The 115343-nt window shown below is 59.2% G+C and carries 104 protein-coding genes, 4 tRNA genes and 1 riboswitch (2 of these 109 only partly in view); of the genes, 39 read left to right on the top strand and 69 right to left on the bottom strand.

The features are described 5' to 3' along the window. The 3 genes from HMPREF1206_RS05545 to thiC all read right to left on the bottom strand — a co-directional run. Positions 1 to 954, bottom strand: the 5' portion of a protein-coding gene (locus HMPREF1206_RS05545) for a glycosyltransferase family 87 protein (protein WP_042388561.1). It extends 522 nt beyond the left edge of the window; the window shows 954 of its 1476 coding nt (coding positions 1–954); it begins with the start codon at positions 952 to 954; the stop codon falls past the left edge of the window. Between the two features lie 181 nt (positions 955 to 1135). Then, the gene (locus HMPREF1206_RS05540; RefSeq protein ID WP_196800508.1) at positions 1136 to 2320 is read right to left on the bottom strand and encodes an HtaA protein; all 1185 of its coding nucleotides are present in this window, start codon (positions 2318 to 2320) and stop codon (positions 1136 to 1138) included. Positions 2321 to 2501: 181 nt separating this feature from the next. Next, positions 2502 to 4208, bottom strand: a complete 1707-nt coding sequence (thiC, locus tag HMPREF1206_RS05535; RefSeq protein ID WP_042388558.1) for a phosphomethylpyrimidine synthase ThiC — start codon at positions 4206 to 4208, stop codon at positions 2502 to 2504. Beyond that, a riboswitch (TPP riboswitch) is annotated at positions 4207 to 4328 on the bottom strand. (Overlaps the previous gene by 2 nt.) Positions 4329 to 5239: 911 nt before the next feature. Between thiC and HMPREF1206_RS05525 the strand changes: the two genes are divergently transcribed. From HMPREF1206_RS05525 to HMPREF1206_RS05515, 3 genes are all read left to right on the top strand, one after another. After that, complete coding sequence (locus tag HMPREF1206_RS05525) at positions 5240 to 7087, top strand: hypothetical protein (RefSeq protein WP_016422369.1); 1848 nt, start codon at positions 5240 to 5242, stop codon at positions 7085 to 7087. Positions 7088 to 7299: 212 nt separating this feature from the next. Beyond that, positions 7300 to 8796, top strand: coding sequence for an MFS transporter (locus HMPREF1206_RS05520; RefSeq protein WP_016422368.1), 1497 nt, complete (start codon positions 7300 to 7302; stop codon positions 8794 to 8796). Next, positions 8783 to 9328, top strand: coding sequence for a TetR/AcrR family transcriptional regulator (locus HMPREF1206_RS05515; RefSeq protein ID WP_016422367.1), 546 nt, complete (start codon positions 8783 to 8785; stop codon positions 9326 to 9328). Before HMPREF1206_RS05520 ends, HMPREF1206_RS05515 begins: the two co-directional genes overlap by 14 nt. A gap of 6 nt (positions 9329 to 9334) precedes the next feature. Here the strand turns inward: HMPREF1206_RS05515 and HMPREF1206_RS05510 are convergent, their stop codons facing one another. Then, on the bottom strand, positions 9335 to 10537 hold the full coding sequence (locus HMPREF1206_RS05510) for an alpha/beta hydrolase (protein WP_016422366.1): 1203 nt from the start codon (positions 10535 to 10537) through the stop codon (positions 9335 to 9337). 375 nt (positions 10538 to 10912) lie between these two features. On the opposite strand from HMPREF1206_RS05510, the gene HMPREF1206_RS11130 reads away from it, so the two are divergent. Together HMPREF1206_RS11130 and HMPREF1206_RS11125 are read left to right on the top strand one after the other, a co-directional pair. Further along, positions 10913 to 12502 (top strand): Re/Si-specific NAD(P)(+) transhydrogenase subunit alpha, encoded by a 1590-nt coding sequence (locus HMPREF1206_RS11130; RefSeq protein WP_042388553.1) that lies wholly within the window; start codon positions 10913 to 10915, stop codon positions 12500 to 12502. 6 nt (positions 12503 to 12508) lie between these two features. Continuing rightward, positions 12509 to 13984 carry an NAD(P)(+) transhydrogenase (Re/Si-specific) subunit beta gene (locus HMPREF1206_RS11125; RefSeq protein ID WP_016422364.1) on the top strand — a complete coding sequence of 492 codons (1476 nt, stop codon included), beginning with the start codon at positions 12509 to 12511 and terminating at the stop codon, positions 13982 to 13984. A gap of 34 nt (positions 13985 to 14018) precedes the next feature. Here HMPREF1206_RS11125 and HMPREF1206_RS05495 read toward each other — a convergent pair whose 3' ends face one another. The 5 genes from HMPREF1206_RS05495 to HMPREF1206_RS05475 all read right to left on the bottom strand — a co-directional run bounded on the left by HMPREF1206_RS05495 (position 14019) and on the right by HMPREF1206_RS05475 (position 18263). Next, entirely contained in the window at positions 14019 to 14474 is a 456-nt protein-coding gene (locus HMPREF1206_RS05495; RefSeq protein WP_016422363.1) for a GNAT family N-acetyltransferase, read from the bottom strand. Positions 14475 to 14561: 87 nt separating this feature from the next. After that, a complete protein-coding gene (locus tag HMPREF1206_RS05490) occupies positions 14562 to 15446 on the bottom strand; it encodes a biotin-dependent carboxyltransferase family protein (RefSeq protein ID WP_016422362.1) in 885 nt (294 codons plus the stop codon). Positions 15447 to 15463: 17 nt separating this feature from the next. After that, positions 15464 to 16117 (bottom strand): allophanate hydrolase subunit 1, encoded by a 654-nt coding sequence (locus tag HMPREF1206_RS05485; protein WP_016422361.1) that lies wholly within the window; start codon positions 16115 to 16117, stop codon positions 15464 to 15466. A gap of 71 nt (positions 16118 to 16188) precedes the next feature. Beyond that, positions 16189 to 16962, bottom strand: a complete 774-nt coding sequence (locus HMPREF1206_RS05480) for a LamB/YcsF family protein (protein ID WP_016422360.1) — start codon at positions 16960 to 16962, stop codon at positions 16189 to 16191. Positions 16963 to 17051: 89 nt separating this feature from the next. Beyond that, complete coding sequence (locus tag HMPREF1206_RS05475) at positions 17052 to 18263, bottom strand: NRAMP family divalent metal transporter (RefSeq protein ID WP_016422359.1); 1212 nt, start codon at positions 18261 to 18263, stop codon at positions 17052 to 17054. Positions 18264 to 18411: 148 nt separating this feature from the next. Between HMPREF1206_RS05475 and HMPREF1206_RS05470 the strand changes: the two genes are divergently transcribed. After that, entirely contained in the window at positions 18412 to 19101 is a 690-nt protein-coding gene (locus HMPREF1206_RS05470; protein ID WP_016422358.1) for a GntR family transcriptional regulator, read from the top strand. Positions 19102 to 19128: 27 nt separating this feature from the next. Next, a complete protein-coding gene (locus HMPREF1206_RS05465) occupies positions 19129 to 20094 on the top strand; it encodes an NADP-dependent oxidoreductase (protein WP_231367183.1) in 966 nt (321 codons plus the stop codon). 13 nt (positions 20095 to 20107) lie between these two features. Here the strand turns inward: HMPREF1206_RS05465 and HMPREF1206_RS05460 are convergent, their stop codons facing one another. From HMPREF1206_RS05460 to HMPREF1206_RS05430, 7 genes are read right to left on the bottom strand one after another with little or no spacing between them, the layout of a single operon-like run. After that, the gene (locus tag HMPREF1206_RS05460) at positions 20108 to 20629 is read right to left on the bottom strand and encodes a hypothetical protein (protein WP_016422357.1); all 522 of its coding nucleotides are present in this window, start codon (positions 20627 to 20629) and stop codon (positions 20108 to 20110) included. Continuing rightward, positions 20626 to 21069, bottom strand: a complete 444-nt coding sequence (locus HMPREF1206_RS05455) for a hypothetical protein (RefSeq protein WP_016422356.1) — start codon at positions 21067 to 21069, stop codon at positions 20626 to 20628. The genes HMPREF1206_RS05460 and HMPREF1206_RS05455 overlap by 4 nt, the downstream gene beginning before the upstream one ends. Beyond that, on the bottom strand, positions 21036 to 21728 hold the full coding sequence (locus tag HMPREF1206_RS05450) for a metal-dependent transcriptional regulator (RefSeq protein WP_016422355.1): 693 nt from the start codon (positions 21726 to 21728) through the stop codon (positions 21036 to 21038). The genes HMPREF1206_RS05455 and HMPREF1206_RS05450 overlap by 34 nt, the downstream gene beginning before the upstream one ends. Positions 21729 to 21731: 3 nt before the next feature. After that, entirely contained in the window at positions 21732 to 22550 is an 819-nt protein-coding gene (locus HMPREF1206_RS05445) for a metal ABC transporter permease (RefSeq protein WP_016422354.1), read from the bottom strand. Continuing rightward, a complete protein-coding gene (locus HMPREF1206_RS05440; RefSeq protein ID WP_016422353.1) occupies positions 22543 to 23373 on the bottom strand; it encodes a metal ABC transporter permease in 831 nt (276 codons plus the stop codon). The genes HMPREF1206_RS05445 and HMPREF1206_RS05440 overlap by 8 nt, the downstream gene beginning before the upstream one ends. Continuing rightward, positions 23363 to 24031, bottom strand: coding sequence for a metal ABC transporter ATP-binding protein (locus tag HMPREF1206_RS05435; RefSeq protein WP_042388536.1), 669 nt, complete (start codon positions 24029 to 24031; stop codon positions 23363 to 23365). Before HMPREF1206_RS05435 ends, HMPREF1206_RS05440 begins: the two co-directional genes overlap by 11 nt. Before the next feature lie 23 nt (positions 24032 to 24054). Next, positions 24055 to 25185 (bottom strand): metal ABC transporter substrate-binding protein, encoded by a 1131-nt coding sequence (locus HMPREF1206_RS05430; RefSeq protein ID WP_016422351.1) that lies wholly within the window; start codon positions 25183 to 25185, stop codon positions 24055 to 24057. 274 nt (positions 25186 to 25459) lie between these two features. Between HMPREF1206_RS05430 and arsC the strand changes: the two genes are divergently transcribed. From arsC to HMPREF1206_RS05390, 8 genes are all read left to right on the top strand, one after another. Further along, a complete protein-coding gene (arsC, locus tag HMPREF1206_RS05425; RefSeq protein ID WP_016422350.1) occupies positions 25460 to 25804 on the top strand; it encodes an arsenate reductase (glutaredoxin) in 345 nt (114 codons plus the stop codon). A gap of 197 nt (positions 25805 to 26001) precedes the next feature. Then, a complete protein-coding gene (locus tag HMPREF1206_RS05420) occupies positions 26002 to 27399 on the top strand; it encodes an MFS transporter (RefSeq protein ID WP_016422349.1) in 1398 nt (465 codons plus the stop codon). Positions 27400 to 27552: 153 nt separating this feature from the next. Continuing rightward, positions 27553 to 27720 carry an antitoxin gene (locus tag HMPREF1206_RS05415; protein ID WP_016422348.1) on the top strand — a complete coding sequence of 56 codons (168 nt, stop codon included), beginning with the start codon at positions 27553 to 27555 and terminating at the stop codon, positions 27718 to 27720. Between the two features lie 250 nt (positions 27721 to 27970). Next, positions 27971 to 28960 (top strand): iron ABC transporter permease, encoded by a 990-nt coding sequence (locus HMPREF1206_RS05410; protein ID WP_231367182.1) that lies wholly within the window; start codon positions 27971 to 27973, stop codon positions 28958 to 28960. After that, positions 28957 to 29817: an ABC transporter ATP-binding protein gene (locus HMPREF1206_RS05405; RefSeq protein ID WP_016422346.1), complete on the top strand. Its 861-nt coding sequence runs from the start codon at positions 28957 to 28959 to the stop codon at positions 29815 to 29817. Before HMPREF1206_RS05410 ends, HMPREF1206_RS05405 begins: the two co-directional genes overlap by 4 nt. A 125-nt stretch (positions 29818 to 29942) precedes the next feature. Beyond that, a complete protein-coding gene (locus HMPREF1206_RS05400; RefSeq protein WP_016422345.1) occupies positions 29943 to 30968 on the top strand; it encodes an ABC transporter substrate-binding protein in 1026 nt (341 codons plus the stop codon). Positions 30969 to 31085: 117 nt separating this feature from the next. Then, positions 31086 to 32804 (top strand): ABC transporter ATP-binding protein, encoded by a 1719-nt coding sequence (locus HMPREF1206_RS05395; RefSeq protein ID WP_231367181.1) that lies wholly within the window; start codon positions 31086 to 31088, stop codon positions 32802 to 32804. Position 32805: 1 nt separating this feature from the next. Next, positions 32806 to 34614, top strand: coding sequence for an amino acid ABC transporter ATP-binding/permease protein (locus HMPREF1206_RS05390; RefSeq protein WP_016422343.1), 1809 nt, complete (start codon positions 32806 to 32808; stop codon positions 34612 to 34614). Between the two features lie 7 nt (positions 34615 to 34621). Here HMPREF1206_RS05390 and HMPREF1206_RS10800 read toward each other — a convergent pair whose 3' ends face one another. The 3 genes from HMPREF1206_RS10800 to HMPREF1206_RS05375 form a co-directional block, all read right to left on the bottom strand. Continuing rightward, positions 34622 to 35266, bottom strand: coding sequence for a bifunctional 2-polyprenyl-6-hydroxyphenol methylase/3-demethylubiquinol 3-O-methyltransferase UbiG (locus HMPREF1206_RS10800; RefSeq protein WP_052317809.1), 645 nt, complete (start codon positions 35264 to 35266; stop codon positions 34622 to 34624). 104 nt (positions 35267 to 35370) lie between these two features. After that, complete coding sequence (locus HMPREF1206_RS05380) at positions 35371 to 36666, bottom strand: alpha/beta fold hydrolase (protein WP_016422341.1); 1296 nt, start codon at positions 36664 to 36666, stop codon at positions 35371 to 35373. Between the two features lie 15 nt (positions 36667 to 36681). Beyond that, positions 36682 to 37776 (bottom strand): trimeric intracellular cation channel family protein, encoded by a 1095-nt coding sequence (locus HMPREF1206_RS05375; RefSeq protein WP_016422340.1) that lies wholly within the window; start codon positions 37774 to 37776, stop codon positions 36682 to 36684. 57 nt (positions 37777 to 37833) lie between these two features. On the opposite strand from HMPREF1206_RS05375, the gene HMPREF1206_RS05370 reads away from it, so the two are divergent. The 3 genes from HMPREF1206_RS05370 to HMPREF1206_RS05360 all read left to right on the top strand — a co-directional run bounded on the left by HMPREF1206_RS05370 (position 37834) and on the right by HMPREF1206_RS05360 (position 40264). After that, positions 37834 to 38430, top strand: coding sequence for an HD domain-containing protein (locus HMPREF1206_RS05370; protein ID WP_016422339.1), 597 nt, complete (start codon positions 37834 to 37836; stop codon positions 38428 to 38430). Positions 38431 to 38600: 170 nt separating this feature from the next. Beyond that, a complete protein-coding gene (locus tag HMPREF1206_RS05365; RefSeq protein WP_016422338.1) occupies positions 38601 to 39635 on the top strand; it encodes an NADP-dependent oxidoreductase in 1035 nt (344 codons plus the stop codon). A gap of 29 nt (positions 39636 to 39664) precedes the next feature. Continuing rightward, complete coding sequence (locus tag HMPREF1206_RS05360) at positions 39665 to 40264, top strand: LURP-one-related/scramblase family protein (RefSeq protein ID WP_016422337.1); 600 nt, start codon at positions 39665 to 39667, stop codon at positions 40262 to 40264. Between the two features lie 29 nt (positions 40265 to 40293). Here HMPREF1206_RS05360 and HMPREF1206_RS05355 read toward each other — a convergent pair whose 3' ends face one another. After that, complete coding sequence (locus HMPREF1206_RS05355) at positions 40294 to 41619, bottom strand: MFS transporter (protein WP_222865698.1); 1326 nt, start codon at positions 41617 to 41619, stop codon at positions 40294 to 40296. Between the two features lie 141 nt (positions 41620 to 41760). Between HMPREF1206_RS05355 and HMPREF1206_RS05350 the strand changes: the two genes are divergently transcribed. The 5 genes from HMPREF1206_RS05350 to nagB all read left to right on the top strand — a co-directional run bounded on the left by HMPREF1206_RS05350 (position 41761) and on the right by nagB (position 46258). After that, positions 41761 to 43554 (top strand): ABC-ATPase domain-containing protein, encoded by a 1794-nt coding sequence (locus HMPREF1206_RS05350; protein ID WP_016422335.1) that lies wholly within the window; start codon positions 41761 to 41763, stop codon positions 43552 to 43554. Positions 43555 to 43650: 96 nt separating this feature from the next. Next, positions 43651 to 44439: a MerR family transcriptional regulator gene (locus tag HMPREF1206_RS05345; protein WP_016422334.1), complete on the top strand. Its 789-nt coding sequence runs from the start codon at positions 43651 to 43653 to the stop codon at positions 44437 to 44439. A 221-nt stretch (positions 44440 to 44660) separates the two neighbouring features. Continuing rightward, a complete protein-coding gene (locus tag HMPREF1206_RS11280; protein ID WP_016422333.1) occupies positions 44661 to 44828 on the top strand; it encodes a hypothetical protein in 168 nt (55 codons plus the stop codon). 81 nt (positions 44829 to 44909) lie between these two features. Then, complete coding sequence (locus HMPREF1206_RS05335) at positions 44910 to 45221, top strand: hypothetical protein (RefSeq protein ID WP_016422332.1); 312 nt, start codon at positions 44910 to 44912, stop codon at positions 45219 to 45221. A gap of 251 nt (positions 45222 to 45472) precedes the next feature. Beyond that, a complete protein-coding gene (gene nagB / locus HMPREF1206_RS05330) occupies positions 45473 to 46258 on the top strand; it encodes a glucosamine-6-phosphate deaminase (protein ID WP_016422331.1) in 786 nt (261 codons plus the stop codon). A 61-nt stretch (positions 46259 to 46319) separates the two neighbouring features. Here nagB and HMPREF1206_RS05325 read toward each other — a convergent pair whose 3' ends face one another. Further along, positions 46320 to 46937: a cation transporter gene (locus HMPREF1206_RS05325; RefSeq protein ID WP_016422330.1), complete on the bottom strand. Its 618-nt coding sequence runs from the start codon at positions 46935 to 46937 to the stop codon at positions 46320 to 46322. A 45-nt stretch (positions 46938 to 46982) separates the two neighbouring features. Between HMPREF1206_RS05325 and HMPREF1206_RS05320 the strand changes: the two genes are divergently transcribed. Beyond that, on the top strand, positions 46983 to 48068 hold the full coding sequence (locus HMPREF1206_RS05320; protein WP_038628161.1) for a biotin/lipoate A/B protein ligase family protein: 1086 nt from the start codon (positions 46983 to 46985) through the stop codon (positions 48066 to 48068). Between the two features lie 161 nt (positions 48069 to 48229). Here HMPREF1206_RS05320 and HMPREF1206_RS05315 read toward each other — a convergent pair whose 3' ends face one another. The 6 genes from HMPREF1206_RS05315 to lepA all read right to left on the bottom strand — a co-directional run bounded on the left by HMPREF1206_RS05315 (position 48230) and on the right by lepA (position 55512). Further along, positions 48230 to 49195: an ADP-ribosylglycohydrolase family protein gene (locus tag HMPREF1206_RS05315; protein ID WP_016422328.1), complete on the bottom strand. Its 966-nt coding sequence runs from the start codon at positions 49193 to 49195 to the stop codon at positions 48230 to 48232. A 79-nt stretch (positions 49196 to 49274) separates the two neighbouring features. Next, positions 49275 to 49847, bottom strand: a complete 573-nt coding sequence (locus HMPREF1206_RS05310; protein WP_005511515.1) for a histidine phosphatase family protein — start codon at positions 49845 to 49847, stop codon at positions 49275 to 49277. Between the two features lie 49 nt (positions 49848 to 49896). Further along, a complete protein-coding gene (locus HMPREF1206_RS05305) occupies positions 49897 to 50832 on the bottom strand; it encodes a hypothetical protein (protein ID WP_005511513.1) in 936 nt (311 codons plus the stop codon). A 128-nt stretch (positions 50833 to 50960) separates the two neighbouring features. After that, a complete protein-coding gene (locus HMPREF1206_RS05300) occupies positions 50961 to 52544 on the bottom strand; it encodes a cation:proton antiporter family protein (RefSeq protein ID WP_005511540.1) in 1584 nt (527 codons plus the stop codon). Between the two features lie 91 nt (positions 52545 to 52635). Further along, positions 52636 to 53652 (bottom strand): ankyrin repeat domain-containing protein, encoded by a 1017-nt coding sequence (locus HMPREF1206_RS05295; protein WP_016422326.1) that lies wholly within the window; start codon positions 53650 to 53652, stop codon positions 52636 to 52638. A gap of 12 nt (positions 53653 to 53664) precedes the next feature. Next, complete coding sequence (gene lepA / locus HMPREF1206_RS05290; protein WP_042388526.1) at positions 53665 to 55512, bottom strand: translation elongation factor 4; 1848 nt, start codon at positions 55510 to 55512, stop codon at positions 53665 to 53667. 162 nt (positions 55513 to 55674) lie between these two features. Here lepA and HMPREF1206_RS05285 point away from each other — a divergent pair, with 162 nt between their 5' ends. Further along, the gene (locus HMPREF1206_RS05285; protein ID WP_016422324.1) at positions 55675 to 56289 is read left to right on the top strand and encodes a type II toxin-antitoxin system PemK/MazF family toxin; all 615 of its coding nucleotides are present in this window, start codon (positions 55675 to 55677) and stop codon (positions 56287 to 56289) included. A gap of 271 nt (positions 56290 to 56560) precedes the next feature. Beyond that, entirely contained in the window at positions 56561 to 56827 is a 267-nt protein-coding gene (rpsT, locus tag HMPREF1206_RS05280) for a 30S ribosomal protein S20 (RefSeq protein ID WP_016422323.1), read from the top strand. A 291-nt stretch (positions 56828 to 57118) separates the two neighbouring features. On the opposite strand, the gene holA is transcribed toward rpsT, so the two are convergent. The 20 genes from holA to HMPREF1206_RS05180 all read right to left on the bottom strand — a co-directional run bounded on the left by holA (position 57119) and on the right by HMPREF1206_RS05180 (position 82345). Then, on the bottom strand, positions 57119 to 58177 hold the full coding sequence (gene holA / locus HMPREF1206_RS05275; RefSeq protein WP_005511539.1) for a DNA polymerase III subunit delta: 1059 nt from the start codon (positions 58175 to 58177) through the stop codon (positions 57119 to 57121). Beyond that, on the bottom strand, positions 58174 to 60150 hold the full coding sequence (locus HMPREF1206_RS05270) for a ComEC/Rec2 family competence protein (protein WP_016422322.1): 1977 nt from the start codon (positions 60148 to 60150) through the stop codon (positions 58174 to 58176). Before HMPREF1206_RS05270 ends, holA begins: the two co-directional genes overlap by 4 nt. Further along, positions 60134 to 60904 carry a ComEA family DNA-binding protein gene (locus HMPREF1206_RS05265; RefSeq protein ID WP_231367180.1) on the bottom strand — a complete coding sequence of 257 codons (771 nt, stop codon included), beginning with the start codon at positions 60902 to 60904 and terminating at the stop codon, positions 60134 to 60136. Before HMPREF1206_RS05265 ends, HMPREF1206_RS05270 begins: the two co-directional genes overlap by 17 nt. Positions 60905 to 61030: 126 nt before the next feature. After that, positions 61031 to 62374, bottom strand: coding sequence for a DegV family protein (locus HMPREF1206_RS05260; protein WP_016422320.1), 1344 nt, complete (start codon positions 62372 to 62374; stop codon positions 61031 to 61033). Next, a complete protein-coding gene (locus HMPREF1206_RS05255) occupies positions 62364 to 63071 on the bottom strand; it encodes a histidine phosphatase family protein (protein WP_016422319.1) in 708 nt (235 codons plus the stop codon). Before HMPREF1206_RS05255 ends, HMPREF1206_RS05260 begins: the two co-directional genes overlap by 11 nt. Positions 63072 to 63073: 2 nt before the next feature. Continuing rightward, positions 63074 to 63532, bottom strand: a complete 459-nt coding sequence (gene rsfS / locus HMPREF1206_RS05250) for a ribosome silencing factor (RefSeq protein WP_005511538.1) — start codon at positions 63530 to 63532, stop codon at positions 63074 to 63076. Between the two features lie 87 nt (positions 63533 to 63619). Further along, positions 63620 to 64390, bottom strand: coding sequence for a nicotinate-nucleotide adenylyltransferase (nadD, locus tag HMPREF1206_RS05245; RefSeq protein ID WP_016422318.1), 771 nt, complete (start codon positions 64388 to 64390; stop codon positions 63620 to 63622). A 21-nt stretch (positions 64391 to 64411) separates the two neighbouring features. Next, entirely contained in the window at positions 64412 to 65755 is a 1344-nt protein-coding gene (locus HMPREF1206_RS05240) for a glutamate-5-semialdehyde dehydrogenase (RefSeq protein WP_231367179.1), read from the bottom strand. A gap of 14 nt (positions 65756 to 65769) precedes the next feature. Continuing rightward, complete coding sequence (locus HMPREF1206_RS11205) at positions 65770 to 65922, bottom strand: hypothetical protein (protein WP_016422316.1); 153 nt, start codon at positions 65920 to 65922, stop codon at positions 65770 to 65772. Then, the gene (locus tag HMPREF1206_RS05230) at positions 65923 to 66636 is read right to left on the bottom strand and encodes a class E sortase (RefSeq protein WP_016422315.1); all 714 of its coding nucleotides are present in this window, start codon (positions 66634 to 66636) and stop codon (positions 65923 to 65925) included. Between the two features lie 174 nt (positions 66637 to 66810). Further along, positions 66811 to 68160, bottom strand: a complete 1350-nt coding sequence (gene proB, locus HMPREF1206_RS05225; protein WP_016422314.1) for a glutamate 5-kinase — start codon at positions 68158 to 68160, stop codon at positions 66811 to 66813. Positions 68161 to 68258: 98 nt separating this feature from the next. Then, on the bottom strand, positions 68259 to 69773 hold the full coding sequence (gene obgE / locus HMPREF1206_RS05220; RefSeq protein ID WP_016422313.1) for a GTPase ObgE: 1515 nt from the start codon (positions 69771 to 69773) through the stop codon (positions 68259 to 68261). 257 nt (positions 69774 to 70030) lie between these two features. Beyond that, complete coding sequence (rpmA, locus tag HMPREF1206_RS05215) at positions 70031 to 70288, bottom strand: 50S ribosomal protein L27 (RefSeq protein WP_016422312.1); 258 nt, start codon at positions 70286 to 70288, stop codon at positions 70031 to 70033. A gap of 40 nt (positions 70289 to 70328) precedes the next feature. Beyond that, positions 70329 to 70637 carry a 50S ribosomal protein L21 gene (gene rplU / locus HMPREF1206_RS05210; RefSeq protein WP_005511541.1) on the bottom strand — a complete coding sequence of 103 codons (309 nt, stop codon included), beginning with the start codon at positions 70635 to 70637 and terminating at the stop codon, positions 70329 to 70331. A gap of 383 nt (positions 70638 to 71020) precedes the next feature. Then, positions 71021 to 75118: a translation initiation factor IF-2 N-terminal domain-containing protein gene (locus HMPREF1206_RS05205; protein ID WP_016422311.1), complete on the bottom strand. Its 4098-nt coding sequence runs from the start codon at positions 75116 to 75118 to the stop codon at positions 71021 to 71023. A gap of 572 nt (positions 75119 to 75690) precedes the next feature. Next, complete coding sequence (gene ndk / locus HMPREF1206_RS05200) at positions 75691 to 76101, bottom strand: nucleoside-diphosphate kinase (RefSeq protein WP_038629458.1); 411 nt, start codon at positions 76099 to 76101, stop codon at positions 75691 to 75693. Positions 76102 to 76185: 84 nt separating this feature from the next. Then, the gene (locus tag HMPREF1206_RS05195; RefSeq protein ID WP_016422309.1) at positions 76186 to 76701 is read right to left on the bottom strand and encodes a DUF4233 domain-containing protein; all 516 of its coding nucleotides are present in this window, start codon (positions 76699 to 76701) and stop codon (positions 76186 to 76188) included. Further along, positions 76698 to 78203 (bottom strand): folylpolyglutamate synthase/dihydrofolate synthase family protein, encoded by a 1506-nt coding sequence (locus tag HMPREF1206_RS05190; protein WP_231367219.1) that lies wholly within the window; start codon positions 78201 to 78203, stop codon positions 76698 to 76700. The genes HMPREF1206_RS05195 and HMPREF1206_RS05190 overlap by 4 nt, the downstream gene beginning before the upstream one ends. A 209-nt stretch (positions 78204 to 78412) precedes the next feature. After that, positions 78413 to 81148 carry a valine--tRNA ligase gene (locus tag HMPREF1206_RS05185; RefSeq protein ID WP_042388520.1) on the bottom strand — a complete coding sequence of 912 codons (2736 nt, stop codon included), beginning with the start codon at positions 81146 to 81148 and terminating at the stop codon, positions 78413 to 78415. 213 nt (positions 81149 to 81361) lie between these two features. Beyond that, positions 81362 to 82345 (bottom strand): malate dehydrogenase, encoded by a 984-nt coding sequence (locus tag HMPREF1206_RS05180; protein ID WP_016422306.1) that lies wholly within the window; start codon positions 82343 to 82345, stop codon positions 81362 to 81364. 230 nt (positions 82346 to 82575) lie between these two features. On the opposite strand from HMPREF1206_RS05180, the gene HMPREF1206_RS05175 reads away from it, so the two are divergent. Continuing rightward, positions 82576 to 83361 (top strand): TetR/AcrR family transcriptional regulator, encoded by a 786-nt coding sequence (locus HMPREF1206_RS05175; RefSeq protein WP_016422305.1) that lies wholly within the window; start codon positions 82576 to 82578, stop codon positions 83359 to 83361. A gap of 63 nt (positions 83362 to 83424) precedes the next feature. On the opposite strand, the gene clpX is transcribed toward HMPREF1206_RS05175, so the two are convergent. The 5 genes from clpX to HMPREF1206_RS05150 form a co-directional block, all read right to left on the bottom strand. Continuing rightward, positions 83425 to 84687, bottom strand: a complete 1263-nt coding sequence (gene clpX, locus HMPREF1206_RS05170; RefSeq protein ID WP_042388518.1) for an ATP-dependent Clp protease ATP-binding subunit ClpX — start codon at positions 84685 to 84687, stop codon at positions 83425 to 83427. Between the two features lie 172 nt (positions 84688 to 84859). Then, on the bottom strand, positions 84860 to 85483 hold the full coding sequence (locus HMPREF1206_RS05165) for an ATP-dependent Clp protease proteolytic subunit (protein ID WP_369707172.1): 624 nt from the start codon (positions 85481 to 85483) through the stop codon (positions 84860 to 84862). A 46-nt stretch (positions 85484 to 85529) separates the two neighbouring features. After that, positions 85530 to 86102, bottom strand: coding sequence for an ATP-dependent Clp protease proteolytic subunit (locus HMPREF1206_RS05160; RefSeq protein WP_016422302.1), 573 nt, complete (start codon positions 86100 to 86102; stop codon positions 85530 to 85532). A 141-nt stretch (positions 86103 to 86243) separates the two neighbouring features. Continuing rightward, complete coding sequence (gene tig / locus HMPREF1206_RS05155) at positions 86244 to 87707, bottom strand: trigger factor (protein ID WP_147580936.1); 1464 nt, start codon at positions 87705 to 87707, stop codon at positions 86244 to 86246. Then, positions 87680 to 87756, bottom strand: a tRNA-Pro gene (locus HMPREF1206_RS05150). Before HMPREF1206_RS05150 ends, tig begins: the two co-directional genes overlap by 28 nt. A gap of 563 nt (positions 87757 to 88319) precedes the next feature. Here HMPREF1206_RS05150 and HMPREF1206_RS05145 point away from each other — a divergent pair. Together HMPREF1206_RS05145 and HMPREF1206_RS05140 are read left to right on the top strand one after the other, a co-directional pair. Then, positions 88320 to 88394 (top strand) — tRNA-Gly (locus tag HMPREF1206_RS05145). 186 nt (positions 88395 to 88580) lie between these two features. Beyond that, on the top strand, positions 88581 to 88793 hold the full coding sequence (locus tag HMPREF1206_RS05140) for a hypothetical protein (RefSeq protein WP_042388516.1): 213 nt from the start codon (positions 88581 to 88583) through the stop codon (positions 88791 to 88793). Positions 88794 to 88831: 38 nt separating this feature from the next. Here HMPREF1206_RS05140 and HMPREF1206_RS05135 read toward each other — a convergent pair whose 3' ends face one another. The 3 genes from HMPREF1206_RS05135 to HMPREF1206_RS05125 all read right to left on the bottom strand — a co-directional run bounded on the left by HMPREF1206_RS05135 (position 88832) and on the right by HMPREF1206_RS05125 (position 93440). Further along, entirely contained in the window at positions 88832 to 90352 is a 1521-nt protein-coding gene (locus HMPREF1206_RS05135) for an alpha/beta fold hydrolase (protein WP_147580935.1), read from the bottom strand. 260 nt (positions 90353 to 90612) lie between these two features. Next, a complete protein-coding gene (locus tag HMPREF1206_RS05130) occupies positions 90613 to 91920 on the bottom strand; it encodes an MFS transporter (protein WP_016422298.1) in 1308 nt (435 codons plus the stop codon). After that, positions 91917 to 93440: a glycoside hydrolase family 1 protein gene (locus HMPREF1206_RS05125; RefSeq protein ID WP_016422297.1), complete on the bottom strand. Its 1524-nt coding sequence runs from the start codon at positions 93438 to 93440 to the stop codon at positions 91917 to 91919. Before HMPREF1206_RS05125 ends, HMPREF1206_RS05130 begins: the two co-directional genes overlap by 4 nt. Before the next feature lie 377 nt (positions 93441 to 93817). On the opposite strand from HMPREF1206_RS05125, the gene HMPREF1206_RS05120 reads away from it, so the two are divergent. After that, complete coding sequence (locus HMPREF1206_RS05120) at positions 93818 to 94051, top strand: hypothetical protein (RefSeq protein WP_016422296.1); 234 nt, start codon at positions 93818 to 93820, stop codon at positions 94049 to 94051. 146 nt (positions 94052 to 94197) lie between these two features. After that, complete coding sequence (locus HMPREF1206_RS05115) at positions 94198 to 95079, top strand: hypothetical protein (RefSeq protein ID WP_016422295.1); 882 nt, start codon at positions 94198 to 94200, stop codon at positions 95077 to 95079. A gap of 16 nt (positions 95080 to 95095) precedes the next feature. Here HMPREF1206_RS05115 and HMPREF1206_RS05110 read toward each other — a convergent pair whose 3' ends face one another. Together HMPREF1206_RS05110 and HMPREF1206_RS05105 are read right to left on the bottom strand one after the other, a co-directional pair. Next, on the bottom strand, positions 95096 to 95713 hold the full coding sequence (locus HMPREF1206_RS05110; protein WP_016422294.1) for a DJ-1/PfpI family protein: 618 nt from the start codon (positions 95711 to 95713) through the stop codon (positions 95096 to 95098). A gap of 107 nt (positions 95714 to 95820) precedes the next feature. After that, positions 95821 to 96294 (bottom strand): ribose-5-phosphate isomerase, encoded by a 474-nt coding sequence (locus HMPREF1206_RS05105; protein ID WP_005511109.1) that lies wholly within the window; start codon positions 96292 to 96294, stop codon positions 95821 to 95823. A gap of 228 nt (positions 96295 to 96522) precedes the next feature. On the opposite strand from HMPREF1206_RS05105, the gene HMPREF1206_RS05100 reads away from it, so the two are divergent. Continuing rightward, complete coding sequence (locus HMPREF1206_RS05100; protein ID WP_042388514.1) at positions 96523 to 97728, top strand: TIGR04053 family radical SAM/SPASM domain-containing protein; 1206 nt, start codon at positions 96523 to 96525, stop codon at positions 97726 to 97728. A gap of 27 nt (positions 97729 to 97755) precedes the next feature. Here the strand turns inward: HMPREF1206_RS05100 and HMPREF1206_RS05095 are convergent, their stop codons facing one another. Continuing rightward, positions 97756 to 98400 carry a DsbA family protein gene (locus HMPREF1206_RS05095; protein WP_016422291.1) on the bottom strand — a complete coding sequence of 215 codons (645 nt, stop codon included), beginning with the start codon at positions 98398 to 98400 and terminating at the stop codon, positions 97756 to 97758. 148 nt (positions 98401 to 98548) lie between these two features. Next, positions 98549 to 99079, bottom strand: coding sequence for an SMI1/KNR4 family protein (locus HMPREF1206_RS05090; protein WP_147580934.1), 531 nt, complete (start codon positions 99077 to 99079; stop codon positions 98549 to 98551). A 176-nt stretch (positions 99080 to 99255) separates the two neighbouring features. On the opposite strand from HMPREF1206_RS05090, the gene pepN reads away from it, so the two are divergent. Next, the gene (gene pepN, locus HMPREF1206_RS05085) at positions 99256 to 101958 is read left to right on the top strand and encodes an aminopeptidase N (RefSeq protein ID WP_016422289.1); all 2703 of its coding nucleotides are present in this window, start codon (positions 99256 to 99258) and stop codon (positions 101956 to 101958) included. 67 nt (positions 101959 to 102025) lie between these two features. Further along, positions 102026 to 102424: a globin gene (locus HMPREF1206_RS05080; protein ID WP_016422288.1), complete on the top strand. Its 399-nt coding sequence runs from the start codon at positions 102026 to 102028 to the stop codon at positions 102422 to 102424. Between the two features lie 18 nt (positions 102425 to 102442). Here the strand turns inward: HMPREF1206_RS05080 and HMPREF1206_RS05075 are convergent, their stop codons facing one another. The 5 genes from HMPREF1206_RS05075 to HMPREF1206_RS05055 form a co-directional block, all read right to left on the bottom strand. Beyond that, positions 102443 to 103246 carry a hypothetical protein gene (locus HMPREF1206_RS05075; protein ID WP_016422287.1) on the bottom strand — a complete coding sequence of 268 codons (804 nt, stop codon included), beginning with the start codon at positions 103244 to 103246 and terminating at the stop codon, positions 102443 to 102445. Between the two features lie 6 nt (positions 103247 to 103252). Continuing rightward, positions 103253 to 103696 carry a thioesterase family protein gene (locus HMPREF1206_RS05070; protein WP_016422286.1) on the bottom strand — a complete coding sequence of 148 codons (444 nt, stop codon included), beginning with the start codon at positions 103694 to 103696 and terminating at the stop codon, positions 103253 to 103255. 136 nt (positions 103697 to 103832) lie between these two features. Then, the gene (ettA, locus tag HMPREF1206_RS05065; RefSeq protein ID WP_016422285.1) at positions 103833 to 105503 is read right to left on the bottom strand and encodes an energy-dependent translational throttle protein EttA; all 1671 of its coding nucleotides are present in this window, start codon (positions 105501 to 105503) and stop codon (positions 103833 to 103835) included. 286 nt (positions 105504 to 105789) lie between these two features. Beyond that, on the bottom strand, positions 105790 to 106350 hold the full coding sequence (locus tag HMPREF1206_RS05060) for a single-stranded DNA-binding protein (RefSeq protein WP_016422284.1): 561 nt from the start codon (positions 106348 to 106350) through the stop codon (positions 105790 to 105792). 232 nt (positions 106351 to 106582) lie between these two features. Further along, on the bottom strand, positions 106583 to 108730 hold the full coding sequence (locus HMPREF1206_RS05055) for a cytochrome c oxidase assembly protein (protein ID WP_016422283.1): 2148 nt from the start codon (positions 108728 to 108730) through the stop codon (positions 106583 to 106585). 86 nt (positions 108731 to 108816) lie between these two features. Between HMPREF1206_RS05055 and HMPREF1206_RS05050 the strand changes: the two genes are divergently transcribed. Beyond that, a tRNA-Arg gene (locus HMPREF1206_RS05050) sits at positions 108817 to 108889 on the top strand. Positions 108890 to 108944: 55 nt separating this feature from the next. Here HMPREF1206_RS05050 and HMPREF1206_RS05045 read toward each other — a convergent pair. Next, positions 108945 to 109589, bottom strand: a complete 645-nt coding sequence (locus HMPREF1206_RS05045; RefSeq protein ID WP_016422282.1) for a TetR/AcrR family transcriptional regulator — start codon at positions 109587 to 109589, stop codon at positions 108945 to 108947. Positions 109590 to 109684: 95 nt separating this feature from the next. Further along, positions 109685 to 109873 carry a hypothetical protein gene (locus HMPREF1206_RS05040; protein ID WP_042388509.1) on the bottom strand — a complete coding sequence of 63 codons (189 nt, stop codon included), beginning with the start codon at positions 109871 to 109873 and terminating at the stop codon, positions 109685 to 109687. Between HMPREF1206_RS05040 and orn the strand changes: the two genes are divergently transcribed. Next, positions 109872 to 110525 carry an oligoribonuclease gene (orn, locus tag HMPREF1206_RS05035; protein ID WP_016422281.1) on the top strand — a complete coding sequence of 218 codons (654 nt, stop codon included), beginning with the start codon at positions 109872 to 109874 and terminating at the stop codon, positions 110523 to 110525. The two genes, HMPREF1206_RS05040 and orn, sit on opposite strands and share 2 nt — an antisense overlap. Before the next feature lie 142 nt (positions 110526 to 110667). Further along, positions 110668 to 110743, top strand: a tRNA-His gene (locus tag HMPREF1206_RS05030). Between the two features lie 101 nt (positions 110744 to 110844). Here the strand turns inward: HMPREF1206_RS05030 and HMPREF1206_RS05025 are convergent. After that, entirely contained in the window at positions 110845 to 111639 is a 795-nt protein-coding gene (locus HMPREF1206_RS05025) for an ABC transporter ATP-binding protein (RefSeq protein WP_016422280.1), read from the bottom strand. Between the two features lie 102 nt (positions 111640 to 111741). Beyond that, positions 111742 to 112758: an FtsX-like permease family protein gene (locus HMPREF1206_RS05020; RefSeq protein WP_016422279.1), complete on the bottom strand. Its 1017-nt coding sequence runs from the start codon at positions 112756 to 112758 to the stop codon at positions 111742 to 111744. A gap of 149 nt (positions 112759 to 112907) precedes the next feature. Between HMPREF1206_RS05020 and HMPREF1206_RS05015 the strand changes: the two genes are divergently transcribed. Together HMPREF1206_RS05015 and HMPREF1206_RS05010 are read left to right on the top strand one after the other, a co-directional pair. Next, entirely contained in the window at positions 112908 to 114113 is a 1206-nt protein-coding gene (locus tag HMPREF1206_RS05015; protein ID WP_042388506.1) for a sensor histidine kinase, read from the top strand. Positions 114114 to 114172: 59 nt separating this feature from the next. Continuing rightward, positions 114173 to 114856 (top strand): response regulator transcription factor, encoded by a 684-nt coding sequence (locus HMPREF1206_RS05010; protein ID WP_016422277.1) that lies wholly within the window; start codon positions 114173 to 114175, stop codon positions 114854 to 114856. Positions 114857 to 114909: 53 nt separating this feature from the next. Here HMPREF1206_RS05010 and HMPREF1206_RS05005 read toward each other — a convergent pair whose 3' ends face one another. Continuing rightward, a protein-coding gene (locus HMPREF1206_RS05005; RefSeq protein ID WP_016422276.1) for an Ig-like domain-containing protein crosses the window boundary here: on the bottom strand, positions 114910 to 115343 show its 3' portion. The gene runs 736 nt beyond the window's last position; only the last 434 of its 1170 coding nucleotides appear in the window; its start codon lies beyond the right edge, outside the window; its stop codon occupies positions 114910 to 114912.

Below are 115343 nucleotides of genomic sequence, written 5' to 3'. Positions count from 1 at the left end.
ATCACGAACCACTGTTACTAATAAATCAGGATTGCCCAGATCTGTGGCTAAAGTCGACGCCAACGACTGATTCACACCACCGACCAAAACCGACGCGCCAATGTCGTCGATCCGGTCAATCCAGTCCGAAATAACCGGCGTGTCAATGCGGATAAACATCCAGACCACCAGTACCGCCGTGGTGGCCAGCGACCAGAGGGCTGCGCGCCGTCGATAAGCGAAAAAGAGCATCACGGCGATGAGCGCATACGGAGTCAATTTAATGGATGCGACGATGCCGAGCACGATGCCCGCAAGCCAAGGACGAGTGCGCGAGGCGGCAAGACCATAGGCGACGCCCGCGACAATCAACGGTGTCGTCTGACCGATCCAGAACGAATTAAGAGTGGTCGGCAGAGCGAATACGCAGGCGGTAACCAGCGCTGCGATGCCCCAGGGCATGGTGGATCGAAACCACAGGTGGTAGGAAGCTGCGACGAGGACCACAACGGCCATTCCAGAGAGAAACAGTAACCAAGCAACCGAGGTTTCAAAGCTCATGACGTGGGATATCGTTCCCAGAGCTTTTGCAAACAAAGGGTTTTGTACAAAGGGATGCGTAAATGGCGCAGACACTTCCTGCGCCAGGCGTGGCCAGGCCTCTCCGCTCATGGCGGTGAAATCGATTGAATCGGCGTCATAGAGATGGGACTCAAGCCCCCTGTCCATAAGTAGCCCGCCCACCCAGAGCGAAGCCCAATCGTCCGGCTGAGTACGACCATTCCAGGCCAACAGCGAGGCAAGACCACCGAGCAGCGAGACCAGCATAAGAGGCCAGCTCATCACAGGCGATTGCGTCAGCGCAGGGGCCTGACGGGTTTTGCGAGCCCGCACTTTTCGCGAGGCCCGTGACGGAGACTCCGCAACAGCACGTTGCGACTCCGCAGCCTGTGACGATGCCCCATCCTGTGACACCTGTCCTTCTGCCCGACTATGCCGTCCCACGTTCCTCCTCATCGCTGGTAAGCGCCTCTATCTAATGTAGTGATTCCAATACGGCAGTGGTTACAACCCGCAAGAACCCGCAAGGTATGACGGCTTACTTCGAACGAAGTGCCAGGTAGACGACAGTTGGCGGCAGTGATGGTCGGAGGGACTACCGGAACTGTGAAATAGTGCCGATGGTCGTGATCAGCTGATCTCCATCGCTGTCGACCACAGCGGCAATGGGCATACGCTCCATCTCATCCGGACCGACATCGTAGCCCTGCGAAACCTCTGCCGTAATAATCTTTCCGGCCGGGCCTTCCTCAATGCGAGGATTACGGACGACCACATGAACCAGACTGAACTTCGCGGTGATGTGAACTTCTCCGCGGTAGCTCTCCCCTTCGGCATCGCTGTTGTCATTGTCGCGGGTGAATGAGACGACACCGGCCTCAGGCTCTAAGGCACCGTTCTTGGCAGTGACGCCACCACCCAGCGCGCCGAATACTTTCTCTAGAGCAGACACAGAAATTACTAAATCCTCACTCGAGGGAGCCGGAGCATTCTTGCCCGGAGCATCCGAATAATTCAACGGGATGTAGATTTCCTCGGCCTCATTAATCGAGCCGGCTGCCGGGTAGACGTAAATGCCCCAGTTATCACCAGCTGGAGTCTCTGGCGGGTCAACAACAATGCGAGCCTCAAAACTGCCGTCATCTGCCATCGGGGTAGCCTGACGAGCGATAGAACGCCGCATGTCGACGCCCTGGTTCGGTATCGCCTCGAGAGTTCCAGCCGGCGTGACCCAGGCAATGTTGTCGTGCGGATGTTTCCGCGACGAGGACGGAGCACCTTCACTCGGCTTCCACGAGTCCGGGAACGCACTGTAGAGAACGTAAACACCATTGGGCACACCCGGAGGAATTGGAAGCGGGTAACCACCACGGTTGGCCGACGGATTAAAACCACTGCCGCGAACAATGAGAACATCGCCGCGATGAACCGTGGCACCTTCAGCTGGAGTGCCGTCCTCAAAAGTGACAGTAACTTCCGGGGATTCGACATACTGCGAATCCTGCGGCTGGAAGTTCTCCGCTGGATTAATCACATTGGGAAAATCGTCCGGCACGATTGGCTTCGCAGTTTCAGCCATTGCCGGGGACACAAACGCCGAAAGGACCATGGCACCGGACAGCGAAACCGCAGTAGCAGCTCTGCGCGCACTCCGCCCCACCGGTCGACGAACGCCTTCTCCAACCGTGGATGATTCAGAGCTGAATGAACGGCGAGTTTCGTGAGCACCTGCAAGATGGCGGTGGGAATTATCGAAAGTCAGGAACCTCAGACTGTGCATACAAGCAATGTACATCCCACTAGTTAGGTTTGCCTAACGCCTTTATTAAGGTGCGCCTTACCCACCCCCGTTTGAGGCTCAACACTGAAGTCCGCAGAAATAGGTCAGACCAAAAGAAAACCGCGGCCAAGCCCAATAGAGCTCGACCGCGGCTTACTTCAGCATCTTCTGCGACAATCCACTACTCCGCAGTAATCGGCAGGTAGACCCGGCTACCCTGATCAGCGAACTCCTGAGACTTCTCAGCCATGCCGGCCTCGATTGCTTCAACGGAGTCCAGGCCGTGTTCCTTCGCGTAGTCCTGTACGTCCTTGGAAATACGCATGGAGCAGAACTTCGGTCCACACATGGAACAGAAATGCGCGGTCTTTGCCGGCTCTGCAGGCAGGGTCTCATCGTGGTAATCCAGCGCAGTGTCCGGATCCAGAGCCAGTGCAAACTGGTCGTGCCAACGGAACTCGAAGCGAGCCTTCGACAGCGCGTCGTCACGCTCCTGAGCGCGCGGCAGGCCCTTTGCCAGATCAGCGGCGTGCGCGGAAATCTTGTAAGTAATCACGCCGACTTTGACGTCGTCGCGGTTCGGCAGACCCAGGTGCTCCTTCGGCGTGACGTAGCAGAGCATGGCGGTGCCAGCCTGCGCAATGATTGCCGCACCGATAGCCGACGTGATGTGGTCATAGCCCGGCGCGATATCGGTTGCCAGCGGGCCGAGGGTGTAGAACGGTGCTTCCTCACACCACTCCTCTTCCCACTTCACGTTGTCGGCAATCTTGTGCATCGGAACGTGGCCCGGGCCTTCAATCATGACCTGACAGCCACGGGACTTAGCGATCTTGGTCAGCTCGCCGAGGGTGCGCAGCTCAGCCAGCTGGGCCTCATCGTTGGCGTCGGCAATAGAGCCCGGACGCAGGCCGTCACCGAGGGAGAACGTGACATCGTACTGCGCCAGAATGTCGCATAGCTCAGCGAAGCGGGTGTAGAGGAAACTCTCCTGGTGATGCGCGAGGCACCATGCGGCCATAATCGAACCACCGCGGGAGACAATGCCCGTCACGCGGTTGGCGGCCAGCGGCACATAGCGCAGCAGCACACCCGCGTGAACGGTCATGTAGTCCACGCCTTGTTCACACTGCTCAATGATGGTTTCGCGGTAGATTTCCCAGGTCAGCTTGGCCGGGTCACCCTTGACCTTCTCCAGCGCCTGGTAAATCGGCACCGTACCAACCGGCACCGGGGAGTTACGCAGAATCCACTCGCGGGTTTCGTGAATGTCCTTACCAGTGGACAAGTCCATGATGGTGTCCGCGCCCCAACGGGTTGCCCACACCATCTTTTCCACCTCTTCAGAGATAGACGAAGTCACGGCCGAGTTGCCGATGTTGGCGTTGATCTTCGTGGCAAAGCGCTTGCCAATAATCATCGGCTCAGTCTCCGGGTGCTTGTGGTTGGCCGGAATCACGGCACGACCCGCAGCGACCTCTTCGCGCACAACTTCCGGATCCACACCTTCACGAGCAGCAATGAATGCCATCTCCGGAGTGACAATTCCTGCCCGCGCCCAAGCCAGCTGGGTCTTGACCTTCGGAGCCTCCTCAGAACCCGCAACCGCCGGCACTGCCGGAGCCTTCGGCCACGAGTCACGAGTCTTAGCCAACCCCTCCTTCAAATTCAGCTTCGGGTTTTCCTCGGTGTAAATACCCGAGGTGTCGTACGCATCGAAGTGAGTGCCGTCCGTCAGATTGATCCGACGAACTGGAATGCGCAGGTTCACCTCACCGAAATCATTGCTGAACGCAACCTCGCCGTAATGCTTGTTGCTGCGGTAAATCGGACCAGTTGTAACCTCTCCCTCTTTTGGCGGAGCGGATACAGATACACGTGCGGCCATGAAGCAACACATCCCTTTCCTACGCTGGTATTACCCAGATTCAGGTTCGTCCGGTCGACGCTCGATCCCTAGCGTCCTCTCAGTGCCGGAAATTCGGTTGGCACTCCCGTGGTTTTGTAATGCGCCTCATAGTCTAACCAATCGTTCAGATTACTTCGGTCATTACGCCCACGATTGCCACCAACGCTTAACGACGGCACGGAGAACACACCCCAAAGGTGCAGGTTGTGGCTGTGCAGCGGCGCTGTTTTGCATGGCGACCGCGTTGTCCACACCCCTAAAAAGTTATCCACAGTCGGTCTATTTTTTCGGCTTCTCAACAAGCACGATTGTGATCGCAGTGTTATATCTTTCTCACACAAATTCTTTGGGGAGGGAAAATTGAAAAAGGCGACTACTGCCGCCCTACTGTCAGCACTTCTATGGGGAATAACGGGGACTAGTTGCGCATCGACTACGACCTCCGGCGAGGATATTCAACCTGCCGGCGACAATGCGACAGCTATCACTACTGACTCGGGCGTGACGTTACCTGCGGGTGTGCTTCCACCCAACAATCCGCCGAAGCCCGGTGATGCTCCACTTGGCCCCGATGGGCACTACAACTACGACGCACCCGAATTCGTCCTGACCAATCCGTGTGACGACCCTGAGATTATGGGGCGCCTCGACAGGCTGGGGTTCCGGGAGCAGACGTACATGGAGGGCCGAATCGAAGGAAATAAACAGATTGGCTGCGTTATCGAATCCACCCCTTCCGGCCTGTTGAGCATCTGGCACGCCGCGGTCGCTCACTCGCAACTCGAGCGCTACAGTGCCGAGCCTTTGGCTCATCACGAAGGGATTTTCAATTGGGTGACATTCACTCAAACAGAACCTCTAGGAAGTTCCGCCTGTATCGCCTCTGTCGAAACAGAACAAGGGGCTCTCGGATTCGTTATCGACACAACAGGACAAGATAGCCCTGACCCACAACACCGACGGTGCGCTCCCGTAAATGAGCTGTTAATTGATTACTTGGGGGAAGAATCATGATGCATGCCGTAATTCCAACAATCGACTCTGCAATCCAGAAGTTCAGTATTACGAATGTCCTAGCAAGCGGTTCCAGATTTATGCAGCCCAACTTGGCCGGCTACTCACAGGTTCCGTCACTCCAGCTGGTGGCGACAGAACACAGTCTCGCAATTTCCGGCAGTTCGGGAAGCTCTGCCGCCGTCGGACTGTCTCTGGGCAAACAGCTCACGTGGGCGCAAACGAATCTCGCTGACTTCCGCCGCGTGATCACTGAGCACGAATCCACCATGAACCGGATTCTTCGAAGCATTAACCCGTTCAATGGTGACGGCGCTTCTCTTGCTGAAGTAGCGCGAACAAGCGGTGTATTTCAGCGTCGGCCAATGTTTGAAGCTGGAAGTCTCACTTTCGCGCCAGTCACACTTTCTGCGGAACTCGGTCTCGATGCGAAGTCCCTACTATCCATGTTTTCCTCGACAAACGACGGTGCCGTAGCCGAGGCAATCGCCTACTGGAACAACTTCGCCGAAACTATGACCACGTTGGCCAGCAATCTAACCTCCATCTCATCTGGCTTGGTGTCGAGCAACAGCGGTGCGGTCTTCTCTGCTGCGGATACGACGATGAAAGGTCTGGCCGCGCGCGCAACCAGCATCGCCACCGCATCTGAGGTCATGGCCGGACACCTTGCCGTTTTGCCGTCCGTGAAGGCGATGGCTGTCAATGCACTATCGGCGATTGAGGCCGAGTCCAAGGCACTCCCAAACCCTGGCGCGCAAAAGGCTTTTGAACAGGCCGAGGTAGCGGCCTTTCTCTCTGGTCCGTATACCGCACAGCTACAGACAGCTATTCCCCGAATTCCGAACCTGGTATCTGCCGATGCGGGAAGTGGTGTGACTGCCGAGGTTTCCGTTGGAGCCACAGTCGCCGGGCGTTCTGGAACTAGTCAGTTCGGTCTTTCGCCTGCGGGGATGACTGGAAGCATGCATGCCGCCAGCGCACCAGTTGGCGCCACCTCAACTATTCCGGATTCTCCAACACCGCAATCCACAGCCGCGAGTGCTTCCGCTCCTTCGCAGGTTCAACCGAGCACTTCGACTTTGTCGAGCCCCACCAATCCGTCTGCTACCCCTGTGCACTCCGCATCACCTGGCAGCCCAACGAGCTCCACAATCTCGTCAACATCCCCGACCGGTACATCAGCCATGGCTCAACCGAACGCGGCGAATCCGACCATGGTCGCCCCTTCGGGAGCGGGCGCCCCACTTCAACGCACATCACCGCAAGGAGTTTCGTCTTACGGAGTTCACGGCAACCGGCCGGCTGGCTCCCTCGGTGCAGGACGCACTGCGGGGCTTACGCCAGCAGGCAATATCCCGGCACTGCCTTCTTATGGAAACGCAAACCCCCGTCCGCCGGCCTCGGGACTTCCGACTTCGAGTCCCGGTCGTATGTCAACGCCAACAGCAGGTCGTGGGATGGGAACCGGCTTGGGTGCCGGGGTCGCGGGTTCTGCCTTGCCAAACGCCTCGAATAGCTCCGCACAGCGCGGAAGTGGATTGATGAATTCTCTAATCAGCGCGCGCAACAGCACTGCTACCGGAACTACGGGTGCAGCTGGCGGAACCGCGGGCACCGCTGCTGGAAACCGTGGTACAGGGGCTTTCGCGGCCACCACTGCGGGTAACCGTGGCGGACTGCTCCAAAAGGACTCCGCACCGTCGGCACGCAAGCTGACAAATGTTGCCACCATCAGGGATAACGATGCCGGCGCTTTCGAGCAGAACGAATACCAGAAGGAGCTTTTCGGGGATGCGCCAATTACTATCCCGGCGGTGATTGGGCACAACGTCCGAGCGTAAAGTCAGCGCGTCCAAGCTGATCCTTACCCGCTCGGGCGCCACGGGGGGGATTGAACGGCGTCCGTGAATTCGTACCTCAACAACGCCTTCAACTTAGACACTTTTCACCGGCTCCTTGGGCGGGATTGGCGTACTTTTCTTGAATTTTTAGGCCCAAATCGCCGCCTCTCCAAAAGTTGTAACTAAACCGAACGTTCGTTACAGTTACTGGAATGTCAAGTACCGACCACGCCGCTTCCACGAGGGCTAATCCGCCCACTCCAGTCACCCATAGGTGGGTCTTCCTCGCTATCATCAGCGCCGGCCTACTACTCATCGGCATAGATAACTCGGTGCTCTACACTGCCCTGCCGGTTCTGCGCGAGCAGCTCCACACAACCGAGTTGGAGGGTCTATGGATCATCAATGCCTACCCACTGGTGATCTCCGCACTCCTCCTCGGCACAGGCACCCTGGGCGACCGCATCGGTCACCGCAAGATGTTTCTTGTGGGCCTGACAATTTTTGGCTTCTCTTCCCTGGCCGCGGCCTTTGCGCCGCACGCCTGGGCGCTGGTCATCGCCCGCGGCTGCCTAGGACTGGGCGCCGCGACCATGATGCCGGCCACCCTCGCACTACTACGTGAGACCTTCCACCACCCTCGTGAACTTGCCACAGCTATTGGCATTTGGTCAGCCACAGCAACACTGGGCGCTGCCGCTGGCCCCGTCGTCGGCGGTTTCCTATTAGAGCACTTTTGGTGGGGCTCAATCTTCCTTATCAACATCCCTGTCGCAGTTTTCGCAATCATTGGCACGCTGATTTTCGCTCCACCGAATCAGCCCAACGCGGCCAAGCGCTGGGATTTTCTCACCAGCCTCTACGCGATGTTGGCCATACTGGGTCTGGTTTCGCTCATCAAGGAACTCGCTGGCCATCGCTCCTCCACCGTCATCGTCGCAGCTATCGCCTGTGGGCTAGTGGGCGCGGTACTGTTTCAGCGTCGTCAGGCACGCCTTACCGAACCCCTCATCGACTTTTCGGTCTTCCGTTCGCCGATGTTTTCCGGTGGCGTGCTGGCAGCCGCGCTTGCCATGTTTGTCCTGGCAGGCGCCGAATTGATGACGACGCAGCGCTTCCAGATTTCCGTGGGATACACACCACTCGACGCGGGCTTGCTAGTTGCCACCGCGGCACTGGCGTCCTTGCCAGTTGGCATCATCGGCGGCATGGTGCTGCATCGAGTGGGTTTCCGCACACTCATCACCGGCGGCTTCCTCCTCAACGCCGTCGGTCTGGCAGGCATGTACTACGGCGTTTCTTCGGGCAATTTCCCGCTCATGATTGCGGGATTGATACTTCTCGGCGCCGGCGCAGGTTCTGTGATGTCGGTGTCGTCGACCGCGATTATCGGCTCAGCCCCGAGGTCAAAGGCAGGTATGGCGGCGGCGATGGAATCCGTGTCCTACGAATTTGGCACACTGATCACCGTCGCAATCACAGGCAGTCTCCTACCCATGTTCTACGCCCTGTTCACGCCTGTCGACGCCACTATCTCGCTCACCGATGCGCTTCACACGCCAGCGCTTAACGACGGCGCCCGCGCAGGCCTCGACAGTTCCTACCTGGCCATTTTGATTATCCTGGCTATCGTTGCTGTCATCGCAGCGATTGCGACTGCGGTGACATTCCGCGGCAACCCGAAGGAGACTGAATATGCGCACGAGTAAGCGCACTGCCATCCTCGACACAATCGTTGAGATTATCGAGACAAGCGGTTTTTCAGAGGTCACCTACGAAAATGTCGCAACTCAATGCGGAATGAGTAAATCAGGGTTGATTTACCACTTCCCCTCCCGCGAAGACATGATTCGCAGCGTCCATGAGCACATGGCGCAGTTATGGGAGGAGGAGCTTATCGAAGCCGCAGGTGGGCCCGCAGAGGAGGTATCCCCCGCCAACCGCTTACGCGCGAACCTCCAAGTCTCGCTGGATACCGCAACGAGGGCTGAGCTACTTATGTCCATCGACTCTGCCGCCGACCCAGAGCTGCGCGAGATTTGGACGCGCCTTTTGCGCCGGTGGAATCCGCCGGTGGAGAAGATCGCCACCGACGAGGATGCCTGCATGGCCTACGTTGTCCAAATGATTTCCGATGGACTCTGGGCCAACGACTACCTCAACGGCAATCAACTCACGAAAGCGCAGCGTAAGGCAATTGCCGAGACTGCGGCAAAGCTGATTCCAGAGTCAATGGAGTAGCCAGCTCTAGACGCCCTTGCGCTGAACATCCTTGAGCTCGGAGGCAGCAGCCAAGCCATAGTTAGCGCCCTCATAGACAGCCTTTGCTCGATTCGTTCCATCGAGCACATACTCACTAAAGGACAACACCAGCGAGCCAAGCACATTCTTGGACGGATCATCCAGGTAGGTGCCGTGGTAGGAACCGGTGACTACCGCCTCCCAGGCAGGCCCTGCAGCATCGCGGTAACCACGTCGATCCGCATCAAGAGGAACGATGTCCTCATGTTCTGCAATGGCAACTAGGCTCGGAATCTCCGGCGGGGTGGAAATCAGTCCAGCGTCGGAAGGCCCCGGATTGATGGCGACCAGCCCGCGGGTGACCATATCGATACCCGCAGCCTGGAAGGCCTTATCCATCCTGTTGTTCAGGAAGATCGCAGAGCCGCCACCTGCAGAGTGCCCGACCAGCATCGTGCGGGAGAAATCGATCTTGCCTGCAAGTGGCGTGGACTCGTCCTCATTGGCCGCTGCAGCAACTGAAGCTGCCAGCACCATCTGTGGCGCGAACCAGTTGGTGAAGTTGTAGCCAAGAGCCACGACATATCCGTGGCTTGCATAGAGTCGCGCTTGCGCGTCGTACATACCTGGCTCAGTACCAATGCCAGGGCTCAGAACCATCAGCGGCGCGGACTCCATGGAGTCAATATCCGCCGGGTAGATAAGCTGTGCGCCAACTGGGGAGGCGTTGGCCGATTCAGGCAATACGTCATAGCAGCCGGTGGAGTCGTTGAGACCGTGGAGGTCCCGCAGTACGCGGTTGTAGATGGTGTAGACGACACCATCACATGGCATAGCTTCACGGGTTGCGGCAACTGGGTGGGAGCCCATCGCTCCGAACTCCTTGCGCAGCTGCCCCGCTTCTGGCGCGAACGGCTCAGTAATATGGCCACTTTCACCGCCGGAGGTGCCGCGGTTGGCGCCACCAATTACATCCACCAGGCCACCGCCAATTTTGTCCACGATTTCCGAGTTCTGGTAGTCGATGGCGCTTTCACGTGCAGTGATGTCCGGTAGCTGACCAATGCGCGGTGCCGCCTGTGCTGGCACCTGTCCGCCGAGAGCTACACCAGCTGCGAGCGAGAGAGCAACCACCTTCGAGAACGTGCGCGCCCGCCCTTGACGGGATGCCGGCACGGTCTTTCCGGCGGCACTTAGTGAACCAATCATCGTTTTCCTTAACTCTTACCAAGAACCTAGGAATACGAATCTACCTAATACGTAAAGATAGAAATATCCTCCCCCATATTTCACCCCTCAAACAATCATCCAGGGCGCTAGAAATGTTAACTCTCGCCCAAAATTAACACCTCCACCCCCATTTACTACCCCCTTCGCAAGAGCGCGCAAATTCAGAAAACCCACCTCACCACCGTTACCCACATATTTTTATTATCTTTTTCCACAAACGCCTCCGCTGCCTCCCCACCAGCGCATACCTTATTGACACCAAGGAGAAAGCGGCCACGCCCACACTCACTGTTAACCGACAACCGAGTGCGCATGGCCCTTAATAAAACCCCCGAACAGAAAAGAACTCCCACAATGAGAATCGGCATCCCTTTAGAACCCGATCCCCAGCAAACAATTGTGGCTGCGACACCGGAGACCGTCGGCAAACTCGTCAAGCTTGGCTACGACGTCGCCGTGCAGGCTGACGCCGGACTGGCTGCTAAGTTCACCGACACGGACTACGAATCCGCCGGTGCCACCATTGTCGACGAGTCCGTCTGGCACAGCGATATCGTCGTAACGCTCGACACTCCGCCGGAGCAGTTCCGTGCACTGCTTAACGACGGTGCCATGCTGATTAGCCGACTTGCGCCAGGCCGAAACGAAGAACTGGTCGAAGAGCTCGCGCAACGCAACATCACTGCCCTTGCGATGGATGCAGTTCCCCGCATTTCCAGGGCACAGTCGATGGACGTGCTGTCGTCGATGGCCAACATCGGCGGCTACCGCGCAGTTGTCGAAGCGGCTTCTGCATATGGTCGCCTTTTCACTGGTCAGGTGACTGCCGCAGGCAAGATGCCACCAGCTACCGTTTACGTCATCGGCGCTGGTGTCGGCGGACTTGCGGCGATTGGTACGGCCAACTCGATGGGCGCGATTGTCAAGGCAACAGACCTGCGCCCTGAAGCCGGTGAGCAAGTCGAATCGATGGGCGCAGAGTTCATCCCGATTCCGGCCGCGACCGAGAAGTCCGAAGATGGCTACGCCAAGGAAATGACCAATGATCAGGCTGCCGCTGCCGCGAAGCTCTACTCCGAGCAGTCCGCCCAGGCTGACATTGTCATCACCACCGCGAGTATCCCGGGTCGTCGCTCTCCGCTGCTGCTGACTGCTGCCGATGTTGCAGCTATGAAGCCAGGCAGCGTCATCGTCGATATGGCTGCCGCCGGTGGTGGTAACTGCGAAATGACGGTTCCAGGCAAGACCATTGTTACGGACAACGGTGTGACCATCATCGGTTACACCGACCTTGCAGGACGTCTGCCCGCGCAAGCATCGTCTCTGTACGGCCAGAACATCGTCAACCTGTTCAAGCTGATTACGCCAGAAAAGGATGGGACTCCGGTCCTCAATCTCGAGGACGAGATTATCCGTGACATCACGGTGACAAAGGCTCGCCCACAGAATGGCGCCGGCTCTACCGGAGCTGAGATTCTCTGGCCACCACCGCCAATCAAGGTCGCTGTCACCCCTGCTGCCCCGCTGCAGGAGCAGCAGGCTCACCAGGCCGCATTAGAAGAGAATGCGCCGGAGAAGGTTTCCTTCATGGGATCGGGCATGGGCTCGAAGATTGCTCTGGGCCTGACGGCACTGCTGGCAATTGTGGTTATGCTCAGCGCACCGCACAGCGTGAGCGCCAACTTCATGGTTCTCACTTTGGCTATCGTGCTTGGCTTCTACGTGATCTCCGCGGTCACGCCGCGCCTGCACACACCGCTGATGTCTGAGACCAACGCGATTTCCGGCATTGTTCTGGTGGGTGCGATTCTCCAGGTGGGAAGCTCCAACCTGTTGGTTTCCGGTCTCGCGTTCGCGGCCATCGTGGTCAGCTCCATCAATATCTTCGGCGGTTTCGCCGTCACCGACCGCATGCTTGGCATGTTTGTGAAAGAGGAGGCATAAAGTCTAATGGCTAGCATTGATACTGCTTCGCTTCTGGACTGGACCTACCGCCTGTCCAACGTCGGCTACATTGTCGCCGCCGTCCTGTTCCTCGCTGCCCTCTCGGGCCTGTCCAAGCCGGAGACCGCTCGCCGCGGAAACACCTTCGGTATTGCTGGTATGGCTGTCGCCGTTGTCATTGCCATCTTCCAGGCACTGGTCACCGCTGACACCAAGCCGGACACTCATCTCTCTCCGCTGACCACTCTGATCCTCATCGCTGTCGCTATCGGCATCGGTGGTGTCATCGGCATCACTCGCGCTCGCAGCGTCGCCATGACTGGCATGCCGCAGCTAATTGCACTGTTCAACGGTCTGGTCGGCCTCGGGGCCATCTTCATCGGCTTCAACTCCTACATCTTCGCCGAAGATGTCACCGCCGATGCTCAGAAGTTCCACCTGGGTGAGGTCTACATCGGTGTCTTCATCGGTGCCGTGACCTTCACTGGCTCCATCGTCGCCGGCCTGAAGCTCTCCGAGAAGATCAAGGGCTCGCCGCTGCTGCTGCCGGGCCGCAATGCTCTGAATATCGCCATTTTGGTGGTCACGCTGGTTCTGTTGGGAGTCTTCATCGCAACCGGCACCGAGGGCGGCGCCATCGCATGGGCATGCATGGTTGCAGTGACTGCTTTGGGCCTGTTCTTGGGCTGGCACCTGGTCATCGCCATCGGTGGCGGCGACATGCCGGTTGTCGTGTCCATCATGAACTCGTACTCCGGTTGGGCCGCTGCTTTCACCGGCCTCATGCTTGGCAACCCACTGCTCATCATCACCGGTGCACTGGTCGGTTCCTCCGGCGCCTACCTGTCCTACATCATGTGTGAGGCCATGAACCGCTCCTTCGCCAACGTTATTCTGGGCGGTTTCGGCTCGGAGGCTTCGTCGGCAAGCGCCGTGGAAGGCTCTCACACCGAGGTCACCCACGAAGACACCGCCGAGATTCTGCGCGACGCGGACAAGATTCTCATTGCTCCGGGTTACGGTATGGCTGTGGCGCAGGCTCAGTACGCCGTCGCCGATCTGGTGCGCAACTTGCGTGCCGACGGTAAGGAAGTGGTGTTCGGTATCCACCCAGTCGCAGGTCGTCTGCCGGGTCACATGAATGTGCTGCTGGCCGAAGCCAAGGTTCCGTACGACATCGTGCTGGAACTCGACGAGGTCAACGACGACTTCGCGGATGTGGATGTCACCCTGGTCATCGGTGCAAATGACACCGTCAACCCAATGGCAGAGCAGCCGGGCTCTCCGATTGCGGGCATGCCGGTGCTGAAGGTGTGGGAATCTGAGCGTGTGATTGTTTTGAAGCGTTCGATGGGTTCAGGTTACTCGGGCGTCCAGAACCCACTGTTCTTCAACGAGAACACTGACATGCTCATCGGTGATGCGAAGGCCAGCATCGATTCCCTGAACCGCATCCTGTCGGATTCGAAGGTCAACGCTTAGCACTTCGAATAAGCAGCGCCTCGGCAGTCATTACCTATGCTGCGTCACGCACCATCGTGATGTGCTCAATGCCGGCTTCCATGAAGGTCTCCCCGACCTCATGGAAGCCGGCTTTTGCGTAAACACCCTTCGCCTGGGTCTGAGCATGCAAAACCAGCCCGGTATTCGGGTGGTCTGCAATGACCTGCCGCAGTAGCTGAGACGACAGTCCTGTGCCGCGAGCCGCTGCATCGACGACAACGCGGCCGATTGTGCGCGGGTAGCTCGACGAAAACTCATCGAGTGTGTCAATGACGCGCAGGTAGGCAATGATTTTGCGGGAATCATTGCGATTGCGGATGAAATAGTGCTCCGCGGTGTCTTCTAAGTCGCGCCAGTCCATTTCCGGCTCAGCGCAGGATTGCTCTAGGTAGAACACGTCGGTGCGCAGTGCAGAGATGGCGTAAGCATCGGTCACGCTGAGATCGGAAAAGGAAGCGCGTTCAATCATGGTGGCTGATTTTACTGCGAAGAGCTGTGTGACGCTGATAGCTGGCAAACGTAGTGGCGCACGATCGCGCAGAATGACGCCGCAGACCTATGCCGCCCGCACCCGGCGGAATTGTACCTTCGCACCAGGCACCAATTGCCCGGCTCTCGACAATGACGGCTCCGTCAGCACACCAATGACCGGATATCCACCCGTCGCCGGATGATCAGGACCGAAAATAATCGGCTGCCCCGATGCGGGCACTTGTATCGCACCGGGAACCATTCCCTCGCTTGCCAACTCATGGGTGACCTGGCGCTCAAGAGTAGTCCCACTCAGCCGAAGCCCGACGCGGTTGGCCTCTTGCGTCACGGTCCATGTCTCGTGAAAGAAATCACTGACGCTTTCCGACGTAAACCAGTCCGCCCGAGGGCCAGGAACAACATCTAGGCGTGCAGCCTCGCTCGACCAATGAGGCGCGGGATAAATTGCGATTGACGACCCCGTCGAATACTCCGGGTCGCCGACCTGCAAGACCTGACCGGCCTGCAAAGGCGTTGGGCCGAGCTTGCCGAGCGTATCGTATGACCGCGAGCCCAGCACTTCCGCGACATCGATGCCCCCTCGAATCGCGACATACCCGCGAAGACCGGCATCGAAGGTACCAAGCCGCACAATTGCCTTCGCCCCGACCACAATTCGGCTATTCATCGAGGTCTTGATGACCTTGCCATCCTGCTCGACAGTCACCTCACCGTGGGCTCCTGCAAAGGAGATGATTGCTCCCTCCGCTACTTGGAACTCCAACCCACCGACGACGCATTCGAGCACCGCCAGGCTTTCTTCGTTGACAACCATCCTGTTAGCAGCTGCCGCGGACTCGCGGTCGAACGCACCGGAGGTACTCACGCCCAGGCTGCCTTGCCCTGCACGGCCCAAATCCTGAATCGTCGTCAAAATACCGGGTCGAATAATCTGGATAGAATTCTTCATCTCTTCCGCCCCCTTTTCTACGCCGCGCTCACCGTAGAAGTCGCTTCAAACTGCACCTCAGTCCCGGGCTCAAGCAGCGCCGGATTAGGCCGATTTAAGTCCCACATCTCCACATCTGTATGCCCCAAGAGCTGCCAGCCACCGGGCGAATCGATGGGATACACACCTGCGAATTGGCCTGCAAGTCCGACAGAGCCCTTGGGAACTCGAGTGCGCGGCGTCGTAAGGCGGGGAATATCAAGCGGCTCTGGCCACCCCTGACCGCTCCCACGCACCATGTAATAAAAGCCCGGCGCGAATCCACCGAACGCGGCCGTCCACGGGCGCTCGCAGTGCCAATCAATTAACGCTTGAGGGCTCATCCCGAGGCTTTGTGCCAAGGACTCAAGGTCCGCGCCGTCATAGTGAACGGGAATCGTCACTGTCTTTCGCTTGTCGACGGTCTGCCTCTGAGTATTGTTGCCCCGCAGCGCAGTTTCGACTGCGCCGAGGTAGCGACGCGCCGGTCCGCGAAAGCGAAGTAGGAGCGTTTGAGCTGCAGGTACCCTGTCAACGAGTCCCTCGATCTCGGCCGCAGCAGAGTGTGCACGAAGTACCTTCGCCAACGGATTGGCCGATGATGAATAGTCGATAAGCAGCGCATTTGTTCCCATAGGGCGAATCTCGGCCATGGCGGTGCTGATCCTTTCTTTCTTGCGAGGTTGAAAAACTGCGGTCGATAAGACCGGTGTGCGAGTCCGCGCTATACGTGGGCAGCAACGGTGACTCCGGCGTCGACAAGCCCTTGGCGAATCATACGGGAGAGTTCGACCGCGCCAGGGGTGTCTCCGTGCAAACAAATAGAGTCAGCCTGCACGGTCAACGGTGAACTGTCGTAGGCGGCGATTGGTTCCCCACTAGCCATTGCAATGACGCGTTTGACGACAGCATCGGGTTCTACAATGACCGAGCCCTCGAGTGCTCGGGACACCAGAGTTCCGTCGGAGTTGTATGCGCGGTCCGCAAAAGCTTCCCGAACCACAGGGAGGCCCGCGTCGAGGCTGAGCCGTTCGATGACCGACCCCGGCTGCGCCATAATGGCAAGCCCATCTCCGCAGGTGGAGCGAGCGAGTAGGAGCGCCTCCACCACTGCAGCGGCCTGATTTTCATCCACTGCGATGCGGTTGTAGAGGGCACCGTGGGGCTTGACGTAGGAAACTTCGGTACCCACCGCCCGTGCACATGCCGAAAGGGCACCAATCTGGTAGACGGTTTCGGCTCGCAATTCTCGATGTGAGTAATCCATGCGTCGTCGTCCGAATCCGGCGAGATCGCGGTAGGCGACGTGCGCACCGATGCGAATTCCGCGCGCGGCAGCTGCCTCACAGGTCTCCATCATGACGCTAGCGTCACCCGCGTGATACCCGCAGGCAATATTCGCACTGGTCACAATGTCCAGCAGAGCGATATCATCACCCATCTTCCACGAGCCAAAAGCTTCCCCAAGATCAGAGTTGAGATCGATAGTGGCGCCCATAAACGTCACCGCTCCTTCCACGTAGTAATGCTGGTCTTTGTACCGTAGTTATGTTGGTTCTCATCTGCGCTGTGCGAGAAACCGGGTGATTAGCCGAGCATTTCAAACACACCGCCGAACGAGCGCCACGCCAAGAACCAGGCGACTGCTACACCCACGATTCCGATAGCCGCCAACCACTTCGGGTACTTGTAGCCATTCATGAGGTCCGCGCGGAACAGCGCGATGTAGATCAGCACAGTAACGCCAATTGGTAGAACCAAACCGTTGAAGGCTCCGGCGAAAACCAACAGCGTCGCTGGAGCCGTACCGATGGCACCGAACAGCAGCGTGGAGATTGCAATGAGGACAATGGTAATCGTGTTTTGAGTCTTGGCTCCTGCGCCCGAGGAACGAGTCAAAAACGTTGCCGAGGTGTAGCTGGCGCCCACAATCGACGAGATTCCCGCAGCCCACAGGACAACGCCGAAGAAGCGCATACCCCAATCGCCTGCCGCAGCTTGGAATGCCTCTGCAGCGGGGTTTCCATCCGTATTGAGGACCACGCCACCCGCGACCACTCCCAAGACAGCTAGGAAAAGCAGGAAACGCATGATGGCCGTGACGATAATGCTCGTAACAGATGAGCGAGTGGTCTGCGCGAGGTTCTCTACACCGCCAGCGCCAGCGTCAAGCATGCGGTGAGCGCCAGCGTAAGTAATGTAACCGCCAACAGTGCCACCGACCAGCGTGATGATTGCCAGCAAGTCAATCGTGTCGGGCATGACCGTGTTTTTCAATGCTTCCCCTACTGGCGGGTTAGAGCTGAACGCCACAACCCCAGTGACCAGGATCATCACGACACCGAGCACAACGAGTGCCTTGTCCAGCGCCATACCTGCCCGCCGGGAGAGAAAGAAGCCAATGGCGAGGATTGCAGTAACAATGCCGCCGATCTTTGCGTCCACGCCCAACATCGCGTTCGCACCAAGTCCAGCACCACCGACATTGCCGATATTGAAGACCACACCACCGATGACAATGAGAATTGACATAAGCCAGCCCAACCCCGGAAGCACGGCGTTGCCGAGTTCCTGCGCGCGGCGTCCAGAGACAGCAATCACTCGCCACACGTTGAGCTGAATTGCGATATCAAGAAGCACCGAGATCAAAATGGCAAAGGCGAAAGCCGCGCCAAGCTTGGCCGTAAAGGTTGCGGTCTGGGTGAGGAAGCCCGGCCCGATAGCACTGGTCGCCATCAGGAATACAGCGCCGAGGAGTGCCGTTCGACGCGCCTTGTGGGCAGATGTTGAAGCGTCCATAGCGTAAGGCCTTTCCCTACAAGTCAGACGATTCCTACGTTCAAGGATTCCTACGTTGAAAATCGTCTGCACCGAGATTGTTGAACAATGTCTCGTATGTTAATTGGTGATGACCGCCACACAAAAGTGCTTTAGTAGCCTGTATTACATGACTACCCCCGGAAGCATCCTCGACGATCAGACCCACACATCCTCTGGGGAAAAACAACATGACGTTTCAGTAGCGGATGCCACCGCAACTGTCCTGCGCCGAGAGATTCTCGCCGGAAAGCACTACAGCGGCGAGCAGCTCCGTGAAACCCAACTTGCTGCGCGACTGCAGGTCAGTCGCAACACCATCCGACAGGCGTACCGCAAGCTGGAATCTGAGGGGCTACTTACTCACATCCCTCATCACGGCGTTTTTATCGCCTCCTTCGACAAAGAACGCATCCGCGAACTGTATGCTTTTCGCCATGTCGCCGAATGCGGAACACTGCGGTCGCTAAGCAAGAGCCAAGCAAAGCTCCTCGGCGAGGAGATTCTTTCTATTTGTGGTTCGCAGTCATCATTGAACCTTCCCGAACGAAATAATGCCTTTCACCTCGCCATCGTCAGAGCTTCCGGGTCCCCCGACCTGTTAGCCACCGCCGAATCAATCCAGGCCCAACTCCGTCTTTGCTTTCTCTCCTACCCCCAAAGCATCGAACTTCATGCCCGATACGCCGATCGCCACATCAGCATCGCCAAGGTTCTCATCGAGGACACGCCAAACCACGCCGCCGACCTCCTTAGCGCCTACCTCAATGAGTCGTTCGATGCCGTCACCGCTGCCCTCCCGCTTGCCGATCGTTCGTAATTAGCAGCTAGGACTACAGTGATGGACATGGCAGCAAATCCAGGCAACGCATACGCAATGACCATTACGGAGTTCGGCCCAGCTGACATTTTCACCAGGACACTTATCGAGCCTGCTCAGCCCGGTCCCGGCGAAATCCTGGTCAAAACCATAGCCATCGGCGCGAATCCACTGGATTACAAGATGCGCGATGGCTCTTCCGGTCTGTGCGCAAAGTTCACCCCTCCGGCCGTCCTCGGACGCGAAGCCGCTGGCGAAGTCGTTGCCGTCGGCGAAGGTGTGGACAGCTTCGCCCCCGGCGACCGAGTCTTCGGCATGCGCGGCTTCGACGACTTCCGCGGCACTTACGCAACGCACAACGTCTTCCCCGCCGACAGTGTCGTCCGAACGCCCGATTCGCTTGACGACGTCACCGCTGCGGGCCTTGCCCTGGTGGGAATCACGGCGACCGTGGCTGTCAATCAGCTAGCAAAGGTGAAAAGCGGTGACACCGTACTCATTCATGGCGCCGGTGGTGGCGTGGGCCAGCTGATGACGCAGCTGGCGGTTACCCGTGGCGCAACTGTGTTGGCGAGTGCGTCGTCACGCCATCATGAAAAACTAGTGGGCTTTGGCGCGCAGCATATTGATTACACAGCGGAAGATGTATTCGAGGTTGTGCGACAGCAGTTCCCCGAGGGCGTAGATGTTGTGCTCGATGGCGTGTACTTCGACACTTTCCTCCCCTCGCTGGATGTGCTGGCATCGGATGGTCGGATTGTGGCGCTGCCTTCACTGGCCGATCTGGCACCGGCGAGGGAGCGTGGCATTGAGGCACACATTCCGGCTATTTCGAATGATACGACTATTTATGCCGACCTGGCCGACCGCGTGGTTGCCGGTGAGATTTCACTTCCTATCGGACTGACTAAGAATCTCACCGAGGTCGCGGAGGTCCACCGAATATTGGAAGACGGGCACGCTGACGGCAAGATTGTGATGACCGTCGAGTAATTCAAGTGCGTTACTACAGCTCGCGACGAGCGTTTTGATACGTCTTCGTCAGCGAGCACCACAGCTCGTCGGCATCAGAGATGGCTTCCACCAGCTCCCGGTTGGTCATAGTTTCGCGCTGCTCGCGCAGTCGGTTGTTTAGCTTCCGAGCACGAGAGAGCTCACCGCGTAGCTCGATGAGCTCCGGCGTTGCCTCACCGGAGGCAAATACATCCTTGTAGATGGTGCCAACGCCCATTGTGGTGTTCACGTTGTCCCAGGCAGAGAGGATTGCGGTGAGCTGGTACTCGGTGTCCATGGCAATCTGCTGCAGCTCAGCGTGATTACGCTCGACGAGCTCGTGCGCCTCAGCGCTGCGGCGCACACCGGCCCACGCCTGGTATGCAATGAGAATCGCAAGCACCAAGCCCGCAACTGGCAATGCATATTGCAGAATCCACAACGTGACACCGAAGAGCTGAACAATCAGGCCGAAGAAGAAAAATACGACAATGACCGTCACGCACCCGTTGTCGGAGCCTGAACGTTTACTCACCGCGGCGTCACCTCCGCCGCAGCATTCAAGATCGCATCGGCCCCCAGATGGCTGGCGTAGCCAAGTCCGACGCCTGCTGCCAGAAGAAGTATTGCCAGCAGCGTATAGACGATTGCCTCTTTGACAGTGCTAGTGACCACGATGCGCTGCTCTTCGTAGTCAAGCAGTGTCCGCATGTCTTTGGTCGAGGCATTCAAGCGACGTTCGAGAGCGGCCATGTGTTCCTGCTGCTCGGCAGGCGAGATAGCGATGGCATTCAATGGCACATCAACGCTCTCGACACTGGCATATGCCTGCCGACGAGTACTTTTCACGCTGTCGAACGAAACTGACGGTGCAGGTGGCACTTTCGTCGGCCCAGTGAGATTCCGCGACACCTTATAGTAAGAGCGCGCTGCGGCTCTCGTCAGTTCGTTGTTGGAGTCGCCTTGATTGCCCATAGTGCCGAGTCTGCCACATGAATTTTCTTTGGCTCGGTATCGCCCACCTCATCGATGATGGCGAAGACATGCATACCTGCATATGGTGCGGCTTCGGCTCGGAGTACGGTCCCCGGGCCTACCCCTGAGGTAGCCAAATAGCGCAGCAATTCCGGATCGGAGTCGTTAATACGATCAACTACCACCATCGCGCCAGCTTCGATATCCGTCAGGTCGGTGCGTACTGCGCTGGCGATGGTACCGCTGGCGCTGGGAATTGGATCGCCATGCGGATCGCGCTCAGGGAATCCCAGCATTGCATCAATGCGACTAATGAAATCGTCCGAGACCGCATGTTCAAGCTTTTCGGCTTCCTCGTGAACCTCATCCCAGGTGTATCCGAGAGTAGAGACCAAGAAGCTTTCAATAAGCCGGTGGCGACGCACCATAATCAGCGCAATATCCCGCCCACGGTCCGACAGGCTGATGCCCCGGTACGGCTCGTGGTTGACAAGGCCACGTGCAGCTAGCTTCTTCACAGCTTCGCTGGCGGTGGGCTTCTTTTCGCCCATCCGCTCAGCGACGTCGCCAAGTGCCACTTTTTCACCGGTGCGCTCGTGCAAATCCCAAATGACCTTGAGGTAGTCCTGGGTCTTTGCTGGTAAATCCTCCACGTGCATTCTTTAAACTCTAGCGTTATTGCGTGTTGCCGCAATCTTGAGGGGGACATAGAAACAACCGGCGCACACGCCAATACAGCCACCAACTGACAAGTTCGCCGCCACCGCAATGAATAGCCCCACCAGGCCAATCGCGATACCCATCAATGGTGCTAACACGAATAGCAAACGGGTATCGTTCACTACCCCAACCAGCGCAGCTGCCGGGGCAGCCAACAGCGCGATGGATAAAATCGTGCCGACAGCCGGAATCAGCGCCACCAGAGTCAACACAATCAGCCCGCTGATGACCAACTGTGCTCTTCTCCTCGAATGCGCGACCCCGAAAGACTCCGGATCGAATGTGAAGTAAATCAGCTGGCGCCACCGAGCCACCAGCACCAACGCCACCAGCAGCAAGAGGCCACCGGACAGCACAATATCAATCTTGTTCACGTTAAGTACGCTGCCGACCAGGAAGCTTTCTACCTTCACCGGCAACGGGGCGAACCACTTGTTCAGGAAGTAGCCCAGTGCGAACCCAAATGTCAGCACAATTCCTGCCGCCGAGGACGTCGTTCCCACCTTTGACAGACCGAACAGTGCCCCAATCGGAATACACATCAGAAATGCTCCGATAAAGAGGAACACCGAAATCCACGAGTGGCTCAGGCCGAGCGCTGCCGCAATAACAACGCCCACAACCGCGCCGGGAAAAGTCGCATGTGTAATCGCTTCTGCGAAGAACACTTGTTTTCCCAGCACCGCGAGCACCCCAACTACTCCAGCCAGGGCTCCTACCAGTATCAGTTCGATAATGGGCAAAATCAGGATGCTAGACACGGTCTCCTCCCAGCACGACGCGCAGCCCCAGTGCCATGAAATACAGTCCCACCGAGGTCAGCGCGACGACTGCCTGAGGCGACACCGGCCCCAAAGGCACCAGTGCCAAACCAACGATTCCGCTGAGGCAGCCCACTGCAATCGCAATCGGCACCATCACATGAACTCGGCGAGTCAGCAGTCTCGCCGCCGCTCCCGGCACGACCAGATATCCGACTACCAGAAGCACGCCCACAGCGCTTGCCGACGACACCACGACCGCAGCAATCGCCGCGTTAATGGTGAGGTCGATGCCCCACACATTGACGCCTGCGGCTTTGGCACCGAAGCGATCAAAGGCAACAAACACCTGCCGGCGCCAGGTCACTGCGATAAGAACCAAGGCGATGGCACAGACAATCAGGGCGCTGGTGAGACGGGAGTCAGTGACTTCCAGCAGTCGCCCGAACATGAGCGCTTCCAGCTGTCCTGACTGGTCACCTTTCTTCAGCGAGAGAATCACACCGATGGAAAAGAAGCTGGTCAGTACAACTGCCACTCCGGCTTCCGACATGTGCGAGCGCGATACCAAGGTCAGTGCTACTGCCACTACCACCGCAAATGCTGCAGCCACCGGGATAATCATGTCGATGCCGCCGAATACGGCACCGGCCACAATTCCGGGAAAAATCGAATGCACCATGGCCTCGGCATTGAACTCGAGGCCACGCAGGTTCACGATGACACCGACCAGGCCAGAGACCGCCCCGAGGGCAATCAGCAGCACTAGTGGCCTGAACATGAAAGGCGCTACCCCAAGCTCATTCGCAAGCTCAGTCCACATAGGCTGGCACCAACTTCGAGGTCGCACCAAAAGCCGGCTGCTCCGCCACAATTAATGTGTTTTCGCAGGTCTCCTCAGCAAGAACAAGATCATGGGTGGCCGCGATAATTGCCGTGCCATTTTCCTTCAGTTCGTTGAGGAGATTCAGCAGCATCGCCCGATTTTCAGTGTCGAGGCCGTTGAACGGCTCGTCGAGAAGCACGAGTTGCGGACGTGCGACGATGGCACGCGCCAACAGAACGCGTTGCTGCTGACCACCGGAGAGGTTGCCGAAACGTTCACTGGTGCGGTCGGCAAGCCCGACTTTGGCTAGCGCTGCGTGGATGCGTTCTTTGCGGTGTCCAAGCGGTTGGAAGGGGCGCAGTTCGTGCAGCACCCCCATGGCGACGACATCGAACGCCGTGACCGGAAAAGTGCGATCGAGGTCTGCCGACTGCGGGACGTAGGACACAATCTTCGCGTTGTTGTGCATCTCACCAGCGAGAAGACGAGTCCCACCTAGGATTCCGCGCAGCACAGTCGTTTTTCCAGAGCCATTGGCGCCGATGAGTGCAAGCCCGGTACCCGGCGCGACATTGGCGGTGATGTGATTGACGATGGGTACCGCCGTGTAGCCGAATGAGGCATCGCGGAGCGTGACTATGGGGTCAGCAGACATGGGGTTAGCTAAGCGGTTACGGCTCACTTGATGCCCTCTGGCAGCGGCGCGACAGTTCCGTCCCATGCCGTCACAACCTGAGTGACGTTGTGGATGATGGAACCGATGTAGGTCTCGCCGGCACTGCCAGCCGGACCAAGGGAGTCGCCGTAGAGTGCGTCCTCACCAACGATGGCCTTGACACCTGCGGCCTTGGCGATCGCCTCAATTGATTTCGAGTTGTTCGAGTTCTCCGCAAACAGCGCGGTTGCACCCGAGTCCTTCACGGTCTTTGCCGCCTCGGCGATATGCGCGGCCGTGGCATCCTGCTGCTCGTTGAAATCAGACAGCGCTGCGCCGATGAAGTTGATATTGAACTCGTGGGAGAAGTATCCAAAGGCATCGTGGCTGGTAAACAGCACAGGGTCCGACACGGTGGCGATGGACTTATTTGCCCACTCATCCAGCTGATTCAGCTTCTCCTGGTAGGCCGCAACGTGGTCGGCGATGGTGGACTTCAGCTCATTGTCGCCACGTTCCTCAGCGACCTGTTCCAGGGCATAGCCGATATTGGCAACCTGGATCTTGGCGTTCTTCGGTGAGGTCCATACATGCGGATCGAAGCGGAATTCCGCCTCCTCACCGGGTTCTTCCGGCGGGAATGGCCATGGGGCGACATCAATCTTTTCCACCCCTCGGTCGATGGTGTAGTTACCATTCTTCGCCTTCTCTGGTGGCAGTGGCTTTGTTTTGTCCGTGTCCTTGGCTGCCTTCATGGCATCTACGTCACCTGCAGTGAGAACGCCACTGGTTACTGCCATCGTTCCGGAAAAGCCCGAGGACTCAATCGCCTGATCCAGGAAGTGCTCCAGGTCAACGCCGTTGACGAACAAGAGATCGGCGTTACCAGTCTTGGTCAGCTGCTCGTGGGTCATTTCCAGCTCATGTGCTGTTGCATTCGGCGCCAACAGGCAGGTCAAATCAACTGCATCGATGTCCAGTTGCTTCACGTAATCACAAATCTGCGTCGTGGAAGCCACGACGTTGATTGGGTTCTCGCCGCTGGCTCCCTCACTGCCATCGCCACACGCTGCAAGGCCGGCGCCCGCTAGCAAGATCGAAAGGCCCGCACACATGGACTTAGCTGATCGCGAAAGTTTTCCGGAAATTGTCATGTTGGTGTCCGCTCTTGATTATTTGTTATTGCTTTGCGACGGCTACGCTGACCGGCCGCTTCAGTAAATCTGGTCACCTTAGGGGCGGTTGGGGCGCACTTCGCCGTTCATCTATCACGTGTGAGAGTAAACCTAACGACAACTATTTTCAACCTATTGAACTTAAGTGTTTTTGGCGTTACATTTTTAAAGATAAACAGTGAACAGGATCTAACCGCAGGCGGTTTCACCACAGCGCTAACCTTCACACCACAACATCAGCCATGATGGAGGCATGGAAGCGAAGATTTATCACAACCCCCGCTGCTCAAAGTCCCGCCAGGCTCTCGCCGTACTGCGCGAAGCCGGAATCGAACCGGAAATCATCAAATACCTGGACACTCCCCCAACTAAGGCCGAGCTGCGCTCACTAATTAAGGCGGCCAGCCTGAATGTCATCGATGCTGTGCGTACGAAGGAAGCGGAGTTCAAGGAACTAGGGCTTTCCAGGGATTCCAGTGACGATGAACTCCTGGACGCAATGGTCGCGCACCCACGCCTGATTGAGCGCCCGTTTGTTGTCACTGACAAGGGGGTAAGGATAGCGCGTCCCACCGAGGCTATTAACGACATTCTTTAGGTGGCGACAAGCATTAATTGCTTTTACGCCAACCCCTCTCAAAGGCCTCCAAGACCGAGAGGTTAACAACCCGTTAACAAGGATTGACGCCACTGTAAACTCATCGCTGAAACGATAAAGCTCTCCGCCCGCTGCCCTAGCTCCCCACCCGGGTTGCATTAGAGGAAACGGCGGCCTTCAGCGAAAGGACTGTCATTATGAGCAGTCAGAGGCTCGGCTGGCTCAGCGCACCCGGCCCAGCAGCTCCCCTCCCCGAGGAAAAGATTGCCCCGACCTACCGGACCTGGCGATTCAACGTCTTCATGGGCATCTTCATCGGCTACGCGGGCTTCTACCTCATCAGAAATAACATCCCCCTGGTGTCCGCCGTACTGGAAAAGCACGACCTACTTGGCGCAGCCGGAATCGGCATCGTAGCCAATGCCGTGCTGTTCTCCTACGGCCTATCCAAGTTTTTCATGGCCATGCTCTCCGACAGAGCCAATGCCAGGTACTTCCTCCCACTTGGCCTAGCACTGTCCGCGGTCGTAAACCTCTTTGTTGCGTTCGTCCCGGCCATCAGCGCTTCTGTTGCAGTATTCGCGACAGTCATGTTCATCAACGGTTGGTTCCAAGGCATGGGCTGGCCTCCCTCTGGACGAGTTGTCGTCCACTGGTTCTCGACATCCGAGCGTGGCACTTTGATGTCGATCTGGAACACTGCCCACAATGTTGGCGCCGCCGTCGGCGGTGCTCTGGCAGCCTGGGGCTTGCATTCGTTCGCCACTTCCGATGCCGACTGGACTCCCGCATTCTGGCTACCGGCGATTGTCGCGCTCGTGATTGCTGCCATCGCATTCCTGCTGATTCGAGACAACCCGCAATCCATGGGACTGCCTCCGGTAGAGGAATACCGTAACGACCCAGACAAGGTCGAAGGAACTAATGACGAGGCACAAGAACCCTGGTTCGCAATCGTCAAGAACCATGTTCTTACCAATCCGGTTATCGTCATGTTGGCGCTGGCCAATGTGTTCGTCTACGCACTTCGTTACGGCGTTCTCAACTGGATTCCGATTTACCTGACAAACGAATTGCACAAGACCAACGTCACGGGCGGAATCATCGGATTCATGCTCTACGAGGGCGCAGCAATTGTGGGCACCCTGCTGTGCGGATGGGTCTCCGACAAGGTCTTCAAGGGTTGGCGCTCAGGCGCCGGCATGCTCTTCCTGATCGGCACCGGCATCACCATTTTCGCATACTGGCAGCTACCCGCTACGGCACCATTGTGGATGTTCTATGTGCTCATCTCCCTGATCGGCGCACTCATTTACGGCCCAATCATGCTCATCGGACTGCAGGCCATCGACCTCTCGCCTAAGTATGTTGCGGGAACCGCAGCTGGTTTCACTGGATTGTTCGGATACCTTCTCGGCGCAACACTCGCCTCCACTGGTGTCGGTCTCTTGATCGACTTCGCAGGCTGGAATGTCACATTCGCAACCCTCATTGGAGTTGTCGCTATTGCGTTTGTCCTCATGATCTTCGTCGGCAAGTACGAGCGCGAAGTCATGCACAAGGCAGATGAAGCCCGCACCAAGACAGCTCAATAGCCACTCAATAGCCGTCAGTCACGGTGTTGCCAGTCGAATCCCGGATTCGCTCCGTGAGTCCAAAACGGTCGCAACGTCGCCAATTCATCGGTACACTCTATGCCGCAAACGAAAAAACGCGAATAGACATTAAAAATGGAAGGAGTCTTCACCATGGGACTTATGGACAAGGCCAAGGAAGCACTGAGCAACGAAGAGAACACCGACAAGGTTCTGGACAAGGCTGAGCAGCTGGGCAAGGACAAGCTCGGCGAGGACAAGGCCGACCAGATCAAGAAGGTTCGCGACATGGCAGACGAGCGCCTGGGCGACAAGAAGTAAGCTACAGAGCTTCTTCACCCCGCATTAGCACCCTGTTTTCACAAGGGAGCTGGTGCGGGGTTTTGCTGTTCTTAGGGGACCCCACAGCCCCACCGACACGCCTTTATTGACAATTATTTTCAAATTGTCCATCATTAACCAAGTGAAAACTATTGTCGATAGAGCTTCTCTTCCGCGCACTCGAAAACAAAAACTTCGAGCCCGGCTCTTCGGCTTTCTACTTTTCCTGGCCGTCCCCGCCACAATCCTCTTGGCGATCTCCATAGGCCCCGCGGGAACAGGTTTCAGCAACGGCATCGTCGCGCTGCTCACCCCGCTCATCAAGACGCTTTCCGACGACCTCCCGGCTCTCAACCACCTTCTGCCAGAGATATCCCCTGCCACGCAATCACTTGTCTGGAGCATCCGGCTGCCCCGTGTCCTCCTTGCTGGACTGGTCGGTGCCTCGCTCGCTGTCGCAGGTGCAACCATGCAGGCAGTTTTTCGCAATCCGCTGGCCGAACCCGGTGTTACCGGTGTCTCCTCCGGTGCAGCAGTGGTAGCCGTCATTCTCATCGTCACTGGCGTGGCCGCGAAAGCACCGTGGGTTCTTTCGGCTGGCGCATTCATAGGCGCGTTGCTGGCTGTCATATTTGTCCAAATCGTCGCCGGTCTCAATGGCGGCAGTGGAGCAACCCTGTTGCTCGTCGGTATTGCACTCAACGCGTTCCTCGGCGCAGTCATCTCCGCCACCATCGCGAACGCGCCACACAGCGATGACGCTCAACAGGCCATGTTCTGGCTCAACGGCGATTTAACTGCTTCGAATTGGCAGGACATTGCACTGGCAGTCGGCCCCATTACCGTCGGCACGGTTATCTTGATGATGCTCATTCCCGAACTCAACCTGTTCCTCCTCGGCGAAGAACAGGCCGCTGCCACTGGTATGCGCACAGTGTGGATCCGGCAACTGCTGCTCGCCCTGGCTGCGTTAGTCACGGCAGCGGGCGTCGCTGTCACTGGCGTTATTTCCTTTGTCGGATTGGTCGTCCCGCACCTGATTCGCCTTGCCATCGGCCCCGATCACCGCAGCCTGCTGCCCATTTCTATGTGCCTCGGCGCAGTGTTTCTCATTCTCGCCGACCTCGTCGCCCGCAGTCTCTTTTCCCCAGTTGCTCTGCAAACTGGCACAGTCACCGCGTTCCTTGGCGCACCGGCGCTACTCGCGTTGATTCTTCGGCAAGGTGGCCGCCAGTCATGAGTCAGCAGACACAAAACCTCAGCGACCACGTCACTAAGCCAGACGCCGATAGCACCGCGCTGCTGCGGGCTACCGACCTCAGTGTCGGTTACCGCAATCGGACCGTCGTAAGTGGCGTGAACCTCGCTATTCGACCTGGCGAGGTCCACGGCATCATCGGTTCCAATGGCACCGGAAAATCCTCCTTGCTCCGTGCTATGGCGGGCATTGTGACACCGAGTTCGGGGCAGGTTGAGCTCCTCGGTGCGCCGCTGACGAAGCTTCGTGCCCACGAACGCGCCACCCGGTTGGCGTACCTGCCGCAGCACACACCGGCCGATGCCGCTATTGACGTTCGAACTGTCGTGGCACTCGGCAGGTACGCGCACCACCGTCGGCGTGACCGTTTCCGCAGTTCACTGAACTCCACGGACCACGACATCGTCGCCTATGCCCTCGACCGCGTTGGTGTCACCGCACTCGCCGACCGTCCCATCACGGCTCTGTCCGGCGGGCAGCGGCAATTGGTGTTCATCGCAAAGCTATTGGCACAACAGGCCAAGGTCATGCTTTTCGACGAACCCACTGCGGCCTTGGACATCGGGTTTCAGCTGGAAATCCTCGAGCTCCTCGGCGAGCTTGCCGACGAGGGCCACGGTATCGGAGTCGTCCTTCATGACCTCAACCTCGCGGCCCGCAGCTGCCACCGGCTCAGTGTGATTCACAACGGCGGATTGGAAGTCACTGGTTCCGCCGAAGAAGTGCTGACGCCTCCCCGAATAGATGCGATTTATCGCATCTCCAGCGCTGTCGATACCGATCCACATACCGGTTCGGTGCGAGTGACGGCGTTGGCTCGGGCTCGCCCGGCTGACTGATTGCGGCTGGCTGTTTCAGACTATCTGATTCAGACTGTCTGATTCAGACTGTCTGCTTCCAGCTAGCACCAACGCAACCGAAAATTCCCCAACAATCAAAACTCAACACTCAAGGAAGTACTTTCGTGTTTTCACCAACTTCTCCTATCTCGGCCTTGAAGCGAAACTCTAAAAAGACCTTCGCTCTGCCGTTGATTGCAGCACTCCCCCTCGCAGCGGTGGTCGCTTGTTCCACTTCGGAGGAGACGGCGCAGCAGCCGTCGTCAAGCGAAACTTCGACAAACCAGCAGGCGCAGTGGCCGCGTACTGTGCCCGTCGGCGACCACGACGTTACGGTGCAGAGCCAGCCGAAGCGCATCGTTGCACTGTCGACCGAGGTTGCGGATCTGGCGTTGGAACTGGTTGGGCCGGAGCGTGTCGTAGCCGTGACGAAGAATGCGCTCGATGAGAGCTCGGGTAATCAGGTTGAGCTGGCGCGTCAGGTGCCTAACGCGATTGCCAACTCCACGAAGCCGGATCCGGAGCAGATTCTGTCCTATGAGCCGGACATGGTGTTGATGACCAGCCGCCATGATCAGGAGCAGTCGGCAAGTGAGCTGCTGGGTGCCAGCGATGTCCCGACCGCGGCGTTTGCCAGCAGTGATTTCGCCTCGCCGAAGGCGCTGGCGGAGTCGGTGACCAAGCTCGGCAAGTTGCTCGGAGCCGAAGACAAGGCGGCCGAGATGGTTGCCAAGATTGAATCGGAAACCGAAGAGATTCTCTCGGAAATTGATTCCACAACTAAGCCAAAGACGCTGGTCCTGTTTGCCCGCGGTGGTCAGAAGATGATTATGGGCATGCAGTCGGCGACGACGAATCTCGTTGAGCTGGCCGGTGGCGAGCCGATTTCGCCAAAGGGCAAGCGCCCGGGTGCCGTTCCCGCTGATCCGGAAACAATTGTGCAGCTCAATCCGGATGTCATTTTGATCCAGGATTTCCACGGCCAGGGCAAGGCTCCATTCCAGGAATTGCTGGATAATCCGGCGCTTGCCGACGTCGCTGCGGTCAAGAATGATCGAGTGCAACTGATTGATGCGAAGACGACCTCTGGCACCGCCGGAATGCACATGCCCGATGGACTGCGTGAGATCGCTGACGCGCTGGCTAAATAGAAAATAGGTTTTCACGTCGCTATGTGGATTCATGAAGCACTGACTTCCCCACCCCGCCGAATGCACTGGGTTTTGTTATCCAGCTGGGGGCGCAGCTTTTTCTTCGCTCTCAGTGCCGTGTCTCTTGGACACGCGCTCGATGCTCTAAGCAGTTTGTACGGCGGTGTCGCAGACACCAGTGGCGGCAACTGGTTTGGGCAGTGGGGACTTCATGAATCCCTGTCCGCTGCAATTGTGGCGGTCATTCTGGGAAGCCTCTGTGCTTTTGTCACGGAGGCATTGCCACCACGGCTTGCTGGTGAGCAGGAAAAGCTGTGGCGCTCACATGTGGTTGGCAGTGTGCTGAAGCCGGAGTTTTCTGCTCCTGAACAGGCCCCAAAGCAGGCGCATGGAAGAGGGCACGGCTCCGGGAAAGCTGGTCACGCACACCGAAGCGCCTCCAACACTGGCGAGGGCCTACTCTTCGATGCCGCGACCACAAGCGTCGAACAGACCGCGAATTATCGAGCGACATTTCTCGCTCCCACGTTGGCCTCGTTTAGTGCTCCACTGATCATTTTGGCGGTGTGGGCTTTGTGGGTGGATACGAAAACCGCCTTGTGGTTGGCACTATTTTTCATTTCCACGCCGTTGATTATTATTGGTGCGGGAAAGATTCTGCGGAAATCCAATGCGACGTATCGCCGAAAGCAAGCGAAGGCCACGCATGCCTACTTGGAGATGCTCGAAGGGCTGGGAACATTCAAAGTTCTTGGAGCAATTGATCGAGTCATGGCACGTTTTGCCAGCCAAACTCGCACTGCGATGTCTGAGCTCACCGCCCTGCTCGCCCGCAATCAGCTGATGATCATTGTCAACGACGCGGTTTTTGGCATTGCAATGTCGACCACAGCAATCGGCCTTGTCCTGCTGCGTTTGCAGGCAGATGCAATCAGCGTTGGCACAGCCCTCGCAGGTGTTTTCCTATCCGTTCTGCTCTACGAGCCCGTCAATCGCGTCGGCCGCACTTTCTACATCGGACTCGGTGGGCGCACGCATCGAAATGGAATTGTGGAGGTATTCGGCGAGCCTGCAGCTGAAGCGTCCACAGCCGCAACAGCGCATTCCACCAAGGCCACCGCACCGCAGGCACCGGAAGTTGCTCTCCGCAATGTGAGCGTTGACGTCGGCGAAAAGCGCATTCTCTCCGATATCAACCTGACAATTCCAGCCGGCAGCAGAGTCGGCATCGTTGGCCCCAGCGGTTCTGGAAAGAGCACACTCCTGCGTGTACTCGCAGGTCTGCAGCCGCATTCCGGGGAAGTCTGCCTTGACGGCGACGCGCTTTCGACCCCGGAGTTGCTCGCCAACTCACTGCTCATCTCCCAGCAACCAGCCATCTTCGGCACCACCGTCGCGGATAATCTTCGCATCGCATGCCCGGACGCAACGGCCGTCGATATGCGAGAAGCACTTCGCGACGTGCACTTACTCACCGAAATCGAGCAGCGCCCTGGCGGTCTCGATTCGGAGGTCGGGGATCAGGGCAATTGGCTCTCAGGCGGGCAACGACGTCGCCTGGCCATGGCGCGTGGTCTGCTCGGCACCGCTTCGATTGTGCTTCTCGACGAGCCGACAGCGGACATCGATCGTCGGACGGAAGGTCTCATCAAGGAGTCCTTGACCCGCCTTGCTGAAGGACGAACGAGCATCATGGTCGCTCACCGCATGGAAGCGCTATCGGACGTTGATCTGGTCATTGTCGTCGCCGAAGGCCGGATCGTGGCTGCGGGCAAACCCGACCAACTGAGCACAAGCAATGAGTATTACGCACGAGCGCTGACCGAGGAGAGCTGACATGAACAACATCATCTGGTTGCTGCGCTTTTCCGCACAGGCTCGCGGAGCGCTCAGTGCATCTATCCTCGCACGCGTGGCTGGGCACATTCTGGGTGCATTGATGCTGGCTGTGCCCGCCTGGGCAATTGCCACAATTGCGCTGTCGAAGTGGGACGCAACCGACTCGTCGCAAAGCATGGGCATGCAGTGGACGTGGGCGGTCATTGGCGTGGTTGCAGGGCTGGCGCTGTTGAAAGCGATTCTGCGGTATGTCGAGCAGTACCTCGGGCATTTGGCGGCATTTCGACTGCTCGGCGAGCTGCGGCTGTGGATCGTCGAGCGTCTTATCCCGCAGGCGCCCGCGGTAACCGATGGGCTGGGTACTGCCAGGATTCACACAATTGCGATTCGTGATGTTGACCGAGTGGAAGTCTTCTTCGCGCACACAATTGCGCCCGCGGTGACGGCCGTACTGATTCCGCTGATGGCGGTCGTGACAGCGGCATTGACTGCCGGAGCCCTGCCTGCGATTGCTCTGACGCTGACCTTTGCGGTTGGTTTTGTGATTGCACTCGCAGGCTCTAAGAAGGCGACTGCGGAGGCTTCCGCAACGAACTCCACGCGCACGGACATTGCGCAGTACATTGCCGATACGCTGCGCCTTCGGGAGGAAATCCTCATCTACGGCGCAGCCGAGCAGCGGCTGCGGGGATTGCGTGAGCTCGATGAACAGCTTGCTCAGAAAATGCGTACAGGCGGCAAGCGGGCGGGCCTCCGTTCTGGTGCAACGGGACTTCGGATTTGGGGTGGCAGCATTGCCGTCTTTTGTGCTGGTATCCCGGCGCTTTCAGCCGACTACCGTATGCTCCCTGCTGTTTTGGTGACGACGTCCCTGGTGGCGGGAACTGCTTCATCAATGGATTCGATCGAGCGCCTAGCATCTTCTCTGCCAGCAGGACTCAATGCAGTCACTCGGATCAGGGAGCTGGCCGCGCAGCCGCCGACTGTGGAAGAACCGAAGACACCAGATGCGGAAACGTCCCTGTCCGAATCCACCAGCTCAGTCCCTGCCCTCGAACTGCGCGATGTCAGCTACCGCTACCCTGGCGCTGATCACCCCGCGCTGAGCGATATCAGTCTGCGCATTGCCACAGGGCAGTTCATCGGTGTGGTCGGACCAACCGGCTCGGGAAAGTCCACACTCTCCCGGTTAATCCAACGGCATGTCGATCCGGATGCGGGAGAGGTCATCATCAATGGCCACAATGCCCGTGACCTCGGCTCAACCAATGTCTGCCGAGCTGTTGTTGTCGCAGATCAGAATCCCTTTCTCATGGAGGCCACCGTCGCTGAGAATTTGTGTCTCGGCGCACCTGATGACTGCAAGGTTCCCGAATCGCTCATGCACTGGGCACTCGAACTCGCCGCCATCAACCCTGCTGAGATGCCGCTGGACAGGCCCATTGGCCGCCGCGCGCAGCGGCTCAGCGGTGGTCAGCGTCAACGTCTGGCGCTGGCCCGCACCTACCTACGCGCGGTACTTGCCGACGGCTCCGTGCCCCATGCACCCACCGCACACCTCGCCGGAAAGATTGTCATTTTCGACGAAGCTACCAGCCACCAGGATCCGCTGACGCAGGCTCGTATCGTGGACAATGCCCGCGCATGTGGCGCGACCTGCATCTTCATCGCACACCGACTTCAGACACTGGCCGAGGCCGATGACATCCTGGTCATCGAAAACGGCCAGCTCATCGAACGTGGCACGTATGACAACCTCTTGAGCGCCGACGGTGCCTTTGCTCGACTGGCGCGCGCCGAGGTCTAGGCTCCTTCTAGCTCTCCGCGCAGGTCTTCCGCAGCACCACCACGGTGTCGACAACGTTCTTGCCATCGATTTGCTTGACGACGTCACGCTGCGCCACCACCGCTTCGAGACTCTGCGGCTCGTGCGCAAAGAAATCAGTGACCTCATCCGCGCTGTAGAGCAGCTCGGGGTCTCCCGGGCCGTGGACTTCGTTGTCCGGATGGTGTGAGACTGAGACAAAGTAGCCACCCGGAGTGAGAGCCTCAGAGACGGCTCGCCAGAGGTTCTCCCTGTCCCTGCGCGGCAGGTGAATAAATGCGGCGACTACCAGCTCAAAGCTTCCTGCTTCCGGCTGCCAGTCTGTTAAGTCTTGCTGGACCAGGTTCGCAGAGAGCCCTTCAGCTGCCAACGCGGCTCCAGTGTGTTCGAGCCCGACGCTGGAGAAATCCATGCCGGTGACATCCCAGCCCTGGCTGGCTAACCACACCGTGTGACGGCCACGGCCACAGCCTAGGTCGAGCGCACGTGAGGGGTCGGAGAAACCTTTCCGGATTACCTCAACATGCTGCGCGATTGTCGGATTCGGTTCGCCGCCAAAGAAAGAGGGCGAACCGTCACTTGCGGCCTCGCGATCTGCGGTGAATTTCCCATCCCAGAACTCTGCTGTCGACATGCTCACCAGGATAGACGGCACCGAGAGGCAATGCTGGACTACATGAGGTTCTGCGGAGGTTTGAAGTTCTACGGGGAGAGAATCTCCACCGGCAAACTGGCATCCTAGTGATCCTCGACGAGCTCGCGGAGCCGCGCGAAGATGGCCGCGCCGTCGTGGCGAATACCGTCATGCTGGAATGCATTGGTCACATGTGGCCGCAGGTCCCGGTAGCAGTTGGCTGTCTCCATGGAGTACTCGAACGGCACGAAAATATCGTCGAGGTAAACCGCGGCTGCCGAGGTTGGGGCGTCGGCAAGCAAGCGTGCGGAATCATACGGCGAGCTTTCCCAGGTGTGCTGCGCAAATGCTTCCGCCTTTTCCTTGAAAGGAACGAGCGCGGGGTCCTCGTCGAATTGCCAGGGGAAAACGTGCTCACCGGTGAGGTAGAACGGCTCGTCTCCTGCAGGATTGGCCTTTTCTTCAAAACCTGGGATTTCCTCGCGAATACGGTGAGCTGCCCAATTAGTTGTGGGCTGGTTTCCGACGCCACCATAAATGGATTCGTGAATCGCGGCGTATAGCGGACCGTCGGCGAAACTCACGCGGGATCCTACATCGGCCAGAAAATCGGTGCGCGATTGCTTTTCGCCATTGCGAATGTGGAATGGCTCTTCCAACAAATACGCCAGATTGTGGAATCCATCTCCGCGGCCTAATTCAATTCCGATGGTGCGGAATCGGCGAGAACTCAGTCGCTCACCGGTGGGGAGAGTTTCTGCAGATTGCTCGAGGTGCGCGCAGATTTCTCGAATTCGGTTTTCGACCCACGGATACTCGCGATAAAAACGCTCGTGACGGGTGCGCAGCTTCGCATACGTCGTGCGATAAAGGTCGTCAGCACCACGGTCCAGAACAGGTAAACCGCCTGTGAGATAAGCGTGCTCCACGGATTCCGGATAGCAGCTGAGATACGAAGTAATACAAAACCCGCCAAAAGACTGGCCATACAGCGACCATTTGGCAATGCCCAAATGCTTTCGCAATGCCTCCGCGTCTTCGACGATGTATTCCTGACGCAATTGGGCAAGCCGCTCGGCCGGAACATCTGCAATATTGGCCGCATCAATTCGATGCGAGCGCCCAGTGCCGCGCTGATCCAGCAGGATGACGCGGAATTCCTTCAGCGCCTCACCGATTACTCCGCTGGCACCTACCGGACGCGGTGCCGGAAATCCCGGGCCGCCCTGCAAATAGACAATTGCCGGCGCATCCTCATTTCCTGGCGCATAGATTTCCCTGGCGAAAAGCTCAAATGTCGCGGCATTCGCAGCTTCGGTAAAAGGATCCCAGGGCACCTCAACGGTGTGTTCCTTAATAATGTACCCAAAATGCCTGCTTGCAGTACTCGTCGATGCCATGTCTCTGCCGCTCCTCTAATCCCGCTGCTCGTATTTCTTCATCAGCTTTGCGACGAGTAAATCGGTCGCCTCATCGTCCGCAAGAATTTGATCCAACATCTCCCGGTATTCCCGCTGCCGCAGTGCCGTATCTTCTCCGTAGTCATCATAGGAATCACCGGATAGGTCCACACCGAAATCGGATTCGTCGCTGTCATCCTGCACTGTCTCCTGCTGCGCCGTCGGCATGTGCAGATCCGCTGGGAAGTCCGCATTGAACTCCTCCAGGAATTCCTCCGCGTTGGCCTCGGCGTCGGAACGCGACACTCCCCTATCAACCTCAGCCTGAATGCGACGCTGCAGCGCTTTTTCCATCTGTCGGTGACGCCAGCTGCGGAGGCGTGCGGGCTCGAAACGTCGACCAACCTCGCGGCTCTTGCCCTCTGCTCGACGTGCGAGGACCGCAATCTGCGCCGCGGTGTCGTTCAGTGGCGCCCACTCCGAGTGTGCCGACACTCGCCAATTACCCCAGTACCCCAGCAGCGAAAGCAGGATGCTGACGATAGGACCAATGACCATGGACACGGCCATAAATCCCAAATGGTGGCCTCCGATGACAATGACCGCGCAAGCCACGGCCGGGATGACCGTGGGCTGGTTGCCGCCGAAAACAGCGGGTACTCGCCCGGTCACAATGTCGCGGATCATGGAACCACCAGTGGCGGTGAAAACGCCCATCATGATGCACGGCAGAATGGGCAGACCATACGTGACGCCTTTGACCGTTCCCGTAGCTGCCCAGAGTCCCGAGACCACAGCGTCACCGTGGACCTGAACGTATTCCCAGGTCTTTCCTTTGAAATAGAAAAATCGCGCAATGAGCGCACCAGTAAACGCCAGGATTAGGTACTCCGGCTGGCTCATTGCGGCGACGGTGCCCTGGTTAATCAGAACATCGCGAATCATGCCGCCCCCCAGTGCGGAGAACAGCGCAATAAAGAAGAACCCGATGATGTCGTAGCCTCGTTGCCGGGCGATGGTGCCACCGATGATGCCCATGAGCAGGACACCACTGACATCGGACCACCGGTACATCGACTCGATGAGCGGATCTACTTCTGCGACGTTCATGATGTTCAAGCTTAGACGCTGCTATTTTTCAAGCATCAACGAAAGGTCGGGATACCCATGCAAAACGCTGACACCTTTGCTTCAGCACGCCCCAGCAGCAGGCTCATGCGCGGCATCGCAACTGCTTCCCGCGCACACGATGGGCACTACCGAAAGGGCTCTGGCCTTCCCTATATCAGCCATCCGATGTCAGTGATGTTGATTGCGGCGAGCGTGACTAACGACGAAGACGTGCTGTTGGCAGCCCTCTTCCACGACATTTTGGAAGACGTGCCGGAAAACTACTCACGTGCCGAGATGGAAGATGAGTTCGGGCCTCGCGTGGTTGAGATCGTCGAGGGCGTCACCAAAGACTCTTCCCTGCCCTCGTGGCAGGAGCGTGCCGATGCCTACCTGGAGCAGCTTTCTCATGGCAGCGAGGAGTCCCTCATCGTGGCCGCTGCGGATAAGTTCCACAATCTCAGCCAGACTCTGGAGGATTTAGACCGCGATGGTCACGCTCTGTGGGACCGCTTTCGGTCTACTCCGAGCCAGCAACTGTGGTGGTACACAAGCGTCCGCAACGTGATTGCCGAACGACTGCCCGACATGCCTTTGCTAGCGGACCTGAGCGTTCTTATTGAGCGCCTCGATTCCTGGGTACAAGAGGCGTAACCTGCGTTTTTCCAATCGCTTTAAGTTATAAAAACATGTCTAGGCATAGCCTGAACCACTCCGGCAACGGTACAGTGGCAGCCTACGTGGCTCGGATATCTATCACGATATAGAGGCCACGCAACAACAATCTGACAATAGATCCAGGAATACGCAACAGGAGAAAAACAGTGACTTCCACTGATGCATCGTCCACAACCGAACTGCCCACCACCACTCAGCAGTGGGTTCTAGCTTCCCGACCGACCGGCCTGCCGACTGACGAGAATTTCCGCCTCGAGACCGTCGATTTGCCAGAGCTTAACGACGGCGACATTTTGGTAGCCAACTCGGTCGCTACCGTCGATCCCTACATGCGTGGCCGTATGAACGACACCAAGTCGTACGTTCCTCCTTTTCAGCTTGACCAGCCAATGACTGGCGGCGCTGTGGGCACTGTCCTTGCGTCCAAGTCGGATAAGTTCCAGGTTGGCGACGCTGTCCGCCACTCTTATGGCTGGCAGACCAATGCTGTTATTGCCGATTCCGAGGCAACACCGGTTGACCTGAACGTTGCACCGGCTGCTGCCTACCTGGGCATCCTTGGTCTTACTGGCCTTACTGCTTACGTTGGCCTGACTGCTGTCGGAGAGATGAAGGAAGGCGACGTCGTCTTTATCTCTGGCGCTGCTGGTGCGGTCGGCTCGGCTGCTGGTCAGTTTGCCAAGCAGATGGGCGCATCCCGTGTCATTGGTTCCGCCGGCTCGGACGAAAAGGTTGAGCGCCTACTCGAACTCGGCTTTGATGCCGCCTTCAACTACAACGACGGCCCGGTTGCAGAACAGCTGGCACAGGCAGCGCCGGAGGGCATCGACTTCTACTTCGACAACGTCGGTGGCGACCATCTCGAGGCAGCCATCGGCGCGATGCGCACCTTTGGCCGCGTTGCTATGTGTGGCGCAATCTCCCAGTACAACAACACTGGAGCGCCGACCGGACCACGTAACTTGGCTCTGGCGATTGGCAAGTGCATTACGCTGCGCGGCTTCGTCTTGGGCAAGTACCTGCACCTGGCAGGTGAATTCCAGGAGCGAATGGCTCCGCTGGTCGTCAGCGGTAAGGTCGCCTACGATGTCACCACTCGCCACGGTATCGAGAACATGCCAGCTGCATTCCTCGAACTGTTTAGCGGAGGCAATACCGGCAAGATGGTCGTAGAGTTCTAAATAACTGTCATCGAGTTTGGAGCTAATTCGTGAACACACAGAAACCTCGACTGCTTACGACCGACACACTGCTGATTCAAGAAACACGCAACGTTATGCGCAGTGAATACTCCATTTTCGATGACAACGGCACCCAGATTGCCCAAATTGCCCAAGCGGGATCACTGGGTCGCCGCATGTTGGGCATCGGTGTCAAGTACGACATCTTCGATGTGGACGAGGATGGCAAAGAGGGCGACAAGCTCCTCACCATCACCGACCCCGCGAACGTTTTCGGCGACACATACAAGGTTCTCACACCCAACGGCGCTAAGATCGCCACAGCCAAGACCAAACGATTCAGCCTAAAATCACGGCTAACTTTGTCCGTCAAAGGGCTTTCCGACGTCGATGTTGACGGCGGCTTCCGCGGTAAAAATTACGCACTGACCAGCAAGGGACGCCCGATTGCGAAGATTGACCGGAAGTACCGTGGTCTCAAAGGCGCTATTACCGGCAAGGACACGTACGCTCTGCATTTGGAGCCGAACTTGAACGAGGAAACGCGGGCTGCGGTGATCGGTACTGCGCTGGTTATTGACATTGTCAGGCGCAAGAACGATGAGGCTGTAGCGGTTAGTGTGAGCTAGTGCTTCCGCCTTGTTAAAGAACTGCCCTGCTAAGGCGTCACCTTGTGCGGCGCCGAGACTTCCTTCAGCCTGCTGGACATAGCGACACCAACCAGTCCCATTAGTGCCAGGAAGATTAAAGCTGCCGCAGGGCCGAAGCTGGCGATAACACCCGAAAGCGCACCGACGATGAGCAGGACAACGCCCATGATGGTGTTGGCTGCTCCGACATACTCGGTGCGCTTGTCGCCTTCTGCCATGTCCACAACATAGGTCGAACGAGCCACGCGAACACCGGCGTGGACGACGGACATCGCGAAGAAGCCGAGCGGGAAAATCCAAGCGTTCGCACCGGCGGAAAGCCAGTGAGCACTTGCGACCAACAAAAAGAGAACAATAGAACCGACCAGCGAAGAGTAGGTCAACACCTTCTTCGAGGATTTATCCGACCAGATTCCGGCGACTTTTCCACCAACCAAAGAGGCGAAGCCTGCGGCGAGCATGAAGATACCGACATTGGCGCTTACTCCCCCGCCGCTACCGTCAGAGGCTTCCAGATCAGCTCCCACCTGTGCACTTAGGGTTACGATGAACGACGTGGATAATGCTGTGACCAGCAACAAACTACGGACGATCACAAAGTCGCGGAAGTTCTTATCCTCTTTAAAGAGCCGCCAGGTGTCCTGCCACCAGGTTTTATTCGGTTCTTCCTTGTCCCCCTCGTTGGTGGGCTCAACAATCCCACGGAAAATCAAAACTGCTGCTACCCACGACAGTGCCGCAACAAAGATGAGCCCCGCCACGATTGGTTTGGTGACGTTGTCGCGGATAATCCACAACACTGCACCAACAATAATTGCGGCGACACCGCCCAACATCGCAGCTCGGCCACTAATCTGCCCGCGCTGCCCCTTCGGAATCGTGCGGCCCTGGACATCCTTTGAGGCCATCGAGCACAGGGCTCGGGCCGTCGCAAAGCCTGCAAGCGCGACGATGACAGCGACGCCGAGCGCGGTGCCTTCTAGGAACAACGCAGCCAGACCAATCAGCGCTGCTGCGATGGCTTGCCCCAAAGCACCAGCGATCCAGACGGTTGTGCGGCGCGGGCGAGATTTCACCCAAGGTGTGAGGGCGGCCTGCGGAAGCATCGAACCGGACTCGCGCACCGGCACAAGCATGGCGATGAAGAAGCCCGGCGCGCCAGCCGAATGCAGCAGCCATGGCAGCAGCGTCTTGGCCGCAACAATCTGGTCGCCGATATTCTGTAGTCCGTTCGCCCAGACGTAGCGCTTGGCATTCGCGCGGGCGTGTTTTTGCACCGACTCTGGGTTGTTCCCTGCGTCCGTGGGTTTGTCAGCTTCCGAGCTATCAGTCATGCCTCTCACGCTACCTTCCTGCAGCAACGGCGCTACCGCACACGGTCATTTGCCCCAGGCCGTTCCAGGAGCGAATCGCGCTGTCTCATCTGCCGCTACACTCGCGGGAAGAGCACCCAACTTCTCAACGAAAGTAGAAATATGCCCGCTGACCTTTATCGACGTCTCTCCAACCTCGATGGCAAGAGCTACGGCGCATACAAATCTCTTCGTGGCTCCCACGACCTGCCGGATCTGGACGCGACGCTGTTTGTCGACAAGGTCCAATCCGACCCTTACGCTCCAGCATCACGGGCACGCGTCCACATTCCGCTGTCAGTGCTGGACTATCGCGGAGCCTCCCGCTCACAACCCGGCAGGTTCAGCACGGCAGAGCTCGATTTGTTGAACCGCAGCCTCGTGCGAGCTTTTAAGAAGTATGGCCGCGGGCTGTTTATCGATTCTCCGGGGCAGCAGGTCTTGCGCCGAACAGCTGTCGCTGAGCTCCGTGGGGATGCGCACGACGTCGATAAGCATGATGATGCCCTCCAGATCTGCCTGGAAATCCAGCTGCCCGCCCGCGGCCGGCGCATTCTCGGGCGTGAGGCGGCGCGCTTGATCTGTGAGGATTTGTTGGACGCGCTTGACGACGCCATTGTAAACGCACCCATCGATGCGCTCGAGGCAGCCGCGGAATTGGAGTATGACCAGCTCTTTTTGCGCCGTGCGGTAGCGGACGCGGACCTGATTGGGTTTGTGACAGACGGGTCGGTGTTGCCCCGTCAGGCGGGCAATAGCCAGCTGCCGAAGCCCGGCGCGACTGCGTTTACCTCGCCGGAATCGTTGCAGCACAGTTTTCAGTTGCCGTCGGGTAAAATGGTGCACGGCATGGGCATTCCGCGGGGCGTGACGTTGATTGTCGGCGGTGGCTACCACGGCAAGTCCACGCTACTGTCCTCCCTGGTCACTGGCGTGTATGACCATGTCGCTGGCGACGGCCGCGAGTTTGTGGTCGCTGACGAGACTGCGGTTGCGCTGCGTGCCGAGGACGGCCGGGCCATCACTGGTGTGGATATCTCGCCGTTTATCAACGGTCTTCCCTCCGGTGATGACACGACCCGGTTTTCCACGGCGAACGCGTCGGGGTCGACCTCCCAAGCTGCGGGTCTGATGGAGGCGCTGGGTTCCGGTGCGCGCGTGTTGCTCATCGATGAGGACACCTCCGCAACTAACTTCATGATTCGTGATGAGCGCATGCGCCGACTCATCCCCGATGACCGGGAGCCGATTACTCCACTGGTCGCACGGGTCCGCGAGCTCTGGGAGGACCACGGGATCTCCACGGTCATCGTCGCTGGTGGTTCTGGTGCGTTCATCGATGTCGCGGACACCGTGATTGCTATGGATGCGTACACGCCTTACGACGTCACCGAGCGCGCCCGTGAGCTCCGAGAATCTGCCACTCCGGCTGCACCTTCGCCAGCTTTTGCGCAGATCGGTGAGCGTTTTCTGCAGGCTGACTTCCCTGCCGGTGAGAGCCGTGGTGGACATGGTGGTCGTGGTGGTCATGGGCATGGCAGTCGCGGTGGGCGCGGTGGTCGTGGCAGTCGCGGCGGGCGCGGTAGCGGCGCGAAACCGCCTAAGCCACCGCGTGCTCGTTGCCTCGAACTGATTCAGGTGGGCAAGGACAATCTTGACCTGCGCGCTGTCGGCCAATTGATGGATTCCTCCCAAACAGAAGCCATTGCCCGGATTCTGGGCGCCGTTGTAAAGCAGCTCGATGGACGTACTGACCTCACCGAGCTAATTCAGCGTGAGTACTACAACTTTTGTCATTCGCTCTTCGACGCGGCAGCTGCGTCTACCAATTCTGGTCATCTGGCGGAGCCTCGTTTCCAGGAGGTTGTGGCGGCAATCAACAGGCTTCGGCTCTTGCGGTCGGGCCCCGCAGATTGACAGTCGCGGGAACGGCACACCTACGGCTGCCGCAACTAACTTCTTCGACGGATTTCGGCGTCGGGTCTTGACCTTGACGCGACGTCAAACAGAAAGATGATTCCCGTGAGCAACAACGACAACGAGTACACCATCGGCGAGGCAGCCGAGCTCCTGGGCGTTACCACGCGCACGCTGCGACATTGGGATGCCATCGGGCTGCTCAGCCCGCAGTATCGCACGTGGTCCGACTACCGCCTCTACACCGATGAGGACATCGACACCGCGCTGGAGATCCTGGTCTATCGCGCCGCTGGTGTGCCGTTGAAGACTATCGAGGAGTTCATTCACGGCGATTCCTCCCCGAGAAGTCGGAAAGATCGTTTGCTCGCTCAGCGAACTGTTCTCACAGAGAAGATCGCTGACCTGCACCACATGGTGCAGTCTCTGGACAAACTGCTTGAGGAAGGACACACAATGGAAGCAAAGACGAAGGCAGAGCTCTTGGGCCGCGATTGGCAGAATCTAGAAGCCGAAGCTGAGGAACGCTGGGGCGACACCACCGAGTGGGAGCAATCCCAGCAGGCTCAGGAAAAGATGGACGACAGCGACTGGGCCGCTCTTGAGGCAGAGGCTAAGGATTTTGCCGATGCGCTTGCCGACGCTGCTGAGCGACACGTGGAGCCAGGTTCCGAAGAGGCGGCCGAGCTAGTTGACCGTCACTTGGCCTCTATTACCCGCTTCTACGAGGCCGGTCGAGAAAAGCAGATTCTGCTGGCTCGCATGTACGTCGCTGATTCCCGGTTTGACCGGTATTACCGCGGCAATGCTGGCTACCTGCTGGAGTTGATTGAAGCTCAGGCCCGTAAGGAAGGTATTGACCCGGCAAGTGCCGAGTGGCGGTAGGTAGCGCTAGACACCGGACGGCAGCCGTTCATCCAGGCCTTTCCACTCGGGACGAAATCCGCTTAGAATTGGCTCATGAAATTCATCGAAGCCGCAGACTTCACCGCTGATCGCCCGTGGGGTGCACTGAATGTTGTCACTATGACTGCGCCACAAGCGTCCGGCTCCACTGGAGCGATCAGCCATACAAGTGGCACATCAATGATGGCGAAGAGGTCTTTGTGGTTGTCGACGGAGCCGTCGACATGCACTACCGCGATGCGGGACAGGAATGCGTACGCACATTAACGCCTGGCACTATCTGTTTTGCAGAAGCCGGCGACGAGCATGTCGCGCACCCGCAGGGCGAGGCGCGCATGCTTGTCATTGAAAAAGAAGGCTCAGTCTAGCCCACAGCAACAGCAGCCGACAGTGCGCACTTCGGCATCCCCATAACTGCGTCATAACCCCGACTCGGGAAGGAATTAACTATGAAGTTCTCTCGCTCTCTCGCCGCTGTTATCATCGGCGCCGCTGCCGTACTTGGCTCCGTCGTGGCTTCCCCGACAATTGCACAGGCGATTAACTGCCCATTTGCTCCGGTGCACAAATACGAACAGCACCGTTTCTCAGGATCTTCGACTTCGGCCGATGCTTTCCAGGTTTGGTTTGACGGTGGCGTGTACGTTGAACCAATTGTCGAAACACTGGATTTGGTTGAGCTTCAGGTCAACGATACCCAAGTCGCTCAAGCTGGTGACATCATCTACAAGGACGAAGACGGCAATTTCTGGGTGAAGTAGCCCAGGGCCAGAAACAATACGCCCCCAACACACTCAGAGTAACGCCAACTGTGGCGTTGCCCTGAGTGTTTTTCGTTGCCCGGAAGAAGTTGATAAACAAGAAAAACAGAGTGTAATTACAGGAATTAACCAATGGCAGATTAACCTCGTCTGAATAGGGCTGTAGCGCCTAGCGTTGTGGAGTCACTAGAATTCTGCCCCGCCCCTTTTCATTTTCTGCCACGAGCCCTCGTTTTCTGGAGTGTTCCACCATGGAAATCATCATCGTCGATTCTGAGGCTGAAGTCGCGAGCATCGCTTCGGATTACCTCGCGCACTACGCCAACAAGGGTGCAAACCTCGGTGTAGCAACAGGATCGACCCCGCTTGCGACGTATCGGGAGCTGATTCGTCGCCATCGGGCTGGTGAAGTCACTTTTAAGGACTGCAGCTTCTTCGCACTCGACGAATACGTGGGCCTGCCCATCGAGCATGAGCAGAGCTACTACCACGTGATTCACAACGAGTTTTCCGATCACGTGGATGTCGACCCGGCGCGGGTCCATATTCCCGATGGTCTCGCAGACGACATTGGCGCTGCCTGCGAGGACTACGAACGCAAGATTATCGAGGCCGGCGGCATTGACATTCAGTTACTGGGCATCGGCACAAATGGGCATGTCGGTTTTAACGAGCCCGCCAGCTCTTTCGGTTCCCTGACTCGCATTAAGACGCTGCACCCGCAGACCGTGCTGGATAACGCCCGCTTCTTCGACTCCACCGAAGACGTGCCGTACCACGTGGTCACCCAGGGTCTTGGCACCATTTCACGTGCGGGGCACCTCCTGCTGCTGGCCACAGGTTTTGCAAAGGCGCATGCCATTGCCGCCTCCATCGAGGGCCCGCTGAGCGCTTCTATGCCCGCGTCCGTATTGCAGCTGCACCCACGGGCCACGGTTGTGATTGATCAGGCTGCAGCCAGTGAGCTGAAGAACAAGGAATACTACGAGTTCACCTACGCTCATAAGCCGCAGTGGCAGAAGGATATGTGGAAGTAGGCCCCAGCTGCCCCCCCCTACTATTGCCCTACCGCACCCCGCCACACACGACTAGTCTGCACTAGTCGTCGTCATCGTCATCCATCTCCAGCTCGGGGTCTTCGGCACGCGCCTGCTCGTAGACCTCCTTTGCGGCCGTGAGATTAATGACGCCGATGACAAGTCCTACGACGATGTCCGGCCATGCGCTGAACCAGAAAATGGTGACCACTCCAGCGGCGAGAATGAGCAGGTTCGCCAGGACGTCGTTACGCGCCGCCAACCACGCGCCGCGCATGAGCGCACTGTCGGCTTTGCGCAGGTTCATCAGCAAAATCGCGCAGACCAGGTTGATGACCATCGCAATAATCGCAGTCACCGACAGCGTTAGCGGCTCTGGCGGCTCACCGCTGATCATCTTCCAGATGGCAGTGCCGAACGCCGCAATCGCCGGAATCAGGATTAGCCCGGCAAGGCCGAAGCTTGCTTTACGACGGCTCGCCAGCGACCAACCCAATGCGGTGAGAACCAGCAGGTTCATGAGGAAATCTTCAAGAAAGTCTGCAGCGTCGGCGAACAGCGCTGCGGAGCCAATAATTGAGGCAACAATTAATTCAATGAAGAATCCGAGAAGATTCAGGCCTGCTACCCACGCAACAATTTTGCGGGCACGGCGATCCAAAGTCGATGAGGTAAACACGGGGGGGGGGCATCGTAACGCCCGGCACGAGTACCATCGAAACCCATGACCCCCGCACAGAAATTTCACTCAGAAATGAAGGTTCCCGGCGGCAAATTGGTTGTTGCCGACTGCGAGACCACAGGTGACACGATTTCGTCGATAAGCATTTCGGGCGATTTTTTCCTCGAACCCGATGAAGCCTACGACATTATTAATGACGCTCTCCTCGGTGCGCCTGCCGGGGACAATACGGAACGCCTACAGGCTCGCCTCGATGCGGCGCTGAAGGATTTTGAGGATCAGTCTGGCCGCGAGGTGCGACTGCACGGTTTTGATACCCACATCATTGCGCAAGTCGTTCGACGTGCACTGACACAGGCCGTCGACTTCACTGATTTGGAGTGGGAGGTTTTGCAGCCGGGTGTCCTGCCGACGGTGATGAATGTTGCGCTCGACGAGGTCCTTCTTGATCAAGTCAATTCCGGGCAGCGCGGACCGACTCTGCGTTTCTGGGATTGGGATGATCGTGCCACTGTGATCGGTTCATATCAGTCTTATGTCAACGAACTCGAGCCCGAGGGTGTAGAGAAGCACGATGTGCAAGTGGTGCGTCGTCTCTCCGGCGGTGGCGCGATGTTCATGGAGGGCGGCAACTGCGTCACCTACTCGATCTATGTACCAGAGAAGCTGGTCGCTGGTCTTAGCTACGTCGAATCCTATGAATTCCTCGACCGCTGGGTCATCGCTGCACTTGCGCAGCTCGGGGTCAATGCGTGGTATGTCCCCATCAATGACATCACCTCCGATGGCGGCAAGATTGGTGGTGCCGCACAGAAGCGCCGTGGCTCAACAGTGCTTCACCACGTCACCATGAGTTATGACATCGACGCTGACAAAATGATGGAAGTCCTGCGCATTGGCAAGGCCAAGATTGCCGATAAGGGCCTGCGCAGCGCGAAGAAGCGCGTCGATCCGCTCCGTCGCCAGACCGGTGCCAGCCGCGCGGAAGTCATTGACACGATGAAGCAGACATTCATCAACCGCTACGGTGCCGCCGAGGCATCGCTTTCCGATGAGGACTTCGCTGCGGCGCAGCATCTTATTGACACCAAATACGGCACGGAGGGCTGGACTCACCGAGTCCCCTAATGCCCACGCCAACTATCTAAATGAAGAAAATCTTCGGGAAAGAGAGTTAACTGGATAAAAAGTAAACCAAGGAGACTCGGCGTGGACGACGAGAAGAAACGGCGTCAAGTGGAAAGAAATCTGACGATACGTCCACTCATTAGTGAGTGCGTCGCCGAATATTAGCTCTCCATGCCCACCAGTTTCTCCGCCAACTCCGCAACATCGTTTGGGTGATACTGCGCGGGCCGGTTTCGCTTCGGCGAGCAGGAATCAATGACATCCCGCCACCGCTGCGGAATGCCGGAGGCCCCAAAGACGCCACCGAGAAAAGCACCAACAATGGCCGCGTTAGTGTCGGTGTCGCCGCCACGGCCAATGACTCGGACCAGAGAGTCCTCAAAGGTCGTGGTTTTGTCTTCTACCCGGCGCAGTTCTTCATGCAGTGCCCACAGCGCAAAGCGCAGCCATCCCTGATGCACCGAGAAATCCGGCTCCCCGCTATCCACCACGGCACCGCTGGCCTGCCACTCGGTTTCCCACTGCGCGCGCTGGGAAGCCAGCCACTCCATCAGCGCACTCACGCCAATGCCGCGGCGCGGCTGGTGGAGGCCGCCGCTGATGACGTCGGCAAGCGCGGATGCGTAACGTGAATTGGCCTCTATGCACACTGGGTGCGGGTGCGTGATGGCGGCGTCCTTGCGGGCGAGTTCGCCAGCACGTGCGGGGTTGCGCCAGTACACGATAGCCAGCGGTGAGATACGCATGAGCGCGCCGTTAGCCTGGGAGTTCGGGTTCGGCGCGCGCCGGAGCAACGCTGCCGTGGTGGCCTCTCCGATGTCGAAAGCGTCGGAGTTTGCCCAGCGCACATAGGACTCGCGGACATCGGCGGCATCGTAGCCTTCGCAGCGCACCAGTGAGCGTGCCAGCGCCAGCGCCATTTCGGAGTCATCAGTGGGCTGGCCGGCGGCGATGTTGTGGGTGCCGCCATCGGCAAGTTCACAGACACCGTGTGGGTAGCGCTGTGCAATCTCCTCGGCACTACAAAACTCCACTAGCGCGCCGAGGTTATCGCCGATGACCTGGCCATAGAGCACGCCGCGGGCACGGTCGACTACGCGGGCGAAAGCATCGGAATTGTGATTCACAGGCACCTCTTACAGAGCTTGACGGCGTTGGCGGCTTGAATGGCATCGGCGAATTCACCGAGACACCTGTACAACGCCGCTACAATCCCCGCGAGAGGTTCCAGCGCAGAACCGCAGGTCGGTCATGGTAGCGACCGAGCACGGACAGGGATGCGGTATTCAATGGGAAGGACTGGCCAAGTGCAATGGGCAGTTCCAACCAGGCTGTGGTGAGCGCACGCAGCGAGTGACCGTGGGCGAACAGAATCGCCTTGTCTTCGCCCGATTCACGCACCCTTTTCACCACTCGCTCAACTCGCTCACGGACTTCCTCCGCGGTTTCGCCATTGGGCACACCGTGAGTCCAAATCTGCCAATCGGGAACGGTCTTTTGCACTTCCTTCGAGGTAATCCCCTCGTAGTCGCCATAGAACCATTCCGCGAGATCCTCTTCGACCTCGAAGTCGTGGAACCCCGCCAATCGAGCGGTCTCCTGGGCGCGCTGACGGGGTGATGCCAGCACTAGCCCAAAGTCCTTCGGATCCAGCCAGCCGTTGAGGGCCTTGGCTTCTTCCCGACCGTTGTCAGTCAGCGGAAGATCAGTTACCGATGTGTGCTGCCCAGTGCGCGACCACTCAGTTTCACCGTGCCGCACGAGATATAAATCAGTCATAGTTCCAGCTTAGGCTTATTTGAAAATGCTGTTAGCCGCGGTAACCCTGCTAGCCCATCACGGGGTCACGGACTTCCAAGCCATGCTCCGGGTCCTCACACACCGTTACCGCTCCCAACTCCTCAGACCTCGCCGCCGTCGGAGAGCTACAGGTCCAGTCCCCTACTTGAGCGGTCAGGGTGTTGCCACCGCCCTCAGTGTCCTTGATTGCGTCGTACCGATCCAACACATCCATGGCCTCAGCGCAGGTCATCTCGCCCTTGACCACTTCCGCCAGACGATGGCCCTCCATGGCACCGCACATCATCGGCCCCTGAACAAGTGCATCCGTGCCCTGACTGTAGCCCCTCGCCGGCTCACTCCCCTGGGCCATGAGTTCCTCGACGGAATCGAAAACCTTGCCGGAGGTGCGAATATTCTTGTCCTTGCCTTCGATGGCAAAGGCCGCGTTATCCGACTGGCACACCAGCTTGTTCGCATCCGTCTTCGCACACGCAGCGGTGCCGAAGCTCGTCCATTGGCCGTCGTCAAGCTCTTCCTGAGCCGGCGGTACCCCTTCGACGAGCGTGTACGCGGCACCTGAAGTATTCAGCATGATTGCGCCCGGCGACTGTGGTGGGAACGGCGGAACCTCCACGTCGGGAATCGACGAATCAGCCTTACCGATGCACGTCACCGCGCCGTCTGAGTAGAAACACTCGCTCTTTTTCCCGTCTAGCGTGACGTAGAACGCCTTGATTCCGTTCTGGCTAAACCGCTGAACGTCAATTTTCTGGTAGGCGCTTTCATCAAATCCGATGCTGTCGACGCTTGTCCCCTTCGTCGGCGACGGCATCTTCGGATTATCGCCCTCGCTTGCCGACGTCGATTGCGACTGTACCTCACTCTGATCATTGTTGCTTTGTGATGCGGCGGCATCTTCGGAATCTGAAGATGAGCAGCCGACGAGAGTTCCGAGCATGACAACAGCAAGGCCCGCGGTCATCCGAAACATCGCACTGCGACTGGATCGAATAGGACTCGCGGGCATCTGGTTTTGGGTGACTGACATGAAATCAGCTTATCGCCGAACGAATCGGCTGGCTTGTTGTTTGCCGTATTTAACGGATGCGACTAAGACCGCTGCTTAAGCGTCTCCACTGCACGGTCGGCGAGCTCCTCGCCAGCACCGTCGTAGAGGTAGACGGCCATGTCGGCACCAACGTTGAGAAGCTGATCCTTAAACCTCTGCACCTTAGTGGTGGTAGCAACCACGGCTTCGGTGTCCTGCTTACGGATGTTCTGAATCATCGCGTAGGTCTCAGCGTGCTCAGACAGCGCCAACACGTACAGCGCTGGTTTCTTCTCCAACTCGATGTGGTGCCAGAGCTCTGGGTCTGTCACATCGCCTGGGATGACCTGGTAGCCCTGCTCGCGCAGCTCTTCGATGCGATCCTCGTCGAAATCAACACCGAAGACGTTCATGCCGTACTCGTTGACCAACCTGCCGTAGACACCAACGCCGACTCGCCCCATACCCATGATGAGAGCATCGGCGTTATCAATAATGACCTTTGCCTCTTCTGGCACCAGGCGGTCCTCTGGGGTTTCTGGGACGAACTTCTGCAGGAAGCTGACAATCTTGTCTTCGTGCGGGGCCATCAGCGAGCTGGCAATGAAGCTACCCGCCACGGCGACTGCCATAATCGAGGTCCATTCTTCCGGCAGAATGTCCTGTTGCGTCGCCGCCGCCATCACAATTAGGCCGAACTCCGAGTAGTTACTCAACGTCAGCCCCGCCAGCGCACTCGTGCGCAGCGACAGTCCCATGCGCTTGAGAATCCAGATGAAGATAGTGGCCTTGAACACCAGGAACAGCACCATAATCGCAGCGATGACGTAGCCGCCCGCGCTTGGCAGACCACCGAGACCAATCTCGATAAAGAACGCGACCAGCAGTAGCTCACGAATACTAATCAGTGCTTCCGACAGACGGTCAGAAATTGGGTGCGAAGACAGCAGAATACCGGCGACCAGGGACCCCAGCGAGCCAGAGAGCCCTGCCAGTTCGAAAGCCGAGTAAGAAGCCACTGCAATACCAATACCGGTGAGAACCAGCAGCTCAGTGCGGAACATGCGGTTGGGAAGCCGCGCCGCCAGCGGGCGAATGAAGAACAATAGTGGCAGCGCCAGCGCCCACAGCTCCGGGGTCTTACCCGACGATGCCACCAGCACGCCGACCGCAATGATGTCCTGCAGAATGAGTACACCAATCGCGATACGTCCGATGGCCGAAGCACCGCGGTTCTGCTCCTCCAAGTGGCTCATCACAAACACCGTCGACGAAAATGAAGTCGCGATGCCGATGTAAATTAGCGCGGTCACCGACAGTCCCGTGAGCTCACGCAGCGGCAAGAAACTGGCGACACCGAACAGCACGGCAAAAACTACCGTGTTTAAAAACGCGTGGCCAAGCCCCGAAAAGACCACTCGTGGCGCCACGATATCCTTCGGATTTAGCTTCAGACCGATTGTGAACAGCAAGGTGGTAACACCAAGCTCGGCCAGCGAATCAATGAACGGGATTTCCTCAAGCCCCATTGCATGAACGGCAAAACCGGCCCCAAGGAAACCAATCAGCGGCGGCAGCCGAAGCAACGACGCACCGAGTCCGCCGATAATCGAAAACAGTATTGCTGTTAGGTATACGGATTCCACCCATCAAAGATATCAGCTGACACTACCGATTGATGCAGTGGCTAACCATTAACAGATTTTTAACACCAAACCGGGGTTAGCTTCTTGGGAGTTAGCGCCGGTACGGGACCTCGCCCAACGCAATCGGCTGCGGGTGCTCTGTAACCCACTCGATTGTCGCCTCCGTCAGCGCATCAATGTCCGCCTCACCAGCTTTGCGCTGCTTTACGACGGCCATGGCATCCTCGGCGGCCCCAACCGTCTCCAGCCAGAAGTCGATCATCTTGGCATAGTCTTCGTCCCAGTTGACGTAGCCCATCTCCAGCGCTTCGTACCCGAGCCGGCCCACGATGCGGATAACTTCGCCCTGCACAGTCGCGGCTGGGCCACCACCCGGCACCAGGTAGTTCCAGAGGTATCGGAACTGGCCGTTGATCGACTTGTCTGCGGGGACAATAATGTCGCTGTGGCCGTCGTGAGGCGTGATTTCCTGCGGGCGGTCAGCACCGATGCGCTCATATAGTCGATCCATGACTGGCTGGTACTTGTCGCGCTGCTTGTCTGACAGGCGGTTGTAGCGGCGACCGAACTTAGTGAACTCTTCGCGAGCTTCGTCGTCGATTTCCGAACCCGCGTCCAGGAGCACCTCGATACTCGCTAGGACTCGACTTAGGGCATCGGTATCGGCGGTAGCGACGGCCTCTTTGAACGCTGTCCGGCCGTGACCGAGGCGGTTCTCGCGGTGAAGGTCAGCGCCATTTTCCAACAGCAACGCAATGGCCTTGGGCTGATGGCTCTTCGCTGCCTGGAATAGAGGCCAGTGTTTGCCAGCTTCGATGTCAGCACCGCATTCGAGCAGGACTTTCATCTTGTCGGTATCGCCCCGGCTTGCGTGCTCTGCCAGGGCGGTTTTACCGAAGCGGTTCTCGGTGTTGACGTCGATTCCCTGGTCGATTAGCCAGCGCATGAGCTCCGGCGGGGTGCCACGGAGCGCTAGTGCAGTGTCCTTGCTGTATCCGAAAACTGCGTTGAGTGCGCAAGCGTCATAGACGGCCTTCAGCGCATCCATGTCACCGGCTTCGAGCAGCTCTTCGAAGTCCTCGACCAGTTTCTTCCGCTTCCGTGGCATGCAGTTTCCCCTTTACTTACCGCCCTCATCGGTGGACAGCGCAGCCACGAATGCCTCCTGCGGCACCGAGACCGAACCGATGTTCTTCATGCGCTTCTTACCGGCCTTCTGCTTCTCCAGCAGCTTGCGCTTACGGGAGATGTCACCGCCGTAGCACTTAGCAAGGACGTCCTTGCGCAGTGCACGGATGTTCTCGCGGGCGATAATCTTCGAACCGATTGCGGCCTGAACTGGGACCTCGAACTGCTGGCGAGGGATTAGCTCACGCAGCTTCTTGGTCATCTTGTTGCCGTACCACTGCGCGTTGTCGCGGTGGACGATAGCGGAGAACGCATCGACGGCCTCGCCCTGCAAGAGGATGTCCACCTTGACCAGATCCGCAATCTGCTCGCCGGCGTCTTCGTAGTTCAGCGAAGCATAACCCCTGGTGCGGGACTTCAGCATGTCGAAGAAGTCGAAGATAATCTCGCCCAGCGGCATCTTGTAGCGCAGTTCCACGCGGTCCTCAGACAGGTAGTCCATACCACCCATCTCACCGCGCTTCTGCTGGCACAGCTCCATGGTGGGGCCAACGAACTCGCTTGGCACGACGATGGTGCACTTAACCATCGGCTCGTAAATCTCGCGGAGCTTCCCCTCCGGCCAGTCACTCGGATTGTGAACAGTGACCTCGGTGCCATCCTCAGTGACCACGCGGTAGACAACGTTCGGGGCCGTCGAAATGAGATCCAGGTCGAACTCGCGCTCCAGTCGGGCGCGGGTGATCTCCATGTGCAACAGGCCCAGGAAGCCCCCGCGGAAACCGAATCCGAGGGCCACCGAAGTCTCAGGTTCGAATGTCAACGAAGCGTCGTTAAGCTGGAGCTTTTCCAACGCATCACGCAGGTCAGGATAGTCCTGCTGAGAGATTGGGAACAGACCGGAGTAGACCATCGGCTTTGGCTCTGCGTAGCCTTCCAGCGGCTCCTCCGCCGGTGTGGCGTTCAGCGTGACGGTGTCACCGACCTTGGACTGACGGACATCCTTCACACCGGTGATGAGATAACCGACCTCGCCGACGCCAAGCCCCTTACACTTCTTCGGTTGCGGCGAAACAATGCCAATTTCCAGCAGCTCGTGCTTAGTGCCAGTGGACATCATCTGAATGACTTCACGCGGCTTGAGCTGACCATCAACAACACGGATGTAGGTGACCACACCGCGGTAGGTGTCGTAGACCGAGTCAAAAATCAGCGCACGGGCAGGTGCCTCCGGGTCGCCGACCGGTGCCGGGACGAGCTCACAGACTCGGTCGAGCATCTCCTCAACGCCCTCACCAGTCTTACCCGAAACACGCATGACATCTTCCGGTTCACAGCCGATGATGTGCGCAATTTCCTCCGCGTATTTATCCGGATCCGCGGCTGGAAGGTCAATCTTGTTCAGTACCGGGATGATTTCCAGGTCATTTTCCATGGCCAGGTACAGGTTGGCCAGTGTCTGCGCTTCGATGCCTTGAGCAGCGTCGACCAGCAGAATTGCGCCTTCACACGCCTCCAGCGCACGCGAGACTTCGTAGGTGAAGTCAACGTGACCCGGCGTATCAATCAGGTGCAGGACGATTTCTTCGCCTGCGTGCTTACCTGTGCGCGGAACCCACGGCAGGCGCACGTTCTGAGCCTTAATGGTAATGCCTCGTTCGCGCTCAATATCCATGTTGTCGAGGTACTGATCGCGCATGTCGCGCGCCTCGACAACACCCGAGAGCTGCAGAATTCGGTCCGCCAGGGTGGACTTACCGTGGTCAATGTGCGCAATGATGCAGAAATTTCGAATCCGTGAAGGGTCCGTAAAAGTCTGCTCCGCAAAATTCTTGGTCACGTTGGGTCTACTCCGAAAAATAAAGACGTTATGGGCATTGGGGCGCGGCGTTGGCCGACCCATATGCGCCGGCCTCGAAAACCGACCAGCCGGGCTTAAATACAATCACGCACAATCTTACCTATCGATTCCCTCCGCACTAAACCTCTAGACTTAGATTCCATGAGCTCCACTTCGTCCACCGATCAAAATGAACGCGAAAGCTGGCCGCGGCGCCTGCGTAATCGCATCAGCGCGCGTCTTTTCGCCGGTACCGAGTGGTTCCGCGGCCCCGACACACTCGATGAGGCGCTGTTTAAGCTCAACACGCAACTTGGGCTCGCTCAGGACACCTCGCTTTCCGACGAGTCCAAGGAGGCCCTACTTCGCCTGCGAGACCCGGTGACCATCGCGCGTCCAACCGCGGAGCTGGCCCGTACAATCGTCTACAGTCCCGACATGGATGGTCAGGCCGACCCCGGCGAAGTGGTATGGATTCCGCTGCAGCTCGAAGGTGAAAATGCCGCTTTGCGTGAGCGCGCTGTGGTCGTGGTTGGTCGCCACGACCAGTATCTTCTGGGCATGCTCATCTCCACCCGCACCGAGCACAGTGAGCACCCGGAGTGGCTATTTATTGGCAGCGGATTCTGGAATGAAGACCCCCAGCCATCGTGGGTTCGCATGGACCGCATCTTGCTCATCCCGGAATCGGGCATTCGCCGCGCAGGCGCAATGATGCCCCGCAGGCGCTTCGAGCTCATCGCCGCCCGACTTCGCGGTGACTATGGCTGGAATTAGCCGAAGCTGGAATTAGGCAGCGGCTGGTATTAGGCAGCGCTGTTTGCTAAGATTCTGCAAGTTGTTTACCGTTGCGTTCCTTTTCGGCGAGCGCGGGCAGGACCTTGGGTTCGCGTTTTCATCGTCGTATAAGCGCAGTGGGTGGTTTTAACTCGCTGGTTAATTAGTTTGACCAGCAGAGGTTCGACCCGAAATTTGCACTGTGATCAGGACTTTTCTTGGTGGCGGACGGTAGCAATTCCAACTACTACGGGTACAAGAGGTATTCACGATGGCAAACATCAAGTCCCAGATCAAGCGCAACAAGACCAACGAGAAGGCTCGCCTGCGTAACCAGGCTATCCGCTCTGCAGTCCGCACCGAGATCCGCAAGTTCCAGGCTGCTGTTGAGGCTGGCGACAAGGCTGCTGCTGAGGCTCAGCTGCGCGTTGCTTCCCGCAAGCTGGACAAGGCTGTCACCAAGGGCGTCTTCCACCGCAACACTGCGGCTAACAAGAAGTCCGGTATGGCTAAGGCTTTCAACAAGCTGGAGGGCTAATTCCCCTTTCGGCGCTGTGCTGATTCTGCGCTGCGCTTGCGCCGTGCTAGCGCTGCTTTTGCCGCGCTTGTGCCGTGAAATTAACCGCTTCCTGCTATTTTCCGATTTCTTTTCGGATGTGGCGGGAGGCGGTTTTTATTATTTAACCCCAACGCGAGTTAGTGGCTGCGTTTATGGCTGGCGGCGGTGGGGCGATGCGAGTTACTGACTACGTTTATGACAAAAATGGCCTGAAAAATGGCTTGAAAGTGTCATAAACTCACACAGTTTCACATTTGCAGCCCGTAAATTTTAACGCCGATGGGACGAATGGGCCAGCTCCGCGATACGAAGCACCGACTGTTCCAGCGATAGTTCCGGCGTCGATGAGGCTCCCTTGGTGTCTGCATCCAGCTGTGCCGCGACAACCACAGCGCGAGCAACCGCCGGGGTTGACCAGGCAGATGCCAACCGCTGAGTTTTCTCCAACTTCCACGGCGGCATGCCATAGCGGTGGGCATCTCTACGCGCATTGACACCACGTGCACCGTGGAGCCGAGCTACATCACCAACCATTCCCGTGATTGCAGCCGACAGCAGTGCCGGTGCCATGCCCAGCTGCAAGGCACGGCGCATCTTGGCCAACGCTTCCCCACCCCGGCCGCGCAGTGCGAGCTCGGCAATCTCAAAGCCCGAAACCTCCGCCGAAGCACCGTAGTAGGTGCGCACTGCTTCCGAGGTGACCTTGCCCGCGGTGTCTGCACAGAGCTGGGAAATAGCGGTGGCTAGTTCGCGGAGGTCTGAACCGACCGCATCCAGGACGGTATCGATGACGTCGCGACGCACCTTAACCCCGTGTGAGGCGAATTCTTCGCCAACAAAACCGGGCAAGTCGTTTCGCTTGAGCGGTTGAGCTTCGAAAAAGCGGACCCCCAACTTGCGCAGGTCAGCGACCATCTTTTTCTGACGCCCCTCACCGCTGTGAAGGAGAATCAACGTGATGCCCGGCGCGGGATCCTTAACCGAATCCATCAACAGCTTGGCAGGCTCTTTGCCGGCGTCTTGGCAGTCGGTGACAACCACGATCCGGTCATCTCCAAACAACGAAGGGCTGAAGAGCTCCACGGCATCGACAGTGGTCATGTCCCCTGCGCGGATGGTGGTCACAGGCACCGAGCGTCCACCCGGATCGGACTCCGTTGCTGCCTGCGCGCGGACGGCAGCGACAATGGCGAGGCGGGCGCGGTCTTTCAGCAGCTCCTCTTTGCCCACAATCAAATTCACGGGTGCGACGGCGCTCAATCCCGACCTCTTTTCCGCGTTAATTCCTGCGACTGTTGTTTCTAGCCTACGGGACAGCCCGGATTTCACCTTCCTCGCCAGACTTCACCATTGGAATACAGGGCTTGCGGCCCATCTCGCTGCGGGCACACCACAGGAATCTGCTCGGGTGTCATTACGGTTTCTCGCACGCGCGGACCACACTCGCGGGCGATAAACCACTGGGGTGAGCGGTGCGATTGGAGCGGTTGGCCGCTCACGGATTCAGCGATGTACGACGGGGACTCCACCGCCACGGTTTCTGTCGTGGGGTTATTGGTGGTGTCATCGAGCACCTGGACGTACCCCGCCTCTTCCTCGGTGAGTCCGAGGGCAATTCGGCACTGCCGGCTGATCGGAGTCGGTGCAGGCTGATTAACAGATGCAACATGGTTGGCGGGTTCTCCAACAGCGCCCGCGTGAATGAGAACAATCTGGTTCTTCTCCGCACAGGCTGCAAGCTTCCACCCCTGTGGGGCATGCGCAATGTCGAAACCGAACACCCAAATAACGGCATAACTACCGGCTGCCAAGACAGCAGCGAAGGCCCCAGCGCGGAGCGCAAGACGGGGCCACGCCCAGAGCGTCGTCAAGCATGTGAGTGCGAGCGTGCAGGAGACGACCAACGTGACCGCCCCAGTGGCGGGCGCGACGATTCCTGCAGTGAGACGTGCGACCTGATGAATCCACCATGCGCACGGCGCGGCACACCAGAGCAACGCACTGACCAGCCAATTGAGATGCAGTGCGGCCGCAACGGCAGCGAGCGAACCGGCGATAGTAACCGGTGCGACGGCGGGCGCGGCGAGGAGATTGGCAAGCAGTGAGACATGACTAATTTCGCCGATGAGAAGCGCCAATACGGGCATGGTGACCACGTGCGCGGCAATCGACACGGCGACGGCGCGGACTACTGGGGCGGGCCAGGTCCCCATAACGGTGGCGGCGGACAGGCGTCTGGCAAGGGGCTCGGTAAGAAGGACTAACCCGGCGGTGGCTGCGACCGAGAGGGCGAAGCCCACTGATACCGATAGGTCGGGTGCCAGGAGAATCAACCCGATAATGCCAGCCGACAGCGCCGCGATGGCCTGGCCAGCTCGTCCTACGAGAATCGCCAACAGCCCAATGCAGCCGGTGACCACTGCGCGTAGCACTGACGGTTCGGTGCCCACAATTGCTACAAAGCCATATAGAGCAAATGCGGCGACTGCGACTCGCACCCGCGGTCCAGCCCACGAGAACACGGCTACAACAGCCCCGATAACAAGCGCAACGTTCGCTCCAGAGACTGCTGATAGATGTGAAAGCCCAGAGGCAGTCATCATGTCGCCGTCGTTGAGGCTAAAGCCGCGCTCATCGCCGATGGCCATGGCGGGAATCAGGCGGTCGGGACCAACGGGAAGATTCTGCGCCGAGTCAAAGAGCTGCTGGCGCACCTGAGCTGCCAGCCCCTGCGGTGGCGCGATGACCTCAACATCGCCACGCAGATTCAGCTGGATACCACTAATGCAGGGTTTGCTGGCCACACGTATACCGGCTGTGGATTCAACTACGGCATCTCTCGTGACCGCCAACAGTGACTCGTCTCCAAAAACCGACACCTGCCCCGGAAGGCCCTCGATGCGGGCCTTCGCGCTGGCCCCGAACTCGGTTGCTTTCGGCTCGGTGACGAGGCGCAATTGCACTTTCGCCATCCCACCAATGTCCTCATAGAGCTCGTGGGCTCGGGCGCGCGCTATGCGGATTCGGGTGGCCACCGCAACACTGGCCACCGCCACAGCTGGCACCCCGATAGTGGCGATTACTCGCCAGCCGGAGGTCACCGCACCTCTGCCCCATCGCCACGACCAACGCTGCCACGCCCACGGCAACACCACCGCAGTCACAATCGCGCACGGTGCCACAACTATCGCCCATTCTGGGCGCATGATCACTGCCACCGCAGTCGCCCACGCCAGCACCGCTGCTGGCACTAGCCGCACATCGAGCCCAGCACGAGCGCGCAGGTCAGACGGTGGCGGCATCGCGCAGAGCCTCTACCTTCGCCGGGCCGATTCCCGGAACCTCCTCAAGTGCGTCGATACTCGCAAAAGGCCCGTTCTTTTCGCGAAAGTCAATGATTTTGGTCGCTGTTGCGGGTCCAATTCCGGGCAATTCCTCCAGCTGCGTAGCAGTGGCGGTGTTGATGTTGATTTTGCCGTCAGAGCCGCTCGGATCGGCCATGCCCGCAGCACCGGCGCCAGAACCGCCAGAAACATCGGAACCACCCTCCGCCGTTCCTGCTGGCAGCGCCTCTGTCCCGACCACAATCTGTTGACCATCTACCAATGGCGCCGCCAGGTTCACGCTGGCGGGATTAGCCTCCGGCAAAAGCCCACCCGCACGCTCAATTGCCTCCACCACCCGCGCGTTCGCTGGCACCTCCACCACACCAGGATTCACAACCAACCCCACCACCGACACGATCAACGGCCCCGCCTGTGTCTGAGCGTTAGTCTCCTTTCCCGGAACGCCAGGCGCCTCCGCTGGGGTTTCGGTCGTCTCTGGTGGCGTCCCCGCGACAGCCGCGTCCTGCACCGCAGGCATCTCTACCTGTGGCGTCGACGGCCACACCACCGCAGCGATTGCTCCAACAGCCAACACCGCAATCACAAGGCACGCAGCCATCGCCACCCGCGGCGTCACCACCGCCCGGCGCGTGGAAAAGTCCACCGCCATGCGCTTGTCTTGATCAATCGGTTCCAGATAGTCCGCCAGCCGATTCCGCAAATTCGTCACGATGCGCACACTAGCGCCCCGCCCCACATGCCACCTCGACGAAAGCACTCATCGAGGCGCCATCTGTGGATAAAAATTGGCCTGTGGGGGTTATCCACAGGCCACATCATCTTCGCAGTTCAGCAACTACTTCTTCTTCTCGTCGCCGTCATCATCACGCTTGTTGCTTGACGACGACTCCCGCGATTTCTCCCCTTCGGTGCCAAATACAGCTCCCTCGGGATCGGACTTATCGCGCAGCGCCAAATCAGAGATAGCCTTCGCCAGACGCTCAGCTTTATCCAGAGCTGCTTGGCGATTCTCACTCCACGTTGGCAATTTAGAAACCGCCGTGGTGAAAAGCGGAATTCCCTGTTCATTAGTCACTACTGTGCGATGGATTCGTTTACTGCGGTTGCGACTGGCAGCCGGATTCTCAACTACCTTCACCGCAGCCTGATCGGTGATCGGCTCACCTGGGTCTGTGGTGCCAGCGTTTTCAGCCGAACCGTCCGTGTCAGCAGAGTCACCGGAATTGTCTATGTTCCCGGAATCGTCGTCTACCGCGTCTGCAGCCACAGCATCAACAGCAGGCGCGTCACTCTCCTCCACACTGTGGAGCAGCGCTGTCACGCCCATCTCTGTTTCAAAATCCATGGCATTCGAATCAATCGAGCCACCGGAGACCATGCCAACTGCATAGGCTCCCTGCCCGACATGAGCGGTAAGAGACTCCGGCAAATCCAGGATTCTAAACCGGGTATCGTCGGGTAGCTCTTCGGCAAGCATGGCCTGGAGCTCGTGAACGTCGTCAAGCGCATCGGAATGATGCAGCAATACCGCAGGCGGACGGTTCGCCGATGACGCGGTCCGCACCATCTTCGTGGCAAAATCCACCATGCGCTGCTTGACCTTCGCCTCTGTACGGCACTTGGCGACCAGCGCTAGTGAGCCATCTTTGATGCCGACGATGGGCTTGATAGCGAGAGCCGTAGAAAGCATCGCTTGGCCCGCGGAGATGCGACCGCCACGGCGCAGCGAATCAAGCTTTGGTACAAACAACCAGAGTCGATAGCGCTGCAGCACATCACGAGCTACATCGGCAACCTCATCACGACTGGCCCCGGCCCTCGCAGCCTTGGCCGCCGCGATGGCAGCGGCACCGACTCCGGCTCCGACGGTGTCGGTATCGATGACGGTCACACGGTCCAGCGCACCAGCAGCGGTGACAGCGTTAGACCAGGTAGCGGACATTCCCTTGCCAAGATGCAGGGCGACAACGCCAGCGTCAGAACCATCCTTGTTGGAGCGTTCCAGCGCACGCGCATATGCGGCGCACAGCTTCAGTGGACTGACTGCCGACGTGGTGACGTCGTCTTCATTGATGTCATGGCCGATGGGAACCACGGTGATGTCGAGCTTGCGGGCAACCTCAGGCATCAGGCACGCGGTGTCATCGACAACAATGCGAACGCGACCGTCACCGGGCATGGCGGCCTCCTGAAGAATCAGAAACCTGCGGCTCCCGCTCACGGACCTTCGCGTTAAAAGCATTCAGGTACCAGGAGGTCTCACCATTGACGCGCGTGCGCTGCTCCATTTCGACCCACGCAGTGTTGCCCAGGCCGTTGAACGTGCTGAAGTAGTCGCGCGGCATCTGCAGTAGGGCTGCGGTAGCGGCAGCAATGGCACCACCGTGGGACACGAGCACAAAGGTATCCGACTCCCAATCGGGGTTGGCCGCTAGCTCAGCAATGACCGCCAGCATTCGGTTGGAGACCTCAAAGCGGGTCTCGCCACCCTTGGGTGCCCAGTTGAGATTATGGCGCCAGTGGTCACGCATACCGGGAAACGCGGAGTCAATCTCGTCGTAGGTACGCTCTTGCCATTCACCGAGGTTGGTCTCACGCAGGCGCTTATCAAAACTCAACTCTGCACCGGTGGCCTCAGCTAGCGCACGGGCGGTGTCGGCTGCCCGGGTCAGGTCGGAGGACACGATTTTTGTGATTCGCGGTTCAGCCTCCGCCAGGTACTGCGCCGCAGTACGGGCTTGCTCGCGACCAACGTCGGAAAGCTGCGTGTCCAGCTGTCCCTGAATGCGGCCAGTAGCGTTATACGACGTCTGCCCGTGCCGCAGCATAATCAGGCGACGTCGAGCGGCAACATGTGCCTCGCGTGAGCCCGCCACAATTAAAACTCGTCCGTGTCCGGGTTTTCGGCAGCCAGCGGAATCTCGTCGATGGAACGAGCATTGCGGGCGGAATCTTCGCCGTCCTCGTTGCTCGGCTGCTCGATGCCCTCGACCTCGATGCGCGGGCAATCGCGCCACAGTCGATCCAGGCCGTAGAAGTCGCGTTCTTCACTGCGGAAGACATGCACGACAATGTCGCCGTAATCCAGCAGCGCCCAACGTCCCTCACGGACACCTTCGCGGCGAACCGGCTTTGCGCCGAGGTCACGCAGATCGTCCTCAATTTCGTCGACGATTGCGGCAACCAGACGCTCATTGTCAGCACTGACCAGGACGAATGCGTCCGTAATCACCACCGGGCCAGAGACATCGAGAACAACGACGTCCTCACCCTTTTTGCTATCGGCGGCCTTCGCCGCGGCGGTCGCCAGCTCAATGGCGCGTGGTTGTGCAGTCACGAAAGACTTCAGCTCCTTGTGATTAAAAGTCGTGAAAAACAGCGTTTGTACTTGTAACTTACCGTCTCAGCGGGATTTTGCTAACTTTCAGTCCGCGGTATCGGACTTCGCATCCACCGATGCCGCATCCACCGACGCCGCACCCTCGGAGGTCGAGTTCACCGATGCGGGCCCCACAGAACCAACCGTGCCCTCAGCAGACTGGTACAGACCACGCTTAGCGATGTACTGCACCACGCCATCCGGCACCAAGTACCAAACAGGGCGTCCTGCCTCCGCACGCTTTCGACAATCGGTAGAAGAAATAGCCATCGCGGGAATCTCGATGAGGTGCAACCGTGAAGCGTCGATTCCTTCCAGGTCCTCTGCCCGCAGGTGAACCCCTGGACGAGTGACACCGACGAACGTTGCTGCGTCGAACATCTCCTCCCAGTCCCGCCACGTCATAATCTTCTGCAGCGCATCGGCACCGGTAATGAAGAACAGATCCGCGTTGGGATAGATGACCTTCAAATCCCGCAGCGTATCGACGGTATAGGTCGCACCCGGCCGGTCAATATCAACCCGCGAAACCGAAAACTGTGGGTTCGACGCGGTGGCAATGACCGTCATCAGGTAGCGGTCTTCGCTGTGAGAGACCTTCCGGCCGCGCTTTTGCCACGGTTCACCCGTGGGCACGAAAAGCACAAAGTCAAGGTCGAAACGGTCTGCCACCTCGCTGGCGGCAACCAGGTGACCATTGTGGATGGGATCAAAAGTGCCACCCATTACGCCAATGCGCTGCCGGGGCGCGTCCGCCGACTTCGCTGTCAACGCGGCGTGTACTCGCGACCGCACACTTTTCTTGCGCTTAATCATGACTGGCACTTTACCTGGGCACTACGGACGAGTCTGTCCACGACCAGCCAGAACCCACTTGCTGCTGGTCAGCTCCGGCAGCCCCATGGGCCCACGGGCGTGCAGTTTCTGAGTGGAAATACCAATCTCTGCGCCGAAACCGTACTGCTCACCATCGGTGAATGCAGTGGAGGCATTGACGCTGACGGCAGCAGCATCAACACGGTCGACGAACTCCTGGCACACGCCCCAGTCACGTGCAGAGATAGCTTCCGTGTGGCCCGAGGAGTACTCAGTGATGTGATTCGTCGCGGCCACCACACCGTCGACGATGCGCGCTGCAATGTCTAGCGAGAGGTACTCATCCGACCAGTCTTCTTCCGTCGCAGGAATGACCTCACCAGTCCACCCAGAGGCCGCCAGATTATCGACATCGCCGTGGACCGCAACGCCAGCGTCGGCAAGCGCGTCCAAAATGCGGACCTGATCCTGCGCGGACAGCGCCGAGTCAATGAGAACCGTTTCAGTGGCGTTACAGACGCTCGGACGGCGGGTCTTGCCGTTAATCATCAGCGCAATCGCCTCGTCGATATCGGCGGAAGCATCGATGTAGATGTGGCAGTTACCGGTACCGGTCTCAATGGTCGGCACCGTTGCCTTCGTCACGACGGCCTCAATCAGACCGGCACCGCCGCGCGGAATCACTACGTCAACCAGGCCGCGGGCAGTGATGAGATCTTGCACGGAATCGTGGGTCTCACACGGCAGCAGCTGAACAAGGTCCTCCGGTGCATCGTGGTTGGCCAGCACCTCACGCAAAACCGCGACCAGCTGCGTGTTGGAGTGGACGGCCGACTTGGAGCCGCGCAGCAAGGCCACGTTGCCCGACTTCAGCGCCAGACCAAAGGCATCGACAGTAACGTTCGGGCGAGCCTCGTAGACCATGCCCATCACGCCCAGCGGAACGCTGACCTGGGAAAGCTTAATGCCGTTAGGAAGAGTGCTGCCCCGCAGCACCTCGCCTACCGGATCCGGCAGGGCCGCAACCTGGCGCAGCCCACCGGCAATACCCTCAACACGATCGGAGTCAAGACGCAGGCGATCCAGCAGGGAGTCACTAAAACCACGGGCCTTACCGGCCTCGATGTCCTTGGCGTTGGCTACCAGAATCTCTTCAGTACGGGCGACCAGCGCATCTGCTGCGGCCAGCAGGAGCTCGTTCTTGCGTGCCGACGTAAAGCGAGCCAGCTCTCCCGCGACAGCCTTGGCACGCTGTGCCTTATCTAAAACCTCGGCGCGCTCAGCAGCACGCTCCGGACTAAGAGCCGAATCCTCGGCAATGCCCTGTTGATTGGTGTTAGCAGTTTCGTTCGTTTGAGCAGTCATGCCTACCAGCATAACTAGAGTGAGACATCATTTGAGGGAATTAGCTCAGCAACCCAAGGAAAGATGTAATTCATCAACAGCAGGAACACGATGACGGCAATCACGATGGTGATGATCGCTTTCACCCACCACGGACCCGGCAGGGATCGCCAAAAAGCTGCGTACATCTAGTTGACCTCCTTGGTCTCAACACCGGCGAGAACCGCGTGAATAATGAGCCGATGAGTGTTGTCCCACTGCGGATGGCAGGTAGTCAGCGTAAGTAGAGTCGCGTTACCGACCGGATTGAGGACATCGGCGCGGTCTGGAGTGACAATGTGCTGGCCGGGAATCTCGGGGACGTTAGTTCCTTCTGGCACGCAGTCGAAGCTTTCCCCTGCGCCAGCCATACCGTCGACCGGTAATACCTTGTAGCGGTAAATAGCATCACGCGTCTCTACAGTGATGTCATCGCACGTCTGCAGGCGGTCAATGTTGTCAAAGGGAGCTCCGTGGCCGTCACGATGGGCGGCATAAGAACTGTTGCCCACCTGCCCCGGAAGGGCTGTGCTCGGATAATGGCCGGGGCCACCGCGCAAAACTTCCTGAGAGACACCTTCGAATACGACCAAATCGCTAAAACCGGCCTTTGGAGCGGAAATCATCGCCACCGCAGAGCCAGGCACCCAAGAGCCCTCAACAGCTGGCTCCGTGCCTTCTGGCGCCTGAGCTGAGGCCGATGCCGGTGCGGACCATGCCTGCTGCAGCTCATCACGAGCCTGCTGCTGAGCTTTCCCGGTTTCAAGACCAGACCAGTACAGCAGATAAAAGGCGAAGAGCGCCACCATCACTCCAGCGGTCAAGAGCAACTCGCCGATGACGCCAATAATTTTCGATAACACACTTAGGATTATGCCCGAAAGTTCCTCATCCAGGCAGTCCGCGCTCAGGCACTCCTCCCCCAGCCAGTCCGCACTCAGCTAGTCCCCACTCAGCCGGTCTTTGCCGAGGCACCTCTGTCCGGGCGCGCCCAGGTGCGCGTCTTTAAGCGCTGCAGCTCTCAGCGCAACGCTCTCCTAAGCGCGGGAGGCGAAATCCGACAGGTAGTCGGCATGGACGACAGGCTTCTGCATGTCATTCGGCAATTCCTCGGTGTGGTAGCCGATCATGCCCAGCAGTTCTTCAGAGTCATAGTTGACCTCGCCGCGGCCGATGACCTCACCGCTCGGGCCAATCAGGTCGACGATGTCACCAGCGGAGAACTCACCGTCAACCGAGGTGATACCGACCGGGAGCAGCGACTTGCGCATGCGGGTCACAGCGTCGACCGCGCCGGCATCCAGGCGAAGCAGGCCCGAGCTATCCGCTGCGTAGAGCATCCAGAACTTCCAGGCGCTCAAGCGGTTGTCCTTCGCGGCGAAAGCGGTTCCCACATCTGCCTGGTCCAGTGCTCGCTCAATGTTGGACGCCGAAGTCAGCAGCACCGGCACCCCAGCACGCGAAGCCAGGCGTGCGGCAGACACCTTCGAGGCCATTCCACCGGTGCCCAATGCCCCACCGTCACCGGCGATAACACCACGCAAGTCGTTACCGCTGCGCACCTCTGGCACAAAGGTTGCACCTGGATCGGCCGGGTTGCGGTCGTAGAGGCCGTCGACGTCGGAAAGCAGAATCAGTGCATCGCAGTACGCCAGGTGACTGACCAGGGCGGCCAGGCGGTCGTTGTCGCCGAAGCGGAACTCCGAGGTCGCTACCGTGTCATTTTCGTTGACAATTGGCACTGCACCCAGCTGGCGCAGGCGGTCGATAGTGCGCTGAGCGTTGCGGGCACGCGAACGCACACCTGCATCGTCCGAGGTCAAAAGCACCTGCGCAGAAGTGCGGCCATAGCGCAGGAAGGAGCGTCCCCACTCCTGTGCCAGGCGCACCTGCCCCACCGCTGCAGCCGCCTGCTTGGTCGCCAAATCAGTGGGACGCGAAGTCAGCCCCAGCGGCCCCATTCCGGATGCCACCGCGCCGGAGGACACGACAATGACATCGCTAAAGCCCATACGCTTTTCCAGGGCATCGGCAATGAAGTCGATGCGTTCGGGATCGGTACGACCGTCAGATCCGGTCAACGAGGAAGAACCAATCTTCACCACGACACGCTTCGCGGTCCGAATTGCCTCACGAGTCTCGGAATCGAAACCGCCTTTGGTTCCCGGAGATAAATTCTCAGTCGCCTTTTCAATCTCAGCGACGGTGGACTCAGGATTGTTGTGAAGCAGCTCGTCGACCTCCTCACGGGAAATCGGCGCGTCCGATTCAGACTTCGGCGCGGTAGCTACCGGGGCATCTAATGCATCTGCTCCAGTGACGTCAACATCGTTGGCAACGGTGTCGGAAGGGATAACTGACTCACTCATTTCACTAATGGAAAACATGACGGTCTAATGTAATTCTGACTATATAATTGTTTAAACAATTAATGGCAAAATGCAAGTTTGAAGTCTTCGCTTGCCGACGACGCTGGCGCCCGCGACTATGAGTACCGGTCGCGAATAGCCTCTTCGCCATCTCCGAAATCGTACTCGTCAATCAGACCACGGCGGGCCTGCGATGCACGCTTACGCTGCTCGGCGCTAGTGCGCTCGTTGACGTAGAGACGATCGTCGGTACCACGGCCACTCGGAACGAAGTCATCGGTGCCCGCGACCTGCTGCGGGTACCACTCGAAGGTGAGATAGGAAATCGTCACCGGGCAGCCAACCGTTGCCCCAGCCTTTGCCAGGGCATCTTCTACACCAAGCTTGGCCAGGCGGTCAGCCAAGTAGCCGACTGCCTCGTCGTTTTCGAAGTCCGTCTGGTTAATCCAGCGTTCCGGCTTACGGCCACGCACAATGAACCCATCTGGGGTATTCGGATCGCGCTCGATGGTGAAGTCCGCGCCTTCGTGCTTCTTGCCACGCACACCTTCCGGACGGATGACCGCACGGGGCTCCTGCTCTGTTGGCAACGGATGCGCCTTGCGGTAGGCGGCAATCTGATCCTTCAGGCCGTAGGTCAGCTCCTTGAGTCCCTCGTGCGTCACCGTAGAGATCTCATAAATCGGCCAGCCGAACTTCTCCAGCTCCTCGCGCTGCATGTCAATCATTTCGCGAGCATCGGGCAGGTCAATCTTGTTCAGCACGATGACGCGCGGACGCTCTGCGAGATCCCCAAGCCCCACGTCGGCCTTCAGCACCGACTGGTAGTTGGCGAGTTCCGTCTCCAACGCCTTGATGTCAGAGACCGGATCGCGGTCGCCCTCCAGCGCAGCAGCGTCAACCACATGAACCAGCACAGCGCAGCGCTCAATGTGACGCAGGAAGTCCAACCCAAGACCTCGGCCTTCAGATGCCCCCGGGATAAGACCCGGCACATCTGCGATGGTGAAGGACTCGTAGCCAACGTTGACTACACCCAGGTTCGGCTGCAGCGTGGTAAATGGGTAGTCACCAATCTTCGGCTTAGCAGCGCTCATGGTGCTGACCAGCGAGGACTTTCCGGCTGACGGGAAGCCCACCAGTCCAACGTCTGCCATGGATTTGAGCTCCAAGACAAGATCCTTGGCCTCACCCGGCTCACCGAGGAGAGCGAAGCCCGGCGCACGGCGGTTCTTGTTCGCCAGCGCTGCGTTGCCCAGGCCACCGTAACCGCCCTCAGCGGCAATGAAGCGGGCACCCTTACCTGTCATGTCCGCGAGCACTTCCCCATCCTCGGTCATGACAACCGTGCCCTCCGGCACTCCGAGAACCAGGTCCTCACCACGAGCACCGTTGCGGTGATCGCCCGCGCCCGGCTTACCGTTGGCAGCCTTGATATGGGGGTGGAAGTGGAAGTCCATCAGAGTGTGAATCTGCGGGTCGACGACCAGCACAATGTCGCCACCGTGGCCGCCGTTACCGCCATCGGGACCGCCGAGTGGCTTGAACTTTTCACGCAGCACCGAGTTACAGCCGTGACCACCGTCGCCGGCCTGCAAATGCAGTACGACACGATCTACAAAACGAGACATAAAATCACACACACTTCCGAGCGGAGAGCCATCATCTAGTGCCTGGAGTAATGCCCTAATTTAAGCGAGCCGACGGGCAGAAGTCTAGGCGGTAACAAAACGCTGCCTCGCAACCTAAAAGCGCGAAACAGTACATAAACAACAAAAGAGCCGATTACCTTTCGCAGTGGGAAAGGAATCGGCTCTTCTGCAAGGCAGTTAAACCTGCCTCAAATTCAACGTTGCAGTAATCCTATGTGGACAACCGAGGGTTGTTCTTAGGAGTTATTCTCAACGATGCTGACAATGCGGCGGTTACGGCGGGTACCGAACTCGACTGCGCCTGCCTTCAGAGCGAAGAGAGTGTCGTCGCCGCCACGGCCAACGTTCTCACCCGGGTGGAACGAGGTACCGCGCTGACGAACGAGAATCTCGCCTGCCTTAACCTGCTGGCCGCCGAAGCGCTTCACGCCGAGGCGCTTAGCTTCGGAGTCGCGGCCGTTGCTGGTGCTGGATGCACCCTTCTTAGTAGCCATGATTTTCTCCTAGGGAAAAGCTAATTGGAATTTCGGCGGTTTACTTGGAGACGCCGGTAATCTTCAGAACAGTGAGCGGCTGACGGTGGCCGTAGCGGCGCTTGTAGCCAGTCTTGTTCTTGTAGTGCATGCCGCGGATCTTCGGGCCCTTAGCGGCCTCGACGATCTCTGCGTTAACGGTAACGTTGGCAAGCTTGTCGGCATCCGCAATGACATCTGCGCCATCGACGAGCAGAACCGGGGTGAGAGCCACGGACGAACCCGGCTCACCCTCGATCTTCTCGACCTTGACGAGGTCACCTTCGGCAACCTTGTACTGCTTGCCGCCGGTCTTGACGATCGCGTACATAGGAGGGCTACCCCTTTATCTGAGAAACTCGACTCAAGGAATCTTTGTAATTCCTTGACTGGACAATGGAATTGCGATTAGTTGCGTGTGCAGAACACTTCAGGGACATACCCGAAAGCCAAATCCGAGTAGATTTCCCCGCTCTGGCCGTTTCCTTACCACCAGCGCCTCAAGCACCAGTGGGCATGACCAGATACGCCTACTAATCAGCGACTGGTCAAGAGTAGCGAAAAATCCCCCTAAATTACAAACTGCCCGAGTAAGACCCTGTCCCCCATCGGTTTTCACGGTCTTCCCGGGCAGTTTCCGAAGCCACTTTCCACCCCCTGCTTTAGGGAACGGAAAACAACCTTCTATCTGGCCTTATTTCAGATTTCCAATCTCTAGTTCTGGCCACTTCGGCGCACCGCACGACGCACGCGGCGACGACGATTGGCCGGTTTCGTCTCCGGCGCCGCAGCACCGCGATTAGCCTGCTTCTGCTCTGGCTTAGTAGCGCGGTTTGAAGCGCCCTGTCGCTGCTTCGGCGCAGTCGCTTCGGCATCGCTTTGCGACGAGACCCTGCGCACCGCCCGACGGCGATTACGGCGAGCTCCCGTGCCCTGGACCGCTACGACCTCAACCCGTGACTTGCCCGAGCGGCGTCCACCGCCACTGCGGTTGGCGCTGCGGTTGGTGCTGCGGTTGCTGTCATCGCGGTTGTCTTTCGCACGATCTCCACCCTTGCTGCCTTCAGCGTCGGCCTTTGGCTTAGTGGACTCGAAGTCCTCGCGACGCGGTGCGCGATCCGAGCGGGAGTTACCGCGCGTCGGACGACGACGGCGTGGAGAACGCTCGAACGCCTCCTTCGCCTCCTCATAGGTCTGGGACTCCTCGGCCACAGCCTTACCGGTCTTGTTAGCGTTGCCGCTCTTGCCATCCTTGGCTGGCTCCCTCACGTCTATGGTGGAAGCTGCCTGAGACTCAGCCTGAGGCGCAGTGGTTTCATCCACAGCAGTACGACGCACAGCGCGACGACGGCGACGTCGAGCACTAGCGCTGCTGGAGCGTTCAGCCTCGCCACGGCCTCCACCGGAGCCACCGTTATCGGTGCGCTCGGCACGCTCAGCACGGGTCGGGCGCTCCGAACGCTTACGACGATCACCATATTCTTCGTCGCGGTCATCAGCGTCGCGTGCAGCCGAATCAACGGCAACATGCTCCGCTACCCGGCGACGCGTAGCCCGACGGCGGCGGCGCTGCCCCTCCTGCGGCATGTAACGGTCATCCGACGGCTCCTCTGGGTCCTTCTCACGGGCTTCCGCAACAGCTGCGGCCGCCAGAGCAGCCAGGTCATTGGAGTTCTCCGATTGCTCGGTACGCTCGCGGCGCTCCTGACGGCCACGGCCGTTCTGTCGCTGCTCATCGTTTCGGCCCTGGCTCTTACGAACCCGGCGACGACGCGGCGGCTTCGGCTCATCGTTCTCAGAAGAGACGATGACAGCTTCGACAGCAGCTGCGACACGCTTGTCAGCTGCGTCCTTATCGCGCTGGTTGGTCTCCGCGTCGTCGTCACGCGTTGCCGTGGAAGAGCCTGCCTGGTCGCCCTGATCGCGGTGCATGGCCAGCGCGGCCGGGTGGTTGGCCGGATTATGCTCCGAGCGCGACTTGTTGCGGCGCTTGGACTTGCCCTGCTCGTCGTTGCGACGGCCATTCTTGTGGCCACGGCTCTGATTGTCCTGCTCGACCGGATCGATGTGGATAATCAGACCGCGGCCATTACAGCAGCTACACGGCGTGGAGAAGGTCTCCAACAGGCCTGTGCCCAGACGCTTGCGCGTCATCTGGACGAGGCCGAGCGAGGTGACCTCGGAGACCTCGTGACGCGAGCGGTCGCGGCCGAGAGCCTCCTTCAGACGGCGCAGCACCAAATCCTGGTTTTCCGGCAGCACCATGTCGATAAAATCGACGACAATCATGCCGCCCAGATCGCGCAGACGCATCTGGCGGACGATTTCCTCAGCGGCCTCCAGGTTGTTGCGAGTGACCGTCTCTTCCAGGTTTCCGCCAGCGCCGGTGAACTTACCGGTGTTGACGTCGATGACCGTCATGGCCTCGGTGCGGTCGATGACCAGCGTGCCGCCCGAAGGCAGCCAGACCTTGCGGTCGAGTGCCTTGGCCAGCTGCTCATCGATGCGGAAGTGCTCGAAGACATCGGCGCCGCCGTGCTCCTTGGCGAAGTAGCGCTGCAGTCGCGGCTCCAGCTCCGGCGCCAGGTCGCCGATGTAGTCCGTCACTGTGTTCCACGGGCGATCGCCCTCCACCACGAGACGCGAGAAGTCCTCGTTGAAGACGTCGCGGACGACCTTGACCAGCATGTCTGGCTCTTCGTACAGCGCAATCGGCTTTGCTCCACGCTTCGCCTTCGCCGCCTCGGAGGCTTCCCAGATCTCCTGCCACTGCGTCTCCAAGCGCTTAATGTCGGCCTCGATGGCCTCCTTGGATACACCCTCGGCGGCGGTACGGATAATCGTGCCCGAGCCCTCCGGCGTAACCTCGCTCAGAATCGACTTCAGGCGCTTGCGCTCCGGCTCCGGCAGCTTGCGGGAAATACCCGCGCTACGGCCGCCCGGCACGTACACCAGGAATCGACCAGCCATCGAAATGTGGGTGGTCAGACGCGCACCCTTGTGACCAATCGGGTCCTTGGACACCTGGACCAGAATCTGGTCGCCGGCCTTCAGCGCATGTTCAATCTTGCGCGAACGCGACTTCGTGCCCAGCAGCTTCCAGTTCAGGTCACCTACGTAAATGACACCGTTGCGGTCGGTTCCGATATCGATGAACGCCGCTTCCATGCTGGGCAGGACGTTCTGCACGCGACCGAGGTAGATATTGCCGATCTGCGTGGTCTGCGTGTCAGAGGTAACGAAGTGCTCGACCAGCAGGTCATCTTCCAGCACACCCACCTCAGTGACAATGCCCGCGTGGTCATGGCGCTTGCGCTCACGCACCACCATCGTGCGCTCCACCGACTCACGACGAGCCAGGAATTCCGCCTCCGAGATTACGTGGCGCTTGCGCGATTCCTCACGACGCTCGATACGGCGACGTCGCTGCGCCTCCAGGCGAGTCGATCCCTTAATCGCCTGCGGTTCCTCGACCTCATCGCGGGTTTCCTCTTCCTCGCGCTCTGTGTTTTCGGTGGTCTTCTCCGCCTGTTGCGCGTCATCATTACGACGCCCACGTCCACGACGGCGACGACGCGGGCGCGGCTGACGCTCCGTTTCGCTTGACGACGAGCCGTCCTGCCCCTCCCCCGCGTTGTCATCGGTGCCCTGGTTGGAGGCCCCGTTGTCAGCTGAAGCTGCATCCTCGGTGGCCGAATTCTTGGCCGTAGCCGGGACAGCCTGCGGCGCCAGGAAGATAGGCGCAAACGCGGTCTGCTCTTCCGCAACCGGCGGCTCCGGGACTACCGGCGGCTCGATGTCCTGCAGGGCTTCGCTCTGAGTTGCCTGCGTATCCTGCGGCTCTTGCGTTTTCTGCGGCTCTTGCGCTTCCTGAATTTCCTCTGCTGCTGGAGCGCTGGTCGTGCGGACCGCACGGCGAACTCGGCGACCACGACGTGTGGTCACTGCAGCGCTCTTTGCAGCAGGTGCTTCGGCGGACGCTTCCTCAGCGGAGGTTTTCTCAGCGGTCTCGGCTACGGTGTCGGCAGCCTTTTTGTCGGCAGCCTTCTTATCGGACGCCTTCTTCGGCGACGACTGAACGACAGCCTCAACAGCTTCCTCGACGACCGAGTTCGAGTCCTTCTGCTCGTCCTTCGCAGCGGTTTCTTCCGGAGCGCCAGCGGTCTTCTTCACAGCCCGCTTACGCGTTGCTCGCTTCTTAGTCGTGCTCTTCTTCTCTGCGCTCTGCTTCTCTTCAGCCTGCTTCTCTGCGCTCTGGTTTGCCGAGGATTTCTTAGCCGAGGACTTCTTGGTGTCCTTCTTCTCGGTCACTTCCTCAGCAGGTGCTGCGTCCAACTTAGCTTCGCTCTGAGCTGCCTTCTGGTCGGCCTTCTTTTCTGCCTTCGGCGCAGCCTTCTTTGTGGCCTTCTTCGCAGCCGACTTCTTGCTGCTCTTCTTCGCAGCTGGCTTCTTCTCGGACTTAGCTGCGGTTTGCTCGTCCGACTTCTCATCTGCCGCGTTCGGCTTACCTGCCGACTGTTTTTCCTTCGCGGCTGGCTTTTCGCCGGTTGGCTTGGTCGCAGCGGATCCGTCGTCAAGCGAGGCATCCTCTGGATGATCGCCGATGAAATTCAGCACTGCGTCGAGCTGATTTTGATTAATGGTGGACGCAGCGGACTTTACGACGATCCCCGCGTGCCCCAGTGCTTCGATGGTTTCCTTCGAGGTCAACCCCAAGCTCTTGGCCAGGTGGTGGACTCGGGTTTTCAGAGCCGCTGACTCACGATCAAATTCGCGTGCCTTAGCGACAACATCCTGGCTGAAATTTGCCACTGTATTTGTTTCTCCTTGACACCCCACCACGCAAAACCCGACAACAGGAAGCACACTCTTTGTCATTCCATGTGCGCCTACATCCGTTGTGGCCTTGGAAACCAGGCGGAGCAACGATGTTGCGACAGCCACTTCATTTGCGCCAAATGCGCAGATAGAGGGCCGAAAACGATGAACAATTATGAAAGTCTTATTGGCAGGCCTACCGGCTGACTCAGGGATTCAGCGATCACATGCGGAATATCTCATCCACCGGAGCGAACTCCCGGGCACTACTGCTGCTGTCCATTGTCGCACATATCGAGCAGGTGGCGCGCACCGACATTGGTGGCGGCGGGCCAATCCGAGTTACTGACTGCGTTTATGACAGAAATGGCCTGAAAAATTGCCGGAAAGTGTCATAAACTCCTACAGTTTCACATTTGCAGCCCGTGCCCGCATTCCCACGTGCAGCCCGCTGAAGGGCCGCCCCACGGTCGTCGACAAGCAAAAAGCGCCGAACCGGCAAACAATTTGCTTGCTCAGTTCGGCGCCAGTTCAACGCTCACGGGTCAATGCTGAACCGTCAACGTTTAGAGGTTCGGGAACCAAATACCAATCTCGCGCTCAGCGGACTCCGGAGAATCGGAACCGTGAACAACGTTGTTAGCAACCTCAAGTGCGAAGTCACCGCGGATGGAGCCCGGGGTTGCGGCCTCAACCGGGTTGGTGCCGCCAGCGAGCTGACGCCAAGCAGCGATTGCGTTCGGGCCCTCGATAACACCAGCGACCAGCGGTGCAGAGGTGATGAAATCAACCAGCTCACCAAAGAACGGCTTATCGACGTGCTCTGCGTAGTGCTCCTTCGCAGTTGCCTCGTCAGCAACACGGAGGTCAAGCGCGACCAGCTTCAGGCCCTTGCGCTCGATGCGGGAGATAACTTCGCCGACCAGACCGCGGGAAACGCCGTCCGGCTTGATCAGAATAAGAGTACGTTCAGTCATGGTGAGCATCATACTATGACAAACCCCGCTGCACCGGAGTGGTGGTGCAGCGGGGTGAAAGTCGCGACTACGAGCGCGGGAGACTTACGAGTGCTGGGTGGTCAACAGACCGCGCTCCATACGCTGGATGAGGTTCTTCCGCAGGTGCAGAATGTAGGCCCACACTAGTGCGAAGAAGATACCCACCACGCCCATAGACACGTGCGTGAAGATAGCCAGCACACCAAAGACCTGCAGCACAATGTTGGCCTTCAGAGCCCAGGGCTGCTTCTGCAGGAAGGCCATCGCAATCAGAGCCAGGCCCAGGATGGTGATGTACGTAACCGAGAAGGTCTGGTTAATCTGGCCGTCGGGAATGCGCGTGACCACAGTCAGACCAAGCAGCACCGAGATAGCCTGCATTATCAGCGTTCCGGACATAACACCGCGCAGACCCTTCAGCGGGTCCTTAGCCGGATCGTGTCCCGCACCGAGCGGGCCATACTTGCCACCCTCACTCAGGTCACGCCCCTCGCGGTAGGCGCGCAGAGCCTCGCGGTCGGCAGCGGTGTAATCCTCCGCGCCATTGCCCTGTGGCTGGCTCGCCTGAGATTCACTCATTGCGGGTCCTTTCCAAATAGTGTCCGGGCTTCGCCCGCAGTGACAACAGATCCAGTGACGATCACACCGGAACCAGAGACAATACCGTCTCCGGTGTCGGTTTCCTCAGCCAGCGCTACAGCTAGCTCAACGGCGGACGGCAGAGTCGGTACGCGATGCACGCGCTCCTCGCCGAAAATCTCCTCCGCGAGGTCAGCCAGGTCGTCGTAGTGCAGCGCACGCGGCGATGTGTTCTGGGTAATAACCACTTCTTCGAAGTAAGGCTCCAGCTCCACCAGCAGCCCACGAGCATCCTTCTCCCCCAGCACCGACAGCACACCAATCACACGGCGGAAGTCGAACTCAGCGGAGAGGGCCGTGCGTAGCGCACGGGCACCGTGAGGATTGTGGGCGGCATCGATGAACACCGTCGGGGTCGAGCGCACGCGCTCCAGGCGGCCTGGCGATGCGACCGTCGCAAAGCCTTCGCGAACCGCATCAATGTTGAGCGGACGCCCCGGACCTGCGCCGAAGAACGCCTCCACCGCAGCCAGTGCTGTGGCTGCGTTACGCGCCTGATGCGGACCGTGCAGCGGCAGATGGATGTCGTCATACTCGCCGGCCAGGCCCTTGAGCGTCAGGTTCTGTCCGCCGACCGCCAGCTGATGACTGACGACGCCGTACTCAACTCCAGCGCGGGCGACGGAGGCATCCATTTCCACGGCACGTCGCAAAACGACGTCCATTGCTTCCGGCTCTTGCTCGCCGACAATGGCGACATTGTCCGGTGGCGTAAGCAAGTCGTCCTTATTCCACCGCGACTTGATGATGCCGGCCTTCTCAGAAGCGATTTCAGCCAGGGTATCTCCGAGGTACTCCGTGTGATCGAGACCGATTGGGCAGATGACTGCCACGTCGGCCTCCACCACGTTGGTCGCATCCCATGTGCCACCCATGCCGACTTCCACCACGGCGACATCAACAGGAGCGTCGGCGAAGGCAGCGTAGGCCATGGCCGTGAGAACCTCGAACTTACTCATCTGCGGGCCGCCCTTTTCGGCGGACTTGGCATCAACCATTTCCACGTAGGGCTGAATCTCGCGCCAGATGCGCACGTAATCGCGTGGATGAATGGGCTGGCCATCGATGGCGATGCGCTCGGTAACCAGCTGCAGATGCGGACTGGTGGTGCGGCCGGTGCGACGACCGAGAGCGCGCACCAACGACTCAATCATGCGCACAGTGGAAGTCTTGCCATTCGTGCCGGCAACGTGAATGACTGGAGTGGCACGCTCGGGATGGCCAAGGATGTCCATCAGCATCTCGATCCGCTCGAGCGATGGGTCAATCTTGGTCTCCGGCCAGCGCTGATCCAGCTCGGCTTCCACCTCTGCGAGCTCGCGCAGCTCCTCTGCGGTGGCCTCCAGCGGAGCCGGCTCGTTGACTGGGCGATCCACATCCACCGGCAGGCTCAGGCCCTCCTCGGACACGGAAACCTCACCGAGGCGCATGTCATCGGGCATGCGGCCATCAGCCATCACACCGGCAATTTCGCGAGGTTCGAGGTCCTCGACGATCTGGGAGTCAGCCGGATCGAATTCGAACTCAGGCGCTGCAGTGGACTCCTCTCGCAGCGCAGACTCTTCCTGCGTCACCGAATCGTCGCCGCCGCCAAGATTCAAACGAATCTCGCCTGCGGCCTCATCACGTGGTTCAGCATCCCGTGGATCGGTCATGCCTGCGGAAGTCCCTCCAAACGAGCCTTAATACGGTCAATCTCCTCCAGTGCGAACTGGTGGCGAGTCTTAATCTTCTCCACGACCTGCTCCGGAGCCTTGGACAGGAAGGCCTCGTTGCCGAGCTTCTTCTCGGTGCCGGCCAGTTCCTTCTCTGCCTTGGCCAGGTCCTTTTCCAGACGCTTGCGTTCAGCGGCCACGTCGACGGTGCCGGAGGTATCCAGCTCGATCAGGACAGTGGCCTGAGACAGGCGCACCTCAATGGAAGCGGTAGCGGTGAATCCATCCTCCGGCGCCTCAGCACGAGCCAGCGAACGAATCATCTCTTCCTGAGCAGTCAGATCAGCATCCGCCAGGTTCATGCGTGCCGGCACGCGCTGCGACGGCTTCACACCCTGGTCATTGCGGAAACGACGCAGCTCGGTGACCAACTTCTGGGCATCGGCAATACGACGTGCGGCAACCTCGTCGACAGCAGCGCCGTCGGTGGTCATGGTTGCATCCGGCCAGTCGGAAATAACCAGAGAGTCCTCGAAGCCCTCCGCGCCGTCGGTAAGCGCCTTCCACAGCGTCTCCGTGACAAACGGCATGGACGGGTGCAGCAGACGCAGCAGCGTATCCAGCACGCGGCCGAGAACCAGACGCGTGGAGGCGGCGCGGGCGGCCTGCTCCTCGGTCATGGTCTCGCCGTCATTCAGGCGTGGGAAGTCAACCTTGGTCATCTCCAGGTACCAGTCACAGACCTCGTCCCATGCGAAGTGGTAGAGGGCCTCGTTGGCCTTGGAGAACTCGTACTTATCCAGCGCAGCGTCGACTTCGGCGCGGACCTGTTCCAGGCGGTCCAGGATCCAGCGGTCGGTGTCGGTGAGCTGGTCACGGTCCGGCAGCTCGCCCACGTGGGCACCGTTCATCAGTGCAAAGCGGGTGGCGTTGAACAGCTTGGTAGCGAAGTTACGGGAGCTCTGTGCGGCGTCGTTACCGACCGGCAGGTCAGAGCCCGGGTTAGCACCACGAGCCAGCGTGAAGCGAAGTGCGTCCGCACCGTAGTCACGCACCCAGTCCAGCGGGTCAATGCCGTTGCCGAGAGACTTCGACATCTTGCGACCCTGCTCATCGCGGACCAGACCGTGCAGGAAGACATCCTTGAACGGCACCTGCGGACGGCCGTCGCGGCCCTTACCCAACGGTGAATCAGGCAGGGTGGCAGCAAAGGTCGAGAACATCATCATGCGCGCGACCCAGAAGAACAGAATGTCGTAGCCGGTGACCAGCACGGATGTTGGGTAGAACTTCTCCAGCTCTGGGGTGGCGTCCGGCCAACCCATCGTGGAAAACGGCCACAGCGCAGAGGAGAACCAGGTATCCAGCACGTCCGGATCCTGCGTCCAGCCCTCGCCCGTCGGGACCTCATCATCCGGGCCGACACAGACGACCTCGCCATTCGGGCCGTACCAGATCGGGATGCGGTGGCCCCACCACAGCTGGCGCGAAATACACCAGTCGTGCATGTCATCGACCCAGTCGAACCAGCGCGGCTCCTGCGAAGCCGGGTGAATAACCGTGTCGCCCTCGCGAACAGCATCGCCGGACATCTTGGCCAGCTCATCGACCTTAACGAACCACTGCAGGCTCAGCAGCGGCTCAATCGGCTCACCCGAGCGCTCCGAATGACCGACCGAGTGAACGTACGGGCGGACCTCCTTGACAATGCGCCCCTGCTCACGCAGAGCCTCCGTCAGCGCGGTACGGGCCTCCGCGCGATCCATGCCGTCGAAACGCGTGCCGGTGTTGAAGATACGGCCAGTGGTGTCGATGACCTCCGGCATATCCAGGTCGTGGCGCTGGCCCATGGCGAAGTCATTCGGATCGTGCGCCGGCGTGATCTTCACCGCGCCTGTACCGAACTCGCGGTCCACGTAGTCATCGGCGATGACCTGAATCTTCAGGTCCTCGCGGAACGGGTGGTCCAGAACCTTACCCACCAGGTGCGTGTAGCGCTCATCCTCCGGGTGCACGGCAATTGCCACGTCACCCAGCATCGTCTCCACACGAGTCGTCGCCACAACAATGGAGTCTTCCCCATCGCCGTAGCGGAAGGACACGAGCTCGCCTTCAGCGTCCTCGTACTTGACCTCAATATCCGAGATTGCAGTCTGCAGCACTGGCGACCAGTTGACCATGCGCTTGGCGCGGTAAATCAGGCCGCGGTCAAACAATTCCTTAAAAATCGTCTGAACCGCACGGGACAGGCCCTCGTCCAGAGTGAAGCGCTCACGGGACCAATCCAGGGAGTCACCAATCTGGCGCATCTGGTTGCCGATACGTCCGCCGTAATCGTGCTTCCACTCCCAGACCTTCTCCACGAATTCCTCGCGGCCATAATCGAAGCGGTCCTTACCTTCGGACTCCTTCAGCATCGCCTCGACCTTGGTCTGCGTTGCGATACCCGCGTGGTCCATACCCGGCAGCCACAGCACCTCGTAGCCCTGCATGCGCTTACGGCGCACCAGCGCATCCATCAAAGTGTGGTCCAGTGCGTGGCCCATGTGCAGCTGACCCGTCACATTCGGCGGGGGCAGCACAATAGAGTAAGCCGGCTTGGAGCTAGACGGGTCAGCCTTGAAATAACCAGCGTCTACCCAGCCCTGGTACAGGTCCGACTCCACGTCAGCCGGGTTCCACGACTTGGGCAACTTATCTGCTCTGTTTAGGTCCACGTTGTTCTCAGTCACGCGTCACATCTTAGCGCCTTGCCCGGATTTGGTTTTCCAGGGGCTTTACGACGGCCCTTGCGCCCCACCCATATCTACCATCAGCGACTTATACACCGCCTAATTCAAGCCTTACTCTCGCTCCGACCCGAACCGCGATTACCGCGCAAAATAAAAGCGCTCTCTTGTGAAATCATCACAAGAGAGCGCCTCTAAACGGCCGTTGAACAGCTCTTAGACCAGCAGGTCCTTAACTGCCTCGCGCTCTTCGCGCAGTGCCTTGACGTTGCGCTCGATGCCAGCGCGCTGAACCTCGGAAAGATCCAGGCCCTCAACGCGAACCCACTCGCCGTCCTTGGCGTAGCACGGAACACCAGCGACCAGGCCCTCGTCGATGCCGTAGGAGCCATCGGACGGAAGGGCGACAGAGACCCACTCGCCCTCTGGGGTACCCGTGACCCAGTCACGCATGTGGTCAACTGCGGCAGCGGCAGCGGAAGCTGCGGAGGAGGAACCACGGACCTCGATGATTTCTGCGCCACGCTTGGCGACACGCGGAATGAAGTCCTGCTCGACCCATGCAGCGTCCACCTTGTCGGAGACCTTCTCGCCTGCAATGGTGGCGTAGGTGATGTCCGGGAACTGGTCTGCGGAGTGGTTACCCCAGACAATCATGTTCTTGATCTCAGTGGTCGGAACACCAATCTTTTCCGACAGCTGAGACAGGGAGCGGTTGTGGTCCAGGCGCATCATGGCGGTGAAGCGCTCTGCCGGGATGTCCTTAGCGTGGGATGCGGCGATCATGGTGTTGGTGTTGGCCGGGTTGCCGACAACCAGAACCTTGATGTCGTCTGCTGCATGATCGTTCAGTGCGGCACCCTGCGGGCCGAAGATCTTGCCGTTGGCGCCCAGCAGTGCGGAGCGCTCCTCGCCCTTGCCGCGCGGCTTTGCACCGACCAGGAAGGCGGCGTTGGCACCGTCGAATGCCTTTGCCGGATCATCGGTGATGTTGATGCCAGTCAGAAGCGGGAAGGCGGAGTCAAACAGCTCCATGGCGACGCCTTCGGTGGCGTGCAGCGCCGGAGTGATCTCCAGCAGGTTCAACTCAACCGGGGTCTCAGGGCCGAAAACCGAACCGCTGGCAATGCGGAAGAGCAGGGAGTAAGCGATCTGTCCGGCGGCACCGGTAACTGCAACCTTTACGGGAGTCTTGTTCACTTCAGGCCTTTCTCGAGAGAGAATCAATTCGCTGCCCACTCTAATGCGACTACAGAATTGGCGCAGACGGGGGCGACGGGCTCAGGCCAATTCTGAAAAACGGATAGCATTAGGCATGACTTACGGTCATGTACTCATTTCACTAGAAAGAAGTCCGCGACCGAGCAATTTCACCCCCGTTAGATAGCCAAAACCCCGTAGTCGCCCTCTAGTCCAAGCAAAGGATTTTCATGAAGTCTCCAGGCTCCTCTGATGCAATCCCCCATGCAGTCTTGGTGGCAGCACTTCAAGAATTCACCGCAAAGGGGTATGCAGATGCCCGTTTGGATGCCATTGCTGCCGCCTCTGGTGTCTCCAAGCGCATGCTTCACTACCACTGTGGTGACAAGTTGGGACTCTACAGGGCGACGTGGGCACATGTGCTGGAGACCGTAAGGCCTGACGACGACGACCTGCGCCCGCACTCCAATGTGCCGGTGGAAGCCCTGCAGCATGTGGTCGGTGTTATCTATGACTACTTCTCGGCGAACCCGCTCGCCGTGCGGTTCATCATCCAGGAAAACCTACATCCGGTCCTGCCGCTAGAAGGCGTGACTGGGCTTGGTGGTCAGAGCCCAATTGTTTTGGAGTTTGACCGCATCTTGTTGCTCGGTCGCGATTATGGTGCATTCCGCACTGATATTTCCGCACTTGATCTTTATATTCTCGTGCTGTCGCTGGCCACCTTCCCCACCCTGCACCAGCGGACTTTTGAAAACCTCTACGGCATTGAAATGCAGTCGACAGTGTTGTCGGACAAGCTGCGTGAGTTCGCTCAGGACACTGTGACCAGCCTGTTGACGTCCTCGCCTCGCAACGAACCGGGCAGCTCGTACACTTCCCTGCTGGCCTCCCATGGCGCCAACTCGTCCGCGCTTGGCGCAGAGGTCTACGGCGATCAGCCCAACCCAGAGACTCAAGACTTGACTACTGACGATGCCCCGGATTACCGCGACATCTACGGCATGGACGACTAGGGCTCCATACAGACATCAAAAACCCGGTTAGAGCGGCTACTCTAACCGGGTTTTTAGCTACCTTTACGCAGTCTTCTTATCCTCGCTGCGTTCAACGAGTTCCGGCGCTGCACCGTCCGTGATGCATTCCTTGTGGACAATGACCTCCGCGACGTCGTCACGCTCTGGTACCTCGAACATCACGGGAACCAGGATCTCTTCCATGATGCCGCGCAAACCACGGGCGCCGGTATTGCGGCTAATCGCCTTGGCAGCAATGGCGCGCAGTGCCTCATCGTCGATGGTAAGGCGCACACCGTCCATGTCGAACAGGTGCTGGTACTGGCGAACCAGGGAGTTCTTCGGCTCGGTGAGTACACGAACCAGCGCGTCCTCATCGAGGTTGGTGACCGATGCGATAACGGGAAGGCGGCCAATGAACTCGGGAATCAGGCCGAATCGAACGAGGTCCTCCGGCAGCACGTCGCGGAATGGATCCTTCATGTCCTCGTCGTTAGCCGAGGTGACATCTGCTCCGAAGCCCAGGCCCTTCTTGCCGACGCGCTCCTGAACGACCTTTTCCAGACCGGCAAACGCACCAGCGACGATGAACAGGACGTTGGAAGTGTCGAACTGAATGAACTCCTGGTTCGGCAGCTTGCGCCCACCCTGCGGGGGCACGGCGGCTACGGTTCCCTCGAGAATCTTCAGCAGCGCCTGCTGCACACCTTCACCGGAGACATCGCGAGTGATGGAAGTGTTCTCGGACTTGCGCGAAATCTTGTCAATCTCATCGACGTAAATGATGCCGCGCTGTGCCTTCTCGACGTCGAAATCAGTAGCCTGCAGCAGCTTCAGCAGGATATTCTCCACGTCCTCGCCGACATAGCCGGCCTCGGTCAGGCTGGTGGCGTCAGCGATCGCGAACGGCACATCCAGCTTGCGGGCCAACGTCTGTGCGAGGTAGGTCTTGCCGCAGCCAGTCGGCCCCAGCAAGAGGATGTTCGACTTCTGCAGCTCGACGTCGTTGTCCGACTTGGTCTCCGCAGCACGAAGGCGCTTGTAGTGGTTGTAGACCGCTACCGCTAGGGTGCGCTTAGCCATGTCCTGGCCGATGACGTACTCATCGAGGAAGTCTCGAATTTCCATCGGCCGCGGCAGGCGGTCGTCGTTGCCAGTTGCCTCGCCGCCGGTGTTGAGCTCCTCTTCGATGATCTCGTTGCAGAGCTCGATGCACTCATTACAGATGTACACACCAGGTCCGGCAATCAGCTTCTTGACCTGCTTCTGACTCTTTCCACAGAAAGAGCACTTCAGCAAATCCGCACTTTCTTGCATACGCGCCATGAGGCTCCCGCCGCCGCCTTTCCGCTTCGTTGCCAATAATTGCTTCAGACCAGCCTACCGTGAGTGTGCGCAATTACCGGCTTCCACGCCAGGGCGAGGCGAATTTCACGCAATCTCGCTCGGCGCTTTACGACGGCCAGTGCGCAGCACTCCAGAGAGACCATGTCCCCTTTTAAGCGTTGTGCTTGCGGTACTCGAAGACCTGGTCGATGATGCCGTACTCGACGGCCTCTTCAGCGGTCAGGATCTTGTCACGATCGGTGTCCTTGCGGATCTGCTCTGCAGTGCGACCGGAGTGGCGAGCCAGAGTCTCCTCCATCAGCTTGCGCATGCGCTCGATCTCGTTCGCCTGAATCTCCAGGTCGGAAACCTGGCCCTGGATACCCTGGGTGGCCGGCTGGTGAATGAGCACGCGCGCATTCGGCAGAGCTGCGCGCTTACCCGGTGCACCCGCAGCGAGCAGGACGGCTGCCGCGGAAGCAGCCTGGCCCAGGCACACCGTCTGCACGTCGGGACGCACGTACTGCATCGTGTCGTAGATGGCCATCAGCGACGTGAAGGAGCCACCTGGGGAGTTGATGTACATCGTGATGTCACGATCCGGGTCCAGCCCCTCGAGCACCAGCAGCTGCGCCATGATGTCGTTAGCGGCGGTGTCGTCGACCTGGGAGCCGAGGAAGATAATGCGCTCTTCGAAGAGCTTGTTGTATGGGTTGGATTCCTTAGCACCAAAGCTGGAGTGCTCCACGAAAGAAGGAAGCACGTAGCGCGACTGCGGCATCTGCATATTGTTCATCTCCATGTTGATTAAATCGCCTCTAATTATTCGCTACTGTCCGCTTTTAGCGTGCGGTGTCCTTGAGGGCGGTTACGACGTGGTCAACCAGGCCGTATTCCTTAGCCTCAGCCGCGGTGAACCAGCGGTCGCGGTCCGAGTCTTCCTCAATGCGCTCGACCGGCTGACCGGTGTGCTGCGCGATCAGACGAGCCATCTCCTTCTTGGTGGCAGCGAACTGCTCAGCCTGAATGGTGATGTCGGATGCGGTACCGCCAATACCTGCAGACGGCTGGTGCATCATGATGCGGGCGTGCGGCAGCGCGTAACGCTTGCCCTTAGCACCTGCGGCGAGCAGGAACTGGCCCATGGAAGCTGCCAAGCCCATGCCGTAGGTAGCCACGTCGCACGGAACGAACTGCATGGTGTCGTAAATGGCCATGCCGGCGGTGACGGAGCCGCCCGGGGAGTTGATGTACAGCGAGATATCCGCCTCCGGGTCCTCGGCTGCCAGGAGCAGCATCTGACCGCAGAGCTTGTTGGCAATCTCGTCGTCGACCTGCTCACCCAGCCAAATAATGCGCTCCTTGAGCAGCTTGTCGAAAACCGTGTTCGTCGACATCTGGGCGTTATCGCTCATCTGTGTACTCCTTTTTCGTACGTGTGCGAGTTTTGTCGTTCATTAGAGGGTAACGAAAAGGGCCGCCCCTTTGTTTCGGGAACGGCCCTTGTTCGCTATAAGCGTTGCGGCATGAGGAACGCGCCGCGCTAATTGCGGGGCTTACTCAGCGGAAGTGTCCTCAGCCTTGTCGGACTCAGCCTTCTCAGCCTCCGGCTCGACCTCACCGAAGTACTCGTTCAGGTCGATTTCGTTGCCCTCGGTGTCCTTGGCGGAAGCCTTCAGGATCGAGGTAGCCAGAGCCTTGCCGCGGCGAACGTCTGCGAACAGGTTGCCGAGCTGGCCGGACTGCTGAATCTGCTGGATGAACTGGTTCGGGTCCATGCCGTAGGACTGAGCAGTGAACAGGATGTGGTCGGTGAGTTCCTGCTGGGAAACGTCCGGCTGGATCTCCTCAGCCAGTGCATCCAGGAACAGCTGGGTGCGAACAGCTTCCTCAGCGGACTTCTTGGAGTCCTCGTCGAACTGCTCACGGGTGGTGCCCTGTGCCTCCAGCATGGAGTTCAGAACCTTCTCGTCGCCGCCGAACTGACCCAGCAGCTGCTGCAGCTGGCCCTCGACCTGCTCCTTGACAACACCCTCCGGCAGAGCGATGGTGGTCTGCTCCATAGCGGCAGCCAGAACCTTGTCGCGAACCTGCTGAGCCTGCTCACCCTTCTTGGTGTTCTCAACCTGGCGAGCCAGGTCTTCCTTCAGCTCATCAAGGGTGTCGAACTCGGAAGCCATCTGAGCGAAGTCGTCGTCAGCTTCCGGCAGCTCGCGGACCTTGACGGACTGAACGGTAACGGTGACCTGAGCGTCCTCGCCCTCGTGCTCGCCAGCAACCAGCTTGGTGGTGAACTCCTTGGACTCGCCCTGGGACAGGCCGACAACAGCGTCATCCAGGCCGTCAATCAGGTCATCGGAGCCAACCTGGTAGGACAGGCCCTCGGTGGAGGCCTCTTCCAGCTCTTCGCCGTCGATGGTGGCGGACAGGTCGATGGAGACGAAGTCGTCCTTCTCAACTGCACGCTCGACGCCGGTCAGGGTGCCGAAACGAGCGAGCAGGTTCTGCAGCTCAGCCTCAACAGCTTCGTCGTCGGCGACCAGCGGGTCAACCTCAACTGCGATGTCCTCGAACTTCGGCAGCTCAATCTCCGGACGGACGTCGACCTCAGCGGTGAACTCAACGAGCTCGCCGTCTTCCAGCTTGGTGATGTCGACCTCAGGCTGACCGATAACCTTCAGGTCCTCCTCGCGAACGACCTCGTCGTAGCGGGACGGGACCATGTCGTTGAGCACCTGCTCCAGGATCGGGCCGCGGCCGAAGCGGGCCTCAATCAGCTTTGCCGGTGCCTTGCCCTTACGGAAGCCCGGAATCTGGACCTGCTGAGCCAGTGCCTTGTAGGCGTTGTCGAACTCTGGCTTCAGCTCGTCAAACGGGACCTCGACGGTAATCTTCACTCGGGTCTCATTGAGCTTCTCAACGGAAGACTTCACTGGTGCACTCTCCTGCAACTCGATGATTAATTCATAGACCACGGGAGTGCCCGTGATACTGGTCGGGGTAGCGGGATTTGAACCCACGGCCTTCCGCTCCCAAAGCGGACGCGCTACCAAGCTGCGCCATACCCCGTATGCGTCATTCGAAACCTAGCAGAAACCCCTTTGGAGCATCTGCACCGGGGCCCTCATAGGCGCGAAATCGCGTTTCCACAACGGACCCGTATAGATTTACCTGACGATTAATGAAATCACAAAACCACGCGTTCAACCAGGCTAATGCTCTGTCTGAAAACGCTTTACGACGCCATCGAGAGCCAACCTGCCAACTACTACTGGTTTCATGAAATCCATGCATATCACCGGGCGTTTGCATCTCCTCGGCACTGCTTTTGGCGGCCTCGTTTGCTGCAAACACTCCATTCGTCGGCCGACCCTCCAAAGAAGCCGCCTAAAACGACTGCCCCTTTGTTGAGTCGTGTGACAGTGTAATCAACGGCTATACGCCTGTTTCACATACCCCACGTTGCTTTAGTTTCATTTTCTGTTTTTCCCGGCCACAGCCACTTTTCTTTAAAGCCTTCGAGAAAAACCTGGCATCGATTTTTGTATGTGCGCTTTAACGGGTTAATATGCCTTGTACCAAGACACAGTCTGGTGGAGGCGATTGCGCATCTAAGCCGGATTTCTGTCTATGGGGATGTCGTATAGTGGCTAATACCTCAGCCTTCCAAGCTGAAGACGCGGGTTCGATTCCCGTCATCCCCTCCATGTGAAAGCACCCTCCGGCCAGCGTCGGAGGGTGTTCTTCTTTTTGACGGGATCCGTCCCGAAATCCGCCACAGGCATGTCACGACCGCGTGCGCGCGTCACGGTTTCATACAGCGTCGGTAACAAGTCGGTGGCACTGTCATGTCGGGTCTTTTGCCGTCGTCACGCACAACTAGTCCCGGCGGCATGAATCCTCGCATCATCGACAAGGACACCGGCGTCGAGCTGTGGACCGTCGCCGAATGCGCGGAGTTCACCGGTACCGCGCGCGGCACGTTCGCCAGCTATGCGGGCCGTGGCAAAGCGCCGGTGCCGGCGGCGAAGCTCCACGGGCTGAACCCGCGGAACTCCGACGACGTGCGCGAGTGGCAGAAAGGCCACGAGGCGAAGGGCAAGTAGCCGGCCCAATCTCGGACCGGTCAGCCCGGCATGACCGGTCAGCCCAAGTAGTGGGCGGCGACGACGTTGGCGATCTCGTCGGCGTCGTTGTGGGCGACGAGCACGCCGTGGCCGTGGCCCGGCAGCTCGATGAGCTCGCCGCCCATGACCGCCTGCATCGCGCGGCCGCCCGTGCCGGTCACCGCCGCATCGCGGTCGTAGTGGAGCAGCAGCGGCTTCGACTCGAGGGCGTCGCCGCTGAGTTCCACGGCAGCGCCCTGCCCCGGCCAGCCGAGGCATAGCTGCCCCGACGACAGCGCATCGGCGTTGAGGCGGAAGATGTCGCCGCCGGTGAACTGGTCGAGGTACGTGCGGGGAATGCGGGACGGGTCGGCGGCGGTGACGTTGTCGTTGCAGATGATCGCCCGCTCGATGGTTCCCATCGCCTCGGTCTGCGCCATCATGTCTTCCGGGGTCACGCCCTCGGGTAGTTCGGGGGTCTCCACCTCGCCGGTGACCACGGCGTCGGCGATGTCGGGCCACATGCTCTCCGAGTACGTCGCCACGAAGGTCTGCTGCAGCAGCACCGACTGATTGCCGGCGCCGGGGCGCATCAGGTTCGCCGCGAAGGAATGGCTGCGCCACGCGACGGGCAGAACGCCGTCGGCCAGCTGCATGAACGCCTCCGGGTCGTCGGCGAAGGCGGCGGGCACGTCGCCCACCTGCGTCGGCGGCGGGTAGACCTGACCCGGCGCGCCAACCTCCTCGTTGATGCGCTGCGACCAGCGCGCGTACACCTGCAGGGCGGTGGTGCCCAGGCCGTACTCGTCGTCACGGTCGGCGATCCACTGGAACATCGCGTTGAGAGCCTCGCGGCGCCACGGTTCGCGCGAGTCTCCGAGCCGAAAGTAACGGTCGGCAGGATCGACCGAGGAATCCAGCACCATCCGGCCCGTCTTGTCCGGGAACAGGGTCGCGTACGTGCTCATCAGATCCGTGCCGTAGGACAGGCCGTAGAGGTGCATGACGTCCTGGCCGAGCACGTCGCGGACATGGTTGAGATCGCGAGCGGTGTTCTCCGTGGTGATGGTCGCCGCGTATCCCGTTTCGTTGGCTTCGCAGGAGGCGTACATCGCGCCGACCTGCCCGGAGAGCAGACCCGTCATCGGGATGTCCGCCACGTTGCAGTTCAGCGGGGTGCCCCAGGCCAGGCCGCGCGGCTCGACGGCGATGAGGTCGAAGTGCTCCCGGACGGCGGTCGGCATCCTCACGGCCTCGTCGGAGAACATTCCCAACGCGTCGCCGCCGGGGCCGCCCGGATTGCCTGCGATGACGCCACGGCGCTCCCCCGTCGCCGGAACCCGGCTGACAGTGAGGGAAATCGTCGCGCCCTCCGGGTCGGAATAATCACGTGGCACGTCGATGTCCGCGCACACGGTGCCCGGCGCGGTCATCGCCGCGGTCGGGCACGCGCCCCAGTCCAACCCGCCGAGATCGGCCGGACCGGCGGAGCCGCCGGCCGACGCCTGCGGCACCGACAGCAACGTGCCCGCCAGCGCGAGCGCCGTGACCGGGGCCAACGCCCTGCGGACGAAGGACGTCCGGGACGACGGGGCCGCTGAGACTCGGCTCGCGGACCGGGCCTCGGCACCGGTCTCCACAGAGGAGACGGCGGGGGACGCTGCGCCGAATGCGGCGGGGGACAACTTCTTCGTGGGGCGCACGGGGATAAACACCTTTCATCGACTGCAACGAACGGTATCAAACCGTAACGCCGACCGCACGCCGTTCAAGGCACGAAGATTAGGGCACCGGAGGCACGCTGTTCAACGCACGGAGATCAGGGCACGGACCGCACCCGGTACACCAGCACCGCACCGACGGCGGTGAGCGCGCCCGCGAAAACGTACAGGCCGGGGTACCCGCCGAGGTTCGCCAACGCGAAGGCGGCGAGCACCGGGGCGGCCATGTTCGGGCCGGCGACGGCGAGGTTCATGACGCCCACGTCACGCCCGCGCTCATCGGCCTTGGGCAGCACCTGGTTGATCAGGGCCTGATCGACGGCCATGAACACGCCCCACGACAGACCCAACAGCACCGCCGCGCCGACGACCATGGCGAAGCTCCCGGCGAACGCCATGATCGCGCAGGCCCCGGCGACGCCCATCGACGACAACGCCACGAACACCCGGCGCTTGCCCATCTTGTCGGACACTTTGCCCGACAGGATCGCGGTGACGATGACGCACAGGGCATACGCGCCGGTGAGGACGAGCACGCCGGCATCCGGATCGGGGTGGCCGATGTGATCGCGCAGGTAATAGAACAGGTAGAACAACGCGACCGAGTTGCCCGTGGTCACCAGGAACCGGGCGATGAACACCCACGTGAAGTCGCGGTAGAGCCCTCCGGGCACCTCGGCGACGGCGGGCACCACGGCGTCAGCGTCCCCGCCGGCGTCGTCAAGCACCGGAGATGCGGCCGCCTGCGACCGCACCCGGGACACGTCGCGGAAGCCCGGCAGGAACTGGCCGATGAGCACCAGCAGCAGCGCCGCGGTGACGATGTACGCCAGCCCCAGGTCGAACACCGTGGCCACGACGGTGCCCAGCACCACGCCGAGGGTGTACGTCAGCCCCAGCACACCCGAGACCACGCCGTACTGATTGTCCGGCACCGTATCCGGCGCCACCGCCTGGGCCGCGTTGATTGACGCCGCGATGGCCAGCTGGAACACCGCCCACCCGATGGTCAACGCCATGAAGCCCGGCGCGGCGCCCAGGAACACCAGCGACCCGGCCGCCGCCAGCCCGCCGAAGAGGATCCACGGGGCGCGGCGGCCCCAGCGCGTGTCCGTGCGGTCCGACAACCACCCGGCCAGCGGATGCCCGATGATGGAGAAGAACCCGCCGACCGCCATGAGGAGCGCGAACTTCTCCTCCTTCTCCCCCGGATGCCAGATGAGGATCTGCTGCGCCAACAACAGCTGCGTCGGCGCTGCCCACGAGATGTTCTGCCCCAGGTACAGCAGGCCGTACCGCACGATCCAGCCGGTGGTCACCGGCGTGCGCTGGGCGGGGTCGGCGGTGAAACGCCCGACGTCGGAGATGGCGCGTTCGGAGGAGCCGGCGTGTTCGGAGGAGCTCATCCCTGCACCCCATCCGGCTCCGGCGGCTGCGCCCGCACGTTGGGGTCGGTGTGTTCGTCCGCGACGGGGTAACGACGGCCTGCGGTGTAGCGCCGGTGCAGCTCCGGGGTGATCCGCCCGGTGCGGGCCAGCTCGGCCAGCAGGCGGCCCGACGGCTTCATCGTCCGTTCCTGCGTCTCGTAGTCCAGGTGGACGATACCGAATCGCGGCTCTTCGCCGTCGGCCCATTCCCAGTTGTCCACGAAGCACCAGTGGTACCAGCGCTCGATGGGCACGTCCGACTCGGCGATGGCCCGCAGGTGCTCCAGGATGAACCGCGGCCGGAACGACTCCAGCCTGCGGTCGGCAGCCCCGGCGTCCGGGTTGGCGTAGTCCCCGGCCGGATTCGTCTTTTCGACGCCCGCGTCCACGCCACCGACCGACAGCTCCAGATCGCCGAGATCGCAGGTGCCGTTTTCGGTGATCCAGACCGGTCCGCCGAAACGCTCGTTCAGGTCGCGGGCGCATTCGACCAGGCCCTCGGGGTGGATTTCCCACCCGAGGTCGTTGACCGGAGCCCCGACGAAGGTGCCGTCGTCGAACTTGTCGACGGCCGTGCGCGAGTAGTAGTTCAGGCCCAGGAAGTCGTGGTGGCGGCCCGACGGCAACCCGCGGCCGACCTTCGCCCCGCCCAGCAGCGGATGGAACTTCCCCGCCAGATGCGCGTCGGCGACGATGTCCTGGAACAGATGCCGATTGATCCGCGCCAGGCCGCGGTGGATGGGGTTGCGCGGATTGCGCGGCGCGAACGCCCGTGCGTGGTGGGCGATGCCGACCTTCGCCCGATCCCCCTGGATGCCGTGGATGACCTCGTAACCGCGGATGTGGGACACCGCCATGTTGCGCAGCACGGCCATCGTGTCGCCCCACGAGCGGTTGCCCGGCGGGCCCGAGCGGAACATGTGCGCCTGGGTGGCGTACACGTTCGGCTCGTTGACGGTGATCCACTCGTCGACGAGGTCGTCGAGCGCCCGCACGGTCGTCTCCGCATAGCGCAGGAAAGCCGCCGGCGATTCATCGGAGGTGAAGCCGCCGCGCCGAGCGAACCAGAGCGGATTGACGAAGTGATGGAGCGTCACCAGCGGACGAATCCCCTTGTCCCGCAGGTCGGCAATCTCCTCACGGTAGCGATCCAGCACCGCATGGTCGAACTCCCCCGGCCGCGGTTCGATACGCGCCCACTCCACGCCGATGCGAGCGATGGGCAGACCCAGCGACGCCATGAGCTCGTTGTCCTCCCGCCACCGGTTCCAGTGGTCGGTGGCGCGCAGCGGGGTCGAACCATCGGCGATGTTGCCGGGCTCGCGGGCCCAATCGAACCAGTCGTTGTTCTCGTCACCGCCCTCGATCTGCCCGGCGGCCGACGCCGTGCCGATCAGCAGACCCCGCAGATCGACGTCGTGATGCAACGGCTTCGCGAGCGGCGACGTGCGCGGCTGAGGATGGAGAGTTCGGTCATTGGCAGGCACATTGGTTGACATGCCGACATCCTATGTCACACATCACGCCTAGTTTTTGGTTTTCAAACAAAATGTTATGGGTTTCGCGCGTCGACGGGGTCGTCGTAAAGCAACCGAGTAGAGCAACCGGATCGTTCGCGAAAAATCCGCTCCCCCTGGAACGAATCGGAGCCCCGGCCCGTTGTTGACGATGTCCCCCCCCCAAAAAAAAATCAAAAATCACGTTAGGAACCCCACTTGTCAGCCTTCTAAGCTGAAGACGCGGGTTCGATTCCCGTCATCCCCTCCACGCAACCGGGCGCATTGCTCCCGGTTTTTACTTTCTGAGCCGACGTCCGGGGACCAGAAATTCTTCTGACCTCTGTTCAGGATCCAGTGCTACGGGTACTCTGGGCACCATGAAGCCCACCATTATCGATGCCGATACTGGACACGAACTATGGACCGCGGTCGAATGCGCTGCTTTTTCCGACACCGCACGTGGCACTTTCACCAGCTACGCTGGCCGCAAGAAGGCTCCTGAACCCGTCGCGAAGCTTCATGGGTTGACCCTGTGGGATTCCGAAGAAGTTCGCGCATGGCACGCCAATCGGAAGAGCCGCACCAAGAGCACCGACTCCGCCGAATCATAGATACCTACCCATACCCAATCATTTCCTGGTTCCCGAGCTACATCTGTCGGACAGATATGTAAGCTCGGGAACTTTTTTCGCTCTACATGCGTTATCTCAAGTAATTACAAGCAGTACCCGCAATTTCCTTTTTGGAGGCCTAGCCCATGGGGGCTTTAATCCTGATCGCGATCACCGTCGGCGGCGCAATTATCATCGCGTCGATGGCTCAAAACCGCTCTAACAGGGCCTTTGATGCTCGCCAGAACAATCAATTGGAAGACGCCGTCGCAGACGCCCGCCGCTGGATTGAGCGACTGGGCTCACAGGTATTGAACCTGGCTGGCACCGATTCGGCTTCCACGCAGGCTCTTGCTGACGCATCCGAGCGCTACAATGCCGCTTCCTCGCAGATTTCTACTGCGCGCACCCCGGCACAGGCGCGAATGGCCCGCGAATCGGCGCTGGAGGGCCTGCACTACATCAATGCGGCTCGCGAAATTATGGGCCTGCCGGCGGGGCCGACACTGCCACCGCTGGAGGGGCAGAAGGCCGCTGGTTCTGTGACCGAAACTCGCACCATTGAGCACGAAGGCCACTCGGTTACCGCCTCTCCATACGCCACCCCGGAAACTCCGAACTACTACCCCGGTGGTCGTGTCGCTGGCCGTCCGGTTCCGGCCGGTTGGTACTCCGAGCCATGGTGGAAGTCCGCGCTCCGCACCGGTGTCTGGACCGCAGGCTCGATGCTGCTGTTCTCTACCCTCTTCCACGGTATGGCCGGTGTTGCCTACGGCGCTGATGAGTTCGCCAGCGGCATGGGCACCGGCGCTGACGACTTCGGCGGCACCGAGGACTTTGGAGCCGAAGACTTCGGTGGCGACGATTTCGGTGGAGATGACCTTGGCGGCGACTTCGGTGGCGGCGGTGCAGATGCCGGTGACGCAGGCGACGGCGGAGGCTTCTTCGACGGCCTCTTCGGTGGCGGCGACGGCGGCGGCGACGGCGGCGGATTTTTCGACGGCGGATTCGACGGTTTCGATATTTAGAAAAAGCCCGGCGCCGCTATTTCGCTAAATCCGCAAAAGGATCGACAGTGCCGTCTGTCTGAGGCCGATACTCAATTTTTCTGGCGGCGAATCGACCAGCTTCCTTGCCAAGGATGCTGCTAATTAAAGCAACAGCCATATCCATACCTGCTGCGACTCCTGATGAGCTCCAGCGATCTCCGTCTTCAACCCATCGAGCCGCTTTCACCCACGTCACTTCGTTTCCGAACGAGGTAGCCCAATCAAAAGCCAACTTATTACTAGTTGCCCGCTTTCCTTCAAGAAGCCCAGCCGCAGCAAGCAGTGCGGAACCTGTGCAAACCGATGCCACTAACCGCGCCCGGGATCCGAGGTTGTTGAGCCAGTCCAAAAACTCTGCATCGTCAACTAGTGTTCTACTCCCGGCTCCACCAGGAACTAGAAGAATATCGACCGTTTCGAGGTCAGTGGCACAACGTGTGGCGATAACCTGCGCCCCCTGAGCGCTGGTTATCGGACCAGCAATGTTGGCGACATATTCGACCTCAATCTCTGGGACATGGCCAAAAAGGCCAACCGGTCCAAATACGTCCAAGAGCTCGAACCCGGGGAATAGCACAACAGTTACTCGGCGATGCGCTTCTTGATTTGTCATACGACAATTCCTACTCCGTCTACACATGAAAAAAGGTCTGGTCCCAGAGTTTTCTGGAACCAGACCCCTTTTTTATTCCTATCAACAGATAGCGAACAGCAATCCCTTTAAGCTTCTGGCAGCTCCGGGGCAACGCCAGTCTTTTCGTACTCTGCCAGAATGTCGATGCGGCGCTGGTGACGCTCCTCCTCGCTCCACGGCTGGGAGACGAAAGCATCGACGATAGCCAGGGCCTCTTCCTCAGAGTGCATACGACCGCCGAGGCCGATCAGCTGAGCATTGTTGTGCTCGCGGGCGAGCTTTGCGGTCTCCACCGACCAAGCCAGCGCACAACGAGCGCCCTTGACCTTGTTAGCAGCAATCTGCTCGCCGTTGCCGGAACCGCCGAGCACGATGCCCAGGCTGCCCGGATCAGCGACGGTACGGGAAGCCGCCTCAATGCAGAATGCTGGGTAATCATCTGCAGGGTCGTAGGTGTGAGCGCCGCAATCAACGACGTCGTGGCCAGCCTTCTCCAGGTGGGCCTTAATCAGGTTCTTCATCTCAAAACCGGCGTGGTCTGCACCAAGGTAAATACGCATGGCAGCAAGTTTAGCGGTTCCCACGGATTCCACGGCGCCTGCACCCGTTTTAGGTATTGCTTGACGACGTCTCCTGCGCAGCCGAATAGGGTGAAAAGTGACTGTATTTGCGTTTCAGCACGCCTTCGAAACCGGAAATTGGGTGCTTTTACCGTGTCTCCTGCGCCGCAAGCTCACTTCCAAGTCGATCCTGAAGCCCATGGCTCCCATGGGAATCATCACGCACCGGTGGTGCGAACGGTTCGGCATGATATCAACAAGAAACCATTTATTGTCATTTGGGAGGTCACGCGGGCTTGTGGCTTAGTCTGCAAGCACTGCCGTGCAGATGCGCAGCACGAGCCGCATCCTCACCAGCTTTCGACCACCGAGGGCAAGATGCTGCTGGAGACCTTGGCGTCGTATAGCAAGCCGAAGCCGCTTGTAGTGCTCACCGGCGGTGATCCTTTTGAGCGTGATGACCTGGAAGAATTGGTGCGATTCGGCACGGAGCAGGGCCTGAATATGTCGCTATCTCCATCGGTGACGCCGCGGCTCACGCCAGAGCGGATTCAGTCACTGCGTGAGGCCGGTGGCAAGGCGATGTCCATGTCGCTCGATGGCGCGACTGCCCAGACCCATGACAAGTTCCGTGGATTTTCGGGCACTTTTGAAAAGACGCTCGAAATGGCTCCGCACATCAACGAGGCCGGTTACCGGCTGCAGATTAACTCGACCCTGACCAAGGGAAATATTCATGAGGCGCCAGCGCTGCTGAAGACCGTCATGGAGATGCAGGCCAAGATGTGGTACGTCTTTTTCCTCGTTCCCACTGGTCGCGGTGCGGATTTGGGCGCATTGTCACCGGAGGAACGCGAGGATGTTCTGCACTGGTTGTCTGATGTGTCCAACCGAATTGCCATTAAGACGACGGAGGCGCCGCAGTATCGGCGCGTCGTCATGCAGCAGGAGGAAGCGAAGGAAAAGGGGCTGCCACCCTATGAGGGCGGCGAGCTCTACCGTTACTTGACCGAGGAAACGACAAAGCTGCTCGGTGCTGTGCCGGAAAAGCCACGTCGCCCGCGCTCCCCCATGGCCGTCAATTCCGGGTCAGGTTTTGCCTTCATTGACCACATCGGCGACGTCTACCCCAATGGCTTCCTGCCGCTTCACTGCGGAAATGTGAAGGCCACGCCATTCCAGGAAATCTATTCGAACTCGCCGGCGTTCAAGGCCCTTCGCGATCCGGACAATTGGCATGGAAAGTGCAGCGTCTGTGAATACCACAGCGTATGCGGTGGGTCCCGGTCGACAGCGTACGCGTTGACCGGGGATTACACCGCATCCGACCCGACCTGCATCTACATCCCGCCACGGTGGGCTGCCATGAGCGAAGAAGAACGGCAGGCCTCTACCGGGCAGAATGCTGGAGCCGGAGCGGGTCAGCTCTCCTAACTGCGCGCCCCAGCTGCTACTGCTTTCTTAGTCGAAGCGCGGGTCCTCAGTCCGGGAGCGCTTAATTTCGAAGAAGTACGGGTAGCTGGCGACGGCAACCGAGCCGTCGAAAATCTTGCCGGCTTCTTCGCCGCGTGGGATACGGGTAAGCACCGGACCGAAGAAGGCAACGTCGTTGAGCTTGACCACCGGAGTGCCGACGTCGTTGCCGACCTCCTTCATGGCCTCTGCGTGGTTTTCACGCATGAGCTCATCGAACTCGGTAGTCAGGGCCTGTGCCAGGCGCTCTTCCGGCAGTCCAACCTCTGCGAGGGCTTCCTTAATCAGCTCGTCGAATGCGTGCTCCGGCTCGTCGACATGCGCATGGCGATCGATGCGGTTTTCGTTGTGAATCTTCGTGCCCAGCGCGGTATAAAGCTTGTCGACGGCCTCCTGACCATCCTGGGAGAACACTGCATTAAACAGGCGTGCCGGGGTCCAGTTGCACTGCATCATGAACTTGTACTCTTCCGGCAGCTCGTCGCGGCCTTCATTGAGTACTGACAGGCTCATCGGCTTCCACTCGACCTCGATGTCGCGGACCTTTTCGACTTCCTTAATCCAGCGGGATGTCACCCAGCAAAACGGGCAGGAAACGTCGAAGTAAAAAGTGACCTTGTCTCGATTGCTCATGTGAAAGTCCTCCTAAAGCATTGATTGACTTATCAACGACTATAGGGCGGAATTTTTCGGCTCGCATGCATGAATTCGAATGGGTCCGAAGTTCTACCGGACCCGGTGCTAACTGGCTCTCCCATCGGGCACCGTCCAGATTGCTTACCTAGCCGTTCCAGGGCAAGCCCGTGTCCTCCAGGGAATCAGCAGCAGCTTCCAAGTAGGCAGGCCAGTCGGCGTAGTCCAGGAACTCCGGGCCCACCTCGTGGTCCATGGAAACCATCTTCCCCGAGCGCATGTCCAGGCAGTAGTTGTTTCCGCCGAAGTCCATAACCAGCGGAATCCATGCCTCGTGATACCACTTGCCATCCGAGTCGGCGCTGTCCATGCTTTCGGCTTCAAAATCATCGAACTCGCCGTCCGCCTGCAGCTGAGTCCACAGCTTGTAGTCGTTCAGAATCGACTTCGGCGGTGCAATCCAGCCACCGTCCCACGGCTCACCGTCCACAGACGCGTGCCGCAGCCACGAAGCTCGCACGTAGTCTGGCAGCTTTACTCCGAGGTCAGCCTCAAGCTGATCCAGTTCCGCTTCTGTCGCCGGGGCCTCCAGGGCGTCATCGCCAAGCTTTGCTTCAATGCGATCCCACGCCGCGTTGACCCGTTCAACCTTGCTTGCATCATCATTGAGTTCGTACATGAAACGAAGTGTATTCACGTTCGGCTTTGCTCGCATGCCAAAGAAGCCAAAATCTCGCCGAATCGACCGTCAATCGATCGCCCGAATCGACACGCAATGAGCGAGGAAGTCGAGGTCACCCCGCCCACCCCACTACTGCCCGATTCCCAATCCGGGGTCGTGGTTACACTTGTCGCATGACTTCCACGAACCTAACCAGGACCGAGGCCGCCGACCGTGCGGCCATGCTCGAGGTGTCCCACTACGACATCTCGCTCGACCTTACGACCGCACCTGTCGGTGGGCCGCACAGCGCACCAACATTCGCTTCCAAGACCACAATTTCTCTGAAAGCGAAGCGCGCTGGTTCCACCTTTATTGACCTGCGTGATGCGGTTCTCAAGAGTGTGACCATCGACGGCGTCGATGCCACGGAGGCCGCTCGCTATGACAGCGAGACCGGCATTAACGTAGACCTGACCGAAGGTGACCACACCGTCGTTATCGATGCGGACTGTCGTTACACCAATAACGGCCAGGGCATTCACCGCTTCCAGGATCCCGCCGATGGCGAAACCTACCTGTACTCGCAGTTTGAAACTGCCGATGCCAAGCGCGTGTTCGCCTGCTTTGACCAGCCGGATTTGAAGGCGACGTATTCAATCCACGTCGTGGCACCGAAGGGTTGGAAGGTTGTTTCCAACTCGGTGGCCAAGACCGGCACCACCACCGATGTCCACGGCAATGAGGCCGACACCTTCGACTTCTCAGTGGATGTTCCGCTGTCGACGTATCTCGTCGCAGTCTGTGCTGGCCCGTGGTACGAGGTCACTGACTCGTGGACCGGCACTGTCGCACCGCACCCGGAAACCCCTGCTGAGCACCAGCCGGAGGGAGAGCTGACCATTCCGCTAGGCCTCTACTGCCGCCAGTCCATCGCCGAGTACCTCGCTGCCGACACCTTATTCAAGGAGACCAAGGAAGGCTTCGACTTCTACGCCAAGCACTTCGGCGAGCCCTACCCGTTCGGCAAGTACGACCAGATCTTCTGCCCGGAATACAACATGGGTGCGATGGAAAACGCCGGCTGCGTGACCATCCGCGACGAGTACGTCTTCCGCTCCAAGCCCACTCATTACCTCTACGAGCGTCGCAATGACACCATCCTGCACGAGATGGCTCACATGTGGTTCGGTGATTTGGTCACCATGCAGTGGTGGGATGATCTCTGGCTCAACGAGTCCTTCGCTACCTGGTCGGCTGCCGCCGCACAGGTTGAGGTTTCCGATTACAGCCACGCCTGGACCACCTTCGCCAACGTAGAGAAGGCCTGGGCCTACAAGCAGGATCAGCTGCCGTCGACGCACCCGATTGCCGCCGATGCCAGCGACATTGACACCGTCGAGCAGAACTTCGACGGCATCACCTACGCCAAGGGCGCGTCCACCCTCAAGCAGCTGGCCGCCTACGTTGGTCAGGACGCCTTCCTCGCCGGTGCTCGTCTTCACTTTTCCCGCCACCGCTTTGGCAACGCCACCTTCGCGGACCTGTTGGAGGCGCTCTCCGAGGCCTCGGGGCGCGATTTGTCTGGCTGGGCCGATCAGTGGCTGACCACCACCGGCATCACCACCCTGGCGCCAGAGTTCCATCAAGAGGACGGCAAGTACACCTCCTTCGCAGTCACGCAGGAAGGCGCCGAGCCGGGTGCCGGTGAACTCCGTGATCACCGAATCGCAGTGGGCATCTACAACCTGCGCGGCACCGGCGCGGACGCTGTACTTGAGCGCACCAAGCGCGTCGAAATCGACGTCCGCGGTGCCCGCACCGATGTCCCAGAACTTGTCGACACACCAGTTGGCGACGTCGTGCTGGTTAACGACGACGACCTCACCTACAGCATGATTCGCCTGGACGAGGGCTCGCTTGCCACCGTCATCGACAACATCGGCGCTTTCACCGATTCGATGGCACGCACACTGTGCTGGTCCGCCAGCTGGCAGATGGTTCGCGCAGGCCAGATGCGCGCTCGCGACTTCGTCAGCCTGGTGCTCCGCGGCATCCCGGGCGAGAACAAGCTCTCCGTCCTGGAGCGCGTCATCGCTCAGGCGGTCAGCGCCGTCAACGTCTACGCCGATCCGCAGTGGGCAGAGTCCACCGGCCGCGATCTGCTGGCTCAGGGTCTGTTGGACTACGCGAAGAAGGAAACCGACGCCGACCGCGCCCTGGTTTTCGTTAACGCTCTGGCTACCGTGGGCTCGTCGAATAGCGACGTCGTGGACGCACTGCGCGCCATCTACGCCGGCGACGCCGCCAAGGCTGGCTTCCCCGCTGTCACTGTCGACACCGACATGCAGTGGCGCGCCTTGAAGGCTCTGGTTTCCGCTGGTCTCGAAGGCGAGGAGGCCATCGCAGAGCTTGAAAAGACCGACAATTCAGCACTCGGCGCGCAGGCCGCCATCGCCTGCCGCGCCTCCGTGCCGACGCTCGCCAACAAGGCCCGCGTCTGGGCTGAGGCGACTGTCTCCGGCGACGACGCCCCGTCGAACCTTGTCATTCGCCACCTGCTGGCCGGCTTCAACGCGCCGGGCTCGGGTGCGGTGCTCGCGCAGGCGCTTGACGACGACTCCCGTGTCACCATCAACGCGGTGCAGTCGGCAACCTCGCTGTCGGAGCACTTCTTCGCTGTTGCCAACAGCTGGTGGAAGCAGTTCTCCTCCGAGACGGCCCAGACTCTCCTCGAGGGCTTCTACCCCACTTGGGAGATCAGCGAGTCGGCAATCGCGGCCGCTCAGCGCCTGCTCGACAGCGAGGAGACTGCGTCGCCGGTCAAGCGCATCATTTCTGAGCAGCAGTTCCTGGTGAAGCTCGCTCTCCGCGCCCGCGAGTTCGACGCGAAGTAACAAGTGATTTCGGCCGGCACTTTGGCCGTTATCGTTTTCGTGGCATCAAGTCGATAGACTTGGTGCCATGACAACTTCTCAGACGCTCTTTGACTCCGTCGGCGGCGAGGATGTCTTCAATCGCATCGTCCATGGTTTTTACACGCGCATGCGTTCCGATGACCTCATCGGCCCGATGTACCCCAGCGATGACTGGGAGGGCGCCGAGGATCGACTACGTATGTTTCTCGTCCAGTACTGGGGCGGGCCGCACACCTACAGCGAACAGCGTGGTCATCCGCGCCTGCGCATGCGCCACATGCCGTTTTCCATCGGCGAGGCCGAACGCGACCGCTGGCTGGAAATCATGAGCGCCTCACTCGCAGATATTTCCGATGACGAGCTCCCCCGCCCCCAGCGCGAAGCCATGTGGAACCACATGGTGCAGGTTGCTGACATGCTCATCAACCGCTTCGACGCGCAGTAGGAATTAGGCCCTGCGCCGCTAGTTCAGCAGCGGCAGCACGCCAAAGGACTCGAGCGTAAAGATCGAGCCAAACCGCCCATCCAGCCGGTGCCACCGTCCCTTTGTGGACACGCGCACCGGCTCTTTTTCATCCGGTTGCTCGGGGATGAAGCCCATCGTGCACAGCGCAAACACGTCCCGCATGGTCACGTCCACGACGCTTTTCGACGTCGCCTGCGACTGCCCCTCCCCTGTATCAACAGTGGCTTCACCGGTACCGCCGCTGACAGTGAGAACCTTTTGGTCCAGCAGAGACGGTGGCATGCCCATCGGGCCGGAAGATTCGACGGCGACCGCGCGCCCCTGCTTCTCGAGAGTCCGGAAAGCAGTCGCTGGAACATAGTCGACAACCTGCCATCCTTCCGGCACTGGCAGGAATCCCGGCCAGGAGGACGCCGACTGCGCATGCACGCGGTATGGCATCGCGGTGAGCGAAGCTTCTTTCTCCTCTTCGTCCTCAGCAGTTTTTGCCTGCGCAAAGGCACGCACTGCGATGTCTTTAATCTCCGCGGCGGTGACGATGATGTCGTCGGGAAGCGCGTGCAGCGCAATCGTGCGCATGGCGAGCGGGCCGATTGGGGTCTTCACCCATACCTGCGACATTGCGGGCGCAGCGTTAGGTGCCGACGAGGAACTGATACCAGCGGCGGCGGTCTTACGTGCTCGGATGCGTAGCAACGTGCTCTCGTCGAGGGCGTAGGCCTTATGGGCCAGGACGCCCAGGTTCTTCAGGGCATCGGGAGTGCCGAAGGTCAGCTCGGCAGCGGGATGAAAAGTGGTCACGGCGAATTACTTGTCCTGGTCTTCCTTGTTGTCTTCGATTGCAGGAGCTGCAAAACGCTCCAGTTCACGGCGGGCAGACGGGGAGAGCTCGACTGCCTTCGCAGTCTTGAGATCAAACATCACCATCACGGTTTCGAGCACAGCAACGATGTGATCATGCTGGTCGGAGATTGTCTGGCGAAGTGTGAAAGAGGTGCGACCGAAGTTGATAATCTCGGTCTCAACCACAACTTCCTGGGTGTCCGGCAAAATAGCGCGGACGTAGTCAATCTCCAGGCGACGCACCACTGCCGCAGGCATCCCTGCCCCGCCGCCGAGACCGCGCATCACAAAGTCCAGACGAGCCTGCTGGGCGTATTCCAGGAAAGCGGTGTTGTTGGCGTGGCCATACTGATCGAAATCAGACCAGCGGATAGCGACGTTGGTACGAAATGGTGCTGATTCAGTCATACCCAGAACTATAGGCGTTTTCTGGAGCTACGATCCTGCGAAAAACGCGAAAGCCCGGAACCTGTGCACTGGTGCGAGCCAGTCCACAAGGTTCCGGACTTTGCCGTTGGCAAAAATCAGATTCGCGAGAAACAGATTAGCGAGTCAGGCGACGGTGAGTGACGCGCGACGGGCGTGCAGCCTCCTCGCCGTAACGCTCAATCTTGTTCTTCTCGTAGCCCTCGAAGTTGCCCTCGAACCAGAACCACTTGCCCTCTTCGAAGTTGCCTTCCCATGCGAGGATGTGGGTACAGGTGCGGTCCAGGAACCAACGGTCGTGGGAAATGACCACGGCACAGCCCGGGAAGTTCTGCAGTGCGTTTTCCAGCGAAGACAGGGTTTCGACGTCAAGGTCGTTAGTCGGCTCATCCAGGAGGATCAGGTTACCGCCCTGCTTCAGGGTCAGCGCGAGGTTCAGACGGTTGCGCTCACCACCGGAAAGAACCTTCGACGGCTTCTGCTGGTCCGCACCCTTGAAACCGAATGCAGACAGGTACGCACGAGACGGCATCTCGTTCTGGCCGACCACGATGTAGTCGAGACCATCAGAGACGACCTCCCAGACGGTCTTTTCCGGATCGATGTTTTCACGACCCTGGTCAACGTAGCTGAGCTGAACAGTCTGACCGACCTTGACCTCACCGGAATCCGGCTGCTCCAGACCCACGATTGTCTTGAACAGGGTGGACTTACCCACACCGTTCGGGCCAATCACACCGACGATGCCGTTACGCGGCAGGGTGAACGACAGGTCCTTAATCAGGACGCGGCCATCGAAGCCCTTCTCCAGGTCCTTGACCTCGACAACCTGGTTACCCAGGCGCGGCGGGGTAGGAATCTGGATTTCTTCGAAGTCGAGCTTCTTGTACTGCTCGGCTTCTTCCACCATCTGCTCGTAGCGCTCGAGGCGAGCCTTGTTCTTGGCCTGGCGAGCCTTCTGACCCGAGCGGACCCACGCCAGCTCGTCCTTCAGGCGCTTCTGCAGCTTGGCGTCCTTCTTACCTGCAACCTCGAGGCGCTCAGCCTTCTTCTCCAGGTAAGTCGAGTAATTGCCCTCGTACGGGTAGAGCTTGCCGCGGTCGACCTCACAGATCCAGCCAGCGACGTGATCCAGGAAGTAACGGTCGTGGGTCACGGCCAGGACGGCACCCGGGTACTTAGCCAGGTGCTGCTCGAGCCACAGCACGGACTCGGCGTCCAGGTGGTTAGTCGGCTCGTCGAGAAGCAGCAGGTCCGGCTCGGAGAGCAGCAGCTTCGCCAGTGCTACACGACGACGCTCACCACCGGAGAGGTGAGTCACCGGCTCGTCCGCCGGCGGGCAGCGAAGCGCATCCATTGCCTGCTCAATCTTGGAATCCAGCTCCCAAGCATCAGCGGCATCGAGCTCCTCCTGGAGCTTGCCCATTTCTTCCATGAGCTCGTCGGTGTAATTGGTGGCCATCTCCTCGGCGATGGCTTCAAAACGAGCCTTCTTCTCGAAGATGTCGCCAAGGCCCTCCTCGACGTTGCCGCGAACGGTCTTCTCCTCATTCAGCGGAGGCTCCTGCAGGAGGATGCCGACAGTGGCGCCCGGCTCCAGGAAAGCTTCACCGTTACTCGGCTGATCCAGGCCAGCCATAATCTTCAGAATCGACGACTTACCTGCGCCGTTCGGACCGACCACGCCGATCTTTGCGCCCGGGTAAAACGCCATGGTGACGTTGTCGAGAATAACCTTATCGCCGTGCGCCTTGCGCACGTTTTTCATCTGGTAGATGAACTCACCCATGGTGGAATTTCGTCCCCTCGTAGAAAGGAAATAAGCAATCCCTGTAGAGGTTACGCATAGGAACCAAAAGGCACAATCTACATGGGCGTACCCGCAATCCTTTCCCACCAAAATCTCTGCCAGGCTGCTAGCAAAACTAGCTGCGAGATAACGCTGCCGAATCGTATGCGATCCCTCCCCTTTCTCAGCAGCGTCACCTCACGTGCAGTAATTACCCCTCCCCTCTTTCCGCTCTTTCAGCGGCTCCCCCCTCATTCCGCTCTGCAACGATGTACTGGCTGCTGGGTTAGAACGGCGCGCTGACTCCTGCACCAGCCATTTCTTGCTGTTCAGAATTGGCTGCACCGGTGTCCCCAGCCTCACCAGCTCCGCCCGCACCAGCAGCGAAGGTGCGCACGGCCCCGGCCTGAGACGCAACTGTCTCAGTAACCGAAGCTTCCGAATCCCCAGTCGATGCCTCACCAAGACCAGTCGGCGACTCATGCGGCTTCTCAGTCATAGTCTTCACCGTTGCCAGGTGACGGCGCAGATTCGGCCCCACCGCCTTGGCAATGATCTTCTGGCGCTGATGCTTCGTACCATCATCGCCCTCCCAACGGTCCGTGCGGACGTGACCGTGGACAATGACGGCTTGGCCCTTCCACACCGTGTTATTCACGTTCTCGGCGAGCTTGCCCCAGCATTCAACATCAAAATATGACGTCTCCGACTGCTCCCAACCATTCTCCCCCTTCCATGACTTGCTGGATGCCACAGAAAACTTGCAGACCTTTGCCCCAGAATTGGTATTTCGATTTTCCACATGATGGACCACATTGCCCACCACGGTAATAACTGCCTCAGACATCGGGCTCCTCCCCCAAAGAAAGCGTTTACCTACTGCGGCCGAATAATTCGAAGGTGTCTCATTCGTGCCGTGCCATTTACTTTTCCGGCTTCGAGAAACAAATGAAAGAGGTACATAAAAAGCCTGTGGATAAGTTTGTCGAAAAGACAACTATCCACAGGCTACGTATGAAGTTGAGGGGCGAAGTCGCGGCAATCCTCGTCGTCAAGCATGCAAAATCAGCTTAACGACGCTACCTTCCGCGCCTCTTCGAGGCATCGATCGGATTATCCATGTGCACCGGATGCTGCGCGTCAACCTCCGAGGTGTAGTAATCGCGCTCATCCTCGCCACCAACACCGACCTGCTGGCTCATGCGAGCGAGCATTTCGTTGTAAGCGGCCAACTCCTCATCATTGTTGCGGTCTGCGACGCGGTCGTAGCGGGCTGCATCCTTTTCATCGGAACGCCGCCACTGTACAAACAGCGCAACGGTGACGATGTAGAGCGGAACCTCACCGGCAGCCCACGCGACGGCACCACCAACGTTCTGATCTTCCAGGAGATTCACTGCCCAAGGGAGATCCAGGCTGGCGTAATAGGCCTCGGCAAGCACCTGCTGCGACTGCATCAGCGAAATACCGAACCAAGCGTGGAACGGCAACGAACCCATCAGCGTGACCAGCTTGACCGACGGCTCAATCTGCTGTGGTGCAGCATCGACACCGATAATGACCCAGTAGAAGATGTAACCGGAAATCAAGAAGTGGATGTTCATGAACACGTGGCCCGCGTGCTCATCAGCCAGGAAGTCGTAAATCGGTGTCATGTAGAGCAGGTAGAAACCTGCGACGAACTGCACCGTTGCCACAACCGGGTGCGTGAGGAAACGCGACACCGGGTTATTGATGAAGACCACCAGCCACTCACGAATACCAGGCAGACCATCGCGGCCGGCCGGCTTCAGCGCACGCAACGCAAGCGTGACCGGACCACCCAGCACCAGCATGACCGGAATGCCCATGGAGTAAAGCATGTGGGCGATCATGTGAACCGAGAACAGAGCCGGCATGTACACGCCCAGCGCGCTGCACGAAGTAAACAGCAACGTGGCACAGCCGGCGAGCCACCACAGGGTGTTGGACAGTGGCCAGGTACCGCCGCGCTTCTTCAGCAGGTAGAGCCAGTACAGGTAAATCCACGCGGCAATGATGGCGGCAGAGCCGAAGAAGATGTCAAAGCGCCACTGCGTGAACATGGCCTCCCAACCGAATGGGATTTCCAGGTTGTAACCGAGCTTGACCTGCATCTGCGTAATCGACGGCAGACCCTCACCACCGGCCTGCTCAGAGAAATTCGGTGGCGGCGGAGTACGGCCCAGAGCCACGGCAACGCCGATCGTCAGCGCCATGATGATGACCTCGACAATGGCCAGACGCCAGAATGGACGATTCGACTGAGCGCGCTCAATCTCCGGAATGGTGATCTTGCGGTGCACATAGCCACATAGCCCCAGGAAGATGGTAAGCACAGCCTTGACCAGCACCATGATGCCGTAGTTGTTGCTGACCAGGTCAGACCAGTCAATGTTGATGGCTGCGTTAATGAAGCCGGAGGCAGACATGGCGATGAAAGCCACCAACGCCACGAAAGAATAGCGCTTCACTACTTCTGGCATCCATTCACCACGACGACGCGCGTGGCCAACCAGCGCCATCAAACCGCCGACCCAAAACACAGTGAAGGTCAAGTGCCAGATGTAGGAGTTAGTGCCGTAGTCATGGGCACCACCGGAGGCGTTGTGGCTTACAACAGCCAGCGGCATCATCGACACCAAGCTGATGGCGAAGAACACCGGCTGCCAAATCCACTTACGAGTCAGTGATGAACCAAGCGCCACAATGCCCGCAAAAATAGCTACCCACAGCCACGCCAAGCCCTCCTTGGTCTGCTCCAAGGACACAGCCCAGTTGCTCAGCTGAATCGTCGTCGACAGCGGCTGGCCCGACACATCGGAGAGCACCAGCGGAATCTCCATCAGCGCCATGAGGCCCCAGCCGAGCATGGCCCACATACCCGTGCGGGATGCCGTGTAGCCGTCGAGGCCCAAAGTGCCGTCGGCACGCTGCTTCGTACCGAAAGCGGCGAGCATAAACGAACCGACACCGAGGCAAGCGAGCAGCTCACCGGCCGCCTTCGCGAACGGGAACCCGAAGGTGGTAATTGTGCCGGGATCGGGAATACCCAACGTGGCGCGCGAATCCATGTTGAACGCCATCGAGAGCAAACCAGCTAGAACGCCGCCGATAAGCACAAAAACAACGTACCAACTAGCAGATTTACGGACTTTCTTATCCTTGCTAACAGGCGGAGAGGTCTCGGCCTTGGTCGTGGCAGTCATAGCCCTAAGCTTAGCGACCAAAGTCCCTAGAACAGAACCGGTTGTGATTGGCTACATTAGAGACGCTACAATGCTTTTCTTAGCTAGCCTCCATAGCTCAGTGGACAGAGCAGTCGGCTTCTACCCGATTGGTCGAGGGTTCGAATCCTTCTGGGGGCGCAAAATTAACCCGCCTGGCCTGGTTCTATACCAGTGTCAGGCGGGTTTTTACTTCTTAGTTCTTCTTGTTATCCGCAGGATCCGGGCGCAAGTAGCGGTCAACCATGTCGACGACCTCTTCGACAGATTCCTTGTCTAGCGTCGCATCCTTGCCATCCGGGCGCCACACCAGCACCATCGTCTGAATCAGACGGTAAATGTTGCGCGCCAGCAGATATGGATCGTGCTCGCGAATAGTGCCGTCTTCCTGCCCGTGACGGACACCGGGGAGAATGAATTTCTCCACAATTTCCAGCTGTGTATCGCTCATCTCTCCAGTGAGCGCTTCTAAGACACGGTCGGGATCTGTCTTGACCAGGCCAGGGAAAAAGTCACTTTCGATGATGCGTTGAACGACGATTCGAATACGCAGCAACATGCGAGCGCGCGAATCGCCAGGGACATAGCGGAGCCCCTCAAGCATGTGCAGGATTTCGCGGTTGGTCACTTCCCCCAGAAGCTCACCAATGTCAGCGTATCGACGATATACGGTCGGACGCGAAACTCCTGCCTTGCGAGCAATTTCTGCAATCGAAGTCCTACGCAAGCCCACAGTCATTACGCTTTCGCGCGCAGCGGCAATGATGACATCATCGACGGATGGTTTCTGTGCCGCGGTGGTGCTTTGAGCAGCGTCGCCAACACGCCTCGTCTCATCCATGTAACTATTTCTCCCGTTGGAATCCGAACTCAGAAGTAATTTTATCAGGCAAATAGGTCGATTTAGTTCATGCCCCGTTGTCCAATTCTAAGATCTTACTTTCCAGTTAATTTCGTTTCCCCCACAATTCGCTCCACAAACCACACGGCAATCCACACGCCCGACCACAGCACAATCCACATCGCTAAGCTGGGCGTAGTCAGCGTGTGCCCCACAGCCCAGTCCGGGCACAAAATAAGGCGCACTGCAGAATCATGCCGAATCTCAGCGAAAGGTGAAATCATGGCTCAGCCCGATCCCGACCTCCAGCTCTCCCCTGAGCTCGACCGCATCGTGTGGATTGACTGTGAGATGACGGGCCTCGAACCCGAGCGCCACGTCATTGTCGAAATCGCGGCTCTCGTCACCGATGCCAACCTCAACGTCCTCGGGGAAGGCGTGGACATCGTCGTGCACGCGTCCGAGACCGAATTGGCGCAGATGGATGATTTCGTCACCAAGATGCATGCGAAGTCCGGCCTGGATCAGGAAATTCGCGACAGCAAGACTAATGTCGCCGACGCCGAACAGGCTGTTTTGGACTACATCCGTCAGTGGGTTCCCGAGCCGCGCACCGCCCCACTGGCAGGCAACTCGATTGCCTCCGACCGCAAGTTCATCCACCGCTACATGCCAGAGCTCGACCAGCACCTGCACTACCGCATGATTGATGTCTCTTCCTTCAAGGAACTTGCCCGCCGCTGGTACCCCCAGGTCCTCAAGGGCGCTCCAGAAAAGGGTCTCGCTCACCGAGCTCTTGCAGATATCAAGGAGTCGATCCGCGAGCTGGACTACTACCGCCGCGCCATGCTTCTGCCCCACCCCGGCCCCGAAGGCGACGCTATTTCTGCCGCAAGCAAGGAATCGACGGAAAAGTACGGTGAGATTCGCGGCTAGCTCGCTTTACGACGACCCAAACCCCACCCTTTCCCAAATTTATCCGGGTTGACCTGCTGTTTTTGTTTCCAGCCCACTGTGGGCTACCATATAGTTCGCTGCAGAGATGAGCTGAGAATACAGCTCCTTTAATGCGGTAATGGTGACTGTAGTTCAGTTGGTAGAGCACCAGGTTGTGATCCTGGGTGTCGCGGGTTCGAGTCCCGTCAGTCACCCCAAGTAGAACCCTCGGCCAGGTTTTTCCGGGCCGAGGGTTTTTGTGTTTCCGCCCGGCGCGTCGCCGGGGTGGGCCTTTTTGCTGCTAAGCCCCCCATAGTCACTACCGAGTAGCCACCAAGCCTGCATCCGCGGACTGCAGCTTGCCGTCAACCATCTCCACGATTCGGTCGGCACCGTGGAGCTGCCCCAGGTCGTGGGTGATGTACAGGGTGGCCACACCCATCTTCCGCGTCACATCCATAATCAGTCGCGTCACCGCCCCTGCACTCTTCTGATCCAAAGCCGCGGTCGGTTCGTCGACTAGCAGCACTTCCGGCTCATTCATCAGTGCGCGCGCAACATTGACGCGTGCCTGCTGACCACCGGAAAGCTGGCTCACGCGACGGTTTCCCAGCCCAGTCAGGCCGACTGCCTCTAGCAGCTCATCCGCGCGCTTCTCCGCTTCACGACGGCCACCCGCGGGCCACCCGAAAACACGGCCCAATCGCCGCATTGCGATGAGCTGCTGCTTGACCGTCAGCGCTGGTAGAAGATTCGGCTGCTGGAAAACAATACCGATGTGTTCGCGACGAATCTTGGCAGCATCCGCGCCGCGAGCGCTCAGATCAATGGCCTTCCTTTCCGCACTCTCGTCCGCGCCTGCACCGTTCGCGTCCTGCTTGGTGGAGTACAGCGTGACATGTCCGGTATCGGCACTCTTCAAACAACCTGCGATAGTCAACAGAGTCGACTTGCCGGAACCCGATGGTCCGACCAGTCCCACTACCTCGCCTGCCCGGATCTTCAGCGAGATGTCATCCAAAATGGTGCGTTTGTTGTCGCCATCTTGGACGGTCAGCGAGATGTTCTTCAGAGCGAGTGCCACGGGAGCCTGGTTGTCGATGTAGGTAGTCATTTTGTCCTCAATTCCTCAATTCCTCAGTTGCAGGTTGTGCATGATTAACGCGATGTGAGTGTTCTGTGGGAAGCCGCCGTGCTAGGCCGTACTAACGAGCCACTACGCATTCGCCAATGCGGTGGTAGGATCGACGCGGAATACCGGCACCAGTGCCAGCAGCGCACCAACTACGCCGGTCACGGCCAGAATGAGCCCCGGCACGACGGTCGTGGAAGCATCGACCACAATTGGCATGACGTCGCCGCTCTGCAGAGCCCAGCCCGCCGCTGCAGTCACCACAACACCGCCGCCGACTCCGATTGCCAGCACGGCCAGGACCTGCGCCAGAGAGTCAGCCACCAGCACGGAGCGGGACGCACCGAGCGCCGAGGAAATGGCCACACCACGCAGTCGTTGAACAGTCCACACGGTGAAGAACGCGCCTACCACCAGCGCAGAAATCACATACAGCATCGAGGTCATCGCGTTCAGCGAGGTCTGCTCGCCCTGATAGGAAGCCGACAGATTATTGCGCTCGCCGTCGCGCAGAATTGTTCCTTCCGGGACATTCGGCAGCTGCGTCGCAGACTCGTCGACAACCATCGCCGCCGGCACCATCTGCCCCGGCGTCAGGTCTTCCATCACACCGCGCCCGGCATAAATGACCGCTTGGTGGTCCAACCACTTATCCCCCGCCACGCGCGCAACGGTGGTCTCGTGCTCGCCCATCGCGCCAGACAGGGTCAGCGAGTCACCTTCCGCAATGGCGGTTTCACTGACACCGTCGGTGACGGCCACCTGGTCGTCGTTAAGCGAAAAGTCGGAGATGACGGTGACGGGCGTTTCATCGACGCGCGCACGACTGACGTAGACATCGCGGATGGTGGCGTTGTTATCGTTCGCCCACGTCTGGACGCTCTTTCGCGCCGTCTCGCCGATGCTTGACGACGACAGCGACGTAGCCCCCTCCGAGATGACGACGGCGTCGTTTTTGCCGTAGACCTCGTCAAGTGCGGAGACGGACTGGGCGGACAGGCCGGCGGCCAAAGCCGAGAGGAACGCGACCATCACAGCAATCATCCCGACGGTGATGGTGATCAGTGCGGCACGGCCTGGAGCGGCTCGAAGTTCTTTCATTGACTGGTACATACTCATTATGGTCGTGGATTCAAAGGAGGATTTAATCGCCAGCGAGGTTGAACTTCGTCTCCAACTTTCGGTTGATGTTGACAATTCCGGCTCGTCAGCGGTGTTTTGGCAGGCGGAACTGCCCTAAGCTCGAGAGCGTGGATACTCCTGAGACCCTGAACCGCAGCTGGCAATTACTGCGGTTTGCCCTGGATGTTTTGGTGCTGGTGCTGCTGGCGGTATGCGTGGTTCCGGATCCGCAGTGGCGAATCATCACCTATGCGGCGTGCTTTCTAGCTGTGTACATCGCAGGTTCGGTCGGGCCGATTGGTCGGGCTCGGCATGGCAACGTAGCCAACGAGGTCGCGCTGACTAAGCCGCGTGGCCTGCTGTTGGGCTGGCTTGTGATTCTGCTGCTGTGCTGGGCGGCGTTGGCGTTTGCAACGCTGGACGCCTCGTTCCTGGTTTTCCCACTATTTTTCGTAATTTTGCAGGTAACCGGCGGCCTTATGGCCGTAATCATGGTGGCGGCGACAACTGCGACGGCAATCGGTGCTATCGCCGTCCACACTCCGCTGACATTTGGTGGTGTCCTCGGCCCCATTCTGGGTGGGACGTTTGTACTCACGGTGGGGCTGGGGTTCCGGCTCCTGCAGAAGGAGACTATCGAAAAGACCAAGGCGCTGGAGGAGCTCTCAGCCGCCCGCGCCCACTCGGAAGCACTGTCCCGTCGTGCCGGTGAGCTGGACGAACGCGCACGCCTCGCAGCGGATATTCATGACACCGTGGCGCAGGGGCTTTCCTCCATCCAGCTGTTGCTGCATTCGGTGGAGTCCCGCATGAAAAGTGCTCCCACTCAGCATGACCAGGCCTCGGTGGATTCGCTACAGCTCGCCCGCAAGGTTGCGGCCGACAATCTCGCCGAGACCCGGCGCATCATCGCAGCACTTCAGCCGGCTCCCCTCGAAGGCGCAGACCTATCCGGTGCGTTGGAGAAAGTCTGCTCCTCCACGGTGCTGGGCGATGCTGTCAGCTTCTGCGTCGACGGCACACCCACGCGGCTGCCGGCCACCGTCGAAGCAACCATCATCAGGGTGGCCCAGGCGAGCTTGGCGAACGTCGTCAAGCATGCACACGCCACGCGTTGCCGTGTCACCCTGACCTACCAGCCCGACGAGATTCTGCTCGATTGCGTCGACAACGGCATCGGCTTCGACCCCACCGCACCAACTAACGACGACAGCGTGGGGATCGCCAACGCGCGCCGACGCGTGGAGAAGCTCGGCGGCACCTTCACCATCGAGTCGGAACCGGGGCGTGGCTGCGGTGTCAGCGTCAGCATCCCGCACGAGCTCACCCCTTAAGGCCCCGCCTGGTAAGCAGGTAGGAAACGACCATTCACATCACCCTAGGAGTTAGCCAGGTGACCAAGCCCATCGGAGTCCTCATCGCTGACGATCACCCCATCGTCCGCGCTGGTCTTCGCGCAGTCGTTGAATCGGCGCCGGATATCGTCGTGGTTGGCGAGGCGGCCAGCGGCGACGAGGCGGTCGAGAAGGTGCGCGCATCGCTTGACGACGACTCTTGCGACCCCATCGATCTGGTACTCATGGACCTTCGCTTTGGTGAGGCCCCTGGCACTGCTACCCGCGCAGGCGGAGTTGATGCCACCGCAGCCATCCGCGCACTGGCCGGGCGCGGCGCAAAAGCTCCAGAAGTGTTGGTGGTGACCAATTATTCTTCGGACTCCGATGTGCTCGGCGCTGTCACCGCAGGCGCAGTTGGTTATCTGCTGAAGGATGCCGCTCCGGAGGAGCTCATCGATGGTATCCGTCGTGCCGTTCGCGGCGAGACCGTGCTGAACACACAGGTGGCCGGGCGTTTGATGGGTCGGATGCGCAACCCCAATACAGCACTAACCCCGCGCGAACTCGAGGTGCTCGAGTTGGTCGCGCGGGGTATGTCGAATAAAAAAATTGCAGACCAGCTGGTGCTTACCGAAGCGACTGTGAAATCGCATCTGGTACATATTTTCACCAAGCTAGACGTCAGCTCCCGCACCGCGGCTGTTGCTCGGGCGCAGGAGCTGGGAATGTTGGGTGATTAGGAAACGGACTAACCCGTGTGACTTAAATGATGGCCTCACTTAGAGGACATGGACTACCAAGAGCTGGTCTCGTCGGCGTTGCCCTTCTTCCAGGTCTCCCACGGAATGTTCCAGTCACCGAGTCCATCAACACCGGAGAGCGTCTCACCAATCGTATTCTTCACAATCACGATGTCACCGCGCTTAGTGTTGTCCAAGAACCACTTAGCGTTGGCGTCAGTGACGTTGATGCAGCCGTGAGACTGGTTGACGCTGCCCTGTGCCCACGTTGACCACGGTGCACCGTGGACGTAGATACCGGAGTAGGACATCTGCGTTGCGTAGTTAACCGGCGTGACGTAGCCACCGTTTTCCAGAGACAGGCCGTAGGTACGGGAGTCCATCACCATGGTCTCGTTGCGATCACCGATGATGTACTGGCCATTCGGAGTCGGGTGAACATTCGACCCCATAGAGATAGGCATGGAGTTTACGACTTCACCGTTCT

The sequence above is a fragment of the Corynebacterium sp. HFH0082 genome (genome assembly GCF_000411235.1).
In the GTDB taxonomy this organism is placed as follows: domain Bacteria; phylum Actinomycetota; class Actinomycetes; order Mycobacteriales; family Mycobacteriaceae; genus Corynebacterium; species Corynebacterium jeikeium_D.
This window is presented reverse-complemented; position numbering and strand designations above follow the sequence as displayed.

Excerpts from the sequence above, each read along its gene's own strand:
- HMPREF1206_RS11125 (WP_016422364.1), top strand. The coding sequence starts at position 12,509 with ATGGCTAGCATTGATACTGCTTCGCTTCTGGACTGGACCTACCGCCTG.
- HMPREF1206_RS05045 (WP_016422282.1), bottom strand. The coding sequence starts at position 109,589 with ATGGATGAGACGAGGCGTGTTGGCGACGCTGCTCAAAGCACCACCGCG.
- HMPREF1206_RS05455 (WP_016422356.1), bottom strand. The coding sequence starts at position 21,069 with ATGGGCAATCAAGGCGACTCCAACAACGAACTGACGAGAGCCGCAGCG.
- HMPREF1206_RS05195 (WP_016422309.1), bottom strand. The coding sequence starts at position 76,701 with ATGAGTGAATCTCAGGCGAGCCAGCCACAGGGCAATGGCGCGGAGGAT.
- HMPREF1206_RS05025 (WP_016422280.1), bottom strand. The coding sequence starts at position 111,639 with ATGACTACCTACATCGACAACCAGGCTCCCGTGGCACTCGCTCTGAAG.
- HMPREF1206_RS11205 (WP_016422316.1), bottom strand. The coding sequence starts at position 65,922 with ATGTACGCAGCTTTTTGGCGATCCCTGCCGGGTCCGTGGTGGGTGAAA.
- rplU (WP_005511541.1), bottom strand. The coding sequence starts at position 70,637 with ATGTACGCGATCGTCAAGACCGGCGGCAAGCAGTACAAGGTTGCCGAA.
- HMPREF1206_RS05540 (WP_196800508.1), bottom strand. The coding sequence starts at position 2,320 with ATGCACAGTCTGAGGTTCCTGACTTTCGATAATTCCCACCGCCATCTT.
- HMPREF1206_RS05160 (WP_016422302.1), bottom strand. The coding sequence starts at position 86,102 with ATGAGCGATAACGCCCAGATGTCGACGAACACGGTTTTCGACAAGCTG.
- HMPREF1206_RS05070 (WP_016422286.1), bottom strand. The coding sequence starts at position 103,696 with ATGACTGAATCAGCACCATTTCGTACCAACGTCGCTATCCGCTGGTCT.
- HMPREF1206_RS05060 (WP_016422284.1), bottom strand. The coding sequence starts at position 106,350 with ATGTCTGAGGCAGTTATTACCGTGGTGGGCAATGTGGTCCATCATGTG.
- nagB (WP_016422331.1), top strand. The coding sequence starts at position 45,473 with ATGGAAATCATCATCGTCGATTCTGAGGCTGAAGTCGCGAGCATCGCT.
- HMPREF1206_RS05510 (WP_016422366.1), bottom strand. The coding sequence starts at position 10,537 with ATGATTGGTTCACTAAGTGCCGCCGGAAAGACCGTGCCGGCATCCCGT.
- HMPREF1206_RS05120 (WP_016422296.1), top strand. The coding sequence starts at position 93,818 with ATGAAGCCCACCATTATCGATGCCGATACTGGACACGAACTATGGACC.
- rpmA (WP_016422312.1), bottom strand. The coding sequence starts at position 70,288 with ATGGCTACTAAGAAGGGTGCATCCAGCACCAGCAACGGCCGCGACTCC.
- HMPREF1206_RS05095 (WP_016422291.1), bottom strand. The coding sequence starts at position 98,400 with ATGAGCAATCGAGACAAGGTCACTTTTTACTTCGACGTTTCCTGCCCG.
- HMPREF1206_RS05295 (WP_016422326.1), bottom strand. The coding sequence starts at position 53,652 with ATGCCACGGAAGCGGAAGAAACTGGTCGAGGACTTCGAAGAGCTGCTC.
- HMPREF1206_RS05525 (WP_016422369.1), top strand. The coding sequence starts at position 5,240 with ATGATGCATGCCGTAATTCCAACAATCGACTCTGCAATCCAGAAGTTC.
- HMPREF1206_RS05130 (WP_016422298.1), bottom strand. The coding sequence starts at position 91,920 with ATGAGCTCCTCCGAACACGCCGGCTCCTCCGAACGCGCCATCTCCGAC.
- HMPREF1206_RS05480 (WP_016422360.1), bottom strand. The coding sequence starts at position 16,962 with ATGGGCGCCACTATCGATCTCAACTCTGATCTTGGGGAAGCTTTTGGC.
- HMPREF1206_RS05270 (WP_016422322.1), bottom strand. The coding sequence starts at position 60,150 with ATGCCGCCACCGTCTGACCTGCGCGCTCGTGCTGGGCTCGATGTGCGG.
- HMPREF1206_RS05420 (WP_016422349.1), top strand. The coding sequence starts at position 26,002 with ATGAGCAGTCAGAGGCTCGGCTGGCTCAGCGCACCCGGCCCAGCAGCT.
- HMPREF1206_RS05490 (WP_016422362.1), bottom strand. The coding sequence starts at position 15,446 with ATGAAGAATTCTATCCAGATTATTCGACCCGGTATTTTGACGACGATT.
- HMPREF1206_RS05175 (WP_016422305.1), top strand. The coding sequence starts at position 82,576 with ATGAAGTCTCCAGGCTCCTCTGATGCAATCCCCCATGCAGTCTTGGTG.
- obgE (WP_016422313.1), bottom strand. The coding sequence starts at position 69,773 with ATGTCTCGTTTTGTAGATCGTGTCGTACTGCATTTGCAGGCCGGCGAC.
- HMPREF1206_RS05080 (WP_016422288.1), top strand. The coding sequence starts at position 102,026 with ATGACAACTTCTCAGACGCTCTTTGACTCCGTCGGCGGCGAGGATGTC.
- HMPREF1206_RS10800 (WP_052317809.1), bottom strand. The coding sequence starts at position 35,266 with ATGTCGACAGCAGAGTTCTGGGATGGGAAATTCACCGCAGATCGCGAG.
- HMPREF1206_RS05285 (WP_016422324.1), top strand. The coding sequence starts at position 55,675 with ATGAGCTCCACTTCGTCCACCGATCAAAATGAACGCGAAAGCTGGCCG.
- HMPREF1206_RS05345 (WP_016422334.1), top strand. The coding sequence starts at position 43,651 with ATGATTCCCGTGAGCAACAACGACAACGAGTACACCATCGGCGAGGCA.
- HMPREF1206_RS05105 (WP_005511109.1), bottom strand. The coding sequence starts at position 96,294 with ATGCGTATTTACCTTGGTGCAGACCACGCCGGTTTTGAGATGAAGAAC.
- HMPREF1206_RS11130 (WP_042388553.1), top strand. The coding sequence starts at position 10,913 with ATGAGAATCGGCATCCCTTTAGAACCCGATCCCCAGCAAACAATTGTG.
- HMPREF1206_RS05440 (WP_016422353.1), bottom strand. The coding sequence starts at position 23,373 with ATGTGGACTGAGCTTGCGAATGAGCTTGGGGTAGCGCCTTTCATGTTC.
- HMPREF1206_RS05240 (WP_231367179.1), bottom strand. The coding sequence starts at position 65,755 with ATGACTGCTCAAACGAACGAAACTGCTAACACCAATCAACAGGGCATT.
- HMPREF1206_RS05430 (WP_016422351.1), bottom strand. The coding sequence starts at position 25,185 with ATGACAATTTCCGGAAAACTTTCGCGATCAGCTAAGTCCATGTGTGCG.
- thiC (WP_042388558.1), bottom strand. The coding sequence starts at position 4,208 with ATGGCCGCACGTGTATCTGTATCCGCTCCGCCAAAAGAGGGAGAGGTT.
- HMPREF1206_RS05495 (WP_016422363.1), bottom strand. The coding sequence starts at position 14,474 with ATGATTGAACGCGCTTCCTTTTCCGATCTCAGCGTGACCGATGCTTAC.
- HMPREF1206_RS05465 (WP_231367183.1), top strand. The coding sequence starts at position 19,129 with ATGGCAGCAAATCCAGGCAACGCATACGCAATGACCATTACGGAGTTC.
- HMPREF1206_RS05260 (WP_016422320.1), bottom strand. The coding sequence starts at position 62,374 with ATGCCCGGTGACGGTCGCGTTCGCATTGTTGTCGATGACACCGCGTGC.
- HMPREF1206_RS05040 (WP_042388509.1), bottom strand. The coding sequence starts at position 109,873 with ATGATTTCACCTTTCGCTGAGATTCGGCATGATTCTGCAGTGCGCCTT.
- HMPREF1206_RS05375 (WP_016422340.1), bottom strand. The coding sequence starts at position 37,776 with ATGAACGTCGCAGAAGTAGATCCGCTCATCGAGTCGATGTACCGGTGG.
- HMPREF1206_RS05350 (WP_016422335.1), top strand. The coding sequence starts at position 41,761 with ATGCCCGCTGACCTTTATCGACGTCTCTCCAACCTCGATGGCAAGAGC.
- clpX (WP_042388518.1), bottom strand. The coding sequence starts at position 84,687 with ATGGCGCGTATGCAAGAAAGTGCGGATTTGCTGAAGTGCTCTTTCTGT.
- pepN (WP_016422289.1), top strand. The coding sequence starts at position 99,256 with ATGACTTCCACGAACCTAACCAGGACCGAGGCCGCCGACCGTGCGGCC.
- HMPREF1206_RS05055 (WP_016422283.1), bottom strand. The coding sequence starts at position 108,730 with ATGACTGCCACGACCAAGGCCGAGACCTCTCCGCCTGTTAGCAAGGAT.
- HMPREF1206_RS05125 (WP_016422297.1), bottom strand. The coding sequence starts at position 93,440 with ATGTCAACCAATGTGCCTGCCAATGACCGAACTCTCCATCCTCAGCCG.
- HMPREF1206_RS05165 (WP_369707172.1), bottom strand. The coding sequence starts at position 85,483 with ATGAACAATATGCAGATGCCGCAGTCGCGCTACGTGCTTCCTTCTTTC.
- HMPREF1206_RS05020 (WP_016422279.1), bottom strand. The coding sequence starts at position 112,758 with ATGAAAGAACTTCGAGCCGCTCCAGGCCGTGCCGCACTGATCACCATC.
- HMPREF1206_RS05305 (WP_005511513.1), bottom strand. The coding sequence starts at position 50,832 with ATGACCGCGGGCCTTGCTGTTGTCATGCTCGGAACTCTCGTCGGCTGC.
- HMPREF1206_RS05115 (WP_016422295.1), top strand. The coding sequence starts at position 94,198 with ATGGGGGCTTTAATCCTGATCGCGATCACCGTCGGCGGCGCAATTATC.
- HMPREF1206_RS05190 (WP_231367219.1), bottom strand. The coding sequence starts at position 78,203 with ATGCCCGATGACATGCGCCTCGGTGAGGTTTCCGTGTCCGAGGAGGGC.
- HMPREF1206_RS05415 (WP_016422348.1), top strand. The coding sequence starts at position 27,553 with ATGGGACTTATGGACAAGGCCAAGGAAGCACTGAGCAACGAAGAGAAC.
- HMPREF1206_RS05320 (WP_038628161.1), top strand. The coding sequence starts at position 46,983 with ATGACCCCCGCACAGAAATTTCACTCAGAAATGAAGGTTCCCGGCGGC.
- ndk (WP_038629458.1), bottom strand. The coding sequence starts at position 76,101 with ATGACTGAACGTACTCTTATTCTGATCAAGCCGGACGGCGTTTCCCGC.
- HMPREF1206_RS05485 (WP_016422361.1), bottom strand. The coding sequence starts at position 16,117 with ATGGCCGAGATTCGCCCTATGGGAACAAATGCGCTGCTTATCGACTAT.
- arsC (WP_016422350.1), top strand. The coding sequence starts at position 25,460 with ATGGAAGCGAAGATTTATCACAACCCCCGCTGCTCAAAGTCCCGCCAG.
- HMPREF1206_RS05435 (WP_042388536.1), bottom strand. The coding sequence starts at position 24,031 with ATGTCTGCTGACCCCATAGTCACGCTCCGCGATGCCTCATTCGGCTAC.
- HMPREF1206_RS05355 (WP_222865698.1), bottom strand. The coding sequence starts at position 41,619 with ATGACTGATAGCTCGGAAGCTGACAAACCCACGGACGCAGGGAACAAC.
- orn (WP_016422281.1), top strand. The coding sequence starts at position 109,872 with ATGGCTCAGCCCGATCCCGACCTCCAGCTCTCCCCTGAGCTCGACCGC.
- proB (WP_016422314.1), bottom strand. The coding sequence starts at position 68,160 with ATGTTTTCCATTAGTGAAATGAGTGAGTCAGTTATCCCTTCCGACACC.
- HMPREF1206_RS05370 (WP_016422339.1), top strand. The coding sequence starts at position 37,834 with ATGCAAAACGCTGACACCTTTGCTTCAGCACGCCCCAGCAGCAGGCTC.
- HMPREF1206_RS05520 (WP_016422368.1), top strand. The coding sequence starts at position 7,300 with ATGTCAAGTACCGACCACGCCGCTTCCACGAGGGCTAATCCGCCCACT.
- rpsT (WP_016422323.1), top strand. The coding sequence starts at position 56,561 with ATGGCAAACATCAAGTCCCAGATCAAGCGCAACAAGACCAACGAGAAG.
- HMPREF1206_RS05470 (WP_016422358.1), top strand. The coding sequence starts at position 18,412 with ATGACTACCCCCGGAAGCATCCTCGACGATCAGACCCACACATCCTCT.
- HMPREF1206_RS05390 (WP_016422343.1), top strand. The coding sequence starts at position 32,806 with ATGAACAACATCATCTGGTTGCTGCGCTTTTCCGCACAGGCTCGCGGA.
- HMPREF1206_RS05475 (WP_016422359.1), bottom strand. The coding sequence starts at position 18,263 with ATGGACGCTTCAACATCTGCCCACAAGGCGCGTCGAACGGCACTCCTC.
- HMPREF1206_RS05110 (WP_016422294.1), bottom strand. The coding sequence starts at position 95,713 with ATGACAAATCAAGAAGCGCATCGCCGAGTAACTGTTGTGCTATTCCCC.
- HMPREF1206_RS05335 (WP_016422332.1), top strand. The coding sequence starts at position 44,910 with ATGAAGTTCTCTCGCTCTCTCGCCGCTGTTATCATCGGCGCCGCTGCC.
- HMPREF1206_RS05090 (WP_147580934.1), bottom strand. The coding sequence starts at position 99,079 with ATGTACGAACTCAATGATGATGCAAGCAAGGTTGAACGGGTCAACGCG.
- HMPREF1206_RS05140 (WP_042388516.1), top strand. The coding sequence starts at position 88,581 with ATGAATCCTCGCATCATCGACAAGGACACCGGCGTCGAGCTGTGGACC.
- HMPREF1206_RS05380 (WP_016422341.1), bottom strand. The coding sequence starts at position 36,666 with ATGGCATCGACGAGTACTGCAAGCAGGCATTTTGGGTACATTATTAAG.
- HMPREF1206_RS05450 (WP_016422355.1), bottom strand. The coding sequence starts at position 21,728 with ATGCACGTGGAGGATTTACCAGCAAAGACCCAGGACTACCTCAAGGTC.
- HMPREF1206_RS05405 (WP_016422346.1), top strand. The coding sequence starts at position 28,957 with ATGAGTCAGCAGACACAAAACCTCAGCGACCACGTCACTAAGCCAGAC.
- HMPREF1206_RS05310 (WP_005511515.1), bottom strand. The coding sequence starts at position 49,847 with ATGACTGATTTATATCTCGTGCGGCACGGTGAAACTGAGTGGTCGCGC.
- HMPREF1206_RS05515 (WP_016422367.1), top strand. The coding sequence starts at position 8,783 with ATGCGCACGAGTAAGCGCACTGCCATCCTCGACACAATCGTTGAGATT.
- ettA (WP_016422285.1), bottom strand. The coding sequence starts at position 105,503 with ATGGGTGAGTTCATCTACCAGATGAAAAACGTGCGCAAGGCGCACGGC.
- nadD (WP_016422318.1), bottom strand. The coding sequence starts at position 64,390 with ATGATTAAGCGCAAGAAAAGTGTGCGGTCGCGAGTACACGCCGCGTTG.